Below are 115,343 nucleotides of genomic sequence, written 5' to 3' on the forward strand. Positions count from 1 at the left end.
CCGCGCTGCTCTCGCCCAGCCCGAAGCGTTTCACCGGACAGTGCGTCACGTTGAGCAACGGCGCCAGGTTCGCGTCGTCGCCGTTGCCCAGCAACAGGCCGTTGCGCGGAATGAGCCGGATGAAGTATTTGAACGCGGTCTGGATGGGCTCCAGGCTCTCGAAAATGTCGGCGTGGTCGAACTCGAGGTTGTTGATCACAGCCACTTCGGGCAGGTAATGCACGAACTTGCTGCGCTTGTCGAAGAACGCAGTGTCGTATTCGTCGCCCTCGATGATGAACCAGTCGCTGTCGGTGAAGCGCGCCCCCTGGCCGAGGTTGTTCGGGATGCCGCCGATGAGGTAGCTGGGGTTGAGGCCGTTGTGCTCGAACACCCACGCCAGCAGCGCGGTCGTGGTGGTCTTGCCGTGCGTGCCGGCGACGACCAGCGAGCGCTTGCCGCGAATGAAGTAGTGCTTGAGCAACTCCGGCAGCGAGCAGTAAGCCAGCTTGTGGTCCAGCACGTATTCCGCCTCCGGGTTGCCGCGGGAGATGGCGTTGCCAATGACGACCAGGTCGGGCTTGCGCGCCAGGTTCTGCTCCGCGTAGCCGGCGATGACCTCGATCTTCCGGTCCGCCAGGAAGGTGGACATGGGCGGATAGACATTCTGGTCCGAGCCGGTGACCTTGACGCCCTTCTCCTGCAACGCCGCGGCGGTCGCCGCCATCGCCGTGCCGCAAATGCCGACAAAGTGAACTGACTGAATGCGCGAAAACATTGTGTCCATGATAAGACCCCGCCGGGGTGTGGAAAGGGAAAAGGCTTGCGCCAGGCCGCCGGGCCCGCCTTTCGCCTTGTCAGGGCTGCACGCCGGGTCCTAAAGTAGCGCCATAGCGACATGATTGAGCTGATTCAGTTTCCCTGGAGCCCGTTCTGCATCGTCCAACGCCGGATCCTCGAATTCTCCGGCGCCCGATTCAAGATCACCAACATCCCGAGCGGCGACCGCGCGCTGGTCTGGAAGCTGACCCGGCAGCGCTACTACTGCGTGCCCATCATCCGCCACGGCAAGTCGGTCATCTTCGAGGTGAGCGACGATTCGCAAGTCATCGCGAAGTATCTCGACGCAAAGCTGCAGCTCGGGCTGTTCCTGTGGGACCTGGAGGGCGAGCAGTCGATCATGTGGCGCTACATCGAGAACGAGGTGGAAGGCATCGGCTTCAAGCTCAACGACATCTACTGGCGGGAAGTGGTGCCGGCGGCGGACCAGGTGGCCTTCCTGCGCCACAAGGAACGCAAGTTCGGGCGCGGCTGCATCGAGCGCTGGCGGGCGCAGCAAAAAGAGCTGCTGGCGCAGTTCGAGCAACGGCTGCTGCCGTTCGAGCAAATGCTGCTGCACCGGCCGTTCCTGCTGGGGCACCGGCCGCGCTTTGTGGACTTCGACCTTTACGGCATCGTGGGCAACTTCCTTTACTCCGGTCATTACCGCCTGCCGGCAGCGCACACGCGCCTGCGGAAATGGCACGCGCGGATGACCCACGCGCGGTTGGCCTCGGTCGCCGAGGACGAGGACGTGCCGTTCTGACCAAACAAGAAAGGTATTGAACAATGAAACTCCTGTTACCCTGGTTATGTGTAGTGGCACTCGCGGCCGGGCTGGGCTGGGTTTATTCCGTCGGCCAGAAGAAAGATGCCGAGCTCGCGGCGCTGCGCGAGGAGAGCCAGCAACTGCAGAAGCTGCAGGCCGACCTGGAGGAAACCAAGAACGTCCGCGCCCAGGCGGAAAGCGATGAGCTGGCTCGCCTGCGCAAGGACCACGAAGAGCTGTTGCGGCTGCGCAACGAAGTCCGCCAGTTGCGCGCCGACAAGCAGCAGCTCACTACGCAGGCCCAAACGGCGCAAGCGCAAGCCCAGAGCGTTCAGCAGCAAATGCAGGCGCTGGCCCAGAACCCCAAACAAGCCCCCGCCCAGCTGCAGCTTAACCCCGCAGCCCAGACGGCCATGTGCATCAACAACCTGCGGCGGATTGACGCCGCCAAACTTCAGTGGGCGTTGGAGAATCAAAAGCCGGCTGGCGCATTGCTCACCGCCGCGGACCTGGCGCCCTACCTCAGGACCAACACGCTGCCGGCCTGCCCGGCCGGCGGAGTCTACACGCTCAACCAGATCGGCCTGGCGCCCATCTGCAACATCCCCGGCCACACCTTGTCGAAGTAACCCTGGTTCCGGAACCCATCCGCGTCGTTGCTGTAACGCCACAGACCAGGGGGTAACCCAGAAATGCCAAGGAATTCCCTAGTTGTTGGTTTTGCTAGAACGCACGACGGTGAAGCAGACTTAACGGTCTGGTCCCGCACGGGCCGTTAAGGGTCGTTGGTGGGTGCGGGGAGTGGATAACACGTGGGCCGGACGACCACTGGGAAAAACGGGACAGCCCAAGACGGCTATGAAAAGGATAGAGGCTAGGGGAATGGGCCTGACCGCAGGCAGACAGACGGAGACACGGAACGCTTCACAAGGTTGCAGAGGCCATTGGTATGGGCTGGCGAACTGCATGGCTTCCGGAGGGGCAATAGCGCTCGCCGGCATGTTGTTGGTCGCTGCCACAATGTATGCCGCCGAGCCAGAGGCCGCGGGCCAGGCTCAGGGTGATCAGCAAGGCCTGGCAGGCAGTCAAGGACTGGCGCTGGAGGCATCGCAATCGGCATCGCTGTGCCCCAGCAACAGTGTCACCCTGACTACAAACACCGTGTCTGCCAGCCAGCAAGCAAATCAAGGTGGGAAAGTTGAATCCGGGCAGACGGATAAATTCCCCAAGGACAATAAAGTTGGGCCACTACCGCCAGTGAACCTCAGAATTGTCGGAAGTTCCTAATTAGCTCGCAGCGACTGTCACCGGCCGACCCCTCCGGCCGGTGCAATCGCCCGGCACCGGCCGTCGTGACACCCTGTGCGGGCGCAGCTTTAGTGCGTGATTTCGCAAATCCACCATTGTATTGCCTGCGCGTAGCGCGGAAACCAACCTGACCTGAATAGGTTAGAATGGTCTTGCCGGGCGGGTGGGCTCCAGAAATGTGCCGCAAGCCGGGTTTATCCGGCCACACCCACCGTCTGTCATCCCAACGACAGGCTCCGCCCGCCCCCCGACCCTGAGGCACCCCGCCCCCAAGCCGGATACGGCGAAAAGACGGCGCCAATCCGGCGGGACCCCGGTGTGTATCCCATGGGGGTCGGCCCCCATGGGATACACACAGGGCCATAACGGGTGTCACAGCGTTGTCACACCGGCACTTCCGGCTCTAGTGGGCTTTGAAACCGAATATTCTCGGGAATCACCACTGTCCCAAAAATGGACACGGCGCTGATTTCCGCCAGGACGGCTATACGATTCAGGAATACGTGACTGTATTAATTGATCGCGGGGAGTGGTCGTTTCAGAGAGAGCTCAGCTTGCAGACGGTGGCACGAATGTCAGTGCGTCAGAAGGGAAATTGTGACATGGGGCGCGCGGAACGCGGGTCCAGGGCTGCCAAGTCCTGGCAGGTTGAGGGCAAAGCCCGTTTCTGGAAAAGCTGAAATATTGAATAGGCAAGCGCGCGACGGAGCACACCCCAGCGTTCCCTACCTTCCCCACTGCAAGGCGGTTTGGGCAACAGGCCCTGCCGATGCGCCCCGAGCGGCGTGCCGCCTGCGCTTACTGCTTGAGTGAGTCGAACCAGACTTTGGCGCCGGACAAGCTAGGCACGAAGCAGCCGCTGTGGTCGGCGCTGGGAACGGGGTTGATGAGCAGCACCTGCGCCGCCCCGCGCGCCACGAAGTTGCTGTAGGCAACCTGCGAGTTGGCGTAGAGCACGTCGGCATCCGCGCCGCAGTGATACAGTTGCATCGGCGCGACGGGCTTCCATTGAGTGAGGTCGTTATCGCGCAAGGCCTGGCGCAGCGGGCTGCCGGGGTCATATTGCAGCGACCAGAGCGCCTCGGCGGAAAGCAGGGCAGACAGGTTGCAGGCAGGCAGGCAGCCGTCGATGACCTCGCTGGCGGTGCTGCCATTGAAGAGCGGCGGGATGGTTGTGTCGTAGGGCGCCGCCAGCAGCGCCGACCAATCCGACGCCAGCGCATACACGCGCTGATACGCCGTCAGCACGAAAGCGTAGTAACAGGGATTGGGCGGACAGCGCGTCGAAAGCAAGTCATTCAGTTCCACGCCTGACATATCGTACGGCCCGGCCATGGGCGCGCTGGCGGTGATGGCAAACTCATTCGTGTGATACTTCTCCAACTCGCGGTGTAACGCCATCGTCGCGTGCCCGCCTTGCGAATAACCGACCAGGAAGATCTGACCATTAAGAGGCACGCTATTGCTGGCGCAGAAGCGCCGGCCGGCGCGCAGCATGTCCACGCACGCTGTCGCCTCGCTGCGGGCATGGACGTAAGGATGAAAACCGGGGCTGTCACCCAACCCCAGGTAATCCGGCAGCACCGTCGCATAACCGACCGAGGCAAACACCAGGCCCGCGATTGCTTCGCCCAGGCCTTTGGACGCGACATCGTTTGTCTCGGTGGTCGTGCCGTGCTGGTAGCTCAACAGCGGCAGCGCCCGGCCGACGCCCTGGGGCAGGCACGCCGCGCCGGAAGCCTGGGTGCGCCCGCCCAGCGGGTCGATCGTCTCATACACGACCTTGTAAAAGCTCACCCCGTTCTGCGCCGTGACAGGTATGCCGTGATAGGAGAACAACGAATTGAGGGCGCTCACCGTGTAAGTCTGCAACAGGTTTGACGACAGCAGCTTGCCGCGCGTGGCCGGCGGGACGGCGATGACGCGGTAGAAGCGCATCGCCTGGCTGGCGCAAGTGGTTTCGTCCCATTGCGTTTCAAGGGCCGGCCAGCCTTGCGTGGCGTCAACCGTTAGCCAGAGACTGTTGGCGAGCCGCTCCCGCGCCTGCAAGGTGTACGCCTGCCCGGCGACGGCGTTGGTCCAGGCGAGCGTGACCCCGTTGGTGGCGCGGCATGAAGATGTGAAACGCAGACCTTGGGCGGGGACGGTTCCCACAGAAGCCATAACGACGCAAGGCAGCACCAATCGCCAACAGCAGCCCTTCATGTCACAGAGCTTGAGTCATTCGTAATGACTTGCAAGCTTTTAGAGAGGCGCCGAAATGTTCAGTGCTGACTGCTGGTGGCCCGCATTTCAAGGCGGTAGCGTTAGTTCACAAATTCAGGACGCCTCGTGGCTGCCTGGTTGTCGCAGGTGGGCTTCGCTCGGGATGTCGCGACCTCGATCAATCGCCAAGCACCTGGACGATCGCCGGCCTGGTCTCGGCCCGGTTTTTCGGCTGGTAATATTCATAGACCGCGCTCGGGGGAGGTTGGACGCGGAGCGGGTACTTGGCGCGCAAGGAGTATTCGAACTGAAACGGCTGCGCAGTGGGGAGTTGCCGCAGATAGAGGATGACCTGGTTCCCCGTCGCTTCAAACCTGGCGATGGCCCCTTTCTCCTGCAATCGCTCGAACGCGGTCGTATCCACGTCGAACCCGGGAGGGATACCGAGGTCCACTATCGCCATATTGATGACCTGGCCGGTGTTGTTGCTGACGGTGACCGCGCATTCGAGTTGGGCATTCACGGCCAGCGTTGTGCGGTCATATCGAACGACGATCTGCAAAGGCTCGAATGGCGCCGGCCCGGGGGGCGTCGTCGCCTGGGCACGGGAAACCGCGGGCAGCCAATAGACGCCCGCGAGTTGAAAGGCCAGCTCCCCGACGGGGGTCTGCCGAAACTCGATTTGGTTCTCCCCCGGCCGAAGGTGCCGGGTGAGGTCGGCCTGCCGCATCACGTCGTTGTTCTCCTTATTCACAGGAAAGGTCTCGACGGCCTCGCCATTGAGCAGCAGCGTGACGGCCGAATCGAATTCCTGTCCGAACGACGCCGTGCTGCCGGCGAGCAGCGCGCGCATCGCCAGAATGGTGGCCTGGGTCGAACCCCAGGTGCCAGTTGCTGTCTTCTGCCTGGAAAGCCAGCCCAGCGCCTGCTTTACCAATTCGGGCGAGGAGCCGCCTTTCATTAATGCCATCGCCGACAACGCGGTCGTCTCCACGTTCAGGTCGGTTCCATGTGAGCAGGTGACACTCTGGCCCGCTGAGGTCCAATGCAGCGTGCCCTGGCGATCCGCCACGACGGCTTGCTGGATCTGACCGGCCAATTCACGGCCGAAGGAATCGTCGCGATCGCGGGCGAGCAAGGCGTTCGCGGCCAGGGCTTTTTGATACGTGGTGGAGAGTTCCTCGGGATGATGGCGCAGGTAGTTCAGCGCATTGTCGAGGTTCGGAGACGAATCGCCGGATTCGGCCAGCGCCCAGGCGACGTAGGCCGTGATAAGCGTCTTGTCCGACCAGGAATGCAGCCCGCTTGCCTGGTTCCAGGAGCCATCGGCGTTTTGCCTGGAGAAGAGCCACTGCCGGGTCCGGTCAATCAGGTTCGGGTCCACCGGATGAACGCGGTTCATGTCCGTGAATTCAAGGACGCCATAAGCGGTAAGGCCCACGTGAGCGGGCGAATGGCCAAACCACTCGAACCCGCCTCCCGCCACTTCGAAAGTAAGCAGGCGCTGATAGCCCGTGTTGATGAACTTGCGCGCCCTGACTTCGATCTCAGGGGTGAGCCTGCCCATATGCTTCAAGTAATCCAAAACGAGCACGCTCGGATAGGTGGTCGAGGAGGTCTGCTCGAAACAACCGTGTGGCACCTGAAAGATGGATTCCAGCCCCTCTACGATTTCGGTGAAGCGGGAGGGATAGAACTTCACCCACAGACTCTGGGAATCAGGCACCACGTCCCCTGGAATGGTGAAGCGGTCGGTCCAGTTTGCCTTGAGGACCGCGTTGCGGGTGTGTTCCACCTGCTCCCCTGTGGGCACCACGCGGACTTCGCGTTCCACGGCATCCGCGAGGCTGGTTCCCAGGGCGGTGACGCGCAGCGAGTGCCGGCCTGCGCGAAGCACTTTGAGCGGGAAGCTCGCGCTTTTGACCTCGTTCGGAGCGAGATGGACGCTCAGGTTGTGCGACGGCGCGGCGAACCATGCCCCGGGCGCAACTGTGAGGCGAATGTCCTGGGAGGTCTTCAGGTAGTTGTAACAAGTCACGGGCACCGAAATCTGGTCGCCCAGAGACATCGCGACCGGCAGATCCAGGTCCACAAAGAAGTCCTGGAAGACGGTTATGGGCACCTCGGCACTGCCCATTTTGCCACCAGCACTAATACCCTCCACCGAGGCTCGCCAGGTGGTGATCGAGTCCGCCAGAGGGATTTCCAGGCTCGCTTTGCCCTGGCCATCGGTGATCAGCTCGGGCTGCCACAGCAAGGTTTCCGGGAAGTCCCGGCGCACGCGGGGTGCCGCCGGACTGCCGGCATCCGACCGAATGCCATCCTGCCGGGCCACCAGGTTGGCCAGTTCAAGCTGTTTGAGGTCGTTGAGGAGTGAGATGCGTTGCGCTTTAGCCTTGGCCCTAGACAGTGCGGGCAACAGCAACGCCGCGAGAATACAGATGATCGCGATGACGCACAGCACCTCAGCGACATTGATGCAGGCCACTCTCGCCTTGATGCCTTTGGCTTTCAACTGTCGCCGAACATGCAAGTCTAACCCGCCCAACACGACCAGCGGAGCTGCCACGCTGCCCAGGAACCACAGGAAAACAAGGGAGCCACCGTATCCCAGTTGAAAAGCCAGGGAGGCAAATCCCAACCGCGACACGACAAACTGGATCAGGAAGGCGCCGATGAAACCGCGCAATGGGACTAGTTCCGGCTCCAGGCCCTCGCTGCCCGCGCCCAGGATCCGGAAGCGCAGGACCGCCAGGGCGCCCAAGACCACCACGGCCTCCAAGCAAGGCAGAATCCAGGCAGCCTCCCTTACCCCGCTGTGCCCAAGAACCAGAAACCCGAGGGGATAACCTACCAGCGGCAGCAGGGTGAGGACCGCCAGCAGATTGTAGGTCGCTCCGGCTATCGCCGCGTAGCGTTGGGAATGCGCCTGGGTCACGATCTGCGGATTGATGCCGGCCTCAGGCCTGGAATAGCGAAAGGACAGGAAGAGCGGGAGGAGGAAGAGCAGACCGCAAAAGCCGATTTGCAGACCCTGTTTCAGCCGCTTGAAATAAGCCTCCCGCCGTGCCTCCGCCGACTGGAGCTTGATTCGTCCGGTGGCTTCCCGGAGGCTGTAGATTCCCCGCTCGCCTTCCAACAAGCTCATCACCTCGGCGTAGCGCGGGTCTTGGCGATACTTCTCATACGCCGGGGTCCCCCGCATCGCGCGCGCGTGCTCGACCAACTGCGCGGGGATGTATCCGCCCCTCACGAGTTCATCCGCCTCCAGGCCGGCGACAGGCGAGTCCAGAGACGCGAAGTAGGCTTGGGCCAGGGCCTGGTCGCCTTCCGCGCCGGACAAGAAGCGCCCGGGGCAATCGAACATTCTGATCTGGTAGCGCGGCTTGAGGAGCTCCCCTTCCGCATCCAGGAATTGCTGGAGCAGTCCCGGGCGATTCTCGTGCAGCGCAAACACGCTCTCGTCCACCGCGGCGATTCCCAGCGCGGCAGGAGTGGGGCGTCCTTCGGCGTCCGTGACTGTGAAATCGAGCTTGGCCACCTCGCCCGGCCGATAGACGGCCTTGGATAATCCGGTAGCGACCCGGAGGCCTGAAGCGGGATTGACGTAGATGATGCGTGCACAACCTCTGTCTTCACCGGTTTTGGCAATCAGATACGCGTGCACTTTGAGCGCGCCAACCAGCGACGGCGGAAGGGCGAGCGTGTATGAGGCCCGGTGATTCTTGAGGGCGACCGTTTTGGTGAGAACGGTTTGGTTATCGTGGATCACGTCAATGAACACGGCGTTCTGCTCTTCCGGCGCAATGATGGTGAGTCGCGCGCTCTGGCCGGCCTTATAGACGGCTTTGTCGCTGCGGAGCAACAAGGCAGGAATTGGCCCGTTTGCATCGGGACGGTAGGACGCCCTGGCTCTTCTCCCGCCAGAGTCTATGGCCTGAATGTCAACGTGCCGATTGGCCGCTTGCGGCCCGAGCCGGACCTCGCTAACGCCCTGGGCGTCGCTTTGATAGGCCATCCCGTCAACCATGACCCGGCACACCGCGGGGCGCCCGTCCGGATAAGCCGTGAGCACATAGAGCAGATTCTCCACCCCAGGCACCAGCGCACCCGACTCAGGAATCACCGTGAGCCCGAGTTCGCCCCGGGCGACGGTTAGGGACAACGCCTTTTCTTCGGCATGCTGGGCCGTGTCGCGCAGCTCGGCTTTCAAATCCAGGAACGCCTGTTCATTCATCTGGGGCATACCGGCAAAGAAGTCGGGCAGCGCAAACTGGAACGAATAGTTGCCGTCGTTGTCCGTTCGGCCCTGCAACTCGGTGATGACCACCGGCTTCCCGTGGAAGGTCGTGGCGGTCAGTTTGACCGTGCCGCCACTCACTGGCCGGCCGAAGAAGTAGCTGGCGCGGACCGAGCCGGATACCGTCTGCCCGGGAAGGTAATACGGCTGGCTGGTGACAATGCTTATCTTGAACCTGGGAAGAACATAACGTTTCACCTCGACCGTGCGCTCGGTCGTGGTGGCGCCCGCGTTGGCGCAAATCTCGTATCGGCCAAGGTTCAGCTCGGAGGCCAAAACAAAATCGGCCGACGCAATCCCAAACGCCGAGGATTTCCGGATTTCCTTGAACACCTTGTTCCCCTTGGGATCCTTGACCTCGAACGTGACCGCTTCACCGGCAAACGGCTTCTGTGTTCGCGCGTTCAGCATCAGGCTGCGCAAGTGGATCGTCTGACCCGGCTGGTAGACCGGCTTGTCGGACGACAGAAAGATCCGGATCGAATGCTGCACCTCGACCTTCTTGACCACGCGGTCGCTCCCCAGATCGGACCTGGACTCAAGGACCAACTCGTAGGTTCCCGGAGGCACGTCAGGAATCGCGATCGAATCCGCAATGCTCCCCGCGGCATCGGTGCGAAAGGAGCCGAGCTTCACGGACGTGGCTTTGCCGCGCAGATGCAGTTCGACTGAAGCCCCTTTGACGGGCTGTCCCGAAACACGGTTGCGAACCAGTATCCGCAGCGCGGCAGGGCTGCCAACAGCGAGCTTGGTTTGCCCCAGAACTACTGTCTCCTGGGGATCAGGCTCGTGCACGGCGACGTAAACCGAGTAGGCAGCGATCGCCAGCACGACGGCCAGGATTGTCCCAACAGTTACCCGCATGGTCAATTTGCGGGATCGGGCCTTCCGGGTATCGGGGATTTGTGATTGATAAGCAGGCAACGAGTTCTTGTCGTGGTTATCGTCCATATAGACCTCCAATTTCTTAGGAATTTGATATGTTATGTTATCACTAACTATCAAATACTACTAAATACTACTATATGCAAGAAAAAAGTTGTAAATAATAGTAGATGTGTTATGGTGAGCCTAATCAACGGTTTTTGATACTTATGGAACAGAACGAAACAGCACCAACAAAGAAGAAATGGTACTCCATCCGTGAAGCGGCCGATTACCTGGACGTGGGAGAGCCAACGGTCTACCGCTGGATGCGCGAGGGCAAGATCACGTATCGCAAGGTGGGCGATTCCACGCGGTTCTGGCAGGAGGACCTGGATTCAGTCATGCAGGTTTATCACAGCGAGAAGGACCTCGATACCACGCGCGAAGTCTGTCCCGTCTGCCGGCACACCGAGTTGGCGGAAGGCAAAGTGCGGGGCGCGGGGCTGGTCTACTTTGTCCCGAAGAAGACGAAGTTCTGGACGCTGAAGGACAGCTTCGTGGACACCCGGGCGTTCATGTGCACCCGCTGCGGAGCCGTCTCCTGGTTTGGCGACACGGCCAAACTCGCCACCCTGCGGGCGCAAGCGGCACAGAGCGACGCCAAAGAACCTGCGGCGGAGTCAGAAGGAGAATGAGCCCTGAAAGAACGCTGGGCCAATCCGAATCCTCCAAAATGCAGCAGAACCGTTTTCAAACTCGAGGATTACTGCTAACGATGGCTGCCGTCAGAAGATGGCCATAAAGCACGCCCTCCGCATTTGGCTCAAGGGCAATGGTTTTGTTTTTCCTAGTGCTTGTCTCGGTGTTCTGGCATGTGTTTGCCTCAGAAACTTGGCGCAGCACAGTGTCTGGCGTGCAAGCCAGGCTTGGGTTCAACCCCGGTTGCGCAACCAGGTAACGCATGCGGGCGGGGCGCTGTGGTCGTGCGTGTGTTTCGCATCAGTCGGCCCGAACTGCCTATCACTATGAAATGCACATTTGCTCTTTGTACTGCGATTCTCATCCTGCCTGCGAGCGCCGCGGAGATGCCGAGCCGCCCGGATCGCGGCGAATGGCCTCCGGTCATCGGCGCATGGTTCTGGACAGAAAGGGACCTGGAGCCCGAAGGCTGCAAGTCGTTCCTGGATGCGGCTGCCGAGCGCTCGCCGTATACACTGCTATCCACCACGTGCCGCCGGGTCGAGGTGGTCGACCCGCAGGCGCATCAACAGACCGACAAAGCCGTGCGGTACGCGGCAACACGCGGACTGAAGGTGGCGCTGGAGTTGGACCTCCGGTTGGCTCGACAAGCCTTCCGCGCCAAATATCCCGATGAGCAACAGGAGGAGCTGACGCTTCGCTTCCTCGATTTCGCGGACAACAAGCCGGCAGAGGCGGTCTTTCAAGGCGTTGACACCGCCGATCACATGAACGGCAGCCTGCCGCGCTACGAGTGCCTGGCGACTCGCCTGGTGCGCGTGTACTCGTTCGTCCGCGACCGCGACGGCATTGATCCCACAACCGTGCGGGACATCACTGCGGAGAGCGTTGCGACCGCCGAAGGCCCGCGCAAGCTGACGGTGCGCGTGCCGGAGCAACCGGGGCGCAGCGCGTGTGTAATCGCCTCGCACACCTACCTCACGCCCGACGTTTTCGCGCCCCACCTGATCGAGTTCCAGCGCGCCATCATTCAACAGTACGCCGATCTGCCCCTGGCCGGCATCATGAAGGATGAGTGGGGCTTTCCTCCGGACCCCACCGGCAATCCAAAGCACGACCGTTACTGGTACTCCGCCGCCATGGCCCGGGCGTATGCCGAGGGCTCGGGCCGCGACCTCGTACGTGACACGCTGCTCATGTGCGCCGGCGAGAAGGGGCGCGAGCGTGAGCGGCAGGCCGCCATCAACCGTTATGGCGCGATGGGCCGCCGGCGCAACGCGGCAATCGAGGACGACTACTATCGAACCGGCAAAGAGGTCTTCGGCAAGGCGGCCTTCATCGTCACCCACCCGACCTGGTGGCCTTACCCGGGTGCTCAGGAGTTTCGCAAGAACGGCCTCTCCTGGTGGGACGCCACGCGCGACTTCGGGCAGACCGATGAGCAGACTCCGTATCCGTGCCGCACGTCTCTCGCCAAGCGCTGGGATTATCCGCTGTGGTACAACCAATACTACTCCCGCGAGGCCCAGCCGTACCTGCGCGAGTTCTGGGCGGGGGTGCTGAGCGGCGGTCGGCTCAACGTTCATCCGCTCTATCCGCGTCCGGATCTAAAGCTCGGTGAGCGGGAGACACTGCTCTTGGAAAGCGGGCTGATGGCGGCCATGACGCGGCTGCGCATGCTCGATTTCATAACTCGTGCGCCGCTCGATTGCCCGGTGGCGGTGACCTTCGGACATGCCAATGCGATGAACTGGGCGGGCACATCGTACGACCGGGTGGGACTGGAGATCGCCTCCTCCCTCTGCGCCGCGGGTTATCCGGCGGATTTTTTCCCATCCAGCCTGGTGGGCTCCTCCGCACTGCGGCTCGACGACAAAGGCTACGTCTGCCTGGGCCCGCAGCGTTACCGCGCGCTTGTGCTTTACCGCCCCGAGTTCTGCGGCCAGGCCGAGCTGCAGTTCTTCACTCGCGCAGCCACGGGAAAGACGGCGATCTTCCAGGTCGGCGAGTGGACCTGCGACAGCGAGGCGCGTCCGTTGAAGACGACCCAAGTGCCGGGTGAAAAGGTGCGTCTTTGTGCGGATGACGACAGTTGCGCGACGAAGGTGAAGAGCTGGCTGGAAGGCGCATCTGTCCCGCGCGTCACCGGTTGGGACCGAAAAGACCCTACGCGCCCTCTGCCGCCCGTGGACGGATTGGCCTGCCTAACGGACGGCACCTGTATCCGCGCGGCGGGGTCCCGCAATGCGGCAGGCGATCCGATCCTCGAGACGTTCACGTGGCAGGGCCATGCTGTCGAGGTCGATGCCCTGGGGCTGGTGGCAATCCGTTTTGCGCCCGATGGCCGCGTCACCGGCTTCGCGGCAGGAGGGCTCAAACGAGTCAAAACCGATGGACTCGACCTCGAGTTGCCCGGGCGTGCCGACCTTGCCTTTCTCCGCAACGCCGACCGAACCTGTGCGGGGGTGCTTCAAGGACTGGCGGGGGACGTGCCCGCGCCCTTGCAGGCGATCACCCGCCATTGGCAGCGGTTGGCTGTTCCGCGGTCCGCGCTTTCTCCAACCAGCCCCCATTAATCTGAATTCTCTCCCGATGTCCTTTGCGCATAAGGGTGATATTCCCGTTGATGTCTTTCACTCCGCCGCTGTTCCGGACGCGGACTTTGAAAAACGAGCGATCGACATCATCTTTCACCACGACGTTCCTGAAATGGATATTTCCAGCAGGACGATCATCCAAATCGAGGCCCTGCACGTAAATCGGCCTAAAGAACGAATCTTTCTGCGCGCAGTCACGAATCACTGAATCCTCCATTTCGATGCGCACCGCATCCGAGGGATTGAACTGCACGGCGAGTCCGGCCATGCCGTCGTTCTCTGCGACAAAGCGCGTGATCCGCAGTCGTCCCCCAGGCGGATCCTTTGGCGCGCTGCACAGGTGAATCGCATGTTGCTTGTTGCCGCGGGAGGTGCAGTTGGCCAACTCGATCGAAAGGGGCTTCGATCGGCTGCTTAAGGATTGGGGGCACACCTGGAAGCCAGTTCCCGCATTGTTGGTCGCAAGACAGCGGCGCATGACGCAATTCACCAGTGATTCCCCGGGTCCGTTCGGCTCAAAATCAATTCCCGCCTCCGGAGCGGTGCCCGCAGTGTTCCGCAAAAGACAATCCTCGATCAACAGATTTTCCGCACTGATGACGCTGATTCCTTGACGGTGGTTGGCATTGCAGTCCACCCGCCGGATCACCACGTTCCGATTCGCGGTCTTCCCCGGCGTTGTACCCAGGTAGATGCCGTCGCCTCCCGTTTTCTCAATCCTCAGATGCTGCACCCTCACGTCCTTGCATCCCAGAAATGCCAAACCATGCCGCCACTCCGATTTCTGATAAGCGCCGGACTGATAGTCCTCTTTGTGCATCCGGATGCCTGCCGACTTGCCGCGATCCTTCTTGGTGCCACGGATAATCACTTGTTCGCATTCCTGGAACGTCAGCAGACAGTCCCCCTTCGCCTGATAAGCGCCCTTCAAGGCCACCACTTCTGTCCCCGCCTCCAAAACGATCTCCTGGTGGCTCACGCCTTTGAGCGGCCTGGTCACCCAAGCGGAGAGTTGCCGGTCAATGATCAGCTTCCTGACCTTCGAGTTGATCGCCTCTTGCAGATATACCGTGGAATCCTGCGCATCGAATCCCCACCAAGACACGCGGGCTTCGTGCCGCTTCCCGTTCATCACGTCCCGGACCAGTTCCGGTTTGGCATACCGCTTCGCCCTCTGGGATTCCGTGAGCGTCTGCACCAGGAACGCGTCGAACGCCTTGCGGTCTTTCCAGCCGAGTTGGCAGCGCACCGCTTTGCCGTCCGGCGTCATGAGCGTTTGGCCCTTGTCGTCCACGGTGAGTTTCCGGGTCTCGATCCGAGCGTATTCCTCGGAATAGGCCAGATACACCGCCGCGGTGTCGAAAAGGATGCTGCTGGTTTCCCGAGGGTAATTACGCCGATGGCTCCACAGATCGTAGTTCTCGATGACGATTCGGGCGAGCGGATGTTCCGAAGCCGCCACTTTCGCGTAAGACTCGCCTCGTAGCACCAGTTCTTCGGAGGCGTCCAGTGGCGAGGTGGTGATCGTCCAGGGCGCGGCGACCATCGCCTGCCAGGAGGTGGCGTCAGCCCGGACGTTCCAGTCCCCTAGAGGCTTCCCGCCGTTCTCAAACCCTTTGTAGATCCTGCCGCCGGTGCAGACGATACGGGCTTTGGCCGCGATGCCAGGGTCCCGGCGGAGCGCCTCCTTAATATTGGGAACCGGGCCGATGGTGATGAGGGTGATCATGCCCGGCTGCGCACGGATCGTGTCAATCAGCGCCGCAACGCCGTCCTCATGGATCTTGCCGGGGTATGTGTCCAAATCGAAATCGCCCACCCAATGCTTTTGTGTCAGGGGATCGTTTCCGGTCTTGAGCCCCGTTCCAATCGGAATATCTGCGCGGCCGGCGCGTTGGAGGATTTTCGCCACGAGCCGGGTTCGCTCGGGGGTGTTGCCGTAGTCGGTGACGACCAGCTTCAGGTCCAGTTGAGGCATGCCTAGCAGCATGGCCAGGGCCCAGGTGTCATCGATGTCATCGCCAATGTCCGTGTCCAGAATGACAGGTATGGGCGCTGCGTGTGTCGCGCCGCCGAAAAGGCAGAGCCCCAAAATGAAGACCAGGACCAGCCAAAATCCCCGGCACCTCCGCCGAAGCCAGGCGCTGCACTTTACTCTTTCGGCCAGGGCGGGAGCGGCAATGAGAGCGGTGGCAGTGGTTCCCAAAAACGAACGGCGAGTCAGTTCATTAGTCATACGTTTGCTCTTGGAGGCAATCAGAAACTGTGCGAACTACGTCTAAATCACAAGGAGGGCTTCGTTGTCTCTGCCGGCACAAACTCCTTGCCGGTTGCGGCGCGGTGCAGCCGCTCAAAAACGGGGCGGGTGCCCACCACAGACGATGAGGCTTTGTTGACTTTTGCGATCACAATGCCCTGCTCCGGCCAGACCAAGCAGAATTGCCCCCATGTGCCGGACATGTACCAAACCCCTGGTCTCAACTGCCACCAGTACAGACCATACTGGTCCGCCTGGTGAGCCTTGCGCGGATCCCTCTGCAAAATCGGCTTCCAGCACTCCGCAAAGTAGGCTTCTGAAATCAGCTGCCGGTCCTTCCACTTCCCTTTGTTCAGGTAAAGGTGCCCTACACGAGCCAGATCCCCGGCGCTGATGTGCAGGAAGGCGAACCCCGCATTCACCGGGACTTTGTCTTGCGTCCGGGTTTCCACAGGCGACCATGGCGCTTTGTCGTAGGGCCAGGATGCCTTGGCGCCGATCGGTTCCAGGATTCGCTCTTTCAGCACATCATAGAGCGGCCGCTCATAAAGATACGTGAGCGCGCGAGTCAGGTGCGCCGGTTGATCGGCGTGATAATTCAACCGCTCGCCCGGGGCGGTCTCGTTCGGAAAATCAAGCTGGTAGCGGGTGGGTTTGATTCCGGAGGTCATGGTGGCCAGGTGGCGAAAGGTAATTTCCTTGGTATGGCTTCCTCCTGCAAACGCCGGGAAGAGATCCTTCACCTTCGCGTCGAGTGACGGAACAAGCTTGTCATCCAGCGCCAGGCCCAGCACAAGTGATGCAAAGCTCTTGGTGATGGACTGGGCTTCAAACTGCCGGTCTGTCGGTCCGCCATTTGCCCATTCGGCGATCAAACGACCGTTGCGGATCAGCACACCGTTCGCCTTGGCTTTTTCCATGAGCTTGCCGATTTCCTCAATCGCCGCAGGATCCACAAAGCCGGCTTCTTTGGGTTCCATCCGGGCCCACTGCTCATCCGGGAAGGCCATGGAATCCGGTTTCGTCACGTTAGCAGGGAAATAATCGCAGCCAAGCGCCTTCTGCTGCGCGAAAACCTCCGGCGTGTCCGCGCCGCGCAGGCAGTACTTCACGCCTTTCGCGTGCGTTCGTTCGAGAAGCTCCTTCGGTGCCATGGACGGATGTGCGTAATCCCAGGAGAGTCCTGAATTGCCCATCGCCGCGATTTCGTCCAACAGTTCCGGTTTGGAGAAGATGTGGTGCACGAAGATGCGTTTGTTGAGCTTGCGGGCCTCGCGGATATGCTCGATGGGGACCGCGGACAAGACGGCGACTTCGAGGAGGCCGCGCTTCTCCAGCACGTCCAGGACGGGTTTCACCACCGTCACGGGTCCCTTCGTCTCAATGAAGGGCACGCAGTCGTAGTTGGCGCAGAGGTCGAGATACTCATCGAAGGTAGGCGGATGCAGCTTGTCGGCCGGATACGCCCCCACCATCTTCCCCTTGTTCATCACCTGTTTGCGGAGTTCGGCGAAGTCCGTCTTCTCCACCACAAGGTCCACGCCGAACATCCGCTTCAGGGACGCATCGTGCGAGCATATGAGCTTCCCGTCCTTCGTCAGGCGAACGTCCGTCTCGATCGCCGAATACCCCAGTTCGCCCGCCCGTGTGAATGAGGGGATCGAGTTCTCCGGAGCGTCTGGCTGGTAGCCTCTGTGCGCGATCAGGAACGGCTTCGGCTCCGCGAGCCGTACGGCGAGCGTCTTTGGCGCGCCCAGCGCAGCGCACGCACACGCACACGCCACTCCCGCCGTCAGCATCAGCTTCTTCATGTTTGGCCCGTTAACCTTCCCTTTTGCACCTTGAATCTTAAACCACTTCGAACGCGAAGATGTGCGCGACCGCGCTGTCGTAGGTGTTGTTCAGGCGCTCGCTGCCCCAGGTGGATAACGGCACGAGGCGGACGGCCACGCACTCGCGGCCGATCTTTCCACGGATGAGCCGCTGGTGATTGTCTTTCGTCTCGTAGGCCTGCTGCCAGACGCCGTGCACGTCCTTCGTCTCGATGCGGAAGCTCTTCAGCACCGTGCGCGGAAAACCGAACGACGTGTTTTTGTACCCGAGACCGCGGATGAGCGGCATCGGGATCGTAAGCAGGTCCGGATTGCCGTCCATCTGCTCGCGGTCAAGGTCGGAATCCACCACCAGCCGGAACCCGTTCACCAGCGTGGGCTTGTCGAACGTGTAAACGATCGCCTGGTTCGTCTTGCCGAAATAGCCATTGTCCTTTCCCCAGATGCGGCGATCCACGCCGTTGAGGAGGTCCGAGCAGTCGCCGTATTCGCAGGTGAGTTTCGCCTGGCGCGAAAGCGGCGAGATCTCGCGCTTGAAGCCGGGCAGGAAACAGTCGTCATCCATCAGCTGCCGCTGAAGTTCCCTGAGGAGCGTCTTGTCCGTGTAGATTCCGCGCGGATTCACGGCCTTTTCCACCGCAAGCGCGGCGGCCGTGCCGACGGCCTGGCCCATGAGGCCGATCGTGCCCATCACGCGGGCGGACGCGAACGCGGTGTGCGTGGCGGAGAGATTGCGTCCCGCGAACATGAGGTTGTCCACATCGCGCGAATACAGCGAACGATACGGAATCGCATAGGGTTCCGAGAGGCGGCGCTTCTGGAGATGCGCGCCGCCCTGGGACTTCAACCAGAAGCCGCCGGGCAGGTGGTTGTCGATCTGCCAGCCGCCGTAGGCGACGGTGTCCTCGAACTTTGTACCGCCGTTCTCCACGTCCTTCTGGGTCATCGTGTAGTCGCCCACGTAACGGCGACTTTCGCGTTTGCCGGGCAGGAAGCCGAGCCATTCCAACTCCCAGTTGTCCGCGCCATGTTCGCCGTGGTTCTTCATGTGGTCCCAAACGCCGAAGGCGATCTTGAGAAGCTCGTCGCGGACCTTCTCCGTGTCGCCGATGGTGTCCGTGTCGCCGCCCAGTTCGATCCAGTAGAAATTCGTGTTGGGTTTGAGGAGGCACTCGTGTGGCTTGTGGTTCATCGTGTCGTCGTCCGGGAAGTCGTAGGCCCAGGACGGCGGCGTGAACTCGATCTTGTGGTCCGTCTCACGCGCTTGTATGAGCAGGCTCATCCCCATTGTGCGGCGGTCTGCCTTCTCAAGGCCGAACTCCTCGCCGAACTCGCTCTTCGCCTCGCGGCCCACACGGTACGCGGCGCCCGTGAGCGACGCGAGAATCGAGTCGCCCGAACAGTCCACGAAAATCTTCGCCCGCACCACGTGCTTCTGATACGTGGTCAACTGGAAGCCGGTCACGGCGGCAAGGCGGTCGCCGTCCATCTCCACCTCGTTGCAGGCACAGTTGAGGATCAGGTCGATGTTCGGCTCAAACCGGGCCTTTTCGTAAAGGAGCGCGTCCCAGATGGACCAGTTGCGCGACGGGTTGCGGTGCATGTTTTCAAGGGCGATCTCCTCCATGATCCCAGTCTCCTGGAGGTTGCGCACACGCGTTCCCGCGCCGCAGATCCACATGCGGATCTCGCTTGACGCGTTGCCACCCAGGACCGGACGGTCCTGCATCAGCGCGACCTTCGCGCCGTGGCGCGCTGCGGAGATCGCCGTCAGCAGGCCGCCCATACCACCGCCCACCACGCACACGTCCCGCTCGTGTTCCACCACCGGCAGCTTGCCGGGACGCGTCTTCTTCCCCGGTTTGAACGGCTTGGGCGTATCGGGTTCGAACGCCTTCTCAGGCGGCGGCACGATGGTCGTCCCCTCTGCCTTCAGCCTCGAGCCCATCGCGGCGGACAGCGTTGTGACAGAAACGCCCCTGATAAAATCCCTGCGGTTGCACCCCATGACGTTACTTCCTTTCAACTAGATTTTCGGGCTCACCAAGCATGCCGTGACCTTATCAGGAGCGGTGGCCGGCGGGCAACTTCTCATGTTTCCCGCCCGGCGAAGCTTCTGCCCGCCTGTCAGTTGGCGACCGCACGGGCTGTGGCGCAGTCTTATTCACAGCAATCATTGATCTGTAAGGAATATTGTAACCGTTTGCTGGACGAATTTCCCCCTTACGCGCAAGATCCCAACATGAGAATGCGACCGAGCCTATGCCTTATCCTGCTAATAACAATGAGATTCACGGGTCAGGCGGGGGATAGCGTCGGGAAGCCCATTCTCCCCTGGGAGCCTGGCACCTTGGACATCCACCAGATCAGCACCGGGCGCGGCAACGCTGGACTGTACATTCTGCCCGATGGCACCACGCTTGTGGTCGATGCCGGCGAAATGCCGGCAAAGACCGCCGCCCACACTCCCGATCGGCCAGACGCCACGAGTTTAGCCGGCGCGCGGATTGTGCGCTACATCCGCCACGCTCTGGCGTACGAAGCTCAACCTGCACTCGACTACGTGATTCTGACGCACTTCCACGATGACCATATGGGGGGCCCCTCGGACAAATCGCCAACCGCCAGCTGCAATGCTTATAAATTGGCTGGGGTGACTCAGGTGGGTGAGAGCCTGAAGATTCGCAAACTTCTGGATCGCGGTTGGCCCGATTACAGCTACCCTAAACCGCTGGAGGATCCCGCCACGACGAACTATCGCGCCTTCGTGAAATGGCAGATTGCGAACAACGGCCTCAAGGTCGAACGCTTTGTGCCGGGTCGCAACGACCAGGTGGTGCTGCTTCGTAATCCGAAGAAGTATCCCACATTCCGGTTCCGCAACGTGGGGGCGAATGGAGAAATCTGGACGGGAGAAGGCACCTCCACCCGCAAACATATTCCTTCATTAGACACGGTACCGGCTTCCCTCTGGCCGCATGAAAATGTGAACAGCATTTCTTTTCGCCTGAGCTACGGCAAATTTGACTATTTCAACGGGGGCGATATTCCCGGCGTGCTGTCCAACGGCCAGCCCTCCTGGTACGACATCGAGAGCCCCGTCGCCAAAGCTGTCGGCCCGGTTGATGCGGCCATCCTGAACCACCACGGCTACCTGGACACGCATAACGAGTTCTTTGTTCGCACTTTGCGTCCGCGTGTGTGGACCCTCTCCGTTTGGGACAAGCATCATCCCACGCCTGGTGTGTGGGACCGGCTGCAATCCAAGGAGCTTTATCCCGGGCCTCGTGACATCTTCGCCACGGACGTCCATCCCGGAAACCGGGAGACCATCAAAGGCCTTGAGAAACTCGCCAGCGACAGGGGCCACATTGTTTTGCGGGTTGCGCCCGGCGGCAAGAGCTTCCGCGTCGTGATCGTAGACGACTCCTCGGAAAGCTGCCGAGTGACGAGGATCTTCGGCCCGTATCGCTCAACGTGATACTTGTTGGCTTCATCTCGGGAGAATCATGACTTCCATCACTACCACATTCCGTCGGCGGCGATAACCGACCGGCCTTTTCCCACGCCCGAAGGAGGTAGTTATCGCGGGAGATGGGGTGGCCGACGGGATTTGAACCCGCGACAGCCAGATCCACAATCTGGGGCTCTAACCAGGCTGAGCTACGGCCACCAACCGGCGACTAACCTAGAAGTTGCCTCCGCAGACGTCAAGCTCCGGTTCCTGGAAGTCATGCGCGCACGATTTCGCCGAAGCGTCCGGGCGGGCGCTAAACCGGGCGACGCGGCGAGGCGGTCCGCCGCAAAGGGCTTTACCTGGGCGGTCTTTTCCCTAAAGTGCGTGTGTGGTCACTCTCGAAGCCAGCAAGCTGTTCAGTCAGCTCAGTCCCGCTGAGCTGGGCGCGCTGCGCCAGGTCGCCCGCGAGCGGACCTTTGCCGCCGGTCAGGAGATGTTTAAGGAGGGCGACGACGGAGACGGTCTCTACGTGGTGCGAGATGGCCTGGTGGAAATTTCAGGTGTGTTGGAGCACCGGGAACGACTGGTATATCACCAGATCGGGCCCGGGGACGTTTTCGGCGAAATGGCGGTGATCGAGAATAAACCTCGTTCGGCCTGCGCGACGGCCAAGGTGGAGACTGCGGTTTACTTCATTCCCGGCGCGGAGGTGCTGGCGCTGGCCCAACGCTCGCCCACGCTGGCGCTGGCGCTGCTGCGGGAGATCAGTCATCGGCTGCGCGAGTTCAACCGGCTATACCTGCGTGAGGTGCTGCAGGCGGAGCGCCTGGCGGTCATTGGCCGCTTCGCGCGGTCCATTGTCCATGACTTGAAGAACCCGCTCAATATTATCGGCCTGACGGCGGAGATGGCCGGGATGGAAGGGGCCACGCCCGAGATGCGGCAGTTGGCGCCGGCGCGCATTCGCAAACAGGTCGAGCGCATCAGCGAGCTGATCAACGAGATTCTCGACTTCACCCAGAGCTCGCAATCGGACTTTGTGCTCGCGCCGGGCGATTACGGCGCCTTCGTGGCGCAGTTGCTGGAGGAGCTCCGGCCGGAAGCAGGACTCAAGTCGGTGACGCTGGAGTTGGAGAGCCCGCCGCCGTCCGTCGAGCTGTTTCTCCACCCGAAACGGCTGCGCCGCGTGTTCTACAATCTCGTCCACAATGCCACCGATGCGATGCCCGAAGGGGGCAGGATTGTCCTGCGCTTCCGCGTGACTGAGAAGGAAGTGGTTACCGAGATCGAGGACGGCGGAAAGGGTATTGCGCCAGAGATCGCGGGGCAGTTGTTCGAGTTGTTCGCGACGCATGGCAAGGCGCATGGCACCGGTCTGGGCCTTTCGATTTGCCGGCGCATCATTGAGGATCACGACGGCTGGATTTCGGCGCGCAACCAGCCGGGGCGCGGGGCAGTGTTTTCGTTCGGGTTGCCACGGCGCCCGAACAAGAAGGAAGCTGCATGAGTTGCCGGGCTGCCTGAGTTGCCGGAGCGCCCGGTCGCCGCAGTGGAATTTTCTCATGCAACCCTGTAGCTTGAGCGACCTGGCAACCATCCTATGAATCGCATCCGCCTGCTGCCGGAGCAAGTGGCCAATCAAATCGCCGCTGGCGAGGTGATTGAGCGACCGGCCAGCGTGGTGAAGGAGCTGGTCGAGAACGCGCTGGATGCGCAGGCCGCGCGTGTGACGGTGGAAATCCAGGCGGGCGGGCGCAGCCTCGTGCGGGTGGCGGACGACGGTCTGGGCATGAGCCGCGACGACGCGCTGCTTTGCCTGGAACGGCACGCCACGAGCAAGATCCGGCGCGCCGAGGACCTCGCGGCGGTTGCCACCATGGGGTTCCGCGGCGAAGCGCTGCCGAGCATCGCCAGCGTGAGCCGGTTCACGCTCACCACGCGGGAACGGGCGGGCGACTCGCCCGAGGGCACGCAAATTGTCATCAGCGGCGGCAAGATTGTGGAGGTGAAGGCCGCAGGCACGGCGCCCGGAACCACGGTGGAGGTGCGCCAGCTCTTCTTCAACCTGCCCGCGCGCCGGAAGTTCCTGCGCACGGAGGAAACGGAGTCCGCCCACATCCAGCATTACCTGACGCTGGCGGCGCTGGCTTACCCGGAAGTCGCGTTCAACTTTCAGCGAGATGGCCGCCTGGTCTGGCAATTGCCCCCCGTGAAGACCAGCAGCGATGCCGCCTCCCGGCTGGGGGCTTTGCGGGAGCGACTCCGGGCGCTCTACGGCAGCGAACAAAAGCTGCTGACCGTGGACTATTCGACGGAGCTGACGTCCTTGGAAGAGTTCGAGGCCGAACCGTCGCCACCCTCAACGCTCAATCCTCAACCCGCAACCGTAGTGCGCCTCTGGGGTTTCATCGGCGCGCCAGGGGTGTCCCGTTCCACCCGGGAGGACCAGCACCTGTTCGTCAACCGGCGGCCGGTGGAGAATCGCGGCCTGAACTTCGCGCTGCTCGAAGGTTACCATACGGCGCTCATGAAGGGGCGCTACCCGGTGGCCTGTCTCTTCCTGGAAATTGACCCGGCGGGCGTGGACGTGAACATCCATCCGGCCAAGCGCGAGGTGAAGTTCCATCGGGAGGCCGAGGTGCGCCGGTTGGTGGCGCAAGCGATCCGGCAGACGTTGCTGGCGTTTCACACCGGTCCCGCGGAATCCGCCGGCCCGAAAGCCGCGGCGCAAGTTCCGCCGGCTGCCAGCATCTCGCCGGCCGCAGTGCCCCTGGCGCCGCCTGTCGAGCAGTCTGCGCTGCCGAACTTCCCGGCGGCCCTGACGCCCGGCCCCGCGCAACCTCCGCAGCCCGCCCCCCAGCAGCCGGCCCTGCGCATGGGCTTCAGCCCGACGCCAGCCCCTGCCTTGCCTCCCGCCGTTTCCCCAGCCCCGGCGCCGGCCGGGCCAGTCCCCCTGCTCGCAGTGCCGCTGCGGTTGGTGGGCGTGATCGGCAGGCTCTACGTGGTTTTGGAATCTGACCGGGGACTGGTGCTGCTCGACCAGCACGCGGCGCACGAGCGGATTCTGTTCGAGCAGATGCTCGCCCGGCTGGAACGGCACGACCAGGCGCCCTCGCAAAGACTCCTGCTGCCGGAGACAGTGGAGTTATCGGCGCGGGATGCCAGCTTCCTGCGCGAGCAACTGCCGGTGCTTACGCGGCTGGGGGTGGGATTGAGCGATTTCGGCGAACGCACCTTTCTTCTCGATGCTCTGCCCCCGTTTGTGAAGGTGCCGGACGCGCGCCGATTCGTGGTCGAACTGGTGGACGAGTTGAAGGCCGCCGGCCGGGATCTCAATACCCTGCGGCTCGGCGAGCACACGGTGGCCAAGACTGTCTGCCGTCATGCCGTGAAAGCGAACGACCCCCTCGCCGGGCGGGAATTGGAGAACCTGGTTGAAGACCTGCGCCACTGCGCGATGCCTTACACCTGCCCGCACGGGCGGCCAACACTCATTGAGATGAGTTTTCGCGAGCTGGAAAAGAAGTTCGGCCGGACGCAGTAGCTCGAGGAGACTGCCTCGATGGGAGGGTGTAACCCCGCGCGATCTTCCACCAAATGGCTTCGAAACGGGCTGCCACCGGCGATGTCAAGGCTGTATCCACGGTGTGGAGACGGTGTGGATACGGTTAGGATACGGTGAGACTCCCTTGCGTGGCATGATTTGCCCGGTTTTCAGGGGCAAGGGAATCGTCCGGGAGGGGATTGACCGCCAAAAGGGCTTGCTTCGGCTCGCTGCGACTGATGAAGTAATGCGATGTTCGGACACGTTTTCAAACCCTAATAATCCGTGCTCATGCAAAAACCACGATTAAGCTTCTGGCAAATCTGGAACATGAGTTTCGGGTTCTTTGGCATCCAGTTCGGCTGGGGCCTCCAGATGGCCAATATGAGCGCCATCTACCAGTACCTCGGCGCGAAGGAAGCGGATATTGCGTTTCTCTGGCTGGCGGCGCCGCTGACGGGGCTGATTGTGCAGCCGATCGTCGGCTACTGCAGCGACCGCACCTGGGGCGCTTTCGGACGGCGGCGGCCTTACTTCCTGGTCGGGGCGATCCTGGCCAGCCTGGCGCTGATTGCCATGCCGAATTCCGGGACGGTGTGGATGGCGGCGGGGTTGCTGTGGATTCTGGACGCCAGTGTGAATGTCACGATGGAGCCGTTCCGGGCGTTTGTGGGCGACCTGCTGCCAACGGAGCAGCGCAAGAGCGGGTTTGCCATGCAGAGCCTGCTGATCGGACTGGGGGCGGTGCTCTCCTCGGCGCTGCCTTATATGCTCACCAATTGGTTCGGTGTGGTGAGCGAGGCGGGCCAGGGCGCAATCCCACGCACGGTGCAACTGGCTTTTTACATCGGTTCGGGCGTTTTCTTTGTGGCGGTGCTCTACACCATCATGACGACGAAGGAGTATCCACCGGAAGACCTGGCGGCGTTCCGTCAGAGGAAGGCCGCGTCCGCCGGGTGGGTCAACGCGCTCCGGGAGATCATCAGCGGCATTGGGTCCATGCCGCGGGCGATGCGGCAACTGGCGGTGGTGCAGTTCTTTACGTGGTTTGCCTTGTTCTGCATGTGGATCTATTTCACGCCGGCGGTGGCGACGAAGGTGTTCGGCGGCGTGCCGGGCTCGCCGGAATACCAGCGCGGCAACGAGTGGGGCGGGGTTTGCTTTGGGGTTTACAATGGGACGGCCTTCGTGTTCGCCATCGTGTTGCTGGCGTTGGTTCGCCGGTTCTCCGCGCGGGGGATTCACCGGATTTGCCTGCTCTGCGGCGGTGGCGGTTTGATTCTTGCCTTCGCGGTGCGCCAGCCGCACTTGCTCCTGGTCTCGATGCTGCTGGTGGGCGTGGCGTGGGCGAGCATTCTGTCCATGCCGTATGCGATGCTGTCCAACGCCATCCCGGCGGATAAGATGGGATTCTACATGGGCGTCTTCAACTTCTTCATTGTCATCCCGCAGATTCTGGCCTCGCTGGGGCTGGGCACGCTGATGAAGTTCGTCCTGGGCGACAACCCGATGAACGCCGTGCTCCTGGGAGGCTGCGCGATGGTGCTGGCGGGCTTGTGTGTGGGGTTGGTGTCGAAGGATGTGGACCGCGCCGGCGTGCACGAGACAGCCCCCACGCCGGCCGTGAAATAGCCAGAGGCTGCGCCAGTGTTCCTGAACCTGACCCTCGCCGCACTCGCGCTTCTCAGCTTGGCCCTGACGGTCTGGCAATGGCTTGTCGCCCGGCGCTTTCCGCTTCACCGGCGCGGGGCCGCTTCCGCCTCATCCTCAGACTCGGGCCGCAGCCGGCGTGAGCAGCGGCTGGCTGGCTCCCCCCAGGCGCCCGCTGCGCCGCAACCCGCTGTCACCCTGCTCAAACCCCTCAAGGGGTGCGATGCCGCCACGGAGGATTGCCTGCGAAGCTGGTTCACGCAGGATTACGCGGGTCCCGTGCAGATTCTCTTCGGCGTGGCCGACGCGGAAGATCCCGTGTGCGGAGTTGTCCGCAAGCTGCTGCAGGACTTTCCGCAGCGCGATGCCCGGTTGGTCGTGTGCGGGCCGCTGCTCGGGGCCAATGCCAAGGTTTCCAAACTGGTCGAGTTGGAGCAATTGGCAAAGCACGACCTGCTCATCATCAGCGACGCCGATGTCAGAGTGCCGCCGGATTGCCTGGCAAACGTCGTCGCGCCCTTGCAGCAGCCGGAGGCAGGCCTGGTGAACTGCTTCTACCGCCTGGCAAATCCCACCACCCTGGCCATGCAGTGGGAGGCTATCGCCATCAATGCCGACTTCTGGAGCCAGGTTTTGCAAGCCCGGAGCCTTAGGCCAATAGACTTCGCTTTGGGCGCGGTTATGGCTTTGCGGCGCGCTCAACTCACGGAGATCGGCGGCTTCAGGGCGCTGGCGGATTGCCTGGCCGACGACTACCAGTTGGGCAATCGCATTGCGCAGCGAGGCTATTGCATTGCCCTTTCGCCCGTGGTCGTCGAATGCTGGTCGGCGCCGATGGGCTGGTCGGAGGTTTGGAAACATCAACTCCGGTGGGCACGGACTATTCGCGTCTGCCAGCCCGCGCCTTACTTCTTCAGCGTCTTGAGCAACGCCACGCTTTGGCCGCTGCTCTGGCTCCTCAGCACACCCAGCACGCTGGTGTTGGCCGTGGCCTTCGGTTGCGTCCTGACCCGCGTCCTGACCGCGCTCAACCTGGAACATCGGCTGACTGGCCCCCGCCCTCCATTTGCCCACTGCTGGCTGGTGCCAGTGAAAGACCTGCTGCAAGCGGTGATTTGGCTTTTGGCTTTTCTCGGCAACCGCATCGAATGGCGCGGGCACCGGATGCGTCTCCGCCGCAACGGCACGCTGGTACGGGGCTAAAGGGTGCCCGGACGTCAGCGCCCTTACGGACCGCCTGTATCTCCAAGAATCGCGTACATCATGGATTTCCAGGAAGAGCCAACGATGGTTCTCACCCGCACAACCCGGATGGGGCCCCCAACCTCCAACCTGTGTACTTTCGATATTTAGGACAGCGATGCCGTCTGCCGGCTTTCTCCACTCCCCGCTGGCCTTGACACCTTTGGCTTGGCGATACGGTGACGGCCCGGTGGTGCTACGGTGTGTATCCCATGGGGAGCGCTCCCCATGGGATACACACCGTAGCCCGACCGCACTAACTAGCCATCGTCCAGCCAGCCGCAAGCCTACGCCGGCGTGCCGGCCACTGTAACGGCGCCGTCTCCTGTCCGGCGGGGGTGCGGGAGGTTGGAAGGGGAGTCCGAGACAGCGAATCACCACCGGTAGTCCCCGGAAATCCGCGAATAACCAAAACTTTGTTATCCGTACTTATACGGATGTGACAGCTTTTGTCCGACCCCTGGTCGTAAGGTGGGCGTGAAAACTAAATAAACGCCTATGACTAACGCACAATTAGAACTGAGCTTCGGAACCCGCTACGCGCGCCCGAAGCCGCTCGCCACCCCTCGTTCGTCTTTCCGCAGTGCGCAGTGGTGGTTCCAGCGGATGCGCCAGATAGTGGATTGCGCAATGGACTGGCGGCCAGCGCCGCCACCGCGGCCGGAGCAGATTCTGTTTTCCGGCGAAGATCACCGGTTCTGGACCGCTTAAGCTGCGCGCGGGCGGGCACGCCTCGCCACGGCGGCCATGCCAAGTTCGCCCTTGACGGCGGGCGCGTGTCCAAGTGCGATATGCGCACACGCGCTGAACTTCTCGGCGGCCCGAAGTGTTTCGGGCTGTCCGGAAACCGCGGCAGAAATAAACAAACGTGGATATGAGCAACCAACTGGCGATTAACGGCGGCCCCAAGGCCGTGACCAATCAACTGCAAGGCTGGCCGCAGTTTGACGAGAATGCAGTCAAGTCGGTCGAGGCGGTGTTGCGCTCCGGCAAGGTTAACTACTGGACCGGCAAGCGGGGCATGGAATTCGAGAAGCAATTTGCCGAGTGGCAAGGCAGCAAACACGCCATCAGCGTGGCCACCGGCACGGCGGCCCTGCATGTCGCGCTGGCCTCATTGGGCATCGGCCCCGGCGACGAGGTCATTGTGCCCAGCTACACCTTTATCGCGAGCAGCTTCTCCGTCGTTCAGGCCGGGGCCATCCCCCGCTTCGCGGATGTGAACCTGGAGGACCACTGCATCAGCGTGGAGTCGGCGGAGAAGTTGGTGACGCCGCGGACCAAAGCGATCATGCCGGTGCATCTCTACGGCAACGTCTGCGACATGGACAAGATCCTGGCCTTCGCCAGGCGGCACAAGCTGTTCGTGATTGAGGATAATGCCGAAGCGTTCGGCGGCGCCTACAAGGGCAAGAAGACGGGGACGCTCGGCCACATCGCCGGCTGCAGTTTCTGCCAGAACAAGACCTTCACCACCGGCGGGGAAGGCGGCATGGTTACGACCGACGACGAGGATCTGGCCTGGAAGGCGCGCAGCTTCCGGGACCACGGCTACGACGTGAAGCAGCGACTGAGCTTGCTCGAACTCGAGCAGAAGCTGCCCTACATCCACAACATGGTCGGCTGGAACTATCGGATGACCGAAATGCAATCGGCAATCGGCCTGGCTGAGCTGGCGCGGATGGAAACCTGGAACATGCCGCGGCGGCGCCGCAACGCGCAGGTCCTGCTCAACGCGCTTAAGACCTCCAAGCATATCAAGTATTTTCCCGTGGACACCCCCGAGCGGCAGAACGGGTGGTATGTGCTGGCCTTTTCGCTGGAGGTGGAGCGCCTCAAGTGCGATATCAAGCAGTTTGTTGCCGCCGTCGCCGCCGAAGGCGCGCCGGTCTGGAAAGTGTTCTGGCCGCAATGCCACACCGAACGGGCATTTCAGGAGCACAACGCTTTTGGCCGCACCGGCTTCCCGTTCAAGTCGAAGGAATATGCCACCCCGGCGAGCGTTGACTACCGCGAGGTGGAAGTGCCGAATGCCCGCTGGCACGAGGCCCACACATTCACCTGCTTCGCGTACCCCACTTACACCGAGTCCGACATGGAGCAGATCGCCAACGCGATTCTGAAGGTGATCCGGGCGTACGAGAAATAGAGGCGGAGGCAGAGACGCGGGAAATCGGCGACGGCAGACGAGCCTGAGTCCCCGAGCCGGATAGAGCGATCGGTGTCCTGCCTCGAAGGCCCGGCTTCTTGATTTGGGGATGGCCGAAAGGCCCGGGAAACGTTAGGGTAGCTCCCGCGTGAACCTGTTTCTCGTGCTGCCGCTCAAGACAAACAAGTCTGGGCCGCACGGCGCCGGCCGTCAATCGAGGCCTCATTCGGCCAGGCACCGGCTGCATGCCTTCACCCTGATCGAACTGCTGGTGGTTATCGCCATTATCGCCATTCTGGCGGCGCTGCTCCTGCCTGCCCTCACCAAAGCCAAGAGCAAGGCCAAACAGGCTGGCTGTATCAACAATCTCCGGCAGATCGGCCTCGGCCTGGCGATTTACCTGAACGACTTCAGGGCTTACCCGAGCTGTTACTCGGTGACACCGCAGGTCTACGCCGTCTGGCCGACCCGGCTCCTGTCCGTGATGGCCAATAATCGAGCGGTGTTTTGCTGCCCCGCCGCACGGCCTGACGCAGCCTGGAATACCAACGCCAACAAGACTCTGGGGGCGAGACGCCCGGAGGGCACTTTTGATCCCTACGGGATTACCCTGAACACCCGTTTCTCCCTCGCCTATAACGATTGGGGGCTCGATTTGGGCCACGACCCTCAGCTCGGGTTGGGCGGGGACATCAATGGCTATTGGACGTTCCGGGGCCCGGTGACGGAAGCCATGGTGCGCAAACCGGTTGACATGATCATGCTCGGGGACGCGCGGGCTTTCGAGAATCCGTCCCTGTACAACACTTGGCCGGCGAACCTGGACCCCACGCAGTACGACCAGTGGCCATCGAATCGGCACAATCGCCAGACGGATTTGTTGTTCTGCGACGGTCATGCCGCCGCCGCCCGGCGGCGTGATGTGGTTGACCCGGCCAATCTGCTCTGGCGCGCCCGCTGGAACAATGACAACGACCCGCACACGGCCGATATTGCAGCTTGGCCAGTGGACTGGGCCCGGGAAGCGTTGATTGATCCTTGACCCCTGAGTCCGCCCTGGACCGGATCTCACCCCCGCCTCGGCGGTCGGTTTGCCGAAGCGAATCGCGCTTCGTGGCCAACCCTATTCCAGATTGCCAATAGCGCCCCCGCAAAGTCCTGCGGCCGTTCTGCCATCCAGGAAGTGACTCTTCCTGGCGAAAACCAACCACCGCGCTCGATTTCCTCGGCGTCCAGCCGAAACGGCCCCTCGGCTTTGCAGCGATAGACCCACACGTGCTCCTGGTCGGTTTCAGCGCTGGCCGCGAGCTTGAACAACCGCTGCGGGGCGGCTGCCACCTTCAGGCCGATTTCCTCTCCCAACTCCCTTATAGCGCAAGCGTCATAATCCTCGCCGGCAGCCACATGGCCCGAGGCAGACGAATCCCACAAGCCGGGCTGGCGATCCTTCTTCATCGAACGCTTCTGCAGATAGACCTGCCCGGCCGCGTTGAACACCAGGACATGCACCGACCGGTGCATCAAGCCCAGGCGATGCACTTCGCTGCGCGGCCGCTGCCCGATGACTTCGTCGCGCTCGTTGACGATATCGAAGAGTTCTTCCTGCACGTTAAGGACTGAGCGCCTGGTTCCGGAGCCTGGCCAGGGCCAGAATGGAGAGGGCATGGCAGTTCATCCCGGGCCTTGGGACAGAGCCTGCGCCAAGCTAACAAACTGTTCCAGGGAGACTTCCTCCGCACGGATTTGCGGGGATAGATTCAGGCGCTCGAACTCCCCGATCAGGCGCAATTCGGGCCAATCTTCCTTCAGCAGTTTGAGCATCATCTTGCGCCGCTGGGAGAAGCTCCGCTTGATGATCCGGGCGAATGCGCCTCGCGGTTCCGGTGGGAGCAGGGGCTCCTTGCGGCGCAGCAAGCAGATGCAGGCTGAATCCACGTCCGGCTCCGGGAAGAAGCAACTGGCCGGTATCTTAAACCAGTCCTGCAGTTCGTACTCGAGCTGGACCAGCAGCGTCAGCACGCCGTAATCAGGAGCGCCCGCCTTTGCCAGCAGCCGCTTGGCCACCTCAAGTTGCAGCGTGATCACTATCCGCTCCGGGCCGCGCCCCGCCTGGCTGGGAAGGTGCGCCCCATTCCCCACAGATTCCCGGGCTGGCGCACACGCCGACCCCTTCGTGGCCAACTCCACCAGGATCAGCGAGGCGACCGAGAAGGGCAGGTTGGCCACCAGCTTCCACCCACTCCAGTCGTGCGGGTCCCGGCTCAGGTACTCGAGCGCGTCACCGTGAAGCAACCGCAACACAGGTTGCTTGCCGGCCTCGGGCCGGAACCGCAGTTTGAGCACCTCCACCAGCCTCGCATCCTTTTCGATGGCCAGGACTTCGCCCGCTTGCTCCACCAGCAGTTCGGTCAGCGGCCCAAGACCCGGCCCGACCTCCAATACCCGATCCGACTTCTTGAGCTCCGCCGCCATCATGATGCGCCGAATCTGATTGGCATCGTGGAGGAAGTTCTGGCCCAGAGACTTCGTCAGCAGTATGCCGTGCTCCGCCAGGAGCAGCTTCATCTCCGTGAGTTTCATGCGGTGAGCACCACCCCCAGCGCATGAATTGCTTGCCGGAGTTGGTTCGCGGAGATGGTCAGGGGTGGAGTGAATCCGATGACGTTGGAGTGTTCCCCCTCAGGCAGGAATATAAACCCGCGCCGCAGGAGCGCTTTGACTGCCTTCAGGACAGGTGCGGTTGCCGGGGCTCCGTCGGAGGAGCACACTTCCAGGCCCGCCAGCAGGCCCATTCCACGAGGGGCCAGGGCGAGGGACGACGGGCGGCGAGCGAGGGAGGAAAGGGAAGCAAGCAGGAGATTGCCCAGACTGGCGCTGCGGTGGACCAGTTGTCGGGCGGCGATCTGTTTAATCTGGGCCAACGCCATTGCACAGCCGACGGGATGTCCCAGAAACGTGCTGGTATGAATCGCTTCCCCGCTCGACGGCGGCCAGGCTGCGTCCATCAAATCGGCGCGTCCGACGCAAGCGGACAACGGAAAGCCCCCGGTCAGCGCTTTGCCCAGGCAGATCAGGTCCGGCACTGTGCCGGAGTGCTCGCAGGCAAACCACTTCCCGGTGCGGCCAAAGCCGGTGTAAATCTCATCCAATATCAGCAGGGCCTGGTGTTCGTCGCAAAGGCGCCGCAACAACGGCAGGAACCCCGGCGGGGGGAAATTGACGCCGCCGCGGACCTGGATTGGCTCGACCAGGATCGCACCAATGCGCTTGCTCCGGAACAAGCGGCGTATTTGGGACTCAGTCGTCCGCATCGCTGAGTCAGGATGAGCGGCGCCTGACTTGGGAAACATCACGAAGTGCCCGAATTCGCGAAGCTGGCTGCGGAACGGCAAACGAAAATGCGCCCGTTGGGTGACGTTGAGCGCCCCATAACCCAGACCATGATAGGCCCCCTCAAAGGCAACCACGCCGGGCTTGCCGGTGGCCCGCAGCGCCGTCTTAAGCGCCGCTTCGACGGCCTCGAAGCCTGAGTTGCAGAAGGTTGTCTTGCCCGCAGCCACCCGCACAGGCCGGGCGGAGTTTACAGGCTTGGCTCGCCAACGCTCGAACGTGATCCGGCTCAACTCGCGCGCTAACTGTGCCTTGAGCGCGTGCGGATGGACATCGCCCATCGCATGCAGCAGCGTCGCCATTTGTTGTTGCCCGGCCCTGACCACTTCCGGATTGGCATGCCCGGTCGCCGCCACCCCGAAGGCAGCGGTCATATCCAAATACTTCTTCCCGTCCGCGTCCCAGACGTGCACGCCCCTGGCCCGCTCCCACACAATGGGCCAGGAACCATTCGCCTCGATAGACGTGACATTGCGCGATTCATAGGCGCGCAACAGGGTCAAAGTCTGGCGCGTGGTCATCTTTGGTCAAACCCCTCTCGCCTCTGGCGCCCAGATCACCTTGTGCAACTGAATCTGGAAGCGCACGGGCAATCTGTCGGCAATTATCTTCTCGGCCAGGTCCTTGCGCGAAATCGGCGTCTGCGCCGGCGGCGGTTTGTTAAGCGAGATGTGCTGCTGGCTGGGCGCGAGCGGATGGGCCCACGAGAATAGCAACGGACAGATGGCGGCGAGCTTGTGCCTGGCGATGCATTCTTTGGCCCACCGGTAATCCTCGCGGGTGGCGATGACAAATTTGATTTCGTCAGTGCTCCTAAGGTGGCGCAGGTTCTCCCAGCGATTGCGGGCCGCCTCACCGCTGCTGGGGCATTTCAAGTCCATGATGCGCCGCACGCGCGGGTCCACCGGGGAAATGTCATGCGCGCCGTTGGTTTCGAGCAGCACCGTGAAACCGTCGTCGCACAGCGCCCGCATGAGCGGCAGGGAATTCCCCTGCAGCAACGGCTCCCCTCCCGTCAATTCCACCAAAGGCAGCAGGCCTCCGCCGCGTCCGGCTTGCGGCCTTCGGGCTTCATGGAACGGGCCGGCCAACCGCCGGACTTCCGCGCGGACTTGCGCCAGTGATTTCCTGTGGCCCCGGGAAAACGCATACGCGGTGTCGCAATACGAGCAGCGCAGGTCGCAGCCGGTCAGCCGGATGAAGATGCACGGCCATCCCGCGAACGTGCTCTCGCCCTGCAAACTCAGGTAGATTTCATTGATGACCAGCGTGTCGGACATCCACAGTAATCTAGGGGATTGGCCGGCAGGAGGGAAGCGGCATGAGTTGCATCAGATGCGCGCGGTCTCCATAATAGCCCAACTCGTGCTACCATTCGGCCCCCTCTTGGCCGACCGGATTTCACTTTGCTGAACGCGGCCCTATGCGAGTATAATGTGGGCCATGGAAATCTACGATCATCCAACTTTCCGGATGGCATGTCAGCAGTTTGACTTGGCGGCCGATCACCTGCAGATGCCCCAATCCGAGCGCGATCGTGTCAAATATCCCAAGCGCGCGGTGACCGTAGCCCTGCCGATTCATCGTGACGACGGCTCCACGGAGGTTCTCACCGGCCACCGCGTACAGCACCATCTCGCGCTCGGTCCCACCAAGGGCGGCTTGCGCTTTCACCCGGACGTGACCCTGGGCGAAGTCGCTGCCCTGGCAATGTGGATGAGCTGGAAATGCGGCCTAACCGGGCTGCCCTATGGCGGTGCCAAAGGCGGCGTCGCCTGTGATCCCAGCAAGCTATCCATCCAGGAGCTGGAGCGTGTGACCCGGCGCTATACGCAGGAGATGATTCCGTTCATCGGCCCCCAGGTGGATGTGATGGCCCCCGACCTCGGGACCAATGAGCAAGTTATGGCCTGGATGATGGACACGTATTCCGTACACGTTGGCACCACCGTGCCCAGCATTGTCACCGGCAAACCGGTCGCGCTGGGCGGCTCGCTGGGCCGGCGCGAGGCCACCGGCCGCGGCGTCGGCTATCTCGTCAACCGTGCCACGGATACCATTGGTTTGGACATCAGCAAAGCCACCGCCGCGATCCAGGGCTTCGGCAATGTGGGCGCCGTCGCCGCGCTGTCGCTGGCGCGCTACGGCGTGAAAGTGGTGGCGGTAACCGATGCCTTCGGCGGCGTTCACAATGCCAACGGGCTGGACCTTTGGGGCCTGGAAAAGCATGTTGCTGGCCATAAGACCGTGGCTGGCTTCCCGGAAGCCGAGCCCATCTCCAACGAACAATTGCTGGTGCTGCCGTGTGACATCCTCGTGCCCGCCGCTCTCGAGCGCCAGATTACCCAGGCGAACGCCGGCAAGGTCCAGTGCCGCATCATCGCCGAAGCTGCCAACGGCCCCACCACGCCTGAAGGCGACGCGATCCTGGCCCAGCGCCCGGAGATCTTCGTTCTCCCTGACATCCTGTGCAACGCGGGCGGCGTGGTGGTATCCTATTTCGAATGGGTGCAGGACCTGCAGAGCTTCTTCTGGGGCGAGACCGAAGTCGTGGACAAGCTCTTCCGCATCCTGGAAACCGCCTACACCCAAGTGGTCACCTTGAGTCGCAAACAGAAGATCCCCATGCGCATGGCCGCCCTGACCCTCGGAATCAAACGCGTGCAGGAGGCCAAGCGAATCCGGGGCCTCTTCCCGTAGCCGGAAGCGGGGGCATCTGGAACCACTGAACTCAGGATTTCAAGGGTCCTAACTCCACGGGCTTCAGATTATCTCCCTCCCTAATCCAAGCCGCGGTCGTAGAGGTCATCCTCGTCCAGGCCCAGGTAATGGCCCAGCTCGTGGAGGTAAGTGGTGTGGACCTCATCGCAGTAGATTTCTTCGTCAGCCTCGGCAAAGTCCCACAAGTTCTCCAGGAAAAGAATGATCTGCGGCGGCAGCGGCAGGGCGCTGGTCTCCTCGCAGGCGAACTCCGGCCCGACGAACAGGCCTAACGTGTCCGCGGCGATGCCGTCCCGGCGATGGGCCGCGTTGGGCCGGCGCTCGAACGTCACCGGCAGCGCCTGCGCCCGCTCGCGCAGCGGCATCGGCAACTCGGCCAGAGTCGCGTCCACTTGTTCCTGCGCCAGGGTGCGGAGTAGTTGCCAGCAAGCGCGCATGGTGCATTTTGTCGCTCAATTGAGTAGCATGGAGACATATGAAACACCTAGCACGGATTTCCATCACGCTTCTGTTGATCGCGGAGATGGCAACCTGTCTGGCCTTGGCCCGGGGCCTGCCGACCAACGCGAGCGAGGAGCCATCCCTCGCCCTGGCCCGAGCCTAGTGGCCGGAGCTTCCCAAGAAATGGACGATGCTGGGATGGAAAGCCCACATCACCCGTTTCAACGTGCTTCACGACGGCACGTTGATTAACGCGTTCTCCTTTGACAAGGGGCCGCAGAATCCTTTGGCGATTCGGCCGCCGATTCCCCAACCATGGGCGCAGTTCGCATTCATCCCGGCGGCCAGGCCTGAGGGCGTTCCCTCGTTTGCGAAGGCGAATCGCGAGGATTACGGCGATGTGATTCAGGGTTGGGAGGATCGCAATGCGCCGGTATTGTGGAGCGAATGGCAGTGGGGCGCCTATCTCCTGCGGCAACGCATCTTCGCGCATGTGCCGGGCGGCAAGGAACTCCGGCGCGGTGATGAGCCGCTCTTTGCGTGGGTCCGCCTCTCGGTCCACTACGCCGCGCCGGCGCTGCCGCTGGAGCGGCCCGCCGGATTCGCCATCAGGATCAATCGGCTGGCGGTCAACACCTCCATGGAGTTGCGTCATAACCTCAAGCCCTACGACGGATCACCCAGGTACGAACGCGAGCTCAAGCCTGAAGCGCAGAACTACTCCGCGGGACGAGCCTTCCGCCTGTTGGAGCCCGACGGAAGAGTGCGCCTGGCTGTTGCACCGGGGGTGGACTGCAAAGCCGTCTTCCGGGCCGGGTTCCCGTCCCCGGATGACTCCATCCTGCATGTGCAACTTCCGCCGGGTGAGGGCAGTTTTGTGGACTTGCTGATTCCCATGTTGCCCACGGACCGGGCGTTATTTGACGAGGAGCTTGCCCTTGGCTACGACGGCGGGCTGAAGGAGGCCGAGATGTTTTGGTCGGAGCAGCCGGCTACGGCGGCCAGGTTCGACGTGCCGGAGGACCACATCAACCAGGCGATCAAGCGCAACTTGCAGTTCGACCAGATCACGGCCGACCTCGACCCGGCCACCGGCGACACGCACGTGCTCACGGGGGCAATGGGTTATGGCATTGCGACCTGGGCAACGCCGGTCTCCATCGCCCTGGCCGGTTTCCTGGACCCGCTAGGTTACCACAGTCTGGTGAAGCGGTATCTGAAAGTGTTCAAGGATGCCCAGGGAACGGTGACCCCACCGGGTGATGCGTTCCGGCCACACCCGGGCTACCTGGGCGTGCCGAAGAAGGTGGCAATCGTCAACTGGCTGCCCGACCACGGCGCCCTCCTCTGGGTCATGGCTCAACATGGGCTACTGACCGGCGATACCGACTACATCAAGGAGTACACGCCGGTTATCATCAAGGCGTGCGAGTGGATTCGGGATGCGCGGCGAATCGGCGGCCACGGCGGCGTGGCCGGCGTCATGCCTCCCGCCGGCGCGTCAGACGAGGAATCGCGCACGCAGGTTTGTTGGACGGACGGCTGGATCTACAAGGGATTAAGCACGGCAGTTGAGTTTCTGAAGCAGACGGACCATCCGCGGGCGGCTGAGTTCGACGCGGAAGCCAAGGACTACAAAGATGCTTTCATCGCGGCATTCAGAGCCAAGGCTGCCACCATGCCCGGGTGGCGTGACGATCGCGGGCAGGAACGCGCATTGGTTCCTTACTCACTGGCGAAGGAAGACGGCTGGCAGTACCGGTGGATCACTTACCTGGACACCGGCCCGATGCACCTGGTTTTCGCCGGGCTCATGGACGCGAACGATCCGCTGATGAAGGACGCTGTGGCCTGGTTCCGCGAGGGCCCCCCGACCAGACTCTATCGCCCTTACGGCGTGCTCTCGGGCCATGTGCCTTCGCTTAGGCATGAGATGTCGAGCTGGGAAGGCTGTTACAGCTGGAACCTCTTTCACACCTGGCAACTGGGCGACCGGAAACGCTTTCTGGAGGGTATGTATTCGCAATTCGCGGGCGCGATGTCCCAACAGACCTACACGGTCTGCGAATCCCGGGGCGGTCAGCATGCGAACATCTTCTGGATGCCAACGGTTCTGCTGGCTCGGTTGGCGGTGCTTGACGACGAGATCGCGCCCGGCGAACTCCGTCTGCTCCGGCTTTGCCCGCTGGCGTGGCTCAGCGCTGAACGGGAAACCGTGTTCGAGAACCTGCCGACGAAATACGGACCCGCAACGCTGCGATTCAAGAAGTCTCCCGATGGCCGGCAGCTCGAGGTGCGTTTTGCCGGCCAGTGGCGCGAACGGCCAGCAAAGGTCCTGGTGCATGTCCCACCCCTGCCGGAGTTGAGCCGAGTGCTCGTCAACGGCAAGCGCTACCCGGCGCGGACCACGATCACGCTGCGCGAGTTCTGACGCCGCCGTCCGGCGTTACCGCGACGACTGCCGCTGCGTCCGCATGACCTGGGCCTGCGCTTCCCGCAGCCAGGCTTCGCTCTTCGGGAAGTCCGCGTAGCTCTTGAGCGGCGCCAACAGCGGGTCATCCAGCTTGATGTCCGCGCTCTGCAACAGCGCGTAGTCCTGCAGCGACTCCGCGAACACCTCCCACCGGATCGAGTCAATCGGTCCGTCGGTGCCCGGATAGACCACAAACGGGTCGCCCGCCGGCAAACCCGGCCACGCTCCCACCGAGGCGTCGAGGAACGGGTCGGACATCTGGGCGGTACAGAACACGAACCAGTAGTTGTAACCCCAGTGCAGGAAACCTCGCGCCCCCAGCCGGTAAAACAGCCACCCGGCCATGCGAATCTTCGCCAGCGGCGTGTCCAGCAGCCGTTGCAGAAACGCGTCCCTCGGCCCACAACAAAAGTAAGCCCACGCCGGGCAATTGGCCTTGGCAAACTCCGGCGCGGTGACAATGCTCGGGATCGGCATGTCGGACAGCCGTTCGGTGGCGAACCGCGTGTCGCTCATCGCGTCCATCACCTTCATCCACGGCGCCAGCTCTTTGAGCAGCGCCCGCGCTTGGCGGTAGTCGGCCATCTGCGCGTCCCCGTCCGGCTCGTCCGCGCAGTGGAAGAACGACCGGTCGAGAATCTTCTCCGCCTCCAGAAACGCCTTGAACCGCGGGATGAACTGTTCCAGGAACTTCCGATACGTCTCGGACGTGGCGCTGATCTCCGGCGCCCAGAGCATCGGCCCGATCTTCTCGCCGCGCTCGAAGATGCGTTGCGGATGCTTCCCGCTGGTGGGCGCCGGCGTGAAGAAGTGCGTGAACTCGAGGTGCCGCGCCCCGTGCTTCAGGGCGATCCGCACCCAGCGCCGCACGTCCGTGAAGTCGAACTCATACCGGTCCGGCCCCGCGCGCTTCACCCGCAGCAACTGCGCGGGGCGCACGAGGATCTCGTGCCGGGCGTTGAAGATCGGCGTGTAGATCACGTCGCACCCGTGCGTCACCATGTTGGCGATGTAGGCGTCCGCCAACTGCCAGAACCGCTCCCCGCACGGCTCGATCTTGTAGTATTCCCAGATCGAGTCAGCCGAAATCCACTTCGTCACCGGGAAATCCCGGCGCGGCTGCAACACCAGCGGCCGCACGTCCACCTCGACGGTCAACTCCACCGGCCACGGCTTCGGCCGGGTCCAGTCCACGTAGGCGAACTCGTTCTCCAGCGTCAGGCGGACCTTTACTTGCCGCAGCCCCGGCTTGGCATCTGCCGGGACGAAGAGCGAAATCCAGAACACGCCGTTGGCCTGCGGACCAACATGCGCCGTGCTCTCCGGGAACAGCGGATCGGGACAAAGGCCCGGCACGAACCCCACTCCCTCGATCTCGTCCTTCGGCACGTAGGTGTTGAACGCGCGCAAGGGCACAAATCCGACGCGCCGCACCACCGGCTTCCAGTCGTCCGCGCCCAGCACCTCGCAGCGCATCACCGCCGAGTTGGTCTTGTCGTTGCGGAAGCAGGCCTGAAATGAGAGGCGCGCGACGCGAGCGGTCAGCAGCCGCAGCGGCCGCGCGTCGCCGGGAGGCGAGGTGGGGTAAACGCGGTTCAGTGAAGTTTCCAGCCAGAAGCGGATTTGATCTTTGGTTAGCGGCTGCGGCGCAGCCTGCCTCGAGTCGTCGGCCGCATCCAGGCTACCCGGGGCGATGAGGCCCAACGCGCCCGCCCCGGCCAGTTGTTTGATAGCGGTTCTTCGGTTCATGGCTGCTTGCCGACTTCAGCCCGCTTCAAGAGCGTCCCTGTCGCGGTTCGGAGCCAGTCCTCGCTCTTCGGGAAATCCGCGTAGCTCTTGAGCGGCGCGAGCAGCGGGTCGTCCGGCTTGATACCGGCGCTCTGCAACATCGCGTAGTCCTGCAAGGATTCGGCGAAAACCTCCCACCGGATGGAGTCAATCGGCCCCTTCTCGCCCGGGTAAACCATAAACGGATCGCCATACGGGATACCCGGCCACGCCGCCGCCGAGGCATCCGTGAAGGGATCTGTGATGGCCTCCTGCTCGATCTTGTGCCAGTAATTGTAGCCCCAATGCAGGAAGCCCTGCGCGCCCAGCCGGTAAAAGAGCCAGCCGGACATGCGGACCTTGGGCAGCGGCGTGTCCAGGAAGCGGTTGAGCCACGGGCCGTGCGGGGCGCAGCAGTAATACACCCAGTGCGGTATCTTCTCATCAATGTAGGCCTGCGCGGAACTTACAATGGGAATGGGAATGTCCGTTAGTCCCTGGCGCCCGTATTCCACGTCGCTCAAGGCGTCCATCACTTTCATCCACGGCGCCAGTTCGCGCAGCACCTTGCGGGCGCGCTTATAGTTCTCCACGTGCTGACCGCCGCTCGGCTCGTCGGACAGGTGGAAGTACGAGTCGGCCAGAATGTTCTCCTTCTCCAGGAACCGGTGGAAGGCGGGCAGGAACTGCTTCAGAAAGGCAAGGTAGATGTCAGAAGTGGCCTTCGTGTCGGGCGGCCAGAGCATCACCCATTTGCCGTCCCGCTGCGTGTAGGCGCGGATCGGGTTCTCGACTCCCCAGTAAATCCACAGGTGGGGCCATTCGAACTTCCGGAAGCCAACGCTCCTGGCCATATCGGTGAAGCGTTTCGCCTGCGCCCAGTCGAATTCATAAACGTCCGGCTTGGTGCTGTTGACGGTCAGCAACTGGCACGGGCGCCGGAACGTCTCGCGGCGATTGAAGAAGAGCGGCACATAGACCACATCCGACCCGTGCGCGAGCATGTTCGTCATGTAAGCCCGGGTGAGTTCCCACCACTTCTCGTCGAACATGCCCGTCTGGTAGTAATCCCAAATCGCCTCGCCGCGCCACCAGTGGATGACATCGAAGCCGCGCCGCGGCTGGATGACCAGCGGCGCAATCTCCAGGCGCACCGGCAGGCCGGCGTGCTGGGTGCCGTTATGGAAGGTGTAATGCACTTTCAGTTCCCGCACGCCCGGCTTGGTGTCGGCTGGAATGGTGAGCGTGATCCAGAAGGATTGGTTCTCCCACGGCGCGACGGTGGCCTTGATCTCGGGAAACAGCGGATCCGGCACCAGGCCCGGCAGCAGGCCGAAGCCGTCCAATTCGGCGGGCTCCGTGTCCGGCGTGTAATGCAGCAGCGGCACATACCCCACCCGGCGGACCTGCGGCTTCAGGTCCTCGCCGCCGGACACAGAACACTCGACGGTCAGCGGATGCACCCGGCGGTTTTGCAGGCACGCCTGGAAGGCGATTCGGCCATTCCGCGCCGCCAGCAACTGCAGGTTGGTCGTCCCGGGCGCCGACGCCGGGAACACCCGTTTCAGGGAGCTCTCCAACCAAAACGCAATGCTCGGTCCCGCCTTGCCATCCGGTTCGACGATCATTGGCCCGCCGGTGGGTTGGGTTGCCGCCTGAAGCGTTTGCGCCAGCAGCAGCGCGAGGAGCACAAGGCCAGTCCGCAGAATCATGTCCCAATCAAACCGCATGGTTTCGGCGCACAAAAGCGAAATCTTGCGCCCCTCTGGCCGGCCCAACCCGTAAGCATGTAGGGGCGCGGCTACCACCGCCGCACGCGATAGAACCTGTGGCTGTTGGTGGCGTGCGGATCGGTGAACTGGAGGACCGCGCCGTTGCCGTTCAGGGGCGGGAGCGCCGTCCAGGTGGGCGACGCGAGCGAGTCTGTCTGCTCGAGGCTGTATCGTCCGGCCATATCGGTTTGCAGCAGCACCGAGAACACGCCCTCCCGCCGCTGTGGCCCAAAGAGCCTGCCGGTTTCCGAACCAACTCCCACCAATGCCAGCGTGTGATAGTTCCCCGCCGCGATCGCACTCAAACCGGTCGCGCCCGCCGGCAGCGCGCATTGTCCCTGCCAGTTGCTCCCCCACGACACCGCGCTGCCGTCCGGGCGCAGCGCCACGCTGTGCAGCGCGCCGGCCGCAATGGCCACCGCATTGGACAGGCCGGCCGGTGTTGTTGCCTGGCCGAAATCGTCATCGCCCCAACCGGTGATCCCCCCCTCCGCATTCAGCGCCAGGCTGTGCCACGAGCCGGCCGCGATTCCAACCACGTTGCTCAAGCCCAAGGGCGCCAAGGATTGCCCCGCAGGATTCCCTTCCGCATCCAGGTTCTCGCCCCACGCCACGACCGCCCCGTCCGCCGTCACGGCGAGGCTGTGATTGCCCCCCGCCGCAATCCTCACCACATTCGACAACCCCGGCGGGACGGACACCTGGCCAACGCTGTCATCGCCCCACGCCACGACATGGCCGTCCCGCTGCAACGCCAGACTGTGCCATGTCCCGGCCGCCAGCGACCACACTTCGCCCAGGTCATCCGGCACGGTGCTTTGACCGTAGTCATCCGCGCCCCAGGCCACGACCTTTCCGTCGGCACCCAAAGCCAGGTTGTGGTAATCCCCCGCGGCGATGACTACCGCGTTCGTCAGACTCTCCGGGACAGACGCCTGGCCATCGAAATTCGCCCCCCACGCCAGCACCGTTCCGTCGTCCCGCAAGGCCAGGCTGTGCCAGCCGCCCGCCGCTATGGCTATCAGGTTGGTTGCCGCCGCGGGCACATCGAGCTGCCCAAAGTCATTGTTCCCGGCCGTTATCACCGGCGAGGCCGGCGGGATAACCGACAACACCGCGTTGGAGCTGGCCACCCAGCCAAAGGCATTGGAAACCACCACGGAATAGCTCCCGGCGTCCGCCAGTTGCACCACGGCGATCGCGTAATTGCCGCCGGTCGCGCCCGGGAGGTCGGTCCCGTTGAAACGCCACTGGTAGCGCAGCGTTGGCGCGCCCGCTGCCTCCACGCTGAACGCGGCCGATTGCCACAATGGCACGCTCTGGCTAAAAGGTTGCGTGACGATGGCCGGCGCCAGGGGCTGGGCGAACACGCCGAGGTGATTTCCGTTCACCCGCTGCACGCCGCCGCTCGGCCGGTTGAGAAGCACCGCCGCGCCATTGGTCAGCCGGGCCATGGCCGTCGAGCCGCCGCCATCCAGATTCAGGCCGTTCCACGCCCCCAGGCGCAGCAGCCATTGCCCCGTCTCGTAAAGCGTCGCCCCGTCGCTCCACCCCGCGCGCCGGCCATCAATCACCATCAGGTAGAAGTAGCGCCCCTCCGGCGACAGGCCCACCGCGGTGCGCGGGTTCTCGTTGCAGAACGAGGTGGTGCAGCCTTGGAGTTGCGCCACGCCGTTGATGAGGACCAGGTCCGATCCGGCCACCGCCGTCCACACGTTGGCCAGGCTGGGCGGCGCGGTCTGCGCAAAGCTCGCCTGGTTGCCCTTCGAAATCAGCACCGCCGGACGGCCGTTCGCGAACGTGGACACGATGTCCCCCCGGGAAACCGCCAAGCCGCTCAGCTCACGCGGGTCATCCGGTATCGTGCTGACCGGTGAGAAGAAGTTCGCGTTCACGCCCACCGAAACGCCATAGGTTTGAACGAACGTGGTGGTGGTCTGCCCGATGGTCTCCCACGGCGGCTCGCCGCCGGCGGGGGTCGAAAAGAACTCAACCGTCGGATCGCTGAGGTCCACTCGCAGGGCGAATACTTTATGCTGGCGCACCTCGCTGGCGTCCGCCTCGCCGGCGGCAAACTCGATGCCCCGGTACATCGGCACCCAGGGATCGAGTGTGATTGTCGCTGAGGCACAGCACGCCGTGAGCAACCACGCCACTCCCGCCAGCGGGAGCGCAGTTCTTCGTTTCATTTCAGCAATTCGAAGCATTCCGACTCATCGGGCGGCGTGTGGCCACCCGGAAGACCGCCGGGCCCAACCTGGCACACTCTGCACCGTGTCGCGAAGAGCGGCGCGCCCTCGCGCTCAGCTCGGGTTCGCCGCGGGCGCGTCGGGCGCTGCGTCCTCGATCTTCGCGTTCTTCTGGAGGAAGGAGATAACCTTCTCGTTCATGATCTCGTCAAAGACCTCGATTACGCCGCCGCGCTTCTGCAGGTCCTTGAGGAACTTCTGCGGCGGGATTTGGTACAGGCCGGCCAGGTAGTGAATTCGCTGGACGATCTCCTCCTCGGGAACCTTGATGTCTTCCTTCTCGGCAATCTTCTGCAGGAGGAACTGCAGTTTCACCCGCTCTTTGGCGTTGCGGGTCGCGGCGGAATAGATTTGGTCCTTCTGCTGCTCGATCACCTGGCGCGGGACACCGCGCTTGGCATTCTCGCTCACGAGGTCATAGACCACATTGCGTGTCTCGCGGGCGACCGCCGCTTCCGGCAGCTCGAAGGAAACGCGTCCCATCAAGGCGCGCAGCACCTCGGTGCGCAGCGTCTTCTCTTCTTTGAACTTCAGCTCATTCTCCAGGTCCCGGCGCACGCCCTCCCTGAGTTTCTCCAGATTCTCGGCCCCGTAGGCCTTGGCCAGCGCGTCGTCCAGCGGCGGCGGAAACTTCTCCTTCACCTCCACCACTTCGACCTCGTAAACGCCCTTCTTGCCGGCGAGCTGGGGGGTCACAAAATCGGCCGGGAAATCCACGGTCACCGAGCGCTTGTCGCTGGCCTTCGCGCCGACGAGCTGGTCGGCAAACCCGGGAATGAAGGAAGTGGAGCTGACCTCCACCCAGAAGTTCTTTTGCTCCGTAAGCCCCTTGGCGGTGGGGGCGATCTCGGTGATCGGTTTGCCGTCGCAGGTGCCGGTGTAACTGACGACGGCCACGTCGCCGGTCTGAACGGGGCGCTCGACGGTCTTGTAGCTGACCCGCTGCTCGCGCAGCAGGTTGAGCGCGCGGTCAACGTCCGCGTCGGTCACCGACCGGATTTCGCGCCGGACGGGCAGGCCCTTGTATTCGGGCAGCGTGAACTCCGGGACCGTTTCCACGGTGGCCGCAAATTGCAGCGGCTGGCCGCGTACGAATTGAATCTCCTCGATGTCGGGATAGCCCACCACCTCGAGCTTCTGCTCCTTGACCGCCTGCTGGTAGGACTCGGAGATGAGTTTCTTCTTTGTTTCCTCCTCGATGTCTTTCTCGTATTTGCGCAGCACCATCTCGCGCGGCGCTTTGCCGGGCCGAAACCCGGGCAGATTCGCCTCGCGCCGGAAATCCTTGGCCACGGCCTCGAAGGTCTCATCCACCTTCTGGGCCTCGACTTCCACCCGCATGAGCTTCTTGCACGGACTCAAACTTTCTACGGTCACATTCACAAGCTAACCTTTCCGTTAATCGCTGAGAATGTCCAGCAGGCCGGATGTATGTTGTGTTTCCGCCGCTCAGCGAGCGGGCAACATTAGGCGGACAGGCGCGGCGCGTCAAGCCCGCCCGCGGCTCCCTTCGACTGCAGCAGCGCGTAGGCATGAAGGCGCGCGGGCCCCGCTTGTCTGACTCGCAATCCGCAAAGCGGGCCCGCGCTCCTCCGGCAGCTTCATGCATACGCGCTAAGCTGGTTGTCGAGCACCGCTTTGTCCGGCTCGTAGTGCTCTGCCCACACCGAGTTTGGACAATCGAGCATAGACGCCCGAAGCGACTTGATCCCGAAGGTGCTTGGGCAGCTTTTGAAGCCAATCACTGAGCTCGTCTTCAATCCGCAGCCCGGCAGCCTCCCGCGCCTTCAGAACGTACAGCAATGCTCCCATGCTGTGGTCAGCCGCGTGCGCCGTCCCTGCTGCCTGCCCAGCGGCTCGAGCGGCGGCCACAGCGGCTTTATCCTTGGCGTCCCGCGCGGCAGCGTGAGCGGAACGGGCCGCCTCCATCGCGGCCCCAGTCTTCACCTCTCCGTCAGCCCATTTCCTCAAAGTCTCCAGGGCTTCGCTCGGGCGGCGATCTCGATTGCCTCGGGTGTAAAGGTGCAACACGCCCTGGGCGCAATCTGCAGCCCATCGGGCAAGCAGAATGTGGTTCTCTCGAGTCAGCGCCCCCCCCCGGTGCTCCGCAATGAAACGTCGGTCTCTCATTGAGTGGTTTTTCTCATTCTTGTCGAACGGCCGGCCTCACCGGCGGGGGCCGCTGGCGCTCGACCGCATACGAGACGCCCTCCCGGCGCTGGCTGGCGCGTGTTGAGCTTTCCCATCATGGCATTAGGTGTTGTGTGGCGACGCCTCCGATTACGGCGTGCGTGCCGCAGGATGACCCAGCAAAGCGAACAGCGCTTCGCCTCGTGACACCAACTCGTCAACAGCCTCGCACTCAAACACCTCGTTGAGGATGAGCCGGCAGCCTGTGGCCGTGAGGCAATCCATGACCGTGAGGGCTTTTGCCTGTTTGTGGCCGATGCTCATCTGAGTGGAGAACGATCAACTCACCGATAGCGGCCCGCCACCGACGTCCGACTCAGCAACAGACACCGCCGGGCCGCCATTCGGTGGAGCGACTTGTTGGCAGATCGAGTTCCCTGGAGGACACCGAGAAGAACCAGCCCCACAGCGCCGACAGCAGGAGTGCTCGGCTCCGGAATAATCGCGGCTTCAATGCTCAGGGTTGCGCTGCCGTATGTATGCGTCCAGGGGGGATTTACTGAATAATCCCAGCCAATCCAAAGTTGATCAATCGTTAGCTGGATTGCGTCAATCCGGTAGCCGATTAGGTCGGGACCTTCTCGGGAAACAATGGAGAACAGCGTGGATTCCGACAACACCGGCCCCGACAGAATGCTAGTCCCTGTGAGGATCATGATTTGGCCATCCATTCCATCCGTAAGGCTTCCGACGGCCGCAGGAAAGTCTCCGTCGTCGGCAGGAGAAGAAATCGTAAAAGTCCGACCGACATCAGCGGCGCTGAATGCCAAGGTGTCGAACAGATTGTAGCCTCCGAAGCCGTTCCAGAACCAGATCCTTTCCTGCGTTGAGATCTGCGAACTGTGTGACTCCAGTGAAAACCGCCGACTCCACACCATGTCGCTGCGAGCAGCCAAGGGGGCTACCGCCAATGCAAAGCAAGTCAAAATCGCTTTCATTCTATTCTACTGCATGTGTTTCGGTTATCGGCCAACGCAAAAGTGAGCGGCGGCGGCCTAGGACGCGAGGCCTGAAACGCGGGTGGCCGCGCCGTCCGCTCCACTGAAGGTTAGACTCGATTTGACCGACACATCAGCTTCGGAGCGGCGCAATTGCGTGGGCGGCTGAGTCCAGGCAGTAAAGCAGCACAAACACAGTAAACATGTGGGCTGCGGCGGCAAAGTCCATAATTACACGTGACGTTCTCTCGTGCCTTCTCATCGCCCTGATGCCTCTGACAACCTCATAAACTCCCAATAGGGCAAAAAAGGGGGCCAGAATTGGCAGAACAGATATCATCGTTTTGCTCGTGTACTAACGGACCGCGTTCAGCGGCCCCGCCCGGCTTTGCGGGCGGAGTCAGCTGCAAAACGCACGGTTCGGCGTTGCGCCCACAAGTCACTTCACCGGCTGGGCCTCCGGGAACTTCCAGGTGCCGTCCAGGATTTCCTTCTGCGGGCGGTACATTCGGACGACGTAGTTCCAGCCCGGCATGATGGGAATGCAATTCGGCGCGATCTCGTTGCCGCCAAACTGGATCGTCACCGAACCGTCCGCGTTCGGCTTGGCGGTGACATTGTTCACCGTGTAGGCGTCCCGTGCGTTCTTCTCGAAGTAGCCGTCCTTGTTGTACACGCTGACCGACCAGAACCCGTCGACCGGCACGTCCTTGACTGTCAGCCGGTACACCGTCTTGCCGTCGTTCTGCTCCGGCTCGGCGCCGGCATAGAGGGCGGCGGTCGGCGGGTTCCCGCCCCAGCCGGCGGCCGTGCCGATCAGGTGCTGGACCGGATCGACCTCGCCCTTCCGCCCGAACATCCGCGCCGAGTCGATGCCGCCGTTGGCGGCCGCCACCGCCAGCAGCGCCTCGCGTACCTTCGTCAGCGACGCCCCGTCCCAGTCGGGCATTTCGAACTTGCCCACCGCCTTCTGCTCGAGTTTGATCGCGTCCTGGAGGGCGTGGACCGCTTTGATGTCCGCCGCGTCGTTGGGATTCACGAACGTCCGGATCGCCAAGCACACGTACCGCGTGCCGGCCTTCTCTTTCGTGAGCGTGCGAGTTCCCGGCGCGTAGAACACGTCCGGCACATACTGATCCTGGTCGATGACCTGCACCGCCATGTACCGTTTGCCGGCGTCCGGGAGCGTGACCTTGACCGGCCCGGCGTCGAGGTCGAACACCCCGAACGAGTACAAGGTGTCCCGGTTCAGCCGGATCACCGTCTGGCGGTCGATCGGGGCGAGTTCCCGCTCGTGTTTGAACTTGCCGAAGCCGCCGTCCCGCACGAACCGCGCGAAGTACGTGTCGGACTCGGCGCGGCGGAAGTTATCGACCGTCACGCGCACGGGCCTCTCGTCGTCCGCGGACGCCGCCGTCAACCAACTCACCGAGATGAGAAGCGCCGCGATAATTCGAATCGTATTCGCTTGCATGTCGTTGTCCCTCGTTACGCGTTGATGTCAGAAACAGTCGCCGGCGCCCTGTCGCCGAACGTCAAAGTTGCGGCACGGACGGTAGCCTTCTGCCTCCGGCGCCCTCGGCTTATTTGTTTAGACGCGTTCTGTCCCGCCATGTAACCGGTGATAAGACAACGATACGAGGGAAGGTGATTCGAAAACAGAGCACCAAGTCCCTCGATGTCATTCCGCCAGTCGCGATGCAGTTCGCAAGCAGCCCCGAACCAAGTCATAAGCTGGCATCCAGCTGCTCCCATGCGAGCCCATGCAGCGTCACGCGTTGTCTTGTTGAAGGTCCCGGACGCATCTGTGACGACGAACACCTCAAATCCTTCCTCGCGAGCAGCCAACGCGGGAAAAGCAACACAGACCTCGGTCACAATTCCTGCAATGATCAACTGCTTCTTTCCGGTAGCCTTGATCGCCTTTACGAAGTCTTCGTTATCCCATGCATTGATTTGACCGGGGCGCGCGATGTATGGAGCGTCAGGGAATAGTTCTCTTAGTTCCGGAACCAAAGGGCCGTTCGGACCGTCCTCGAAACTGGTCGTCAGGATTGTGGGCAGGTTGAAATACCTCGCAGCGTCCGCCAGCGCGAGGACGTTGTTCTTGAAATCGTCCGGAGAGAAATCCTGGACGAGATTTGTCAGACCGGATTGGTGATCGACGAGCAAGACTGCAGCGTCATCCTTATTCAGGCGGTTGTATTTAAATTCAGGTTTCAATGTGTTCTCCTTTGGTTGTGGATCTGCGGTGATTGGTTTCTTTGCCGAACGCCGCGCCTCACCTGCGGCCGCCGGGGACGCAGGTGGAGCAAGAAAAGGATACACGAGTAGTCTCAAAACGTCAAGCTCAGCGACCCGCCGCACCCGCCGCAGGAGAGGCAACGATTGCAGCCGCGACGCTCCCGCCGGGTTCGCTGCAGCGCATGGCTAGGCGCATCATCAGTGAACAATCTCATAAATCGCCCAAGACCAAAATGCCAATGGCAGCAGTGAGAACGCCGCAGTCATAGCGAGCCTCCCGTCTCTGGCGCGAAGCGCAAACCAAAAGGCAACGCCGCTGCCGATCAACGAAGCCATGATGCCGACTCCTCCCGCTGGGCCGCGAACTGAACCAACGTGACCTGCGAGAACGAACGCGACCGCAGCCACGATGCTTACCGCGACACAACCGAGCGCAAATCGGAAAATCCTTTCGGGGCTGGTGGTCTGTGGTGTCATAGCGCGCCGAATCTCACTGGCGCGGCACCAGCAATGCCCGAATGTAAAATGGGCGCTCCCGCCGCGTCCAGTGAAGTGAGTGTAGGTGTCCTGGTCATCCTCCAAATAGTCTTTTCAATAATGATGGCCTGCCAGTGCCTGCTGATGCACTCGACGAAATTTCGACCAAAACCTCGAATGGGTCAGTGCCCGCGCCGGGAATGTCTGCGTCGTGGCGGTATCCAGTCAGCGTCTGCGCCAACTCCACTGGAACATCGAAGATGTAATCAACATCCGCCTTGCGTCCTCCCGCCTTCTGCTGCTCCGAACGCAATCGGTCTCGGATGTTGGTAAAGGCGGCTGGCAACTCGCCCTCCGTCTGCAAGTGTTCCAAATCGCGCTGGGCATCGTGAGTGACTGACCAAACTCTCTGACCGTCCTTCCAGCCGGTGGCGACGCTGACCATGACCTGCTCCTCTACGTCGCCGGTGACGACCTCGCATCCAGCCGACAACCGCTGCAAAGTCTGATCGTGCATCAATCGGTGGCCCGAACCACTAGCCACAACCAAATACCAACCGTTGGGCAACTCTGCGCCGACAATCGGAGACTCAGCAATCTCCTCCCGCGTGCCTGTGCCTCGCAAACCAAGCGTCTCAAGCACTGCCGTTGGCGGCTTGCCTCTAACTGCTAACCATGACTGTGAGTAGCCCATACGCGAACGCCACCTAACTGAGCGATGCGGGCGGCCGAACGCGTGCGCATTGGCAGCTGATGCAGCCCGCCCGCATTCGCTCCAGTGGTTTTGTTAGCCCACCCGTGCTTCATGCTCAATCTGGACTAAACTCTACTCTCACGACTCTTCCAGTGGAAAGGGAAACGATTCCGAAGTCTGAATTGAACGCCCCGTCAGTGGAGTGACGAAAAACGAGTGAATCACGGATGACCATCTTCCCGGACGGTGATGTCGTCGTAGAATACTGCGAACCGCTACCAACAATGGTCAATGTGCTGGAGGAATTGGTGGACGCGTCGAACGGGGAAGCGGGCCACCCAGTGCCCTCCATGTAATGACCCATGATGCGCCGAACCTCAATCTCTGTCATGCCGACGTGGACTCGGGCAAGATCACGAAGGAATGGCTTTCGTGTGGTCCACTCCACGAAGTAAAGCACAGAGATGACCGCGAGGAGCGCCACAAGCGCACCGAGCCGAGCAAGCTGACGGCTAAGCGGCACGGGTCGAACCAGACCAACGGCAAAAGCGACGCCGACGGCAAGATAAACCCACCAAGCAACTGGGTAAGCCAAGCCGACCTCACACAATGCAAAAACAGCGAGTGCGACTGCTGCAACCGTAATGAGCGCGATACGCATGGCTGAATGGGCAACGCTGCTGCTCAGGCAGGGCGGGGCGTGAGCGTCCAGCATGGAACAGAGACGGAAACCCGCCCTTGCCTGCAGCAGCCTGGTTCGCCTTTTGGTTCATTGGGGGAAATCTGGCCAAACCCGCGCCACCATGTGAAGGGCCTCCTCCATCTGGTCTAGCGTGCTGGAGGAAAACTTGCCTGCGTGTTCCCGGCGTAGCTTGGTGATCTCCTGGCCAAGCTCGCCCAGCAGTTCCGACCCGGTAGTCCACGCCACCTTGTGAATGAGATAGTGCAGTCGTTCGGCGTCCCTGGCGAGGCCATCGGCACGCAATGACACGATGAGTCGCTCAAAGGGTTCGTAGGAAATGACTGGGGCGCTCATGCGTGTGTTGGCGAACGCTCCGCCTGAGCTACAGCCGCCACGCCAGAATCTCTGGAGCACCCGCGACTGACGTGGCGGCTGTTAGCTCCAGGCGGCTTGTTCGGCTGTGCCTTCAAGATTCGTCTGGCCGTTTCCCAAAGAACTCAAGATGGCTGCACTGGCAGCACTGTAGAGCATAACCCTCGATGAAGCGGGCTTGCTGTCTTGTGCCAAACGTGCCATGTCCATGCCACTGGAAGCCGTCACTGCTGCATTGCGAGCAAATGACTGGCTTGCCACCAGCCTGAAACTGACGTGGGCGGAGGGTGTCTTTCACTGCTGCTTTTACTCCGCGTTTAATTGCTGTGATGGTCTTGTTCATAATTGTGTCGAAGTCGCCGAACGTAGAGTGCAGCCGCGCCGGGCCAAAAGCGACCGAAAACAAACGACACGGCCTCCCGGCGTCGGCTGCCACGAATAGTTGGGGCTCGACGTCATTTTACCGGGCCTCCTGCAAGGATCCAACCGATGTATGGCGAAACGGGTAAGAGAGCCAGGAGGGAACCCAGAGTCAACGTGATCGCCGTCAAAGGGACAGGAAACGCCGCAAGAATGCCGACCTCGATGACGATGACCGCTACTGCCATGAAGTGCAATGACCGGGGAAAACGAAACCCGTAGCGCAGCCCCATGTACACCGAGTACGCAATGGCACTGAGAACGAAAGCGCCATAAAGGCATCTCAGGACCAAAATGATCAATTCACGGGTGTCCATATTCTCTCGCCCCAACGAAGCGTATTGAGCGGTGGCGGCGGGCCGGGGAGCCAGAACTCGCCGACGACGTCCGCCCCGCCGACATCCGCTCCAATCGCCTTGTTCTCCTGCGCCTTCACGCTGTTGTGGGCGGCATCCACCAAAACCGGGCCAAACCACCGGCTGCACTCGGCCGCAGCGCGGAGCAGTCGCGCATTAACGCGTCGTAGCGCTGTTATGCGCGACTGCTCCGCGCTGCGGCTCAGGCTAGCCCCAGACGGGGGTTTTGCCCAGCTCCTTATCATAGGGCCGATCAGCTAAAACGCGTAGGCGTCAGGGGAACAGTATGTTTGGCCCGAAGTCCACCGTAGAATGGGCAATCTCCCAAGGTCCGGTAGTCTCATGCGGCTATGCTGGGGGCAGTTGCAGCAGATTGTCAACACCCAAATCCTGGTCGGAATGCCCATCAAACTATGAGGTTTCCAACTGGACGAGCGTCGTGAGGAGAGGGCTCAGGGAAAGCAGCGCGCGGGCTGGCTCCTATTCCAAGTGGGCGTCCACTTAAGGTGTGCATATTTCGCCCGTATCTGGTAATGTCTAACCCATGCAACCTCACGTTCCTGCGTCCGGCCTGCCTTTCCCCAGCACGCCGGAGATCATCTTTACCAACTGGCGCGAGGCCCTGCACCGCAGCGGCTTAACCCCGGGCATGCAGGCGGTCTATACCCTGGCGGTGAGCGGCTATCTCGGGTTCATCCGAAAAGTTTGTGCTTTGCGGGGTAGTTGCTCGCGGAAGTCCGGCACCCGGAATGGCCCGGCCCAGAGCGGCGCCCTTAGAGCCTGTTTGAAAATGCCAGTCTAACGCCGGGTGTGGACACCCGGCCTGCAGGGAAGCGGCGAAAAGGCGCGATCCTGTAGGCCCAGTCCCCTGACCGGGCGAATTCTCAAACAAGCGCTATGGGAGGGGGATGGAGGTCCGTTTGCCCGGATTTGGCCCGCAAGGGCCTGTAATTTGGCCCTGTGATCGCAACTGCCGCAACGACAGCGGGTTACGTCAGGGGGGCGGCGGGATGTCAAGGCTGTATCCACGGTGTGGATACGGTGTGGATATGGCGCCTATACGGTGAGACTCCTTCGGGTGGCGCCGCCTGGTCCCGGGCGTTATCTACCGAAAGCGCCGCCGTTTGGCCGCCTCGGCGAGGCGGCCCCATCCGGGACTGAGGCCTTGCTGGTGAAGGGTTTTTTCCTTTGCGCGGGCATCGTTCTGCCGCTAGTCTATGCCCGCCTTGTCCGGTGGTGTAATGGTAGCACAAGAGTCTTTGGAGCTCTTTGTCATGGTTCGAATCCATGCCGGACAGCCAGTCTTCCTTCCCTGCACGAGGCATCCGGCATGGCGCATGCGGGTTCGGCGCGGAATGTGTTTGCGGAGGACGCTCGGCTGGCGCAAACGGCTGGACATCGGGGGCTGGCTTGCTCATCATCGCGGTGTGCCCTGTTGGGCTGTGTTCGATTCTGATTTCGTGGTATGGAAGAGCCTCCACCGGTCCAGGAAACCCCGCCGGACGCCTCGCAGCCGCCGGCGATGTCCCTCGCCGCGCGGTTGCTGAATGTGTTTGCCATTCCGGGCGAGGTGTTCGAGGGGGTCAAGGCCAGCCGCTTCTCCGTGGGGAACTGGCTCGTGCCCGCGTTGCTGCTGGCGGTGGTGGGGGTGTTCACCTCGGTTGTAGTTGTGTCGCAGGCGTCTTTCCAACAGCAGATGCGCGAGCGGATCGAGAAGCAGGCCAGGGCGCTGGAAGAACAGGTGCAGGCGGGCAAGGTGCAGCGGGTCGAGGCGGACCGCGCGCTGGCGTTTACGCGGGCGATCACCCAGCCGCCGGTGCTGAAGGTGCTGGGGGGCGCGGCCGCGGCGGCCTTGAGCTTCGCCCGGGTGTTTTGGTGGGCCTTGATCCTGTGGCTGCTCGGCCGGGCGTTCCTGAAGCTGCAACTGGATTATCTCAAGACCCTGGAGGTAGCGGGGTTGGCGCTGATGATCAGCGTGCTGGGAGGGGTGGTGACGTTGCTGCTGACGGTGAACTTGCCCCAGCTTTTCACCGCGCCGAGCCTGGCGCTGGGGGTGAGTGACTTTGACGCCAGCCGCAAGGGGCGGTTGCTGCTGGGCGTCACTAATGGTTTTTCCTTCTGGCTGGTCGGAGTGCTGGCGGCTGGCCTGGCCCGGCTGGCGGGGGTGCCGTTTCTCCGGGCGGCGTGGTTTGTGTTCGCCGCGTGGGTCATCCAGGAATCCTGCCTGGTCCTGTTGGGCGGAGCGCTGGGGCAATTCGTGCTGTAGCTGCCGGCAGTAGCGCTGAGCACTGGACAAGGGGGTGCTCTTCCCGTGTGCGCGGCGGGTGGCACCTGGGCCGCGCTCAGGGCCTGGCGCGAATTATGGAGAGGTCTTTGCCAACGGAGTCCCGTTTAGCCTTCCACTGGGCTTGTCGAGGTGATACAAGACCGCCATGTCCGCAAAGCTCACCATTGGGTTTCTTGGCGCCGGCAAGATGGCCACGGCGCTCGGCAGAGGCTTCATCCGGGCGGGACTCGTCTCCGCGAAGCACGTCATGGCCAGCGACCTCAGCGCCGCCGCCCGCGCCGCCTTTGAGCGGGAGACCGGCGCGAGGACGACCCCTTCCAACCGGGCGGTGCTGAGGTTCGCCGAGGTGCTGGTGCTGGCGGTCAAGCCGGACCAGGCCGCCGGAGTGCTGGCCGACATCCGCGCCGATTTCACCGGCAAGCACCTCCTGATCTCCATCGCCGCGGGCGTGACGTTGGCCCGGTTGGAAGCCGGGTTGGACGCGGGAGCGCGGCTCATCCGCGTGATGCCGAACACGCCGGCGCTGGTTGGAACGTCAGCTGCTGGTTTTGCGCTGGGCAAATCGGCTCGGCCGCAGGATGCCGAGTTGGTGCAACGGCTCTTTGCCGCCGTTGGGCTGGCCTTTCAGCTCAAGGAATCGCTGCTGGACGCGGTCACGGGCTTGAGCGGCAGCGGGCCGGCTTATGTGTATTTGTTCATCGAGGGCCTGAGCGACGGCGGCGTGGCAGCGGGACTGCCGCGCGACGTGGCCACCCGGCTCGCGGCCCAGACTGTCCTGGGCAGCGCGAAGATGGTGCTGGAAACGGGCTTGCATCCCGGCGCGCTCAAAGACATGGTCACCAGCCCCGGGGGCACGACCATCGAGGGCGTGCACGAATTGGAGAAGGGCAAACTGCGCGGCACGCTGATCAGCGCCGTCCGCGCGGCGACCGAGAAATCAAGAAAACTGGGCCAGGCTTAGCGCCTGCGGATGACGGGACGCGCGGCGAGTTGCGGAGCCTAGCTGGCTTGTTTGGCCAGCAACTCGCGCACGTCCACCGCCTCCATGCCGGCCGCCCGAATCGCCCTCATCCCCAAATCCGTATCTTCGTAAGCGCGGCAGAACTGCGGCGGCACGCCCAGGCGCCGCGCAGCTTCCAGGAAAATATCCGGCGCCGGTTTCTGGTTCGCGACATCCTCGCTGGTGACGATCGCCTGAAACAGGTCCCGGATGCCCAGATGGTTGAGCACTTGCGAGATGATTATCCGCGTCCCGCCTGATGCCACAGCCATCGGTATCTTGCCATAGTTCTCCCGGGCGATTCCAACCACCGTGTTAATCGGCTCCACCTGGGCGATGAGCGGCAGGTATTCCGCCTCCTTTTCCCGGGCCACTGCCAGCGCGTCGAGCGGAACGCCTTGTTCCGTGCTTAACACCTTGAGAACGTCCCGCGTGGGCACGCCCCCGAGGGCATAAAAACGCCGCTCGGGAAAAGAGAACCCGTGCCGCCTTGAGATCACCTGCCACGCCCGCCAATGCAGCGGCATTGTGTCGGCCAGCGTGCCGTCACAATCGAAGATGAGGCCTCGGGGGTGGGGTGGATGATGCTTGTTCTTTTGCATGACCCTCGTTCAGCCAGACTTCTCTTTGCACACGACTCGCGGCCCGGCCCATCCCTCATGCTTTCAGCGCCGCCAGCTTCTCCTGCAGGTCATGCGCCATCAGCGGCTCGATCACCGGGTCAATCGCCCCCTCCATCACCATCGGCAGGTTATACAGCGTCAGGCCGATGCGGTGATCGGTCAGGCGGTTTTGCGGGAAATTGTAGGTGCGGATGCGCTCGTTGCGTTCGCCCGTGCCCACCTGCTCTTTGCGCTGGTCGGCGTATTTTTGGTTCTCCTCGGCCACCTTGCGCTCGAGCAGGCGCGACCGCAGCACCGTCAGCGCCCGCGCCTTGTTCTTCTGCTGGGAGCGCTGGTCCGCGCAACGGACAATCACGCCGGTGGGCTTGTGCACGACCTGCACGGCGGAATCCGTGGTGTTCACGCCCTGGCCGCCGGGGCCGGACGCGCGGCAAACCGTGATCTCCAGATCCTCGGGCTTGAGCTCCACATCCACTTCCTGGGCTTCGGGCAGCACGGCCACGGTGCAAGTGCTGGTGTGAATGCGCCCCTGCGCCTCGGTTGCCGGCACCCGCTGAACGCGGTGGACGCCGCTCTCGTACTTGAGGCGCTTATAGACGTCGGTGCCGTTGAGCTGGAAAATGACTTCCTTGTAACCGCCGAGATCGGACGCGCTGGAGTCGAGGTCCTCAACCTTCCAGCCGCGCGCCTCCGCGTAGCGCGTGTACATGCGGTAGAGGTCCGCGGCGAACAAGGCGGATTCCTGGCCGCCCGCGCCCGCGCGGATTTCAACGATGGTATTGCGCGAGTCCGCCGGGTCCGGCGGCAGGATGCCTCGCTGGATTTCCAGTCCCAGGCGTTTCTCCTCGGCTTCCAGCCGGGCGATTTCCTCTTTGGCCATCTGGGCCAGCTCGGATTCCGCCGGTTCCGCCTGCAGCAGGACGCGGTTCTCCGCCAGGTCAACCACCGCCTTCAGGTAAGCCTGCCCCTGCGCCATCAGCTCTTTGAGCCGGGCGTATTCCTTGCCCAGTTCCTGCGCGCGCTGCGGGTTGTCGAACGCCTTGGGGTCGCTCAAAGCCGCTTCCACTTCCGCAAACCGGCGGGAGAATTTCTCAATCTGAGGACGCAAGTCCATACGGAAAACAAAGCCGCCCGCAAAGCCACAAACCCTGCGGGCGGAGAAAGTGGTTGGTCGTTAGCGCTTCTTCTTGCGGCTCGCCGCCGCGGCCTGCGCCGCCTGCGTCTTGGCCATCCGCTGCTGGAACTTGTCCACCCGCCCGGCGGTGTCCACGAACTTCTGCTGCCCGGTGTAGAAAGGATGGCAGGCGTTGCAGATGCCCACAATGATCACCGGCTTGGTGGAGCGGGTCTTGATCACATTGCCGCACGCGCAACGAATCTCCGACGCCACATACTTCGGATGTATTTTCTCTTTCATAAAAGGCCGGCCACAATACCACCTGCCCACCGGTTGACAAGCCCGAAGTGGCCTTTCCGCGCTTGCGGCCCCGGGGCGGGCGGACTTACATTGCCCTCTTCCTGACTGGGAAACGCATGAAAGCTGCCTATATTGCCAAAACCGGCACGCCGGAGGTCATCACCTACGGCGACTTGCCCACCCCCAAACCCACCCGCCGCCAGTGCCTGATCAAAGTGGCCGCGGTGGACGTCAACCCCATTGACGTCTATGTCCGCAGCGGCGCCATTCCGGCGAAGCTGTCCTTCCCCTTCATCCTCGGGCGCGATCTCGCGGGCGCCGTCGTTGAAGCCGGCGGGAGCGTGAGAGACTTCAAGGTGGGCGACCGGGTTTGGGCGACGAACCAGGGCATCGACGGACGCCCTGGCACTTTCGCCGAGTTCGCCGCCGTGGATCACCGCTGGCTCCATCCCATCCCCGAAGGCGTTAGCGACGAAGACATCGTGGCGTTGTCGCTGGCCGGCGTCACCACCCAGCTTGGCCTGGTGCGAAACGCCAGTTTGAAGACGGGCGAAGTGCTCTTCGTCAACGGCGGTTCCGGCGGAGTCGGCTCCTGTGTCGTGCAAATGGCCAAAATCCTCGGCGCGCGCGTCATCGCCACCGCGGGCACCGACGAGAAAGTCGCCGCCTGCCGGGACCTGGGCGCTGACCTGGCCATCAATTACAAAACGGAAGATGTTGCCGCGGCCATCAAGACGTTCGCGCCCGAGGGCGTGAACGTCTGGTGGGAGACCCTGCGCGAGCCGGATTTCGACCGGGCAGTTTCCTTGCTGGCGATGCGTGGCCGGATGGTGCTCATGGCCGGGCGCGACGCCCGCCCCCCCTTCCCGGTCGGCCCATTCTATGTGAAGGACTGTTCCCTGCACGGGTTCGCGATGTTCAACGCCAGCTCCCGGGAACAGCGTGCCGCGGCCAATGCCATCAACCGGTGGCTGGCGGAAGGCAAATTGCGCGCCCGCATTGACCGGGTCATGCCGCTCTCCCAAGCCGCCGAGGCCCATCGCCTGCAGGAGGAAAGCACCGTCCAGAAGACCGGGGTGCTGGCGGGCAAACTGGTGCTCAAGCCTTAGTCGCAAAGGCAAGGCGCCATGATGAAGGTCAAAGGCCTCCGCTGGTACATCGCCGGCCTCCTTTGCTTTGCCTCAGCGCTGAACTACCTCGACCGGCAGACCCTGTCGGTGCTTATTGGCACCATCAAGACCGAACTCCACCTCAGCAACGCTAGTTACGGCCAGATCAATGCGTGGTTTCTCGCCAGCTACGGCGTGATGTATGCCGTCAGCGGTTTCATCATCGACCGCATCGGCACACGGCGCGGGTTCATGCTCTTCGTGTCGGGCTGGTCGGTGGCCAACGTCCTCCACATGTTCGCCGCCACGGTGGGCCAGTTCTCATTCCTCCGCTTCCTGCTGGGCGTCTTCGAGCCGGGCAGTTTTACCGGCGGGGTGAAGGCCGTCGGCGAATGGTTTCCCATGCGTGACCGCGCTTTGGCCGTCGGGATCTTCAACGCAGGCACTGCCATCGGTTCGGTCATCGCCGCGCCTGTGGTGTCAATCCTGGCGGTGCATTGGGGCTGGCGGTCCGCCTTCCTGGTTACGGGCGCGCTGGGCATCGTCTGGCTCATCCCCTGGATGCTATTGTTCAAACAACCCAACCGTCACCCGTTCCTCAGCGATGAGGAACGCCGTTTGATCCTCGATGGCCAGGGCGAGGAACCCGCGAAGCTGCGGCCCCCGCCGCTCATGCGCCTGCTGCGAATGCGCGAAACCTGGGGGTGCATCCTCGTGCGCGCGCTGACCGATCCGATCAGCTACTTCCTCCTGTTCTGGATTCCGCTCTACTTTCAGAAGCAGCACGACTTTGACCTGAAGAAGTTGGCGCTGTTTATGTGGATTCCCTATGCGGCGGCGGCGCTGGGCAACCTTGCGGGCGGCATCATCCCCCGCTTTCTCATCGGCCGGGGCTGGGAGCTCGACGAGGCGCGCAAGCGCACGATGCTCTTTATGACTGGGACGCTCCTGGTCTGTCTGGTCTCGGTGTCGCAGGTCGCGAGCCCGGCGCTGGCGCTGGCCCTCGTGGCGGGCATGACGTTCTGCCACGGCGGCTGGAGCAACATCACGCTGCCGGCGGAGGTGTTCCCGAAGAATGCCATCGCCACTGTTACCGGCCTCGGCGGCGCGCTCGGCTCCTGGGTGGGCGCCCTCGCGATGCTGACCACCGGCCACGCGGTGGACACCTGTGGCTTCACGCCCATTTTCATCGCCTATGCCGTGCTTAACCCGGCGGCGCTGCTGCTGGTGTATGTGCTCATCGGCAAGCTCGGTGTGGTCCGGAATATTGATTAGATCTGACGTTGCTCGGAACCAGGCCCTGCTCCCCCAGGGAGCCTCACCGTATCCTCACCACACCCTCACCGTCTCCACACCGTGGATACAGCCTTGACATCCGCGGCGGATTCCCGCGCCACCTGCCGTCATTCCAGGACTTATGCGAACTCCAGCCCAAAACCGCTGTTGTTTGCGCCCGGATTGGAGTAACCTGCTGCAAACATGTGACTTACCTCGACCAATCGGGCGCTGTTCAGGCGGGGCGTTTCAGGCCCAGCTTTCTGATCCGCGAGAGCAGCGTGGTGGGCTTGACCCCCAGAAGCTCCGCCGCGCCGCCGGCCCCTTTAATCTTCCAACCGGCCTTCTCGAGCACCACGATCAGGTTCTCGCGCTCGCGAGCCCGCAATTCCGCTTCCGTGAGAAACTCGACCCCGGCCCTTGGCGCAGGAGGCGGGTTGGATGCGGCAGGGATTGGCCTGGAATCCGTCACGGGCAAATCAAAATTCAATGGACCGCCACGGGCCAAAATGACCGCGCGCTCGATGATGTTGCGCAACTCCCGGACGTTCCCGGGCCAGTCGTAGTGCTGGAGTTTGGCGACCGCCGCCCGCGTCAGCCGGGGCTGGGGGCATCGCAACTCTCTCGCGGACAACTCGACAAAATGTTGCGCCAGGAGCGGAATGTCATCTTTTCGTTCCCGCAGGGGCGCCACTTGAATCGGGAAAACGTGCAGCCGATAATAGAGGTCCTCCCGAAAGCGGCCCGCCGCCACCGCCTTCTTCAGATCCCGATTGGTCGCCCCGATGATGCGGACATCCGCGTGCCGGGTGCGGTCGTCCCCCACGCGCTCATAGCGTTTCTCCTGCAACACCCGCAGGAGTTTGCCCTGAGTTTCCGGAGGCACCTCGCCGATCTCGTCCAGAAAAAGCGTCCCTCCCTCGGCGGTTTCAAACCGGCCCGCGCGGTCCTTGATGGCGCCGGTAAAAGCGCCCTTGACGTGGCCGAAGAACTCGCTTTCAAAGAGGTCCCTCGGGATGGAGGCGCAATTGACCCGGACGATGGGGTGGTCTTTGCGCCGGCTGCGGCGGTGGATCTCGTACGCCACCAAATCCTTCCCCGTGCCGGTTTCGCCGAGGATGAGGACCGATGCCTCAGTCGGCGCCACCAGGTCAATTTGGCTGACGATCTGTCGCAAGGCGGCGCTTTGGCCGACGAGGTTGCCGAAGGCCTTGGCCTCCACCACCTCCTCCTCCAGATAGGCGTTCTGCAGTTCGAGTTGCGCCTTGAGCCGCTCGATCTCCTCAAAGGCGCGCGCGTTGGCGATGGCGGCGCCAATATGATCGGCAAGGATCCGGCCCCAGGGACGGAATTCCTCCCGTAAATCCTCGCGCGTAAACCCGATCAGGGCGCCCAGGACCTCGCCCTTGAAAATGATCGGGGTGGCGCCGCACCCGCAAATCCGCTCCTGCCGCCACCAGTCGAAGCCGGTCATTTCATCCGGATGTTGGTCCAAGTCCCTCACCAAACGCTGTTGGCCCGTCGCCGCCGCCTCGCCCAGGAAGCCCACCCCCAAGGGCATCCGGGCGTTGAGATCGTCAAAGCGCGGAGCCTCCTGCCCGGGGCCGGCAAGGGAAACCCCTTTGCCCGCCACCAGGTGCAGGCAGCGGGTTTGGTCGGGGCACCCGGGCCGGCGCCGACAAGTGGAACAGAGGTCTCCCGGTTCGATCAGCCAAATCTGCACGCAGGCCATGTGAGGTCGCTCCACCGCGCGACGCACGATCTTCTGCAACAGTTGCTCCAGCGAGTGCTCGTGGGCGATATCCAGCAGGAACTGCGCAGCCAGATTGGGGTCGAACCGGCTATCACTCGTTGATTCCACGGCGATAAAAGCTGCCGGACAACGCCCCCTTCGTCCAATTCAAAACGGGGCCGGCTAGAGGCGCAAAAGGCTGTCTGAGTTCTCCACCGAGGATTACCGGTCCGGGGAGGACGCTGTCTCTTGGCGGTCTTGCCTAACTATTTTGGGATTGATGCACTTACGGTGGATTTGGCCCTTGCCGGGGTTTTGGGTGTAAGTGCTGCAACGACAGTGGGCTGTGTCGAAATGCCCGCGATGTCAAAACTGTACCCACGGTGTGGATACGGTGAGACTCCCTTGGGAGCCGTAATTGGGGCCGGGGGGTTTCAGGCTGCAGCGCCTTCTTCGAAGGCAAAGGCGCCGTAGCCGACTACCCGGCTTCGGGGGCCGGCGGTGTCGCCGGAGGTGCGGAGGTCAAGGGTGCGAACGCGCAGATGGCGATGGCGGGCGACCTCCAGCAGGCCGCGAATGGGGATCCCCCCGCAGGCATGCGTTTCACCAATGTCGGCAGGCCTGAGGGCCTCGATGGCTTTGGCGGTGGCGGAGTCGAGGCTTTGGGCGGTTTGGAGGTCGTTATCGTGGCTGAGGTCGGAGCTGATGACGACGAGAGTCTCGGGGCCTCCCCAGAGGGTCTCCAGGACTTGGGCGATCTCCTCGTTCGTGGCGTGTCCCACGGCGAGCGGGATGAGGCTGAATTTGCCGAGGATAGTCTGGAGGAAGGGGAGTTGCACTTCGATGGAGTGTTCCCGGGCATGCGCCGCGTCCAGCTCGCGGACTTGCGGCCGGGAGCGGACCTGGCGCGTTGCTTCGAGGTCCAGCGGCACCACACCGAGTGGGGTGGCAAAGGCTTCGGCGCCACTCGTGGCCAGACCGTAGAGGGCAACGTAGTGTGACGGGCCGAGGAGAACCACGCGCCGAATGCGCTCGCGTGCGGGGATGAGTTGTGCGTAAGCGGAGGCGGCAATCGGCCCGGAGTAAAGGTAGCCGGCATGAGGCGCGATGAGGGCCTTGGGCGCCGGGCCGGCGGCCGGGGGGGCTTGAGCCAGCAGGCTGTTGATGAGGCCGCGCAGCGCTTCCGGGTCGGCGGGATAAAAACGGCCCGCAACGGCGGGCAGGCGGACGTTGCCGGGCGGGATTGATTCGGACTTTGCCATTCAGTTCATCCTTACGCCGCGCGGCAGGCGGCGGTAGTAATCAGACATGTTCTGGCCGGTGGTGACCTCCGCGGCGCCGGCGGCAGGCCAAATGCCGGGGATGGGTGTGCAACAGTTCGGGCACTTGCCGTCCGCTGTGAGCTTGTATTCACGCACCAGGTAGCCGAAACGGTCTATGAGCTTCTCGCCGCAGCCTGGGCAGTAGGTGTTTTCCCAGCGGCCGACGTGGCCGGGGGCGTTGCCGGCATAGACGAAGCGCAGTCCCTCTTCGGCGCCGATCTCGGCGGCGCGGATGATCTGCGCGGCGGTGGTGTTGGGCGGGTCGGTCAGCTTGTAGTCTTTATGGAAAGCGGTAACGTGCCAGGGGATGTCGCGGCTGATTGAGGCGAGGAAACGGGCAATCTGGCGCAGCTCGGCTTCGCTGTCGTTGAAGCCGGGCACGACGAGAGTGACAACCTCCAGCCACAACCCGCGCTCGAACACCCTGCGGACTCCCTCGGTGACGTGTTCCAGAGTGCCGCCGAGCGTGCGGTAGCGCGTATCGTTGAAGCCTTTCAGGTCAATCTTGTAGGCGACAATCCACGGCCGCAGGAAGTCCAGCGCCTCGGGGGTGGCGTTGCCGTTGGAGACAAAGGCGCAGGCCAGCCCGGCCTCCCTGGCGGCTTGAAAGACGGCGACGGCCCATTCGGCGGTGATCAGGGGTTCGTTGTAGCTGGAGACGACCAGGCGCGCGCGCGCGCGGAGGCCGGTGCGGATGAGCTGTTGCGGCGTGACGGTTTGGATTGGCGCCCGGGCGGCTTGGTCGCGCAGCGCCTGGCTGGTGACCCAGTTCTGGCAGTAGGAACAATGGAAGTCGCAGCCCAGCATGCCGAAGGTCAGGGCATCGGTGCCGGGATAGAGGTGGAAGAAGGGCTTCTTTTCGACCGGGTCGCACTGCACGCCGCTGACGTAGCCAAAAGGCACGCGCAATTGGCCGTCCTGGTTGAATCGGACACGGCAAATGCCATGACGCCCGGCGCCAATGAGACATTGGTGCCCGCAGGCCACGCAGCGGATGCGGTCTCCTTCCGTCCGCCACAGCGAACCAACCGTCGTGTGCCGGGCGAGGGCCTCGGCCAGGGGGTGGCCGGCCGGGCAGGCTTTTGCCGGCACGGCCGGTGCAGCCAGGACGGGTTCTGGCTCAGAATTCGGAGTGGCGCGTGGCATAAGGCCGAGCAAAAGCTCAGGACAATGTTGCGCTGCGGCAATGGGTTGTCAAAGCCCGATAAGGCGGCCTCATTTGGAGCGGGCGGCGGCGGCGCGATAATTGCTTTGAGAATCGCGCCGGCGTTGTATGTTGCAGGGCGGCGCCTCCCAGGTCGCTGGATATGGAGAGGCGGGAATGGTTGCCACTGAGATGCCACGGTCGTTACTCTGGCCCAGTCCGTACAGTGCGTCGTGCCACACTATGCGTAAGGCGAAGCTTGGAAAAACAATTCGAAGCCCGGGGAAACGGGGGCGTGCCGCCACTCCCAAGTCAGTCGTGATGCCTGTGCGCCGCCGCCGGGGCCGCCGCCGCGAGGGGCGGCGTTCCTCGCCGAAGGCATCGCCGCCGAATGCGCAGCAATCGCCCGACGCGGTGAGCGACAAGGCGGGACTGGATTTAATCCAGAAGGTCAAAGACCTCCTCCGCCTCGCCAAGGAGCAGGGCCACCTGACCTACGACGACCTCAACGACGCGTTGCCCGGCGACCTCGTCACCCCTGCGGACCTGGACCAGGTGCTGATCAAACTCCGCACGCTGGACATCGAGATTATTGATGCCGCTGAGGTGGACCGGGGCGGGCGGGCTGAGGCAGACGAGGAGGAAGAGGGCGGCCGCTACGATATTCTGGATGACCCGGTGCGGATGTATCTGCGCCAAATGGGGAAGGTGCCATTGCTGACGCGCGAGCAGGAGGTCGAGATCTGCAAGCGCATCGAGGCAGCCGAAGCGGAAGTGCGCCGCATCATCTACGGCTTTGGTTTCACGGCCAAGGAACACCTGGCCTTGGCGGACAAGCTGCTCGCCGTGCCGCCCAAGGAGCGGTTTGACCGAGTGGTCGTGGACAAGCTCGTGGGCAGCCGCCCGCGGCATCTCAAGTCTATCCGCCACCTGGCGAAGCGTGTCCGCGCCCTGGACATGCAGGCCGACGAGAAGTTCGCCGCGTGGCAGAAAGCGCCGCGGAAAGTCCAGCGCGCGCGGCTGCTCTATCAGTTCCAGCGCTTCAACAAGAAGCTCCAGGCCGCCTTTCCGCGCTTTCGTTTCAAGCAGAAGGTCGTGGACGAGATGACGCTGGTGACCGAGAACATCCGTGACAAGATTCAAACGGGCATGCGGGCCATTGAAGACGCGGAGGCGCAGCACAAGACTACCGCCAAGCAGGCGATCATCCAGTCCGAGCGGGACAAAATCCGCACCCTCGAGCGGTTCGCGCGCATGTCGCAGACCGACTACCTCAAGGCGTGCGCCAGCTTGAACAGCGCCATGGGCCGCGCGCAGGAAGCCAAGACCCAAATGGTCGAGGCCAACCTGCGCCTGGTCATCTCCATCGCCAAGAGATACATCAACCGCGGCCAGTCCTTTCTGGACCTGATCCAGGAAGGCAACGTCGGCCTGATGAAGGGCGTCGAGAAGTTCGAATACCAGCGCGGCTACAAGTTCTCCACCTACGCCACCTGGTGGATTCGCCAGGCCATCACCCGCTGCATTTCCGACCAGGCCCGCACCATCCGCATCCCGGTCCACATGATCGAGATCATCAACCGGCTCTGGCGCGTCCAGAAGCAGCTCATGCAGGAGCTCGGGCGCGAGGCCACCACGGACGAATTGGCCGAAGCTATGGAAATGTCGGTCGAACGCGTGCGCGCGGTCCTGAAGATGGCGCAGCAGCCCGTATCCCTGCAGTCGCCGGTGGGCGACGCCGACGAGACGAATTTCGGCGATCTGATCGAGGACAAGACGGCGGAAAACCCGAGCGACGTCACCAGCTTCCACCTGCTCCGCGGCAAGCTCGGCGAGGTGCTCTACGGCCTGACCGAGCGCGAGCGCAGGATCCTGGAACTCCGCTACGGGTTAAATGACGGGTTCCCGCGCACCCTGGAGGAAGTGGGACGGCAGTACGATGTCACCCGCGAGCGCATCCGTCAGATCGAGGCCAAGGCGTTGCGCAAACTACGCCACCCGAGCCGCAAGCGCAAGCTCGACGGATTTCTGGAATCCACCGCCGGGCGAAATCCCGGTTGACGCCATGGCCCAAATTGTTGTGCTGGACGGATTCACGTTGAATCCCGGCGACCTGGATTGGACGGAGCTTGCTTCCCTGGGACCTTGCGATATTCATGATCGCACCTCGCCGGCTGAACTCCTGCGCCGCGCGGCTGGCGCCGAAATCCTGCTGACCAACAAGACCGTGCTGACCGGCGAGGACATCCGGCGCTTGCCTCGCCTCAAGTACATCGGCGTGCTGGCCACCGGCACCAATGTCGTGGACCTCGTTGCCGCCCGGGCGCGCGGCATACCGGTAACCAATGTGCCCACGTACGGCACCAGGTCCGTCGCGCAGATGACTTTTGCGCTGTTGCTGGAGCTCGCCCACCACGCCGGGCACCACGCGCAAACGGTCCGGGAGGGCCGCTGGACCCGCAGCGCCGACTTCTGCTACTGGGATTTTCCGCTCGTCGAGCTGGAGGGGCTTACACTTGGCATCGTTGGTTTCGGCCGCATTGGCCGGGCGGTGGCGGACCTGGCTTCGGCCTTTGGGCTGAAGGTGCTGGCCGCAGACCCCGCCGCGGTTTCCACTCCGCCCTTCGTTCGCCTGGTTCACCTGGATGCTCTCTTTCGCGAGAGCGACATCGTCAGCCTGCATTGCCCTCTGACACCGGAAACCGCCCGGATCGTCAATGCCCACAGCCTGGCTCTGCTGAAGCCTGGCGCGTTCCTGATTAATACCAGCCGCGGTCCCCTCGTGGACGAGTTGGCGCTGGCTGATGCCCTCAACTCCGGCCGCCTCGCCGGCGCCGCCCTGGACGTGCTTTCCACCGAACCTCCGGCGGCGGACAATCCGCTGCTCACCGCGCGCAATTGCCTCATCACCCCGCACCTGGCCTGGGCCACGCGCGCCGCCCGCTCGCGGCTGATGCAGATCGCCGTCGAAAACGTCCGCGCCTTTCTGCAGGGCAAACCGCAGAACCTGGTGAATTGATGCTCCCCGGCGCGGGGCGAGCGGCCCGCGGCGGAATCCGGCTCCGGACTTGGTATTTCAGGGAAGTTGGTGCATGTTGTGGGCTCATGCAGTTCATTCGCGATATCTACGCCGCCGGGCGCGCCGCCGGGCGGCCGGTGATTTCTTTCGAGTTCTTCCCCCCCAAGACGGACGAAGGCGACTGCAACCTGCTTGAAAAGACCATCCCGGCTTTGCTGCAGACCCGGCCGGACTACTGCTCAGTCACCTACGGCGCCGGCGGCAGCACGCGCGAGAAGACCCTCATGATCGTGGACCGCATTCAAGGACAGCACGAGCTGACCGCCGTGGCCCATTTGACCTGCGTATCCGCCACTAAAGAGCAGCTTCAGGATTTGCTGGCCCAAATCCGTGCCTTGGGGGTCAGGAATCTCCTGGCGCTGCGCGGCGATCCGCCGGGCGGCGGCGAATTCCAGCCTGTCTCCGGCGGCTTCCAATTCGCCAGCCAGTTAGTTCGCTTCATTCGTGAACAAGGCGATTTCAGCATCGGTGTCGCGGGCTTTCCCGAGGGCCATCTTGCCTGCCGGGAGGGGAAACTTGCCGATTGGCAGCACCTTAAGAACAAGGTCGAGGCCGGCGCGGACTTCGTGCTCACCCAACTGTTCTTCGACAACGCCGACTTCCTCCAGTTCCGCGATCACCTGACCCGCCGGCTCGGCGTCAACGTGCCGATTGTGCCGGGCATCGTCTCCATCCTGAGCGCCGCGCAGATAAAGCGTTTCACGGCCATGTGTGGCGCGCGCATTCCCGCCCCCCTCGCCGCCGAACTCGAGGCGCTGGGCGATGACGATTCCGCGGTGGCCCAATACGGCATCGAGTATGCCACCCGGCAATGCCAGGAGCTGCTCCGCGAGGGCGTGCCCGGGATTCACTTCTACACGCTCAACAAATCGGCCGCCACGGTCCGCATCCTGAAGAATCTCGGGCTGGCGCCGCAACCGGTTGCGCCCGTCGCCTCGCGGTGACCGGTTTCACCCGCGCCAATTTCGCGCGGGAAGCGATTCGCGTTTCTACTTTGGCGTTGCATAACGCCACGATTGTTCTTAAAGTGGGGAAAAGGCCGCAGCGCGAAAGGACATTATGTATTTCGGCGTAGACTATCATCCCGAACAGTGGGTTTACCCCTATGGCGGAACCAGCGAGAATCCCGAGGCCGCTTGGGAACGCGACGTCGAGCTGATGCAGACTGCGGGGATCAATGTCGTGCGCATCGGCGAGTTCACCTGGGGCCTTTGCCAGCCGGAAGAGAACAAATTCGACTTCGCATGGCTCCAGCGGGTGATGGACCTGCTCGGCAAGGCGGGAATCAAAGTCGTGCTGGCGACCCCCACCGCCGCCCCGCCCATCTGGCTGGCCCGGAAGCATCCGGAGATTCTGCCCGTGGATGAGCGCGGGCTGATCAAGCGGGAAGGCACGCGCCGGGCCGTTTGCCTGAACAGCGATGTGTTCTGGGACTGCTCCAAACGCATCGTCGAGAACATGGCCAAGGCGCTTGGCCAGCATCCCCAGCTCATCGCCTGGCAGATTGACAACGGCCTGGGGGGCAATTTCACCGAGGCCTCCTTCAATGAGGACGCTCGCCGGGACTGGCACCTGTGGCTGGAGGCCAAATACGAGACTATCGAGCGGCTCAACCAGCGCCTGGGCCTGCGGCACTGGGGGCAGGTCGTCAGGAATTGGCGGGAGGTGCCCATGCCGATGGCCGCGCCGGCGGTCCATAACCCGGCGCTGGTGTTGGACTGGTGCCGGTTCTGCAGCGACACCATTGTGCAGTTCGTCAGGATGCAGGCCGACCTGCTCCACCAACTGACGCCAAACCGCCCCGTCACGACCAACTTGCGCCCGCTGCTCCACCGATTCGACCACTTCGACTTGGCCGAGGTCATTGATTTTGTCTCCATTGAGGGCCGGGCCGCCCTCCGGCCCAAATCAGCGGAGCTGGCCTGCGAGATTGACATGCTGCGCTCGCTCAAGAAGTCCGGCATCCGGACGCCCGAAGGAAGCACAGGCTTCTGGGTGATGGAGCAAAAGGCGGGCAACGTCACCTGGCAGGAGGTGAATTCGCTTGTGCGCCCCGGGGTGCTGCGGATGTTCACCTACCAGTTGGTCTCCCGGGGAGCCACGGCCATTGTCTTCTTCCGCTGGCGCCAGCCGCGGTTCGGCAGTGAGAAATTCCACGGTGCGGTCCTGCCGCACAGCGCCCGGCCCACCTCCCGGATATTCAAGGAAGTGGCGCAACTGGGCGACGAGATGAAGCTGCTTGCCCCGGCCCTCAAAGGGACGCGCGTGCAGGCCGAGGTTTGCATCCTCTACAGCCATGACAATGACTGGGCGTTGCAGCAGCCAATGCAGCCGAATAAGTTCTTCAGTCTGCGCGAGCACATCCAGCTCTTCTACAATGCGCTGCACGACCGGAATATCCCCGTGGATTTCGCCCGGCCGACGGAGGACCTCTCGCGCTACAAGCTGGTCTTTGCGCCGTCCCTGTACCTGCTCTCCGGCGGAGAGGCCGACCGGCTGAAGCTCTACGTTCAGAACGGCGGCACGCTGGTCGCCACGTTCAACACCGGCCTGGTGGACGAACACAACATCGCCCCGGACACCGGCTATCCGCACGACCTGACGGACTTGTTCGGCCTCGAAGTGCTGGAATTCGACCAGTTGCCGCCCGGCGAGGAAAACCACCTCACCTTCAAGGGCAACTTTCCCGCCAGCCACATGCACCCGGCCAGGTTGTGGTGCGACGTCATCGAGCCCAAGGACTGCCAGGTGCTCGCCACTTTCGCGAAGGATTTCTACGCCAACCGCCCGGCGATGACTCTGCACACCTTCGGCGATGGCAAGGCCATCTACATCGGCACGCAGAGCCACCAGCATTTCTACAACGACCTGGTGCTCTGGCTGCGCCAAATGTGCAACCTCCACCCACTGCTCAAAGTCCCCGACAACGTCGAGGTGAGCCTGCGCGAGAATGAGGATGCGAAGGTCTTCTTCCTGCTAAATCACCAGTCCGCGCCGCTGCGCGTGCAGTTCCACAAGCCGATGCACGATTGCCTCACCGGCAACACATTCTCCGGCAACTACGATCTGCCGCCGCACGGCGTGCTGGTGCTGGATGAGCATCGGGAAGGCGAACCCCCGGAGACTAAAGCCTGACCCGATGCCGCCCCCTCCGCCTCGCCACATCCCGCCGCTGGGCCCGGGAAAAGTGACGCCCCGCCAGCGTGTCGTCGCCCAGTGGCGCGGCCTGGACCTCGCGCCGCTCGAACGGGCGAAAGCCCTGCGCGCCCAGCCGGCGAGCGCCATCATGCCGCGGGTTCTTTCCGGGATGCGCATGGACCACCGCCGGGCCGAAGCCGAGATTGTCAAGGTCTGGAATGGGCTTTTGGATCCCACCATCGTCGCTCACGCCCAGCCGGCCGGCCTGCACAAAGGCACCTTGTTCGTCGCGGTGGACAGCAGTGTCTGGCTGAGCGAGATCGTCCGGTATCGCCGCAAAGAGATCCTGGAGCGCCTGCAGCACAGCTTCGGGCGGGACTTCATCCGAAAGATATCCTTCAGGCTGGGCTGAAGGTTTGCCGCGGCAAAGCTGCCGCGCGCTGTCCAAATTCTGGACAGTAATACTGTTTGCCTGCTTTCTCCAGTTTCCGCTGTTCCCGTCCCCTTTGGCTTGGGTTTACGGCGGCGGCACGGTGGTGCCCCGGTGTGTATCCCATGGGGAGCGCTCCCCATGGGATACACACCGGGGCCGGACCGCACTAACATGCCATCGTCCAGCCAGCCGCCGGCCGGTGCCAGCGTGCGGGTGCCGCCCGCCCGGCGGGGGTGCTCGAGGCAGGAAGAGGGGTGCGAGGGGACGAATTGCTATCGGTGTCCACCGGAAACCAGCGAAGTACCAGGGGTTTTGTGTTCCCTCGCTCCGGTCTCGCAAGGCTGGGAGATTCGCGCTACGGTCTGGCGCATGAGTTCCCGATGTGTGGCGGTGGCGGGCGGCGGGGCGGCCGGCTTCTTTGCCGCGATCACTTGCGCGGAAGCCACGCCCGGCCTCGAGGTGGTCTTGCTCGAACGGGGGCCCCGGTTTCTTTCCAAGGTCCGCATTTCGGGCGGCGGGCGGTGCAACGTCACCCACGCCTGCTTCGACCCACGTGAGTTTGCCGCCCATTATCCACGCGGCGGGCAGGCGCTGATCGCCCCGTTCAAGACTTTTCAAGCGAGCGATACCGTAGGGTGGTTTGAGGCCCGAGGCGTACAGCTCAAGACGGAGCAGGATGGTCGTATGTTCCCGGCGACCGACACGTCGCAGACGATACTCGACTGCCTGGTGGGCGCGGCCAGGGCAACCGGCGTGAAGCTGATCGCGAACTGCGGTGTCGAGCGCGTGGCAAGAGGCTCGGAAGGCGGGTTCGAGTTGCAATTGTCCGACGGCAGCACGCTGAACTGTGCTCGTTTGCTGCTGGCGACGGGCGGATGCCGCGTCCCGGCGCTGGGACAGTTGGCGGTGTCACTCGGCCACACCTTGGAGCCCCCCGTGCCGTCGTTGTTCACTTTCCACCTCGAAACACCGTGGATACGGGAGTTGGCCGGGGTATCAGTCGAGGCGGTGGAAGCATCGGTGCCGGGGACGGGATTGCGCGCGCGCGGGGCATTGCTGCTGACGCACTGGGGAGTTAGCGGACCCGCAATTCTCCGTCTGTCGGCGTGGGGGGCGCGAGAGCTGCATGATTGCGGCTATCGGTTCCCGCTTCGAGTGAATTGGCTGCCCCACCTCCCCGCGGAAGCCCTCGCCGGCGGGCTCCAGTCGCGCCGGAATGCCCAACCCGCGCGGCTGGTGGTGAACGCGCCGATAGCACCACTGTCTGCCCGCCTCTGGGAGCGGCTTGTTCGCGCGGCGGGAATTCCGGGCGACACGCGCTGGGCCGATCTCTCCCGCACCGCGCGGCATGCGCTGGTCCAACAACTCCAGCGCACCGAGTTGGCAGTGGCCGGCAAGAGCCTTAACCAGGATGAGTTTGTCACTTGCGGCGGGGTGCGCCTCGGCGAGGTGAACTTCAAGACGATGGAAAGCCGCCTCTGTCCGGGACTCCACCTTGCGGGCGAGTTGCTGGACATTGACGGCCTGACTGGCGGCTTTAACTTCCAGGCGGCCTGGACCACGGGCTGGCTTGCCGGTCAGGCCCTGGCATCGCCCTCCTGATGGGCTCGCGCAACCGGCTCGAGGGGCGAGCAAGGTCAGGCTGACAACCACGCGTGGGCGTTCGGCGCCAGCACCAGCGGGACGGCCAGCGCCCCGGCATTCGGCGAGGTCTGGACTTCCGGAAGCCCGTTGGTTTTGGCCATATTGAGGGCGTCAGATGAAACCGATTACACTGCTGATACTCGCCGCACTGCTGCCGGCGCTGCCGGCTGCGCTCCAGGGCGCCGATGCCGCGCGGCCCAACATCCTGTGGCTTTCCTGTGAGGACACCTCGCCCTGGCTCGGTTTCTGCGGCGAGAAGTATGCCAGCACCCCAACCCTGGACCGGCTCGCGCGCGGCGGCGTGCATTACAACAACGCCTTCGCCACCGCTCCCGTTTGCTCCCCGTCGCGCTTTGCGATCATCACCGGCTGTTACGCCACGACCTATGGCACCCAGCGGCTCAGGTCGCGGTTTCCCGTGCCCCACCGGATCGAAGGATTCCCCGCCTTTCTGCGCCACGCCGGCTATTACTGCTCGAACAACACCAAGACCGATTACAACACCCGGGCGCAAGAGCGCATCATCTCCGCCGCGTGGAACGAATGCAGCGGTCGGGCCCACTGGCGCAACCGCAAGCCGGGCCAGCCCTTTTTCGCCGTGTTCAACCTGACGGAGACGCACCAGGGGCAGGTCTTTGAGAGTGCGCCGCCCAAACTCGCGGCGTCCCAGCGGCACGACCCGTCGCGGGCGCCCTTGCCGCCGTACTACCCGGACACACCGACGGCGCGCCGCACCATCGCGCGGGTGCATGATTGTATCAGCGCGATGGACCAACACGCCGGCGAAATCCTGGCCGAACTGGAGCGCGACGGGCTTCGGGACGATACGATCGTCTTTTTCTGGCCCGATCACGGCCAGGGCATCCCGCGTGGCAAACGCACCCTGTGGGACACGGGCCTGAAGATCCCGCTGGTGGTGTATTTCCCGGAGAAGTACCTCCACCTCGCCCCCGCCGCAGCGGGGAGCGTCTGTGACCGGATGGTGAGTTTGGTAGACCTTGGCCCGACCCTGCTCAGCTTGCTCGAACTGCCGATCCCGGCGCACATGCAAGGGCGCGCCTTTCTCGGCAAGGCCTCGGCCGCGCCACGCGAATACGTCTTTGGCGCGCGCGACCGGGTGGACGAGGCGCTGGAACTCTGCCGGTCAATTCGCGACCCGCGCTACCTCTACCTGCGCAGTTACATGCCCCACCTGTCGTGGAACCAGCCCGAGGCTTACTCCGACCAGCTCGCACTGCGCCGCGAGATCACCCGCCTGGCGGCGGAGGGCAAACTCAACGCGCCGCAGCTCACTTACGCCGGACCGTGCAAGCCGGTCGAAGCGCTCTACGACAGCGAGAAGGACCCCTGGCAGATACGCAACCTCGCCGACGATCCGGCTTCGCGGCCCGTGCTGGAACGGATGCGCAAGGCGTTGCGCGACTGGCAGATTGAGACGCGCGATTTGGGTTTCATCCATGAATGGCAGGCGGAGATGATGTGCGCCGCCGGGCTGCCCATGAGCAAAGCCGCGCATTCGGACAAAGATTACCCTTTGGAGCGAGTGCTGGACACGGCGGATCGTGTTGGCCGTCCGGGGCAGGCCTCGGAGTTCATCCGCCGGTTGTCCGATGCTGATCCCACCGTGCGTTACTGGGCTGCTAACGGATTGCGCTCGGCGGGCCGGGAAGCGGCCGCGGGCAAGGATGCCTTGCGCAAGGCTCTGGCGGACGAGTCCGTGCCGGTCCGCGTGGAAGCGGCCGGTGTCTTGGTGGCGCAGTTCTCGGACGGTGAGGCGCTCCAGGTGCTGACGAAACTGCTTCAGGACCCCAGCTACATCGCGGCGACGCATGCCGCGCGCACCCTGGAGCTCCTCGGCGAGAAAGCGCGGCCAGCCGTGCCGGCCATGCTAGAAGCGTTGGCCGCCAATCCACAGGCTTATGTTCGCAACAGCCTGAGCGAAGGGTTGCGCGCTCTCGGCCTGGAGGTGGACTCCGGGAATCGGCCCGGCAAGAAGAAAGGGCGCTAGTCGAAGGGACCGGCAACCAGAGGGTGCCTAAAGAAATGTTTGCGATCGTCCGCTGTCCAAAACACTCTTGCGCCATGAAGCTGTTGTTTTGTCCGGCAGTTATCCTGCTTGTTGCCTTCACGCTGCCAGCCGCTGTTTCAACCCCGCCGTCGGTTGCGGACCGGGCCTCCCGGAATGACCAGGCGTTATCGGATTACTTCCACGCCGAAACGGCGGCGCTTGCCCAGCGCTGCCTGGCCGACATCCGTTCCCTCAAAGACTGGGAGGCGCGGCGCGGCGAATACCGGCGGCAGTTGGCGGAGATGCTGGGCCTTTGGCCCGCGCTGGAGCGGACGGACTTGAACCCGGTTATCACCGGAAAACTGGAGCAAGCCGACTTCACGGTGGAGAAGCTCCATTTTCAGGCGCTGCCGAAACTGTATGTCACGGCCAACCTGTATCTGCCGAAGAAGCTGGACGCGCCCGCGCCGGGAATTCTCTACGCTTGCGGCCACAGCCGGTCGTTCACAAACGGGGCAAGCTGTGGCAACAAGACGGGCTACCAGCACCACGGCGCCTGGTTTGCCCGCAATGGCTACGTCTGCCTGTTGATTGACACGGTGCAGTTGGGCGAAATCCAGGGCTGCCATCGCGGCACCTACAGCGATGGGCGGTGGTGGTGGAATTCGCGCGGCTACACGCCAGCCGGCATCGAGGCCTGGTTCGGCATTCGGGCGCTGGATTACCTCTGCTCCCGGCCGGAGGTGGACAAGGAGCGTCTCGGCATGACGGGGCGCTCGGGCGGCGGGGCTTACACCTGGACCGTCGCGGCGCTGGATGACCGCGTCAAGGTCGCCGCGCCCATCGCGGGGATCACTGACCTGCGCAATCAGGTCGTGGACGGCTGCGTCGAGGGACATTGCGATTGCATGTTCCACGTGAACACTTACCGGTGGGACCTGCCTCAAGTGGCGGCCCTGATCGCGCCGCGCCCGTTGTTGATCGGGAATTCGGACAAGGACAAGATCTTCCCGCTGGACGGCGTGGTGCGGGTTCACCAGCAGACCCGGCGCATCTACGATCTCTACAACCAGCCCAACCATCTTGGCTTGCTCATCACCGAGGGCCCGCACGAGGACACGCAGGACCTGCAGGTGCCGGTCTTCCGCTGGTTCAACCGGTTTCTCAAAGGCCAGGACCCGCTCATCGAGATGGCCGCCACGAAGTGCTTCACGCCGGACCAGCTCCGGGTCTTTGACAAGCTGCCCGCGGACGAGGTGAACACCAGGGTGGACGAAATCTTTGTGCCGAAGGCGGCGCCGCTTCGCCCGGCAGCGAGCAAGGCGCAAGCCGGCCAACAGCGAGCCGATTATGTCGAGGCGCTGCGCGGGAAGGTGTTCGGCGGCTGGCCGGCCGAGCGCAGCGCGATCAATCCGCAGTTGGAGGATCTATCCGGCAGCGGCGGTCTCCGCGTTCGGGCCTGCCGGTTGAACATCCAGACCGGGGTGAGCCCTTGGCTCTGGACGTTGCAGGACCCCAAGGTGAAGCGGCCAGAAAAGGTCTTGCTAACGGTGCTGGATGCGGAGGGTTGGACCAATTCACCGGCCAGGTGGCTCTGGCTGGGCGGCGGGACGCCCGAGGCACAGGCGAGTTTGCGGCGGGAAATGCAGGCCGGGAAACTGGCGCTGGCGTTCTTTGCGCCGCGCGAAGTCGAGCCCGCGCGGTGGCAAGCCGAAAAGAAGCGGGCCAACCAGGTGCGGCGCCGCTACATGCTCCTGGGGCAGACGCTCGACGGCATGAGGGTGTGGGACATCCAGTGCGCGGCACGGGCGCTCAAGGCGCTGCCCGAGTTCAAGCAGACCCCGCTCTGCCTTCGAGCGAACAAACAGATGGGAGTAAACGCGGCTTACGCGGCTTTATTCGAGCCGGGGATTGAGAAGCTGGAGCTGAAAGAGCTGCCGGCCTCGCAGAACGAGGGGCCGGATTATCTCAATGTGCTGAAGGTGGGCGACCTCCCGCAGGTGCTGGAATTGTTGGGCAAACGGGCGGATGCGGGACACCCATGATGATCCCTGGGAGACCCCCTCGGCAAGGCGGCTTCTTGTTTGAAACGGGGGCTTGACGAACCGTGGATCGTTTACTAGATTTGCCGCAATGTTAATGAACATTCGACAAGTTGCTTTGGTTTTGGTCGTCGTAGTCGGCGACGCCGTAGGCGCTTGTCGAAGGTAAGTTGAGTTTCGACAAGAACCCACGGCTGGCAGACGGTCGTGGGTTTTTTTATGCACCTGCGGCTGCCAGCCCCAACCGCAAACAACATATATGAGCAAGACAACTGAACAGACTAAGAAAGCGCCGGCCGCCAAAAGCGCGGAGCTCGGCCCCACGATGGCCGGCAGCGAAATCCTCGTGGCCTGCCTCGAACGCGAGGGGGTGGATACCATCTTCGCCTATCCCGGCGGCGCCAGCATGGAAATCCACCAGGCCCTGACGCGCTCAAAGAAGATTCGCACCGTCCTGCCGCGCCATGAACAGGGCGGCGCCTTCGCCGCGGGCGGCTACGGGCGTGCCACCGGGCGGGCGGGCGTGTGCATGGCTACCAGCGGCCCGGGCGCGACCAACCTCGTCTCGGGCATCGCGGACGCGTACATGGATTCCGTCCCGCTGATTGCCATCACCGGACAGGTGGCGCAGGCCATGATCGGCAAGGGCGCGTTCCAGGAGACCGACATTTACGGCATGACGCTGCCGGTGGTGAAGCACAGCTACCTGATCACCAACATCAACGATATCCCGCGCATCATCAAGGAAGCGTTCCTCATCGCGCAGACCGGCCGGCCGGGCCCGGTGTTGATTGACTTGCCGAAGAACGTGCAGCAGGCGCGCACGCAGCCGGTCTTCCCCCGGCAGGTCAACTTCCGCGGTTATCAGAAAGACCGGCGGGCGAGCGACCTGGAACTCAACGAAATCATCGGGCTGCTCGAGAAGTCCGACCGGCCGGTGCTCTACGTGGGCGGCGGCATCATCACCGCCAACGCGAGCGAGGAATTGCGGCGGTTCGCCGAGGCGGCGCAGATCCCGGTCACCTCGACCATCATGGGCTGCGGCGCATTTCCGGAGACGCATCCGCTGTCGCTGCGCTGGCTGGGCATGCACGGCGCGGCCTTCGCCAATTGGGCCGTCAACGGGGAGTTCGAGTCCCGCAAGAGCGCCAATGACCCGATGAAGCAGGTGGCGCCCGGCGCCGACCTGCTGTTGGCCTTTGGGGTGCGCTTCGACGACCGCGTGACGGGCAAGGTGGATAAGTTCTGCGAGAAAGGGACCATCGTTCACATAGACATTGATCCGTCCGAGATCAACAAGAACCGGCGGGTCCATCTGCCGATCATCAGTGATATTAAGTTCGCGCTGGGCCGCCTCGCTCAGATGATTAAAGAGCGGCCCTTGCAGAAGAAGTTCACGACCTGGCACAAGCGGATCGAGGCCTGGAAGGCCAAGGCGCCGTTCGGTTACACGGTGACCGAGGAGGTGATGAAGTCGCAGCACATGCGCGACCATCTCAAGGGCCGGGAAAGCGAGGTCATCCTGCCGCAGATGGCGATCGAGATGCTCTACGAACTGTCCAAAGGCGAGGCCATCATCACCACCGGCGTGGGCCAGCACCAGATGTGGGCCGCGCAGTATTACAAGTTCAAGTACCCGCGCCAGCTTCTGACCAGCGCGGGCCTGGGCGCAATGGGCTACGGCTACCCGGCGGCGCTGGGGGCCAAGGTGGCATTCCCCGACCGGGAAGTCGTGGATATTGACGGCGACGGCTCGTTCCTCATGAACATCCAGGAACTGGCGACCGCCCATATTGAGAAGATCGCCGCCAAGGCTATCATTCTGAACAACCAGCACCTTGGGATGGTGATGCAGTGGGAAGACCGGTTCTACGCCGGCAACCGCGGCAATACCTATCTCGGCGACCCGGAGAACCGCAAACTGATCTATCCCGATTACACCGCTGTCTGCACCAGTTTCAACGTGAAGTGTGAGCGGGTCATGTACAAGCAGGACCTCCGGGCGGCGATGCAGCGCATGTTGGATGCGAAAGAGCCGTATGTGCTGGACATCATCGTGCCCTACACCGAGCACGTGCTGCCGTTCATCCCGGCCGGCCGCACCGTCGCCGACATGATCTGGCAGGCGTAGCCACCCGTAGCGTCAGGCAGCGATGCCTGACGCTACGCCGCTGGTTCCTCTTTGGCCGCGAGCTTCTTCTCCAGCTCCTTGACGCGGCGCATCAGCTCGGGCAGTTGCTGCAGGGCGATCATCTGCCGCTTGGCCTGCCGGTCGGGCTGGGCGGGTGTCCAAATCCACTTCTCGCCGTCCGGGATGTTGTTCATGACCCCGGACTGGGCGGCGACGGAGACGCGGTTGCCAATCTTGAGGTGTCCGGCCAGACCCACCTGGCCGCCGAGCACAACGTAATTGCCCAGCTTCGTGCTGCCCGCGATGCCCGCCTGCGACACGATGATGCAATGCTCGCCGAGCGTCACGTTGTGGGCGATTTGGACGAGGTTATCCACTTTGGTTCCCTTGCCGATAATGGTCGGCCCGAGCGCGCCGCGATCCACCGTTACATTGGCTCCCAGCTCCACGTCGTCGCAAATGATGACGTTGCCGATTTGCGGCACCTTGCGATGGACGCCGTTGTCCAGCACATAGCCGAATCCGTCCGCGCCGACGACGGTGCCGGAGTGGATGCGCACACGCCGGCCGATCTGCGTGTCCGGATACAGCGTGACATTGGGGAAAAGCCGGGTGTCTTCCTCAAGCTGGCAGCGGGCGCCGACGTGATTGGCCCCCTCCAGGACGCAGCGCGGGCCAATCCGCACCTGCTCGCCGAGCACACAATACGGGCCAATATGGACGGTCGAATCAATCTGGGCGCTCGCTGGAACAATCGCCGTGGGATGAATGCCGGCAGGGAAGGCCGGCTCCGGGAAAAACAGCGGGAGCACCTTGGCAAAGGCAATGCGAGCGCTGGGCACGCGGATGAGCGTCTTGCGGCTGGAGGTCTGGGATCCATCGACAATGATGACCGAGGCGGCGCTTTGCTCGGCCCGGGCAAAATAATTCTCGTTCTCGGCAAAGGTCAGGTCGCCCGGCTGGGCGCGGTCGGCGGGCGCGAATCCCTTCAGTGTCAGGGAGCCGTCGCCGGCCAGTTCACCTTCGAGGAGTTTGGCAATATCAGCGGCAGTGTACGGCATAGGCTGTTGACTTGGACAACGCGGGCCACTATAAAGGCCGCGGCAGCTAATTCAACCCCAACTTTGAATATGGCCAAGACACTCCGGGTCGGAATGATCGGATACGGCTTCATGGGCAAGGCGCATTCCAATGCCTGGCGGCAGGCGCCCTACTTCTTCCCTCTAAAAGCCAAAATCGAAATGCACACCATCTGCGGGCGAACCACCGCCGGCGTGCAGGCCGCCCGCGCCCGGCTCGGGTGGCAGTTCGCCTCGACGGACTGGCGCGAGCTGGTGGAGTCGCCCTTGATTGATGTGATTGACATCAGCACCCACAACGACTCCCACGCCGAAATCGCAATCGCCGCCGCCCGGGCCGGCAAGCAGGTGTTGTGCGAGAAGCCGCTGGCCCTGGATGTCAAACAGGCGGAAGCCATGCTGGCTGCGGTCCAGAAGGCCAGGGTCGTGCACATGGTCTGCCACAACTACCGCCGCGTGCCGGCCATTGCGCTGGCCAGGAAGATGATCGCCGAGGGGTTCCTCGGCCAGATTTATCACTATCATGCGCGTTACGCTCAGGACTGGCTGGTGGATCCGGAGACGCCCTTGCAGTGGAAGCTGCAGAAGCCCATCTGCGGCAGCGGCGCGCACGGGGACATCGGCGTGCACCTCATAGACCTGGCGCGTTACCTCGTCGGAGAATTCAAGGAGGTCTGCGGCATGATGCACACCTTCGTTACGGAGCGCCCGTTGCCGCAAAAGCCGGGAGCCGCGCCAGCCGCGCCGCCCAAAGCCGCTCCCAAAGCCAAGGCAAAATCCGGCCAGGCGGCCGCCGGTCCGCCCGCCAAACCCGCGCGCCCACTGGGCAAAGTAACGGTGGACGACGCCACCACCTTCATAGGCACCTTCCAAAACGGCGCGCTCGCTAACCTGGAAGCCACCCGTTACGCGCCTGGGCGGAAGAACCAGATAGCTCTCGAGATCAACGGCTCCAAGGGGTCGCTTTGCTTCGATTTCGAGGACATGAACCACCTCAAGCTTTACGACACCGCCAGCCTGCCCGACCGGCAAGGCTTCCGCGATGTCCTGGTGTCCCAGCCCGGTGGCGCACACCCCTATGTCGGCCAATGGTGGCGGGCCGGCCATCCGCTGGGCTACGAACACTCCTTTGTCCACACCATCGCGGATTTCGTCAATGCCTGCGTGGACCAGAAGCCGGTCCACCCGACGTTCGAGGACGGATTGAAAAACCAGCGCGTGCTGGCGGCGGTGGAAGAGTCGGTTAAGAAGCGCGCCTGGGTGAAGCTCTGACGGTCGGGCCTTGAACTGGGAGCACCCGCCCGCTACTTTAGGCGCGAGTTTCGGTTAGCAGAGACAAACGTTAACACCAGACACAACACGCATCACTAGTCACTAATCACAAAGACAGGAGTATCATCTATGCCCAACAGACCTCTCAATGTCGGTTTAGTCGGCGGCGGCAAAGGCGCCTTCATCGTTCATCCCCACCAGAAAGCCATCCATTTTGACGGCACGCGGCGCGTTGTGGCCGGAGCGCTGTTCCCCGATCCCAAGATCGCCCTCGACGAAGCCGCCAACTGGCCTTACCCCATCAAAGGCTACGGCTCCTACGACGAGATGATCGCCGCCAACGCCCGGCTCCCCGAAGACCAGAAGCTGGACTACATCGTCGTCGTCACGCCCAACTTCGTTCATTACGACCCGGCCATGAAAGCCATGAAGGCCGGCATTGCCGTCTTCTGCGAGAAGCCGCTGTGCCTCAATCTCAAAGAGGCCTCCGACCTGGTCAATACCTCGCGCAAGCTGAAGGTCCCCTTCGGCGTCGCCCACACTTACCTTGGCCACTGGACTACTCGCTTCAGCCGTTACATCGTGCGCAGCGGTTTGCTCGGCGAAGTGCGCTGGGTGGACAGCTACTACCTCCAAGGCTGGCTCGCGACCAAGCTCGAAGCCACCGGCCAGACCCAGGCGGTTTGGCGCGTGGACCCCAAGCGCGCCGGCGGTTCCGGCTGCGGCGGCGACATCGGCACGCATGCCCTCATGCAACTCCGCTTCGTCACCGGCCTGGACGTCGCCCAGCTTAGCGCCCAGCTCGAGACTTTCGTCCAGGGCCGCCAGCTCGACGACCACTTCACGATCTACTGCAAGCTCAGCAACGGCGGCAAAGCTCTCGTCCGCGCCTCGCAGATCTGCATCGGCCACAAAAATGACCTCGGCATCGAGATCGCCGGCACCAAAGGCACTCTCGTGTGGCGGCAGGAAGAGCCGGAGGCGGTCACCGTTATGCTGGCAGGCCAGCCCGACCGGGTCTACTGGCGCAACGCGGTGACGCCGGGCGACGGTTTCCTGCCCAAGAACGTGCCCGCCGACCTGATGGCCGAGCCGACCATCCCCTCGGGCCACCCGGAGGCCTTCCACGATGCCTACGCCCGCCTGCACCGCTGCTTCGAGGCTGATGTGCGTCTCTGGAAAGCCGGCAGGCCATTCAAGTGCGACGGCGCCAAGTACGCCAACGTCGAAGACGGCTGGATGGGCATTGCCTTCATCGAAACCTGCCTCAAGAGCAGCAAGAAGAAGGGCGCCTGGATGGCGATGCCCAAAGCCATCTAACGCCCCGGAGCCTGGTAAATCGAAGGGGACGGCGCCACCGCCGTCCCCATTTGTGTACACCAGCCGCCGGCGTCGGCCCGGCTGCTTAAACAAACTCGTTAATCAGGTTTTCGAGGAACTCCTGCCGGCCGCTGGTGTTCGGGGCGGCGTCTCCCTTCTGGAGCATGTAGGCTTCGAGGTCTTTGAAACTGGCTTTGCCGGCCTCAATCTTCGCGCCGATGCCGTTGTCCCACGAGCTGTAGCGCCGCTTCACGAACTCCGCCAGGCGGCCATCCTTGCGGATGGCGGCGGCGACTTTGAGGCCGCGCGCGAAGGCGTCCATGCCGCCGATGTGAGCATAGAACAGGTCCACGGGCTCGAAGCTCTCGCGGCGGACCTTGGCGTCGAAGTTGGTGCCGCCGGTCTTGAAGCCGCCCATGCCCAGGATCGAGAGCATGATCTCGGTGGTCAGGTAAATGCTGGTCGGGAACTGGTCGGTATCCCAGCCGAGCAGCATGTCGCCGGTGTTGGCGTCCATGGAGCCGAGGGCGCCCGCGGCGATGGCCACTTCCAGCTCGTGCTGCATGGTGTGGCCGGCGAGCGTGGCGTGGTTGGTTTCGAGGTTCAACTTGAAGTCGCCGAGCAGGCCGTACTCGCGCAGGAAGTTCAAGCACGCGGCGGCGTCGGAATCGTACTGATGCTTGGTGGGCTCCTTGGGCTTGGGTTCGATGTAGAACTGGCCCTTGAAACCGATGGCCTTCTTGTGGTCCACGGCCAGGTGCAGGAACCTGCCCAGGTGATCCATCTCCCGCTTCAGGTCCGTGTTTAGCAGCGTGCTGTAGCCCTCGCGTCCGCCCCAGAACACGTAGCCGGCGCCCTTGAGCGTGTGCGTTACTTCAACCGCCTTCTTCACCTGCGCGGCGGCATAAGCGAACACGTCCGCGTTGCAGCTCGTGGCCGCGCCGTGGGCGTAGCGCGGATGCGCGAACAGGCAGGCGGTGCCCCACAGCAGTTGCACGCCGGTGCGCTCCTGCTCCGCCTTGAGCACCTTGACGATGGTGTCGAGGTTGCGATTGCTCTCGCGCAGCGTCCTGCCCTCGGGCGCCACGTCGCGGTCATGGAACGCGTAGAACGGCGCGCCGAGCTTCTCGAGGAACTCGAAGGCAACCCGCACGCGCGTCTCGGCCATCTTCATCGAGTTGGTGCCGTCTTCCCACGGGCGAACGGCCGTGCCCACGCCGAACATGTCGGCCAGTTGTCCGCGAATGGTGTGCCAGTAAGTGACCGAAAAGCGCAGATGGTCCCGCATGGATTTGCCGGCGACCAACTCGTCGGCATTGTAATGCTTGAAGGCCAGCGGGTTTTTGGAATCCGGGCCTTCGTAGTGGATCCGGGAGATGCCGGGGAAAAACTCTCGGGCTTGCTGCTTCATGGTTCAGGACGTTCGGAACGGCAACTTAATGCTCAGACGCGCAGAAGACAAGGAGGAGTTGACACCCTGGCCACAGGCGGGAGCGTTCCCGCGCGGAGCAACATCCCATGAAATCAGAGCTCGCGCGGAGGTTCGCCGTCCCCGGCGCTGTCTGGCGCGAGGCTCTTGTCGAACGCGCGCAGGATGGCGGCGATGGCCTCACGCCGGACCGTGCCGAGTTTGTGGTTGTCCCGCGTGGGATGGACGGCGTTGGTGAGGAGCGCCAGGTGTAGCTTCCGGTCGAGATCCACGCGGATGTAGGTGCCGGTAAATCCATTATGCCCGATGGCCCGTTTCTCGCCGCGTTCAAGCCCCCAACCCAGGCCACGGCTGCCACCGCGGGCCAGCTCGTGCGGGCGGGCGAATTCAGCGAACACGGGTTGAGACAACCACTGGCTCTTCCCTTCGTCTGCGCGCAACAGCTCCGTGGCCAGCTTCCCCAGGTCCTCCGCCGTCGAGAACAGGCCGGCGTGGCCGGTGATGCCTTCAGCGGCGCGGGAGTTCTCATCGTGGACGACGCCGTGGACGAAGTTGGTGCGGTTAGGCCATTTTTCGGTGGGGGCGATGCGGGCATGCAACCCGGCCGGCGGATTGCGCAGGGTATTCGTCATGCAAAGTGGACTGAACACCAACACCTGTTCCAGGTCCGCCAGCGGCTTCTTGCCGGCCCGCGCGGCCACCTCCCCGGCCAGGAGCATGCCGAAGTCGCTGTAGCGAACCCGCGCGCCCGGGTCGCTCTCCAGCGGGGTCGTGAGGATGGCGCGGAGCATCGCGGCGTAGTTTGTCTGCGTGCGATAATAGGCCTTCCAGGAAGTCAACCCCGCGGTGTGGGTCAGCAGGTGCCCGACCGTGATCTGCTTGCGTTTGGCCTTGTCCTCGTCATCCGGCGCGAGATCAATGAACTCCGGGAGGTATGCGCTGACCGGATCGGACATCCGCACCTTTCCCTGTTGCATCAATTGCATGAACACCGAGGTCGTCCCGGCCACCTTGGTGACCGAAGCCAGGTCGTATAGGGTCTGCTTTGTCACCGGCACGTGGCCCGTGTAGTCCAGGCAGCCGAAAGCTTCTGACCATAGGACCTTGTCGGCGGTGCCGACGACGACTGTGCAGCCCGGGAAGGCATGGTCTTCGATGCCGCGCCGCAGGATGGCGGCGGTTTCGGAGAAGTCCGGGGCAGCGGCGGCGATCGCGGTGGCGGCAGAGAGGAGCAGGGCAAGAGGGCTGTAGTTCATGCGGCGCCTAGTGTGGCGGGAGGATTGCCGGGAAGACAATCCCAACCTTCCGGGGCGCAGACACGTGGCGGAGTGGATTGAACAAAGAGCCGCGTGAAACTGCGTGCACACTTCGCCAAGTGAGGTTCTTCATAGGTTTGCGGCGAACCGCGCTGGCGATTGGTCGTCTCAGACTCCCCTCCTTACCTCCAGCACCCCCGCCGGACGGGCGACGACGCTCTTGTGGTGGCCGCACCCTGGCGTGGGCTTGCGGATGGCTCGTCAGTGCGGTTGGGCTACGGTGTGTATCCCATGGGGAGCGCTCCCCATGGGATACACACCGTAACCTCACCATGTCGGCACCGTATTAACCAGCCAATCGTGCCGGGGCCAGCGGGGACTGGAAGGGGCAGACAAGCAGCATCACTGTCCAAAATGTGGACAGTGTGCGGCTTATGAGGTCTGGGGGGCTAATTGGTGATGCTACGGGCCCTTGATCTCCTGCGAGCGCCCAGAGCTGGGCAGGGTGACGCTGAAGCTGGAGTTGAACTCGGTATTGGTAAAGCGCTGCCCGTGGCCGTCTGTCAGGTCCCAATGCACCTTGATCACACCGTTGGAAGTTGTGCCTTGGAACGTCTTGAGGTGGGCGCCTTGAGGTGTCGTAAGCTCGATGCGGTAGATGCCATTGGACTCAGGCAGTTTCGCGTACAGGATGGCGCCGCGGGAATCGAATTGCGAATAGAGAGGATCAAACTGGCAGAGGTTGCTTGAGAAGAAGGGCGTGGGTGGCCCCATCGTTTCAAAGCTGCGCCGCTCTTTTTGGCGCTCGGTACAAAACAACTGGGCCTGAACAAAATGTCGGCCGGGCGAATCATAGGTGGTGTTCCAGACCAGCAGGCAGTTGCCGTTGGTCGCCCGCTCAAAAACCTGCATCTCACCGCCCCCATGACCGGCATCAATTAACAGGCGCAAGCTCCCGATGTTGGTTACCACGTCGTAGCGGATCGGCACTTCGAAAGTCACGGTTTCCGGGTCATCGGCGGTTATGACGCGTCTAAGGGTCATTAACTCGTCCAAGGTTGGCTGGGTGGTCTCTCCCGGTTCCTCGTTGCACAGAAGCTTGCTGAGCGGCTGGCCATGATAAGTCGGCGCGTCCTGTGTGTCTGCGGAACGTCCGGAACGGTTCCTTCTTGCCTCGACCTCTGCCTGGAGTTGGGCGATGGCCGCCTGCCGCTCCGCCTCGGCTTGCCTCTCGTAATCGGCTTCGCGTTGGTTGAACGCCGCCTTTGACGCCTGTGCTTGCCTCTCCAGCTCCTGCTGGTGCGTCAGCATCTCGGCGGGTGAGGCCGGACGGGGCCACACCAGGTCCGTGCCCTGCGCCCCGCCCCAACCGCGACCGGCAGGTCCGCCATAGGCACCCACGTCATGGAGCCCCTGCGGGAAACCGGGTCCGCGCCACTGTGGCCGCCGCATTTCTCCGCCGTTGTCCACGCAGTCGAGCCCAACAGAGTAGAGGACGAAATGCCCGTCTGGTGTGGGCTGATAGCGCAGCGGCTGGCCGTCCATGAAATCTGTCGGCGGCTGGGGGAGTAGTTCCGGCACGAGTTGTTGGAGCGCCTGGGGGTGCGAGCCGTGCCGCGCCCGGTAGCGTTCCAGCGCGATGGCGGTGACGAGCAGCCTTCTGCGGGCCTCGGCCTCGGCGGCCCGCCCCAGGAGACTCTGGCCGCCGCGCAGCATCGCTATACTTACCTGCCTCAGATTCTGCAGCGTTTGCATTTTTGAGGCGTGTTTCGAGGCAAAGGGAACGAAGTTGGTCACGCCGGGAAACCGGCGCATCTCGATCCAACTTGGGCATTGCACAGCCTGCCGCAGCTCCAGTTCGCGGTCCCGATAGTGGAGCAGCACAGCGCGCTCATCCTCGTAGCTGCCTTGACCGCGGTAAGCGACCCGGCGCCAGCGATTGACGAAAACATGCCAGGTGAGCCTCAAAGAAAAGCCCATGCGTGTATTGTCCAGGATCGAGGGAATGGGTTCCGCGCGTTCCCGCTGGCAAAGGTCAGCCGCTGCGGCACGCGAGAACGCAGCCGTCTCCGGCAGGCCTTTGAACAAGTCCAGAGATGCCCATTCGTGCTGCAGGCCAGCCAAATGCTCATCATTCCAGCCCGGCGTTTGCAGCGCCTGCCAGGCCGTGTCATAGGCCAGGCTCACGCAGCCAAACCGCACCATGTGCGAGACCTCGACCGGCTCGACCTGCCACGCCGTGACCAGCCGCGCCGAGGCAACGACGTTGGACCAGGCGGCCTCACGGTTGCCGTCGTGCAAATCCAGCACGGCGCGGGTGCCGAACGTCTGTCCAAGGCCTTTCACCACGGCCGCGTGCGGCAGTAACATCGCACTGCCACGACTCGCCTCCAGGTTAAAGCGGATCGGCCCTGCGAGCGCGGCGGCGCATGCCGCGTCCTGGTGTGGCCTGCTTTCGTCGAGGAGCTGTCGCAGAGCTGCCCAAAGATCTTCTGTTGGCTCATAACCTGCCCGGTCAAAAAATGCAGCAGGCTCCAATGCCAGGGTCTTTTGCATCCAAACCACCACAGCGCAGTTTGAGCCAGCCGGTGTCATGAGGTTCAGGCCTTTATGCGAGAGGATCTCATTCCGCGCATACCACCTGCCGCCATGGACCGGCGCAGAAGCAGCATTGGTCAGTGCAGAAGCCCGCGCGAGCAGATCCCCTGAGGCCGACAAATCGAACTCCGACAGTCCCACCTTGAATCCCTGCCGCCGCAGCTCGTTACGCGTTGACTCGAGCGCTTGCTGGGCGGAGTTGGTTGGAAACAGCAGGTAGGCGGTGGCCCCTGCCGCCAATACAAGCACTCCGAGTCCGATCACCCATCGTAGCTTCATATTCCGCCACTCCAGATTAGTGGCCGCAGACTACCCGGGCGGAGCCTGTCCTTTCAAGCGCCTTGGTGCCCGTGTATGGAATGCGGCGCATTGGCTGCGATGGACGGCGAGAGGGACCGCTGCCGAACCGGCTCGTCCGTTGGCGCAAGATCGGCGTCGGGATGCTCTCCCTCGGGGTGTGGGATTGTACCCGCGTTGTGGTCGTTGCTTCGTGCAGTGGGTGCTATTTGCCGGCGAGGGTCTGGAGGTCGCGGCGGGGGGAGGCCCAGGCTTTGTCGGCGGCGGCGCGGAGGAGCTCGCGAACAGATTGATAGTCGGGGTCGGAGGTGTCCTTATAGACCAATTCGGAGCAGGCCTGGGTGCCGCCGGCGGATTTGCCGAGTGGGGCGCGGAGGAAGAGGGGGCGCTCGGGCTGGCGGGGGTCAATCCAATCGAGGCGGGTGACGTCGGAGGCTTTGTGGCAGGCGGCGCAGCGGCGTTCGTGGATGGCGGTGAGCTGCCGGGCGAGGGTCTTGTCGGCGGCGAGGTCGTAGGCTTTCTGGTCGGCGCGTTTGTTGACGAAGCGGTCGTGGTAGGGGGCGTTGGCGTCCATCCACATGGTAAGGCGGAGGCGCTCGTTGGGGTCCAACTGGACGCGCTGGCGATGGGGCTCGGCCTGGAGCGCGTGGAAGAGTTTGCTCTGGTGGGCGCCGTAAGCGAGGGCGGGGGTGATGCTGGCGTCCTGGAGGTTAGGTTCAGCGGTGGCGACCAGCTTGGCGTTGAGGATGGTCTCGAAGGCGCGGTTGAAGCCGTAGCCCGGGACGAGGCCCCACCATTGCTCGTACTGGCGGGACCAGTCGGTGAGGCCGCCGGCGAAGTCGAGGCCGGCGGCGGGTTTGAGGCCCGCGTGGCAGGAGACGCAGTGGCGGTCGAGGATGGGCTGAACGTCGCGGAGGAAGCTGACGGGGCGGTCGCCCCACGGGGGCGGGATGAGGGCGCGGGGCGGGCGGGAGGCGGCGAGGGAGGGCGGAGTAAGACGGGGCGCCACGCCGCGGGTTTCATGGCATCCGGCGCAGGCGCGTTGTTCACCGGGTTGGAAGCTGATGAAGCTGCGCATGCGGCGGAGTTCCATGCGGTTCTCGTCAAGCAACTGAAAGTAAACCGCGGTGTCGGCGGGAACCTGGAAGTGGGCGCTGCCGTCGGACTCGACGGGGACATCGCCAAGGATGCGGATGGGGGTCCAGTTGATGAGCTGGGGGCCTTTCTCACCGTAGCGCTGGCCGCCGAGGCGGTTGTCGTAGGGCCAGCCGATGGGCTCGGCAATGCGGACATAACGGATGCGGCTCGCGACATCCTCGGAGCCGAAGCCCACATCGCTGATGACGCAGGTGGCGTGGTCTTGAGACAAATCCACGAGTTCCGGCAGCACCGGCGGGCATGGCCGGGCCCGGAGCGGCATCGGGATGAAGCAGGAGATGGCCGGATCGCGGTGGATCAGTTCTTTGTTCCCGAATACGTCTATCACGTAGAGGGCGTAGCCCTTGGCATCAGTCTCCTTGTTGGAGTAAGTGTAGGAGGCCAGGAAGCATTTCTCCGAGAGCGCCCATGGGGTGGAGTAGAGTCCCCCGCAGTCCTGTGTGCCGCCCTCGGGCACCCTCACGCCGTCCATGCCGCCTTCGGTGGGCTTGACGTCCGGTGTCACGATGGACATGCCTTTGGGTTCGTTGATGCCGAGGGTGAGGTCCACGACAACCACCGGCCCGACCGCCAGCGTGTGGTGGCCGGCGGCGACGCAGACGAGCTTCTTGCTGCCGGGGATCGAGCGGACATCCTCCAGCGCCCAGGGATTGACGAAGTGCTGCTTGAAAATGGCATCCGCGCCCGTGCCGTCGGGCCGAATGGTCCAGATGGATTGGATGAAGGCCCAACTGCGTTCGTGATACTCCCAGCGGAGATAGCCGATGCTGCCGTCATCCAGGGTGTGGGGCAGGTAGTCTCCGTCCTTGTTGACGCTGAGGCGCCGGATGCCGGAGCCGTCGGGCTTCATCACGTAGAGATTGCAGCTCGTTTCGTCTTTGTCGTATTCGTTGCACTGGAGCGAGGTGCCGCAGCGCTCGGAGACAAAGACGATATCCCCGTTGGGCGCGTAGGTGGGGTCCAGATCACTCCATTCCCCCGAGGTAAGCTGGCGCAGGTTCTGGCCGTCTACGCCGATCTCGAAGATATGGGTAGGCTCGACGGTGCGGCGGAAGTGATAGCTGCGGGCGCGGTCCAGCCAGCCTTCGGGCGGCTCATCGGCCGGCTTGCGGGCATAGCCGAATACCACACGGCTGCCGTCCCACCACAGGTCCATGCCATGAACGTGGCCGGGGCCCAGCGCGCGGTTCAGAATGGAGCGGAGTTGCAGCGGGGAATCTCCCGGCGCACCCAGCGCAGCGGAGAGCTTCCGCCCAGGCGGGGCCGCGAGAATGCAAAGGTCGCCGCCCGGGCGCGAGCACCAGGGCATGTGATTGAGGCAGACATCGGGGTAGGTTTCCTGCGTGAACCGTTTCACGAAAAGCAGCCGGTCGAAGTCAAGGACCGGGTTGGCGAACACCAAGCCGCGCACGAGCCGGCGGACCTGCAGGTAAAGGGCCCGGCGTGCTTCGTCCGGGGCGTCTTCAGACAGCGCCTGGAGGCGTTGGGCGGCTGCATCCAGCTCTTGGAGCGCCGGGGCGCAATCCACGCCAGCCTGGCGCAAGTCCGCCGCCAGCTTGCGGCCGCGCTCGATGAATCCGGCGGTGGGATACTCCGGTGGCGCATCGGGCGGCCTAAGGGACTTCGCCGTGGACCACGGGCTGAGGCTGCTTTGGTTCGCCGGCCGGTGAAGCGCCAGATTGCGCTCCGGCGCGGCTGGTCCATGCACCTCAATCTCATCAAGATGGAAGAATATCGGGGCGGCGCTCGGAATCTGCAACCGCACGAACCGGCCGCGCACCTCGCCATCCTTGAACCGCACTTCAAGCGGCGGCGCGCCGCTGATGCCGCCGAAATGCTGCCCCTTTATTTCGTGCCGCGGCGTCCAATGGCTGCCGTCCTCGGAAGTGAGAATGCGCAAGTTGTCGGCATTGTGCAGCCCGGGCGCGTAGTCCAGGCGGTTGAACACCACCAGGCGGCTGAGCGGGACCACCTCGCCCAGGTCCACCTGCCACCAGGGATTGGGTTCCTGGCCGGTGTGGAAGGCGTATTTGCCGTCCTTGATGCCGTCGCAGCCGCCGCGCGCGTCGGTCTCCGTCGTAACGGTGCCGGGCGCGCCGGCTTCAATCGCCTTGGCCTGCCGGAGCCAATCCTCTTCGACCTGCTGGCGAAACGCCTGGCCGTTGAGCGCCTCGTCGCGCGGTCGGGAGGCGGAGGGAACCGGGGCCAGACTCCCTAACGCGAGCGCGGGCCAGAGGAAGCCAAGCTGGACGAGCCGAGCCATAGGCGAAGTGAACTTCATAGCTTCAAATTGGCAGTCTCGACCGCCGGCTTGCGAGCATGGGGCGGTGTCTCCCCTGCCCTGACTGGAACGTCACGCAGGACCAGCACCAACGCCGCAAGCGCAAGCCTGAAATGCACAGGACCTCGTTAACGGTTCTCGGCGGGAATATCAAACAGAGAAATCGCCTTTATCGGCAGCCCAGCAGCGCGCGAACCTGGGTGCCGATATCAGCGTTCCTCATGAGTGACTCACCCACAAGGATGGCTTGCGCGCCGCACCTGGCCAACCGTTCGACATCGGCGCGGGTGTGGATGCCGCTTTCGGCTACCAATAGTGGTGTGGGGCGAAGCGTGTGTGGTGAACCGCGCAATGCCGCCGCCAAACGCTCGGTGGTGGCCAAGTCCACCTTGAATGTCTTCAGGTTGCGGTTATTCACGCCGATCAACTGCGCCCCCGCGGAGAGCGCCCGGTCCAACTCGGCTTCATCATGGGCCTCGACCAGCGCCGCCAGGCCGGCTTCCGCCGCCAACGCATGGAACCGCCGCAACTGCGCATCGTCCAGGATCGCCACGATCAACAAAATCGCGTCGGCGCCCCACTCGACCGCCTCCAGAATTTGCCGTTCATCAATGATGAAATCCTTGCGCAGCAGCGGGAGGTTCACCGCCGCGCGGATTCGCTTCAGGTACTCCAGCGAACCCTGGAAGAACTTCTCGTCGGTCAGCACCGAGAGGCAACTGGCGCCGGCCGACTCGTATTCCCTGGCAATTCCGACGGGGTCAAAATCAGGGCGAATCACGCCGGCGGACGGAGAGGCTTTCTTGACCTCGGCAATGAGCGCGACCGAGCCTGGCTTAGGTATCCGGAGCGCGCCGGCGAAGTCCCGGCGCCCGCCCCGCGCGCACAGCGCGGCTTTCAGGTCGGCAACGGAAACCGGGCGCTGCGGCAGTCGCGCCACCTCGCGCTTCTTCTCCTCAACAATGCGATCAAGGATGGTCACAACCTCAGGAATCAAGGTCAGATGCCCAATGCCGCGCGCTCACGGCGGACGCCAGCGCCTGTGCGTCTTTCGGTCTTTGGCGGCCGGATACTAGTCCTCCTCATCCTTGACGCCCTGCATTCGCTTCGTGGGGCAGCCGGCGCGCAACCAGGCGCTGACGAACGGGTCCAGGTCGCCGTCCATGACCCCCTGCACGTTGCTGGTTTCGACGCCGGTGCGCAGGTCTTTGACCATTCGGTAGGGCTGGAAGACGTAGCTGCGGATCTGGTTGCCCCACGAGATGCTGCCTTTCTCGCCGTAGAAGCGTTCCATCTCCGCCTTTTGCGCGTCAACACGCTGAGCGTAAATGCGCGACAGCAGGAGCTTCATGGCCGCGGCGCGGTTTTGGTGCTGGGAACGCTGGCTCTGCGAAGCAACCACCAGGCCGGTCGGGATGTGCGTGATGCGCACCGCGGTCTCGACCTTGTTCACGTTCTGGCCGCCCTTGCCGCCCGAACGGAAGGTGTCCACCTGGAACTCATTCGGCGGAATCACAATATCCGAGGAGGCCTCCTCGATTTCGGCGATTACATCCACACTGGCGAAGCTGGTGTGCCGGCGTTTGTTCGCATCGAACGGCGAGATGCGCACCAGGCGGTGCACGCCGCGTTCGGCCTTGCAGTAGCCGTAAGCATTCTCCCCGCTGATGATCATAGTCGCGCTCTTGATGCCCGCGGCCTCGCCGGAGAGCATGTCCGTCACCTCGACCTGCCAGCCGCGGGTTTCGGCCCAGCGCTGGTACATGCGCAGGAGCATGTTCGCCCAATCGCACGATTCGGTGCCGCCCGCGCCGGCGTTGATGCCCATGATGCAATTGCTCTTATCGTGGCGGCCGCCGAGAAAGACCTTCAGTTCCAGGGTATCCAGCGCCTTGAAGAACCCGGCGAGGTCGTGTTCGAGCTCCTGGAGTATTCGGGGCTGCGCGGCATCGGGCTCCGCCTCGCCCAACTCCACCATGACGTGGAAGTCCTCCAGTTGCTTCTCCGCCTTGAGGAGCGGTTCGGTCTTGTTGCGGAGGGAGTTGCTCTCGTCTATGACCTTCTGGGCCTGCTCGCGGCTATTCCAGAAGTTCTCTGCCGCCATCAGGGCGTTAATCTCGCCCAGGCGTGCCTGCGCGCCGGGCACGTCAAAGAAACCTCCGCAGATGGGCCAATTTGTCGGCGGCAGCCGCCAGCTCGGCTTTGATGGTGTCGAACATTTCCAGCAGATTAGTTCGCGACGGGACTGCTGGCAAGTTGAAGTGGGGCGCAGGCGCATCCGCTTCGGGCCCATCGGCCAGAGGGCCTGTTTCATGACCTGCCGTTCCACAGGCTTTTCAGTCTTGAACCAGGAGTGGTAAACCCGGAGATTGGCGGGGATGAAATTCTCCATTTGCAACGAGATCTACAAGGACTGGAAAATCGAGGATACCCTGGCCCATGCCGCAAAGCTCGGTTACGCGGCAGTTGAGATCGCCCCCTTTACCCTGGCAAACTCGGTAACGGACATTCCCGCAGGCGTGCGGCGGAAGATTCGCGAGACCGCCGCGTTGCATGGCATTGAGATCGCGGGCATCCATTGGGTGCTGGTGAAGCCCGAGGGGCTCTACGTCAACCACCCGGACGCCAGCCTGCGCGCGCGCACGGCGAATTACTTCTGCGACCTCGTCGAATTCTGCGCCGATATTGGCGGCAAGGTGATGGTGGTCGGCTCGCCGAAACAGCGCAACGTGCTGCCGGAGGTGACCCGCGAGCAGGCGTGGGACTGGGCGGCGGCGACGTTCCGGGACGCGGTCGCGCGGGCCGAACAGCGGGGCGTGACGATCTGCTTCGAGCCGCTGGGGCCGGCGGAAACCAACTTTGTCAACACCGCCGCCGAGGCGCTGCGGTTCATCCGGGAAGTGCCTTCGCCCGCCTTCAAGATCATTCTCGACGTAAAGGCGATGTGCTCCGAAGCAAAGCCCATCCCGCAGATCATTCGCGAATCGTGGCCGCACTTCGCGCATTTCCACGCGAACGACCGCAACCTCAAAGGACCCGGCTTCGGCGATGTGGATTTCAAGCCGATCGCCGCCGCATTGAAGGAGGTCGGCTACCAGGGCTTTGTTTCCGTCGAAGTGTTCAACTTCGACGAAGGCGCGGAGGTCATCGCCGCGAAGAGCCTGGAATATTTGCAGCGGGCATTTGCCTGACCAGAGCCCGTGGCGACTGGGGGGCATGGCGAACAGCCGGCATTCTTAAGTTGATTCCCATCGCGAGGCAAGCCGGCTTGGCGCAGACTTAGGCACGCATGGCCAGCACATTCTTTGACCCGGGCGACCAGCGCGTGGCGAGGGTGCATGCTCTCTTTTCCCGGATCGCGCCGCGCTACGACCTGATCAATGACCTGCAGAGCTTTGGCCTGCACCGGCTTTGGAAGCGGCGCGTGGTCCGTCTGGCCCGCCCGGAGGCCGGGCAGCGCGCGCTGGACCTCTGCTGCGGCACGGGTGACCTCGCGCTGGCGCTGACCCGGCGCGGCGCGCGGGTGACCGGACTGGATTTCAGCGCGCGCATGCTGGCAGTGGCGGAGAGCAGGGCCGCCCGCATCCGGCCTCGCGAGCCGTCAGCGCCTCCCCACGCACCACGCACCATGCACCGCGCACCAACCCTTCCCCGCTTCGTCCGCGCCGACGCGCAGCGCCTTCCTTTTGCGGACGGCTCCTTTGACATTGTCACCGTGGGATATGGTCTGCGCAATCTGGCGGACTGGGAGATTGGGCTGGCCGAGATGCAGCGTGTGGCGCGTCCCTCCGGCCGGCTGCTGGTGCTGGATTTCGGGAAGCCGGACAACGCTCTCTGGCGCGGTCTTTACTTCAGTTACCTGAAGCTGTTCGTCCCCGTGCTGGGGCGGATATTCTGCGGCAGCGCCGACGCGTATGCCTATATCCTGGAATCGCTCAAGGCTTATCCGGCTCAGCACGGCGTGGCGGCGGCGATGCGGAGGCTGGGGTTGACCCGGGTGAATGTCGTCAACCTGCTGGGGGGCGTGATGAGCATTCACTACGCGGAGAAACGGGGCGGCGGCGAGGTGAAGGAGAGACAGGAACCGGGCTGATTCTCGTGCGTCCCGCTGTGTTGCCGGACCGCTGCTACATTCCCCGCTTCTCCCGTCTCCCTCCTTGCCAAGGCGGAAACACTCAGGCCAGAATGCGCAGGTGAACTTGCGCGGGAAGATCATTGCCTGGGAGAAACTGCCGGAATGGCGGGCGGCTTTGCGGGCCGGCGGCCGGCGCCTGGTAGTTACCAACGGCTGCTTCGACCTGCTCCATGTCGGCCACGTGACTTACCTGGAAACGGCCCGCAACCAGGGCGACGCGCTCCTGGTCGGCGTCAACAGCGACGCCGCCGTGTGCCAGTTGAAAGGTCCGGACCGCCCGGTGACACCCGAGAACGAGCGCGCCCTGGTCCTGGCCGCGCTGGAGAGCGTGAATGGAGTGTGCATCTTCGCGGAGTCCACCGCCACGCGCTTCCTGGCTGCCGCCCAGCCGGACATTTATGTCAAAGGCGGCGATTACACCCTGGACACGCTCAATCAGGAGGAGCGCCGAATCGTTGAGCGGGCCGGGAGCAAGATTGTGATCCTTCCATTCGTGCCCGGCAAATCCACGACGGCGCTGCTCCAGAAGATCAAGCGGTTGTAAGGCGGGCCGGGGAATGAAGATTCTGGTTATCTCGCTGGCGGGCATTGGCGACACGCTCTTCGCCACGCCACTCATCCACGAGTTGCGCGCTAATTTCCCCGCCGCCAGGCTTGAGGCCCTCGTCCTGTGGACCGGCTCGAAGCACCTGCTGGAGGGGAATCCGCACCTCAACGCGGTGCACCAGAAGAACTTCATCGCCGCGAGCAAGGCTGACTCATTGCGCTTCATCTGGCAATTGCGCCGCCAGAACTACGACCTCTCCCTCAACACCCACCCGCAAAGCCGCGTGCACTACCGCGCCGTGGCGCGCCTGATCCGTGCGCGCGTCCGCGCCAGCCACCAATACGACAACGCCGGCGCGTGGGACCGCTTCCTGGTCAACCGCACCCTGAGGCAGGACTATGCCCGCCATGCGGTCGAGAATAACCTGGCGCTGCTGGAAACCGTTGGGGCCCGGCCCTTGCTCCCGCGCCATGAATACGAGGTCTATCTTTCGCCCGCTGACCGGAATTGGGCCGACGACTTCATCTCGCGGCACGACTGCTCCGGGCGAAAGCTCCTGGGCATTCACGTCGGCTCGGGCGGGACCAAGAATCTGCCGCTCCGGCGCTGGCCGCTGGACCACTACCTCGCGCTGCTCAACGAACTGCGCCAGTCGCATCCCGAGTTGCGCGTCCTGCTCTTTGGCGGGCCGGAAGAGGAGAAGGATCACCAAGTCATCCGCGCGCAAACCAGCGCCGGCCAGGTCCTGATTGCCGAGACCCCCAGCCTGCGCCAGGCCGCTGCCCTGCTCCAGCGCTGCGAGCTGTTCCTGAGCGTGGACACGGCCCTGATGCACCTCGCGGCCGCCATGAAGGTTCCCAAGCTGGTGGTCATCGAGACCCCCACTTGGAACAAGCCGATCGAGCCCTACGGCCATCCCTTTACGCTTATCCCCAACCCCGCTGTCGCCGGCCGGAACCTGGACTATTACCGCTACGACGGACACGGCATTCGCGGATCCCCAGCGGAGCTGCGCCGCTGCATGACCTCCGTCACGGTGCAGTCCGTCGTGCAAACCCTGCATCGGCTGCTTTGACACGATGAGCCTGGCTCAATCCCCATCCGGCCGCCCGGCGCCGCCCCTCTCGGTCATCATTCTCAACTACAACGGCGCGCCCTGGATCGAGCGCTGCCTGAGTTCGCTCCGTGCCCAGACCGTCTTCGACCAAATCGAGGTCATTCTGGCCGACAACGCCTCCAGCGACGATTCGGAGCGCGTCGCCCGGCCCATCGTCGAGAGCTGGCCGGGCGGGGTCTTCATCCAGCACGGCCGGAATCTCGGCTACTGTGAAGGCAACAACCGTGCCGCCGCCGGGGCGCGCGGCCAGTACCTCCTTTTTCTCAACAACGACACCTGGCTGGAGCCGCATTGCCTGGAGCACCTGCTGGCCGAAGTCCAGAAGACCGGCGCCGCGGCCGCCGCGCCCCTCATCCTTAACTACGAGGACGACAGCTTTCAGTCGGCCGGCGCGTTCGGCTTCGATGTTTTTGGCCTTGCCTCGACGCGCGCGCCGACGGCGGAAACGCGCGAGGTGTTGATGCCGGAAGGCTGCGCCTATCTCATCCGGCGAACTCTGTTCCACGAGCTGGGCGGCTTCGACCCGGAGTTCTTCATGTTCGCCGATGAATTCGATTTGTCGTGGCGGGTGTGGATTTCCGGGCACCGGGCGATCGCGGCGCCGTCGGCCGGGCTGCACCATCGCGGTGCGGCGCAGGTGAATCCTGCCGGCGGCGGCGCGACAGTGGAATTCCGCACCAGCGACACCAAGCGCTATTACGCCAACCGCAACAGCCTGCTGGTGCTGCTGAAGAATGCGCACGGCATCCTGTTGCTGATGGTCCCCTTGCAGCTCGGACTGCTTGGCCTCGAGGCAATCGTCAGCCTGGCGTTGGTCCGCCGCTTGAGCTTCGTCAAACGCGCATACCTGGACGCCGTGGCCGGCTGCTGGCGGCTGCGCGCGCACATCCGTGCCGAACGCCAGCGCATCCGGCGGTTCCGGCGCCGGGGCGACTTGTGGATGCTGCGCTTCCTCCGCTGGCGGCTGAACCGCTGGGATGAGCTGCAGCGAATGCGCCACTTCGGCCCCCCAAAGATAACCCCGCGCTGAACCTCGCCCGGGCTCGTTTCAAGGACCGTCGGTCCGCAATTGGCCGGCCAGCCGCGCGAGGTCCTGATCCGACGCCGGCAGGCAGGCAAGAATGCGGTCGCGGCGTTCGCGCACCCATGCGCTGGTTTCGTTTCTTGGCTTGAGTCCGCCCGTCATCCCGAGCAGGCGGCGCCATTCCTCCTGCCACTCCCGGCTCCAGGCGTCCAGCAGGTTCGGGGGGGCCTTCTCGCGCAGAATCCGGCGCAGCGCTCCGGTCAAGGCCGCCGCCTCGGACATGCCGACGTTCATGCTCTGCACGCCCACGGGGCCGGTTTGATGGGCCGCATCCCCCACCAGCCAGCAGCGTTCCCGGCCCAATTGCCCGGCCACCCGCTGCTCGAATACCACCTCGGTGCACCAGGTGATCTGTTTGACTCCCCACGCGAACCACGGCGCCCGCTGTTTGGCCACCTTTTCCACGTATTGGCGGATATGCTCGTCCACGTTGGCTTGTGTGAACCGCGCCTCCCGCCGCTCCTTTTCGGGAAACTCCCTCGGCCCCCCGCCTTTGACCACCTGGAAAGTCCACCGGCATCTGTCGCCCGGCAGCGGCCACAGCACGTTGGTCGTGGGCTGGTCCAACACCACGCGCACCTCTCCGTCCGCCGGTGTTTCCGGCTCAAACTCATACGCCGCGAAGAACTGGGGGCCGACAACCCGGGTGTTCGTGATTCCCAGGCGTTGCCGTACCAGCGAGCCGTAGCCATCCGCCCCCACGAGGAATTGCGCCCGGATTGGGAACCGTTGCTTAACCACCATTTCCCAGTGCGGCACGATGTAGCCGGTGCCGGTGGCCCCCAACTCCTCCACGATGGCTGTTACTCCGACCGTGGCGTACTCGAGGTCGTCAAACCGGTAGCCCCAGCCAACCGCCACCCCCGCCTGCCGCAGCCGTCGTTCAAGCACTTCCTCGAGAATATTCTGCGGGAGGATCACCATGAATGGGAACTCGCCGCCCAATTCCGAAAGCTTCACCTCGGCCTGGCGTGCCTGGCCATCGTAGAAGGCGACCGTGTCAATGCGCCGTCCCTGCTCCAGCACAGGGGCCGCCAGGCCCATCGCGGCCAGCAGCTTGAGCGTGCGGGGGTGCAGGGCACAGGCGTAACTGCGCGCAGTGGTTCGCTCTTCCTGGTCTATGATTTTCACCTCGATTCCCGCCTCCGCCAGCAGGATGGCTGTTAACAGCCCAACCGGCCCCGCTCCAACCACCAGCACTTCCGTTCGTTCTTCTCGCATATTCTGACTTCCTTTCTGGCGCGTTTGCCTGCCAATCGGCTTGCAGCATACGCCCGCAGCGCAAAAAAGTCATATTCATTTTCGCCGACCTGCCACTTTCACCGCCGGGTGAGTCGATTCCGCGACTGGATAAGTGCCATAATCCCCAGTTCCTGGGCCGGGTGACCGCTCCGGTGCGATCACGCTGTGACACCCGTTATACCCCGGTGTGGTTCCCATGGGGCCCGACCCCCATGGGAACCACACCGGGGTCCCGCCGGATTGGCACCGTCCCATGGCCGTATCCGGCTCGGGCGCGGGGTGCCTCGGGCTTGGAGGATTAACCGCTCTCCTGAGCATCTGGTTGCCAAAGCGGCTCGTGCCCTCTTAAATCCTCCTGTGCAGCTTGAATGGCTCTTTGGCCCCAAGCCGTGCGCCCAACCGGAGGAACACTGGCTCCCTGGCGGGGCGCAGCCGGTGCGGCTCCGGTTCGTCCGCCACCGGCGGGCGCGGCGCTATGTCCTGCGCCTGTGCGCCGACGGCTCGGCCCGCGTTACCGTGCCGCGGGGCGGATCGCTGGCTGAAGCCAGGCGGTTCGCCGCGAGAAATACGGCCTGGCTTGAGCGGCAGCGACTCCGGCAGGCGCTGCGCCTGCGTCATCCCAGGACATGGCTGGCGGGGACCGAGATACTCTTCCGGGGTGAATGTGTGAGGATCGAGGCGGGCGCCGACGGCCAGGGCGGGCTGGTTCGCTTTGGCAGTGAAATCGTGCCCGTCGCGGATGCGGCCGGCGACCTGCGCCCGGCCATCGAACGGCATCTGCAGGAGCTGGCGGTTCGGGAATTGCCGCCGCGCGTGCTTGAGTTGGCGGCACTGCACGGCCTGGCTGTTCAGCGCATCGCCATCCGCAACCAGCGCACGCGCTGGGGTTCCTGCTCGCGGCGCGGCACCATCTCCCTCAACTGGCGCTTGGTGCAGGTTCCACCTTCCGTCCGCGACTATCTTGTCCTGCATGAACTCGCGCACCTGCGGGAAATGAACCACTCCTCGCGGTTCTGGGACGAGGTGGCGCGGCTGTGCCCGGCTTATCGCGAGGCCGAACGCTGGCTGCAACGGAACTCCGCGCTGCTGGTGCGAGCCTGACTCATCAGCGCGCCCGGTTCTGGCCACCTGCCCGCCATCCGTGTATGCTGCTGCCGATGTTGTTAACCGATGTAAAGTCCGCCAGGTGCTTTCCAAAGTCCTTTCGGCTTTCGACCTTTGGTTTTCGGGTTGCCCTTTTCCTCCTCGCCTTGAGTGTCGTTCCTCGCGTCTCCGCCGAAAACTGGCCTTGCTGGCGCGGCCCGCGTTTGGACGGCACCAGCCGGGAGAAGGGCGTCCCCGTCCACTGGAACGCCACCAACAACGTCCTCTGGCAGACCGAACTGCCCGGCTCCGGCCACGCCTCGCCGATCGTATGGGATGGCTGCGTCTTCACCGTCAGCGCCATGTCCGACACCCAGGATCGCCTGCTCCTCTGCCTGGATCGCCGCACCGGCAAACTGCTCTGGCAGCAGACCGTTCTCACCGCGCCGCTCGAACGCAAGCACGGCCTCAACAGTTTTGCCTCCAGCACCCCCGCCACGGACGGGGAGCTGGTCTATGTCGCGTTTCTTGACCGCGGCCAGATGTTCGTCGCCGCGCACGACTTCAAGGGCCGCCGGCGCTGGGTCGCCCGCCCCGGCCCGTTCGCCAGCGTGCACGGCTTCTGTTCCTCCCCCATCCTCTACCGGGACAAAGTCATCCTGAACGGCGACCACGACGGCGACTCTTATCTGGTCGCGCTGAGCCGCGCGGACGGCCGGGTGGTCTGGAAGACGCCCCGCGAGAACCGCACCCGCAGCTACTGTGCTCCGCTGATCTGCCAGATGGCCGGCCGCATGCAGATGGTTCTCGCCGGCGACAAATGCGTCGCCAGCTTCAACCCGGACACCGGCGCCCGGCACTGGGTCATTGACGGCCCGACCGACCAATTTGTCGCCTCACCCGTCTATAGCGAGCGCTGCGGCCTGGTCATTATCACTGGCGGATTTCCGGATCACCACATCCTCGCCATCCGCCCCGACGGCACGGGCAACGTCTCGCAGACTCATATCGCCTGGCGCACGACCCGCGGGGCCGCTTATGTCCCTTCGCCCCTCATCGAGGGCGACTATTTTCTGGTCCTGGCCGACTCGAATGTGGCCCACTGCTTCGCCGCCGCGACCGGCGCCCCCCTGTGGACGGAACGCCTGGGCTCGCAACACGCTTCCCTTGTGTCCGCGGAAGGCCGCGTCTATTTTCTCAACGACAAGGGAACCACGACCGTCGTTCAAGCCGGCCCGCGGTATCACCGTGTCGCCCAGAACAACATCGGCGAGAAGTGCTTCGCCTCGCCGGCCATCAGTCACGGCCAGATCTTCCTGCGCGGCGAACGCCACCTCTTCTGCATCGGCAAGGGCAACTGAACCCGCCCGCGGGCCCCGGCCGTCACCTTTTCGATTGCGCAACGCGGCCAAGCCGCTGACGATGGGCGCCCGGTGAGAACGTTGCACGCATACCTGATGCGCCAGATCCTGGGGTCCCTGTGGATCACGGTGATGGTGTTCACTTTGGTGCTGCTGCTGGGCAACGCGCTCAAGGAGATTCTTCCCCTGCTGGTCAACCGCCAGATGAGCTTCGCGGTCGTGGCGGAAGCCGCCGCGTTGCTGGTTCCGTTTGCGTGGGTGTTCGCGCTGCCGATGGGGATGTTAACCGCGACGCTGCTGGTCTTTGGCCGCTTCAGCGCCGACCAGGAACTGACCGCCGTCCGGGCCAGCGGCATCAGCCTTCTGTCGCTCATCAGCCCGATCCTCTTGTTGAGCCTGGCCTTGTGCGCCGTTTGCGCGCTGGTGAACATGGAAGTCGGCCCGCGCTGCCGCGTGGCTTATACCAGCATCCTTTTCAACCTCCGGCTGGAATTGTCCGGCGCCCAGATGCCCGAAGGCCGTTTCATCAAGGACTTCCCCGGTTACATCTTCTATGCCGGCAAGAACCGCGGCGGGGAGATGGAGGACGTAATGGTCTGGGTTTTGCAGAACGAGACGAACGTGGTGACCTTCGTGCGCGCCGCCCGCGGCCAACTGGAGGTGGACGCGCCCAACAAGCTCCTGACCCTGCGGCTGCACGACGGCAAGACCGTGGACTTCCGCGAAGGCCGCATGATCCCAGGCGCATTTGCCGAGTTGCCGGTGCAGCTCGACTTCAATCAACGCCGGCCACCCAACTTCCGCACCAAGATCAGCGACATGACCGCCGGCCAGCTTTGGGACGAATTAGCCGAGTGGGAGGAGCGGCTCAACGCGCCGCCGCCCGGCCGGAACCTGACGGCGGAGCAGTTGCGCGAGCGGCGGCGCGCGCTGGAAAAGATGCTCGGAGACCCGACCACGCCGATCCGCTTCCAGATTCATCAGCAGGTCGCATTTTCCTTTGCGTGCTTTGGCTTCACCCTGGTGGGCATCCCGCTGGGGATCCGCATGCATCGGCGCGAGACCAACGTGGGCATCGGGGTCGCCCTGGTGCTCGTGGCGGTTTACTACAGCTTCATTATTCTCGCCCAGTCCGTGGATCGGCGGCCGGAATATGCGCCGCATCTGATCGTGTGGCTGCCCAATTTCATCTTCCAGGCCGTCGGTGCCGTCCTGCTCTGGCGGGCCAATCGCGGGGTGTGATCCGTTCCTCGTCCTTGATTTCCCAAGTCAACTCGCCCCAGCCGAAGCGAGCAGCCGGTCAATCTCTCTTCTGGTTGGGGCGGAAGTTTGGGCTCCCAGGCGGGTCACCGAGAGTGCAGCGGCGGCGCTCGCGAAACGCGCCGCGGCAAGCAGGGATTTGCCCTCCGCGAGCCCGACGGCCAGCGTGCCGTTGAACACGTCCCCGGCGCCGGTGGTATCCACCGGCTTGACTTTGAAGCCGCGGACCAGGCCCCGGCCCTGGCGGCCGGCGACGAAGGCCCCGCGCGCGCCCAGCGTGATAATGACATTCTCCACGCCGCGAGCCAGGAGCGCATCAGCGGCTTTGGCGGCCGCGGCGTCGTTATTCACTGGCAGGCCGGTGAGCAACTCGGCCTCGGTCTCGTTTGGGGTGAGCAGGTAGACGCGACGGAGCAGGTCGTTGGGCAACGGCCGCGCGGGCGCGGGATTGAGAATCACCCGCGCGCCCGTGCCGGCCGCAAGCCGGGCCGCCGCCTCGACGGTCTTGAGCGGCGTTTCCAACTGCAGAACGACCACGCCGGCCTGCCGGAAGGCGCTCCGGGCCTTATTCAAGTGCGCCGGGAGCAGCTTCGCGTTGGAACCGGAAGCGACGGCGATGCTGTTCTCACCGTTCCGGGCGACGAAGATCAAGGCCACGCCGGAAGGGCAGGCCCGGTCGCGCACGATGTAATCCACGTTGATGCCGTCGGCGACAAAGCCCGCGACGGCCTTGTCTCCGAACATATCCCGGCCGACGCTGGCGATGAAGGTAACCGCGCCGCCGGCACGGGCCGCGCTCACGGCCTGGTTGGCGCCCTTGCCTCCCGCCGCACTGGCAAACTCGCCGCCGAGGATCGTTTCGCCCGGCTTGGGGATGCGCTGCACTTTGATGATCATGTCGGTGTTCGAGCTGCCGACAACGAGGATGGATTTCTTAGTCATAAGCGAAACGGGGTCATGGTGTGCCGGACGAAGGGCGTCACAGTTTCGAGGCGATGAGGATCCCAAGGCCCAGCAGGTAGAAGAAGAACATGGCGGCCAGGAATTTATTGGTTCCCGGCGGGGCGCCCTTGAACTCCTTCCAGATAAACACGCCCCAGAACGCGCCAATCATCGTGGCCCCCTGGCCGAGGCCGTAGGCCAGCGCGGGATCGGCTGCGTTGGCGGCGATGATGTTGAAACTCATGCCAAGATTCCAGATGGCGCCGCCCAGCATGCCGATGAGGTGCAGGCGGACATTCCCCTTGCTGAAGTAGTCGCCGAACGGCACCGGTTCCCCCGCCAGCGGCTTGACCATCATGATGCTGTTCCAGATGAAATTGGAGAGCAGCAAGCCGACGGAGAACAAAACGACGGCGGTGTAGGGACTGAGCTTGCCCGGCTCCAGCACCTGGGTGGCGGGGTCAACTTTGCCCATGGCCTGGGCGACGAAGCTGTAGAACCAGCCCATGAGCAGGCCCGCCACTACGGAGATGACAATGCCTTTGGTGGGAGTCTTCTGGGTGCCGCTGGCCAGCCGCTTGTAAGCCAGGCCGTCGAGAACGATGGCGATCATGACCCCCGCGACACCCAGGGCGAGCATGGGGACGTTGCCTTGTTGCGTCGCCATGTAGGTGGTGATGACGCCAAGCACCAGCGCCAGCCCCACGCCCACCGGGAACGCCACCGCCAGCCCGGCAATGTCTATGGCCGCGACCAGCAAAATGTTGGACAGATTGAAGATCACGCCCCCCAGAAATGCCGAGCCGAGCCACTTGGCGTCGGCTTGCTGGAGGTCGGCGAGGAAGCCTCGCCCGCCGCTGCCCGTGCTGCCCATAGTGAAGGCCAGCAAAAGTGACAGCAGCAGCACGCCGATGGCGTAATCCCAGTAAAAGAGCTGGAAGCGCCATTCCTTGGTCGCGAGCTTCTGGGTGTTGGCCCATGAACCCCAGCACAGCATGGTGATGACGCACATGACGACCGCCAGCGGATATGATTGGACAATGACCATGAGTTGTTCCTTGTAGTTTAGGTGTTAGCTTGTTTGTGGTGACTTCAATTGGAGGGGTTGCCCGCGCCCTCATGCCGACCGTCGGCCCCAGCACATTCGTTTGCGCCATGTTGCGGTTGGCCCGCCGCCTCGTCAACAGGTTTCCGTTTCATTGCCGCGCGCTGACAGCTAATGAGTGGGAGCGAACGCCTGCAGTTCGGCACACGTGGAGAATGCCTGCCTGGCGTTGTCACCGCCGGAAGGCTTGCCGACGACGCGGAGGCCGAAAATCTCCACTGGTTTGGACAACGGGCAGGTGAACCGCTCGCCGTCTTTAAGGCTGGCGGAGTCCATGCCGGTGGTGGCGGGATAGTCGGCCAGTTCACAGAGCGGCGCCCAGGGGCTCTTGGGGGAGGATTTGATCTCCAGGCGCGGCTTGCCCGCGGAAGCATCGAACCAGCCCCCGTCGTGAAAGCTCTTCCCGTGAGCGAAGACGACGCGGCCCACGGTGACCGGCTCGTCCAGTTCCACACCGAACCAATCCTGCGGGGCGCGCCGGGCATTGAAAGTGGAGGCGATGGTCTGGAGGTTATCGTCAATGATGGAGCCGGCGTTGGGCTTGCGGGAACGGATCTCGATGCCGTCTATCAGCAAGTTTCGTCCCGGGCGCGGGAGTTCGTAGGGAAGCCAAATCTTGTAGCTGGTGCCGGTGGCGCCCGCCTCGGCAAAGGGGACTAAACCCAGGTTCAGCGGCGCGCCCGCTTTCAAGGAACCGGCGGACTTCCAAGCCAGGCCTTTCATGCGGAAGACTTCGGCTCCGGACCAGGACTTGAGCTGCCCGGCTGCGGGCGTGACAGTGAAGTTCAGCGCTGCGAGTTTCGGCGTCGCGACACCGATGGCGCCGAGGGGGTAGTCATTGGTCTCCAGCAGCGCTAAATCCGTGGCGAGCACCAGCGGCCCGTAAAGGACCGCGAGGCGGCCTTCGTTTTTGTGGTCGCCGAGAACGACCCGTGGTTCCAGCTTGAGCGCGAGCTGGACCCTATCCCCTTTTGTCCATTCCCGCCGCAGCGTGACATAGCCGTCCGCCGCTACCTCGGCGTTGACCTTCTGGCCGTTCACCCGCAAGGCCGGGTTAGGGCACCACGCGGGAATGCGCAGCTTGAGCGCGAAGGACTTATTGGACTCAGGCGCGAGGTTGATGGTGATCTGGCCGTTGCTCGGGTACTTGGTTTCGGTCGTCACCATCACCGGGGTGCCGTCCCGGAGCTGAAGCTGAGCCACGCCTTCGTCGTAGAGATTGACCACGACGCCGTCGGCATCGGTGCTGAGGGAGAAGGTTGGGACGAGAGAGATTCCGCGCGGGCCGCTGGAGAGGCAGCAATGGCCGTCGAGCGTGGTGCTGTAGGGTTTCTTGCCCTGCATTTGCACGTAATAGCCCCAGGCGGAACCGTCCGGAGATTGGGCGCCGAACAACTGGTTGAGCACCACCTTTTCGAGTTGCTCGGCAAAGCGGGCTTCACCGGTCAGCCTTAGCAACTGCGCGTTAAACTGCGACCAGGTGACCGTGACGCAGGTCTCGCCGACATTGTTGACATTGGGAAGGTCGAAGTCGTCGTGGAAGAACTCACGGTAGCTGGCCGCGCCGGTCAGGTAGAGGCGATGGTCTACGATGTCTTGCCAGGCGTTGAGGCAGGCCTCGAGGCATTGGGGGTCCCCGGTGGTCCGGTAATATTCCAGCGCGCCGTTCAGGCAGGAGAGCATTTCGTAGGCTTTGCCGTTGCCCACCTTGTCCACCCTTTTCGCGGACAGGAGCGTGGAGATGATCCTGGGTCCGTTGGGCTGTTCCCAGGCGCGGAGGATGTATTTGCAGAAGTCGAGATAGCGCGGTTCGCCGGTGAGCCGGTAGAGCAGAACCATCGGTTCGAGCACGCTGGTCGGGGCCATCCCCATATGCTGGCCCGCCGGGATGAGGTCGCGTTTGCCCGGCTGATCGCCAAAGGTGCGGCAAAGCAAGTCGGCCATGCGGCGGCAGGCGGGCAGCGGTTCCAGGTTGCCCGTGTAGCGCAGGTAGGTGATCAGGCCAATGAGATTGTATTTGTGCGCCCAAACGTCCCACTGCGTCCAGCGGTCGCTCTCCACGTAGGTCCCCAGGTAACCGTCCGGGAGCTGGCACTTGATCAGCTCGGCGGCGGTGTAGTCGAGCTTCTCGCGCAGGGCCGCGTCGCCGGTGTTGGCCCAGGCCAGCGTGGCGGCGTGCAACCACTTGCCGACGTGCTCGCCATCCCAAATCTGGCGGCCGGGCCGGTGCCGGTAGCCTTCCAGCAGACGCGCCGGGTCCAGCTTCACCAGGCGGTTGGCTTCGTTGGCGGCAATGCGCGTGCCGATCCATCCGCGCAACCGCACACGATCCGGCACCTGGAGGTCCTGCCGGTCCGGGATGACTGGCACGACCTTCTCCGGCACGAGTAGAACCGGGTCAAGCCGCGCCGCTTTATTCTTCTGGGTCCTGGGGGGCGCTTCCGGCAGGGTGGGGTCGTAATGCGGGTTACGCGCCGGCATTTGCGCGCCGACCTCCTTGCGCCAGTCGTGCAGGCGGGAACGCAGTTCCCGGGCTTTGTCGGGCAGCCTCGCGGCGAGGTTGGTCTGTTCCCCGATATCGTCTCGCAAGTTGTAAAGTTCGACGCGCATGTCGTCGAAGAACTCGATCAGCTTGAAGTCGCCCTTGCGAATGGCGCCGTAGGGGGTCGTGCCGCCGAGCTGGTAATGCTGGTAGTGGGGATAATGCCAGAACAGCTCGTCCCGTGTAAGCCCGCCGGTTTGGCGCAGGAGCGGAACCAGGCTCACACTGTCCACAGCCTTGCCAGCCCCCTCCTTGACTTGCGCGACTTCCAGGATGGTGCGGAACAAATCCATGCCGATGACGGGGGTGTCGCACACGCTGCCCGCCCGGGTCACTCCGGGCCAATAGACAATCAGCGGTGTGCGCGTGCCGCCTTCGTAGCAGGAGCCCTTGCCCACGCGCAGCGGCAGGTTCGAAGTTGTCGGCACCCGGCCGCCGTTGTCCGAGACGAAGATGACCAGCGTGTGGTCGGCCAGCTTCAGGTCCTCCAGCTTCCGGCGAATGCTGCCCACGGTGTCGTCCAAGCTCTCGATCATGCCCGCGTAGCCGGCGTTGTTTTGCTTTTGGCCGGATTGCCGCCGGGCGCGGTATTTTTCCAGCAGCGTCGGCCTGGCCTGCACCGGCAGGTGCACGGCGAAATGGGGCAGGTAGAGGAAGAAGGGCTGGTCTTTGTGCGCTTCGATGAAACGGCTGGCCTCGACTCCTAACCGGTCGGTGAGATACTCCCCGTCGGGGCCCTCGGGCAAAGTCGCAATCTTATACGGCGCGAAGTAAGTCTTCGGGTTTGGCGCGTCGGTGCCGGCGAGATTGATGTCGAAGCCGTGCTTTTCCGGATAGTATGGTTCACCGCCCAAATGCCACTTGCCGATGCTGGCGGTGGCGTAGCCGGCTGCATGCAGCGCGTTGGCCAGGGTGAACTCTTCCAGCGGCAAATACTTAGTCCAATCCGGCACGAGCAGTTTCGGGTTCTCCGGCGGCAGGCCGGGGATCCAATCGGTGATGTGGAGCCGGCCCGGGTACTTGCCGGTCAGGATCGCGGCGCGGGAGGGCGAGCAGACCGTGCAGGCGGAGTAGGCCTGGGTGAACCGCACGCCGTCGCGCGCCAGCCGGTCAATGTGCGGCGTCTCGTAATACTCGCTGCCGTAGCAGCCCAGGTCGGTCCAGCCCAGGTCGTCCGCGAGGATAAGCACCACATTCATGCGCGGGGTCGTTGCGGCACGGTCGGCGGGGGCGCCGAGGGGGGCAACCAAAGACGCGGCGAGGACGAGGAGCAGGAGGAAACGGATGTGGATTGTCATTGGCAAGTTGCCGGGAGCGGAGCTGTGTCTGATGCTTTGGAGCTTGACGCGCGCGTTACTTTGGGGGCGATACGAACCGGAGTGACAGCACCGGTTTGCCTCCGGCGCTCGCCCGGCCCAGTTCCCAACGCAGCCAGGATTCCTGCCATCAGCCAAATTCTGTTCATCACGCCATTCATGCCAGCACCACGGAGAGGGATCAATCGCCATTCTTGCCGCGCCTGAGAGGCTTGCTTTTCCAGGGTTGCCAAGGCGGGTGGGGAACCGTTAATAGATGGGCATGCCCACTGTCGCCGAACAACTCCGCCAAGCCCGCGAGGCCAGGAGCCTCACGGTGCAGCAGGTGGCGGAGATCACGAAGATTCGAGCCGACCATGTCCGCGCGGTGGAAGAAGGCAACTACGATGTGTTTTCCGCGCCGGTCTATATCCGCGGCTTTGTGCGCACTTATTCGACCCTGTTGAAGCTGGACGTGCCGCAAGTGATGTCCGCGCTGGACGAGGAGCTGGGACGCACGGACAAGTTCGCCGAGCCGCCGCCGCTGGCGAAGCATCCGCACAGCGCGCTGGATTACGTGATGCTCCTGCTCTCCCAGGTGGATTGGCGAAAGTGGGCCATTGCGTTGGGAGCCGTTGCCATTGTGATCGGCGCCGCCTGGGCCTGGGTTGCCTGGCGGCAACACAATCCGCTAAAGGGCGTGAAGCCCGGGATGTATCAACTCACCAACGGCACGGCGGGCGACACGCTGCCGCTGCCGACGCAAGCTCCCGCGCCGCGACGTTGACCTGGACCGGTTGGGGCGCCTGCGCTACGACAGCAGCCTCCTGGCTGTGTGAAACAGCAGCACGGCCACGTTGACGTAACCCGCCGCCAGCACGTCATCCATTGTTATCCCCCAGCCGCCGGGCAAGGCCTGGCTTTGGTGCACGGGCCAGGGCTTGGCGACATCAAACACGCGGAAAGCGACAAAGACGCCCAGTGTCAGCGGCCAGGTGGTCGCCGAGAAGAACGCCTCCAACCCGGGCAGCGCGCCGGTCTTCCAGGCCTGCGCCGCCACCCAGCCCAGGAAGCAAACCGGCAGCGCGGCAATTTCGTCGAGCACAACCGAGCCGGGATCCTTTTGCCCGAGGACCTTTTCGGCGAAGCCACAGAGCCAGACGGAAAGGGCAACGGTGGCGAGAGTGCCGGCGGCGTAAAGCCAGAAGCTCCCCGTCTGGAGAAGCAGGGCGAACCAGAGCACGCCCACGAGCGAGCCAAAGGTGCCCGGCGCCAGCGGGATGCGGCCGATGCCGAGGCCTTGCGCGATCCAGAGTTTCACAGGTCCTGGAGGTAAAGGGCGCGGTTGTGCCAGAGGTAGAGCCAGCCGGAGATGAAGGTGAGGGCGACGGCGACCCATTTGGCCAGCTCGGCCAGCCATTCGACCCAGGCGGTCTGGCCGGGCCACTGGAATCCAAAAACCGCGCGGCCCACGGGGCCCCACTCGGCGTAACTTGCCCAGACCAGGATGGTGATGATGGCAACAATCTGAGAGATGGTCTTGTGCTTGCCGTAGCCCTCCGCCGCCAGCACGACATTCTTGGCGGCGGCCAGCAGGCGCAAACCCGTGATGGCCAGCTCGCGGGCGACCACGATCACGACCATCCACGCGGGCATCCAGCCCAGCCCGACGAAGGCGATGAAAGCGGAGCAAACCATGATCTTGTCCGCGAGCGGGTCCATCAGGATGCCGAAGTTCGTAATGAGATTGCGGCGCCGGGCAACCTGCCCGTCGAGGAAGTCGGTCAGGCCGGCGGCAATGAAGAGCACCAGGGCGATGGTCCGGTGAAAGGGCACGTGGGAGTACATCACGGCCAGGAAGGCGATCGTGAGGACAAAGCGGGAAATGGTCAGCTTATTGGGCAAATTCATGCCAGTCGCGCGGTCTTTGTAGTCGCTCCCTCGCCGCTTGCCAATCCGCAAATGACGGCGCCGGCGAACTTCTTTTGCCGTTTTGCGGTTGCGGTTTGAATCCTTTGGCGCATAGTGTGGGAGTGACGGAGCGCATCAAAGGAAAGGACACAAATGACGACCGATCAAGCTAACGCGAGACTGAAAGCGGACCTCAAAGCGGTGGTGCACGATGCCGAGGAGCTGATGAAAGCCACGGCCAATCAGGCCGGGGAGAAGCTTGGCGAAGTGCGGAGCCGCCTGGCGGCGGCGCTGGAGTCCGCCAAGGCCAGCTGCGAGCGGATGGAGGACAAGACCATCGCGGCGGCCAAAGTCACCGACCGCACGATTCGCGAGCATCCCTACGAATCCGTCGGTATTGCCTTTGGCGTGGGACTTCTGTTGGGGGTATTGGTCGCGCGCAGATAAGGGCGCATGGCCGACCCGGGAGAGTCCCAAGTGGGCGTCTTCGCGTCGCTGACGCGGCTGCTGAAGACGAGTTTTGCCATCGCGCACAACCGGCTGGAGCTGGCGCTGGTCGAGTTGCGCGAGGAACGCTGGCGGTTCTTCGACACCTTGCTGCTGGGCGGCCTGGTGCTGATTCTGGTGGCGATGACCCTGCTGGTGGCTTCGGTGGCGATCGTGGTGGTGTGCGTAAAGGCGGGACGGCTCGATCTGGTTGTATTGCTGACGGCGCTCTACCTGTTGGGGGCCATCATTAGCTTCTGGCGTTTGCGTCAGCGGTTGAAGAACTGGGAGCCTTTCTCGGCGACGGTGGCCGAGCTCAAGAAGGACAAAGTGTGCTGGGACGAGAAGAGCTAGATAAACTGGCGGCACAAAAGCAGGCCCTGCTGGTGGAGAGCAGCCTGAATCGTCTCGCCTGGCAGGCGGATTTCCAGCACCTGCGTTCCGCCACTGTCTGGATGAAGGCGGCGTCCGGCGGCGTCGGCAAGGCTTCCCCGCTGTTGCTGCTGCTAGCCCCGCTCGCTGGGTTCCTGCTGGCGCGACGCTCCCGTCCATCGGGTTCGTGGCTGAGCCGCGCGTTGGCCACCCTTCGCTGGATTGCTCCCCTTTACGGCGTGTGGAAGCGGTACTCCGCCGCCAGCCGCAAGGCCGAAAGTTAGCCTGCGGTCTGAGAAAAGTGCCGCCCCCAGGGAGTTGCAGGGGCGCGCTTCGGTTCTCTGCGAAGGACCGCCAACAATTCTAACTTCTCAACCTTCGATAGCAGCAGGCCGCCCCGATCCAGGTGCGCTAATCCTTGGCTGCCACCCTTCCGCCGACTGTCTCAAAAATGGACAGTGCGGCGCGTTTTCACCGGGTTGACCCGGCCAGACCACGACGCGGCCCCGGTGTGTATCCCATGGGGAGCGCTCCCCATGGGATACACACCGGGGTATCGCCGGGTTCGAACCGGATTCCGACCGGTGTTCCAGGGGCAATCCAGCCGATAGCGCTCAAACCGGAGGGGAGCCCGGATTGGCCACGGAAGCGAAGCAGCGGCGGTGGTCTTGCCGGCTCGGGGACGGCATAACTGGCGGAGCCGAAGGCGGGCATGTTAACGCCTCCGCAAGAAGATGAGAGACGGTGCGCAATTTCGACCTGGAGCAAGCTCTTCCTGGCGGCTTGATGTAGCCGCCCTTTGACGACATACTCCCGCCAATGTTCCGGTACCCGGCCGTCTGTGGCGCACATGGCGGGCCGCTTAGGCGGCTGGCTTGGGGGGAGTTGCGGATCGGGTTGCGTCAGATCCGAAAGACCTGGACGTGCATGCTGGCGGCCGCAGCCGTTTTGGGTGGAGCGGCCAGGGCAAGCGCCGTGGTTCTCTGGAGTGACCTAGGGGCGACGCTGGCGCACGAAACGGGCAATGGCACGGACATTCTGGGCGGGGCGCTCAAACGGGATAACTCCTCCCACGACACGCTCTTTTTCAAGTTTCACGTGGAGCCGTTGTCGGACGCGGGCACCGAGGAGTACTTCGCCGCGTTCCAGCTCTTTGAAGGGGAAGCCGAACGCCTGGGGGTGGGCAATTCACTAAAGGCCTGGGCTTACAGCGCATTCAATACGACCACCAACGGCGAGTTCAACAAAGTTTTCGGCGACATGGACTTGCGGTCCGCGCAGCCGGAATCCTCCAGCCCCGGCGTTTTCCTGCCCTACGAGCTGCCCCGCCGCGGCGCGGAACGAACCATTGTGTTGAAGGTGAACTACGTGTCCGGCGGGGAAGACCTCATCACGGTCTGGCTGAATCCGGATTTGTCACCCGGCGCAACCGAATCCAGCCAGCCGGAGCGCCTGACAACGACCTTCAGCGCCAACGCTTCCTTTGACGAAATCCGTCTGCGCCACGGCGGCGGCGGGGGCGGCTGGACCTTCAGCGACATGCAGATTGCCACGGCCTTTGGCGATTTCGTTTTCTCCGGCGGACCAGGCGAAGGAGGCGGTGACCGCGCGGGGGGCGGTCTGGCTTTGACGTTCCGTGCCTGGGGGCGGGAGCAGGGGCTGCCGCAGAACGTGGTGCACGCGCTGGCACAAACCCGCGACGGCTACCTCTGGCTCGGGAGCGATGACGGTCTGGCACGGTTTGATGGCGTGCGCTTTGTATCCTTTGGCCTGCGGGAAGGCTTGCGCAGCGGCCCGGTGCGCGTGCTGTTTGAAGACAGTCAAGGCGCGTTGTGGATCGGGACGGCCGGCGGCGGCTTGACGCGCTGGCAGGATGGCCAGTTCACTTCTTTCTCGATGCGGGACGGGCTGCCGTCCGATTCGATCACCGCGCTGGGGGAGGATAACGAAGGACAACTTTGGGTGGGCACGGAAGCAGGCCTGGCGCTGTGGCAAAACGGGCGGCTCGCGACACCGGGTGCTGCGGCGGCATTCAAAGGCAAAGCCATCACTGCGCTCCACCGGAACCGGCGGGGGCTGATGTGGCTGGGCGCGACCGGCCTGGGCATCTTCTGCTGGCAGGAGGGCAGGTTTGTTTCACTGTCGGATGCTTCGGTGGAGGGGTTGCTGCAAAACCCACACTGTTTGTTGGAGGACAATGCCGGCCGCATTTGGGTTGGCGCGGGCGATGACTTCGTCCTGTGCCTGGACGGTGGGCAATGGCGGCGTTACCGGATTCCGCGGCACCTGGCCCGGCCATATGTGAGCGCGCTGGCCGAGGAGGCGGACGGAACCGTGTGGGCCGGATCGGTGAGCGAAGGCCTGTTTCGCTTCAGGGAGGGCAAGCTCGCCGCCATCAATGCCAGCATCGGTCTTCTGGACAACTCGGTTGAGGCGCTGCTGGTTGATCGGGAGGGAAACCTGTGGGTGGGCACTGCCGCCGGGTTGAATCGCCTGCGGCGCAGCAACTTGCTGGTGCTCGGCCAGAATGAAGGGCTGGGTTATGGCCCGGTGCAAGGGTTGGCCGAAGTGGCGCCCGGGGTGATTTGGGCGGCCAAGCCCAACGATGGCTTGTATCAATGGGGAGGCAGGGGTTTCACCCGCCTGAACGTGGCGGGATTGCCGAGGCGCTATTCGGACACGATGGCTTTGCTCAGGACGCGCGACGGCAACTGTTGGATGAGCGCGGAGGGCGGGTTGTGGTGCTTCAAGGATCCGCAGCATGCACCTGGGGATGCGAAGCTGGTGGCGCAGCCGGGATTCGACGTGATCGCCCTGGCCGAGGAACGGGATGGCGGCGTATGGGCCGGCACGAGGGAGGGCCAGGTGTGGCGGCTGCGGCGGGGCGAGTGGGCAGCCTGGACCAACTACTGGCAGTCCCACCCGGT

The 115,343-nt window shown here is 63.4% G+C and carries 85 protein-coding genes, 2 tRNA genes and 1 pseudogene (2 of these 88 only partly in view); 45 read left to right on the forward strand and 43 right to left on the reverse strand.

Going from position 1 to position 115,343, the window contains the following annotated elements; genetic code table 11:
- Positions 1 to 757, reverse strand: the 5' portion of a protein-coding gene (mpl, locus tag P5205_03410; protein HSA09398.1) for a UDP-N-acetylmuramate:L-alanyl-gamma-D-glutamyl-meso-diaminopimelate ligase. Its footprint begins 638 nt before the window's first position; 757 of the gene's 1,395 nt are visible here — the first part of the coding sequence; it begins with the start codon at positions 755 to 757; the stop codon falls past the left edge of the window.
- Positions 758 to 877: 120 nt separating this feature from the next.
- On the opposite strand from mpl, the gene P5205_03415 reads away from it, so the two are divergent.
- On the forward strand, positions 878 to 1,564 hold the full coding sequence (locus P5205_03415) for a glutathione S-transferase family protein (GenBank protein ID HSA09399.1): 687 nt from the start codon (positions 878 to 880) through the stop codon (positions 1,562 to 1,564).
- A gap of 23 nt (positions 1,565 to 1,587) precedes the next feature.
- Positions 1,588 to 2,196, forward strand: coding sequence for a hypothetical protein (locus P5205_03420; protein ID HSA09400.1), 609 nt, complete (start codon positions 1,588 to 1,590; stop codon positions 2,194 to 2,196).
- A 1,477-nt stretch (positions 2,197 to 3,673) separates the two neighbouring features.
- Here P5205_03420 and P5205_03425 read toward each other — a convergent pair.
- Both P5205_03425 and P5205_03430 read right to left on the reverse strand, forming a co-directional pair.
- On the reverse strand, positions 3,674 to 5,038 hold the full coding sequence (locus P5205_03425; GenBank protein HSA09401.1) for an alpha/beta fold hydrolase: 1,365 nt from the start codon (positions 5,036 to 5,038) through the stop codon (positions 3,674 to 3,676).
- Positions 5,039 to 5,258: 220 nt separating this feature from the next.
- Positions 5,259 to 10,331, reverse strand: a complete 5,073-nt coding sequence (locus tag P5205_03430) for an MG2 domain-containing protein (protein HSA09402.1) — start codon at positions 10,329 to 10,331, stop codon at positions 5,259 to 5,261.
- A 143-nt stretch (positions 10,332 to 10,474) separates the two neighbouring features.
- On the opposite strand from P5205_03430, the gene P5205_03435 reads away from it, so the two are divergent.
- A complete protein-coding gene (locus P5205_03435; protein ID HSA09403.1) occupies positions 10,475 to 10,942 on the forward strand; it encodes a helix-turn-helix domain-containing protein in 468 nt (155 codons plus the stop codon).
- A gap of 330 nt (positions 10,943 to 11,272) precedes the next feature.
- On the forward strand, positions 11,273 to 13,522 hold the full coding sequence (locus tag P5205_03440; GenBank protein HSA09404.1) for a hypothetical protein: 2,250 nt from the start codon (positions 11,273 to 11,275) through the stop codon (positions 13,520 to 13,522).
- On the opposite strand, the gene P5205_03445 is transcribed toward P5205_03440, so the two are convergent.
- From P5205_03445 to P5205_03455, 3 genes are read right to left on the reverse strand one after another with little or no spacing between them, the layout of a single operon-like run.
- Positions 13,458 to 15,779 (reverse strand): nucleoside hydrolase, encoded by a 2,322-nt coding sequence (locus tag P5205_03445; GenBank protein HSA09405.1) that lies wholly within the window; start codon positions 15,777 to 15,779, stop codon positions 13,458 to 13,460. The genes P5205_03440 and P5205_03445 overlap by 65 nt on opposite strands.
- A 47-nt stretch (positions 15,780 to 15,826) precedes the next feature.
- The gene (locus tag P5205_03450) at positions 15,827 to 17,611 is read right to left on the reverse strand and encodes a glycerophosphodiester phosphodiesterase family protein (protein HSA09406.1); all 1,785 of its coding nucleotides are present in this window, start codon (positions 17,609 to 17,611) and stop codon (positions 15,827 to 15,829) included.
- Positions 17,612 to 17,648: 37 nt separating this feature from the next.
- Positions 17,649 to 19,580 (reverse strand): FAD-dependent oxidoreductase, encoded by a 1,932-nt coding sequence (locus P5205_03455; GenBank protein HSA09407.1) that lies wholly within the window; start codon positions 19,578 to 19,580, stop codon positions 17,649 to 17,651.
- Between the two features lie 336 nt (positions 19,581 to 19,916).
- Here P5205_03455 and P5205_03460 point away from each other — a divergent pair, with 336 nt between their 5' ends.
- Positions 19,917 to 21,113: an MBL fold metallo-hydrolase gene (locus P5205_03460; protein HSA09408.1), complete on the forward strand. Its 1,197-nt coding sequence runs from the start codon at positions 19,917 to 19,919 to the stop codon at positions 21,111 to 21,113.
- A 114-nt stretch (positions 21,114 to 21,227) separates the two neighbouring features.
- On the opposite strand, the gene P5205_03465 is transcribed toward P5205_03460, so the two are convergent.
- Positions 21,228 to 21,305: transfer RNA gene (locus tag P5205_03465), tRNA-His, on the reverse strand.
- A gap of 172 nt (positions 21,306 to 21,477) precedes the next feature.
- Here P5205_03465 and P5205_03470 point away from each other — a divergent pair.
- The 6 genes from P5205_03470 to P5205_03495 all read left to right on the forward strand — a co-directional run bounded on the left by P5205_03470 (position 21,478) and on the right by P5205_03495 (position 30,716).
- Positions 21,478 to 22,596, forward strand: a complete 1,119-nt coding sequence (locus tag P5205_03470) for an ATP-binding protein (GenBank protein HSA09409.1) — start codon at positions 21,478 to 21,480, stop codon at positions 22,594 to 22,596.
- A 93-nt stretch (positions 22,597 to 22,689) separates the two neighbouring features.
- Entirely contained in the window at positions 22,690 to 24,633 is a 1,944-nt protein-coding gene (mutL, locus tag P5205_03475) for a DNA mismatch repair endonuclease MutL (protein HSA09410.1), read from the forward strand.
- Between the two features lie 291 nt (positions 24,634 to 24,924).
- Positions 24,925 to 26,265: an MFS transporter gene (locus P5205_03480; GenBank protein ID HSA09411.1), complete on the forward strand. Its 1,341-nt coding sequence runs from the start codon at positions 24,925 to 24,927 to the stop codon at positions 26,263 to 26,265.
- A 15-nt stretch (positions 26,266 to 26,280) separates the two neighbouring features.
- Positions 26,281 to 27,486, forward strand: a complete 1,206-nt coding sequence (gene hpnI / locus P5205_03485) for a bacteriohopanetetrol glucosamine biosynthesis glycosyltransferase HpnI (protein HSA09412.1) — start codon at positions 26,281 to 26,283, stop codon at positions 27,484 to 27,486.
- 913 nt (positions 27,487 to 28,399) lie between these two features.
- The gene (locus P5205_03490) at positions 28,400 to 29,674 is read left to right on the forward strand and encodes a DegT/DnrJ/EryC1/StrS family aminotransferase (protein HSA09413.1); all 1,275 of its coding nucleotides are present in this window, start codon (positions 28,400 to 28,402) and stop codon (positions 29,672 to 29,674) included.
- 241 nt (positions 29,675 to 29,915) lie between these two features.
- Positions 29,916 to 30,716, forward strand: a complete 801-nt coding sequence (locus tag P5205_03495) for a prepilin-type N-terminal cleavage/methylation domain-containing protein (GenBank protein HSA09414.1) — start codon at positions 29,916 to 29,918, stop codon at positions 30,714 to 30,716.
- 26 nt (positions 30,717 to 30,742) lie between these two features.
- Here the strand turns inward: P5205_03495 and P5205_03500 are convergent, their stop codons facing one another.
- Genes P5205_03500 through P5205_03515 form a run of 4 tightly spaced genes read right to left on the reverse strand, consistent with a single transcriptional unit; the run spans position 30,743 to position 34,344 of the window.
- Positions 30,743 to 31,339: an NUDIX domain-containing protein gene (locus P5205_03500; GenBank protein ID HSA09415.1), complete on the reverse strand. Its 597-nt coding sequence runs from the start codon at positions 31,337 to 31,339 to the stop codon at positions 30,743 to 30,745.
- Between the two features lie 6 nt (positions 31,340 to 31,345).
- Positions 31,346 to 32,254: a 16S rRNA (adenine(1518)-N(6)/adenine(1519)-N(6))-dimethyltransferase RsmA gene (rsmA, locus tag P5205_03505; GenBank protein HSA09416.1), complete on the reverse strand. Its 909-nt coding sequence runs from the start codon at positions 32,252 to 32,254 to the stop codon at positions 31,346 to 31,348.
- Positions 32,251 to 33,567, reverse strand: coding sequence for an aspartate aminotransferase family protein (locus P5205_03510; GenBank protein ID HSA09417.1), 1,317 nt, complete (start codon positions 33,565 to 33,567; stop codon positions 32,251 to 32,253). Before P5205_03510 ends, rsmA begins: the two co-directional genes overlap by 4 nt.
- Before the next feature lie 24 nt (positions 33,568 to 33,591).
- Positions 33,592 to 34,344 (reverse strand): radical SAM protein, encoded by a 753-nt coding sequence (locus P5205_03515; protein ID HSA09418.1) that lies wholly within the window; start codon positions 34,342 to 34,344, stop codon positions 33,592 to 33,594.
- Positions 34,345 to 34,507: 163 nt separating this feature from the next.
- Here P5205_03515 and P5205_03520 point away from each other — a divergent pair, with 163 nt between their 5' ends.
- Positions 34,508 to 35,764 (forward strand): Glu/Leu/Phe/Val dehydrogenase, encoded by a 1,257-nt coding sequence (locus tag P5205_03520; GenBank protein ID HSA09419.1) that lies wholly within the window; start codon positions 34,508 to 34,510, stop codon positions 35,762 to 35,764.
- Between the two features lie 80 nt (positions 35,765 to 35,844).
- Here the strand turns inward: P5205_03520 and P5205_03525 are convergent, their stop codons facing one another.
- Positions 35,845 to 36,222 (reverse strand): metallopeptidase family protein, encoded by a 378-nt coding sequence (locus P5205_03525; protein ID HSA09420.1) that lies wholly within the window; start codon positions 36,220 to 36,222, stop codon positions 35,845 to 35,847.
- 38 nt (positions 36,223 to 36,260) lie between these two features.
- On the opposite strand from P5205_03525, the gene P5205_03530 reads away from it, so the two are divergent.
- On the forward strand, positions 36,261 to 36,389 hold the full coding sequence (locus P5205_03530) for a hypothetical protein (protein HSA09421.1): 129 nt from the start codon (positions 36,261 to 36,263) through the stop codon (positions 36,387 to 36,389).
- A gap of 27 nt (positions 36,390 to 36,416) precedes the next feature.
- Entirely contained in the window at positions 36,417 to 38,657 is a 2,241-nt protein-coding gene (locus tag P5205_03535; protein ID HSA09422.1) for a hypothetical protein, read from the forward strand.
- A 15-nt stretch (positions 38,658 to 38,672) separates the two neighbouring features.
- On the opposite strand, the gene P5205_03540 is transcribed toward P5205_03535, so the two are convergent.
- The 9 genes and pseudogenes from P5205_03540 to P5205_03580 all read right to left on the reverse strand — a co-directional run bounded on the left by P5205_03540 (position 38,673) and on the right by P5205_03580 (position 51,030).
- Positions 38,673 to 40,448, reverse strand: a complete 1,776-nt coding sequence (locus P5205_03540) for a DUF4091 domain-containing protein (protein ID HSA09423.1) — start codon at positions 40,446 to 40,448, stop codon at positions 38,673 to 38,675.
- On the reverse strand, positions 40,445 to 42,178 hold the full coding sequence (locus P5205_03545; GenBank protein HSA09424.1) for a DUF4091 domain-containing protein: 1,734 nt from the start codon (positions 42,176 to 42,178) through the stop codon (positions 40,445 to 40,447). The genes P5205_03540 and P5205_03545 overlap by 4 nt, the downstream gene beginning before the upstream one ends.
- An 89-nt stretch (positions 42,179 to 42,267) precedes the next feature.
- The gene (locus P5205_03550) at positions 42,268 to 44,427 is read right to left on the reverse strand and encodes a phosphodiester glycosidase family protein (protein ID HSA09425.1); all 2,160 of its coding nucleotides are present in this window, start codon (positions 44,425 to 44,427) and stop codon (positions 42,268 to 42,270) included.
- Positions 44,428 to 44,541: 114 nt separating this feature from the next.
- Positions 44,542 to 45,864, reverse strand: a complete 1,323-nt coding sequence (gene tig, locus P5205_03555; GenBank protein ID HSA09426.1) for a trigger factor — start codon at positions 45,862 to 45,864, stop codon at positions 44,542 to 44,544.
- Between the two features lie 903 nt (positions 45,865 to 46,767).
- The gene (locus tag P5205_03560) at positions 46,768 to 46,941 is read right to left on the reverse strand and encodes a hypothetical protein (GenBank protein ID HSA09427.1); all 174 of its coding nucleotides are present in this window, start codon (positions 46,939 to 46,941) and stop codon (positions 46,768 to 46,770) included.
- Positions 46,942 to 46,961: 20 nt separating this feature from the next.
- A complete protein-coding gene (locus P5205_03565; GenBank protein ID HSA09428.1) occupies positions 46,962 to 47,615 on the reverse strand; it encodes a hypothetical protein in 654 nt (217 codons plus the stop codon).
- A 439-nt stretch (positions 47,616 to 48,054) separates the two neighbouring features.
- A complete protein-coding gene (locus P5205_03570) occupies positions 48,055 to 49,089 on the reverse strand; it encodes a DUF1254 domain-containing protein (GenBank protein ID HSA09429.1) in 1,035 nt (344 codons plus the stop codon).
- 140 nt (positions 49,090 to 49,229) lie between these two features.
- Positions 49,230 to 49,838: pseudogene (gene ycaC, locus P5205_03575) on the reverse strand (isochorismate family cysteine hydrolase YcaC).
- A 592-nt stretch (positions 49,839 to 50,430) separates the two neighbouring features.
- The gene (locus P5205_03580; protein ID HSA09430.1) at positions 50,431 to 51,030 is read right to left on the reverse strand and encodes a hypothetical protein; all 600 of its coding nucleotides are present in this window, start codon (positions 51,028 to 51,030) and stop codon (positions 50,431 to 50,433) included.
- Positions 51,031 to 51,385: 355 nt separating this feature from the next.
- Here P5205_03580 and P5205_03585 point away from each other — a divergent pair, with 355 nt between their 5' ends.
- Positions 51,386 to 51,697: a hypothetical protein gene (locus tag P5205_03585; protein ID HSA09431.1), complete on the forward strand. Its 312-nt coding sequence runs from the start codon at positions 51,386 to 51,388 to the stop codon at positions 51,695 to 51,697.
- Positions 51,698 to 51,799: 102 nt separating this feature from the next.
- Here P5205_03585 and P5205_03590 read toward each other — a convergent pair whose 3' ends face one another.
- The 3 genes from P5205_03590 to P5205_03600 all read right to left on the reverse strand — a co-directional run bounded on the left by P5205_03590 (position 51,800) and on the right by P5205_03600 (position 52,821).
- Positions 51,800 to 52,066 carry a hypothetical protein gene (locus P5205_03590; protein ID HSA09432.1) on the reverse strand — a complete coding sequence of 89 codons (267 nt, stop codon included), beginning with the start codon at positions 52,064 to 52,066 and terminating at the stop codon, positions 51,800 to 51,802.
- A gap of 112 nt (positions 52,067 to 52,178) precedes the next feature.
- Entirely contained in the window at positions 52,179 to 52,427 is a 249-nt protein-coding gene (locus tag P5205_03595; protein HSA09433.1) for a hypothetical protein, read from the reverse strand.
- A gap of 112 nt (positions 52,428 to 52,539) precedes the next feature.
- Positions 52,540 to 52,821: a hypothetical protein gene (locus P5205_03600; protein HSA09434.1), complete on the reverse strand. Its 282-nt coding sequence runs from the start codon at positions 52,819 to 52,821 to the stop codon at positions 52,540 to 52,542.
- Positions 52,822 to 53,404: 583 nt separating this feature from the next.
- Here P5205_03600 and P5205_03605 point away from each other — a divergent pair.
- From P5205_03605 to proC, 4 genes are all read left to right on the forward strand, one after another.
- Entirely contained in the window at positions 53,405 to 53,662 is a 258-nt protein-coding gene (locus P5205_03605) for a hypothetical protein (protein ID HSA09435.1), read from the forward strand.
- 425 nt (positions 53,663 to 54,087) lie between these two features.
- Positions 54,088 to 54,161: transfer RNA gene (locus tag P5205_03610), tRNA-Gln, on the forward strand.
- Between the two features lie 164 nt (positions 54,162 to 54,325).
- Positions 54,326 to 55,126 carry a YIP1 family protein gene (locus P5205_03615; protein HSA09436.1) on the forward strand — a complete coding sequence of 267 codons (801 nt, stop codon included), beginning with the start codon at positions 54,326 to 54,328 and terminating at the stop codon, positions 55,124 to 55,126.
- Positions 55,127 to 55,292: 166 nt separating this feature from the next.
- Positions 55,293 to 56,108, forward strand: coding sequence for a pyrroline-5-carboxylate reductase (proC, locus tag P5205_03620; protein ID HSA09437.1), 816 nt, complete (start codon positions 55,293 to 55,295; stop codon positions 56,106 to 56,108).
- A 38-nt stretch (positions 56,109 to 56,146) separates the two neighbouring features.
- On the opposite strand, the gene P5205_03625 is transcribed toward proC, so the two are convergent.
- The 3 genes from P5205_03625 to rpmE are packed head-to-tail and all read right to left on the reverse strand — an operon-like array spanning position 56,147 to position 58,187.
- The gene (locus tag P5205_03625; GenBank protein HSA09438.1) at positions 56,147 to 56,749 is read right to left on the reverse strand and encodes an HAD-IA family hydrolase; all 603 of its coding nucleotides are present in this window, start codon (positions 56,747 to 56,749) and stop codon (positions 56,147 to 56,149) included.
- 55 nt (positions 56,750 to 56,804) lie between these two features.
- Positions 56,805 to 57,884 carry a peptide chain release factor 1 gene (gene prfA, locus P5205_03630; GenBank protein ID HSA09439.1) on the reverse strand — a complete coding sequence of 360 codons (1,080 nt, stop codon included), beginning with the start codon at positions 57,882 to 57,884 and terminating at the stop codon, positions 56,805 to 56,807.
- 60 nt (positions 57,885 to 57,944) lie between these two features.
- On the reverse strand, positions 57,945 to 58,187 hold the full coding sequence (gene rpmE / locus P5205_03635; GenBank protein ID HSA09440.1) for a 50S ribosomal protein L31: 243 nt from the start codon (positions 58,185 to 58,187) through the stop codon (positions 57,945 to 57,947).
- A gap of 116 nt (positions 58,188 to 58,303) precedes the next feature.
- On the opposite strand from rpmE, the gene P5205_03640 reads away from it, so the two are divergent.
- Together P5205_03640 and P5205_03645 are read left to right on the forward strand one after the other, a co-directional pair.
- The gene (locus P5205_03640) at positions 58,304 to 59,296 is read left to right on the forward strand and encodes an NADPH:quinone reductase (GenBank protein ID HSA09441.1); all 993 of its coding nucleotides are present in this window, start codon (positions 58,304 to 58,306) and stop codon (positions 59,294 to 59,296) included.
- Positions 59,297 to 59,314: 18 nt separating this feature from the next.
- Positions 59,315 to 60,571, forward strand: a complete 1,257-nt coding sequence (locus P5205_03645) for an MFS transporter (protein ID HSA09442.1) — start codon at positions 59,315 to 59,317, stop codon at positions 60,569 to 60,571.
- A gap of 235 nt (positions 60,572 to 60,806) precedes the next feature.
- Here the strand turns inward: P5205_03645 and P5205_03650 are convergent, their stop codons facing one another.
- The 3 genes from P5205_03650 to amrS form a co-directional block, all read right to left on the reverse strand.
- The gene (locus tag P5205_03650; GenBank protein HSA09443.1) at positions 60,807 to 62,432 is read right to left on the reverse strand and encodes a sigma 54-interacting transcriptional regulator; all 1,626 of its coding nucleotides are present in this window, start codon (positions 62,430 to 62,432) and stop codon (positions 60,807 to 60,809) included.
- A 305-nt stretch (positions 62,433 to 62,737) separates the two neighbouring features.
- On the reverse strand, positions 62,738 to 63,565 hold the full coding sequence (gene amrB, locus P5205_03655; GenBank protein HSA09444.1) for an AmmeMemoRadiSam system protein B: 828 nt from the start codon (positions 63,563 to 63,565) through the stop codon (positions 62,738 to 62,740).
- Positions 63,566 to 64,771 (reverse strand): AmmeMemoRadiSam system radical SAM enzyme, encoded by a 1,206-nt coding sequence (amrS, locus tag P5205_03660; protein HSA09445.1) that lies wholly within the window; start codon positions 64,769 to 64,771, stop codon positions 63,566 to 63,568.
- Positions 64,772 to 65,012: 241 nt separating this feature from the next.
- Between amrS and rpoD the strand changes: the two genes are divergently transcribed.
- The 9 genes from rpoD to ilvB all read left to right on the forward strand — a co-directional run bounded on the left by rpoD (position 65,013) and on the right by ilvB (position 79,244).
- Positions 65,013 to 66,830 (forward strand): RNA polymerase sigma factor RpoD, encoded by a 1,818-nt coding sequence (gene rpoD, locus P5205_03665; GenBank protein HSA09446.1) that lies wholly within the window; start codon positions 65,013 to 65,015, stop codon positions 66,828 to 66,830.
- A 4-nt stretch (positions 66,831 to 66,834) separates the two neighbouring features.
- On the forward strand, positions 66,835 to 67,788 hold the full coding sequence (locus P5205_03670; GenBank protein HSA09447.1) for a D-2-hydroxyacid dehydrogenase: 954 nt from the start codon (positions 66,835 to 66,837) through the stop codon (positions 67,786 to 67,788).
- Between the two features lie 86 nt (positions 67,789 to 67,874).
- Complete coding sequence (gene metF / locus P5205_03675; protein HSA09448.1) at positions 67,875 to 68,792, forward strand: methylenetetrahydrofolate reductase [NAD(P)H]; 918 nt, start codon at positions 67,875 to 67,877, stop codon at positions 68,790 to 68,792.
- A gap of 115 nt (positions 68,793 to 68,907) precedes the next feature.
- Positions 68,908 to 70,983: a beta-galactosidase gene (locus P5205_03680; protein ID HSA09449.1), complete on the forward strand. Its 2,076-nt coding sequence runs from the start codon at positions 68,908 to 68,910 to the stop codon at positions 70,981 to 70,983.
- A 4-nt stretch (positions 70,984 to 70,987) separates the two neighbouring features.
- The gene (locus P5205_03685) at positions 70,988 to 71,398 is read left to right on the forward strand and encodes a DUF721 domain-containing protein (GenBank protein ID HSA09450.1); all 411 of its coding nucleotides are present in this window, start codon (positions 70,988 to 70,990) and stop codon (positions 71,396 to 71,398) included.
- 390 nt (positions 71,399 to 71,788) lie between these two features.
- Entirely contained in the window at positions 71,789 to 73,021 is a 1,233-nt protein-coding gene (locus P5205_03690; protein HSA09451.1) for an NAD(P)/FAD-dependent oxidoreductase, read from the forward strand.
- Positions 73,022 to 73,178: 157 nt separating this feature from the next.
- Complete coding sequence (locus tag P5205_03695) at positions 73,179 to 75,071, forward strand: sulfatase-like hydrolase/transferase (protein ID HSA09452.1); 1,893 nt, start codon at positions 73,179 to 73,181, stop codon at positions 75,069 to 75,071.
- Positions 75,072 to 75,145: 74 nt separating this feature from the next.
- Positions 75,146 to 77,116 (forward strand): acetylxylan esterase, encoded by a 1,971-nt coding sequence (locus tag P5205_03700; GenBank protein HSA09453.1) that lies wholly within the window; start codon positions 75,146 to 75,148, stop codon positions 77,114 to 77,116.
- Between the two features lie 256 nt (positions 77,117 to 77,372).
- Complete coding sequence (gene ilvB, locus P5205_03705; protein HSA09454.1) at positions 77,373 to 79,244, forward strand: biosynthetic-type acetolactate synthase large subunit; 1,872 nt, start codon at positions 77,373 to 77,375, stop codon at positions 79,242 to 79,244.
- Positions 79,245 to 79,276: 32 nt separating this feature from the next.
- Here the strand turns inward: ilvB and lpxD are convergent, their stop codons facing one another.
- Entirely contained in the window at positions 79,277 to 80,305 is a 1,029-nt protein-coding gene (lpxD, locus tag P5205_03710; protein ID HSA09455.1) for a UDP-3-O-(3-hydroxymyristoyl)glucosamine N-acyltransferase, read from the reverse strand.
- Positions 80,306 to 80,374: 69 nt separating this feature from the next.
- On the opposite strand from lpxD, the gene P5205_03715 reads away from it, so the two are divergent.
- Positions 80,375 to 81,595, forward strand: coding sequence for a Gfo/Idh/MocA family oxidoreductase (locus P5205_03715; GenBank protein ID HSA09456.1), 1,221 nt, complete (start codon positions 80,375 to 80,377; stop codon positions 81,593 to 81,595).
- 129 nt (positions 81,596 to 81,724) lie between these two features.
- The gene (locus P5205_03720) at positions 81,725 to 82,915 is read left to right on the forward strand and encodes a Gfo/Idh/MocA family oxidoreductase (protein ID HSA09457.1); all 1,191 of its coding nucleotides are present in this window, start codon (positions 81,725 to 81,727) and stop codon (positions 82,913 to 82,915) included.
- An 85-nt stretch (positions 82,916 to 83,000) separates the two neighbouring features.
- On the opposite strand, the gene xylA is transcribed toward P5205_03720, so the two are convergent.
- The 6 genes from xylA to prfB all read right to left on the reverse strand — a co-directional run bounded on the left by xylA (position 83,001) and on the right by prfB (position 94,153).
- On the reverse strand, positions 83,001 to 84,326 hold the full coding sequence (xylA, locus tag P5205_03725; protein ID HSA09458.1) for a xylose isomerase: 1,326 nt from the start codon (positions 84,324 to 84,326) through the stop codon (positions 83,001 to 83,003).
- Between the two features lie 113 nt (positions 84,327 to 84,439).
- Entirely contained in the window at positions 84,440 to 85,600 is a 1,161-nt protein-coding gene (locus P5205_03730; GenBank protein HSA09459.1) for a serine hydrolase domain-containing protein, read from the reverse strand.
- A gap of 462 nt (positions 85,601 to 86,062) precedes the next feature.
- Positions 86,063 to 88,477, reverse strand: a complete 2,415-nt coding sequence (locus tag P5205_03735; protein ID HSA09460.1) for a hypothetical protein — start codon at positions 88,475 to 88,477, stop codon at positions 86,063 to 86,065.
- A gap of 223 nt (positions 88,478 to 88,700) precedes the next feature.
- Complete coding sequence (locus tag P5205_03740) at positions 88,701 to 91,934, reverse strand: discoidin domain-containing protein (protein ID HSA09461.1); 3,234 nt, start codon at positions 91,932 to 91,934, stop codon at positions 88,701 to 88,703.
- A gap of 169 nt (positions 91,935 to 92,103) precedes the next feature.
- Entirely contained in the window at positions 92,104 to 92,916 is an 813-nt protein-coding gene (gene trpC, locus P5205_03745; protein HSA09462.1) for an indole-3-glycerol phosphate synthase TrpC, read from the reverse strand.
- Positions 92,917 to 93,006: 90 nt separating this feature from the next.
- A protein-coding gene (prfB, locus tag P5205_03750; protein ID HSA09463.1) for a peptide chain release factor 2 occupies positions 93,007 to 94,153 on the reverse strand; the annotation gives its coding sequence in 2 pieces (ribosomal slippage) (positions 93,007 to 94,083 and positions 94,085 to 94,153; 1,146 coding nt in all).
- 159 nt (positions 94,154 to 94,312) lie between these two features.
- Here prfB and P5205_03755 point away from each other — a divergent pair.
- From P5205_03755 to P5205_03775, 5 genes are all read left to right on the forward strand, one after another.
- Positions 94,313 to 95,125 (forward strand): sugar phosphate isomerase/epimerase family protein, encoded by an 813-nt coding sequence (locus P5205_03755; protein HSA09464.1) that lies wholly within the window; start codon positions 94,313 to 94,315, stop codon positions 95,123 to 95,125.
- A gap of 98 nt (positions 95,126 to 95,223) precedes the next feature.
- Entirely contained in the window at positions 95,224 to 96,027 is an 804-nt protein-coding gene (locus tag P5205_03760) for a class I SAM-dependent methyltransferase (GenBank protein HSA09465.1), read from the forward strand.
- A gap of 100 nt (positions 96,028 to 96,127) precedes the next feature.
- Positions 96,128 to 96,613, forward strand: a complete 486-nt coding sequence (locus P5205_03765; protein ID HSA09466.1) for an adenylyltransferase/cytidyltransferase family protein — start codon at positions 96,128 to 96,130, stop codon at positions 96,611 to 96,613.
- A gap of 13 nt (positions 96,614 to 96,626) precedes the next feature.
- Positions 96,627 to 97,691: a glycosyltransferase family 9 protein gene (locus tag P5205_03770; protein HSA09467.1), complete on the forward strand. Its 1,065-nt coding sequence runs from the start codon at positions 96,627 to 96,629 to the stop codon at positions 97,689 to 97,691.
- A 4-nt stretch (positions 97,692 to 97,695) separates the two neighbouring features.
- Positions 97,696 to 98,763 carry a glycosyltransferase family 2 protein gene (locus P5205_03775; protein ID HSA09468.1) on the forward strand — a complete coding sequence of 356 codons (1,068 nt, stop codon included), beginning with the start codon at positions 97,696 to 97,698 and terminating at the stop codon, positions 98,761 to 98,763.
- An 18-nt stretch (positions 98,764 to 98,781) separates the two neighbouring features.
- Here P5205_03775 and P5205_03780 read toward each other — a convergent pair whose 3' ends face one another.
- Positions 98,782 to 100,038 carry an FAD-dependent monooxygenase gene (locus P5205_03780; protein HSA09469.1) on the reverse strand — a complete coding sequence of 419 codons (1,257 nt, stop codon included), beginning with the start codon at positions 100,036 to 100,038 and terminating at the stop codon, positions 98,782 to 98,784.
- Between the two features lie 378 nt (positions 100,039 to 100,416).
- Between P5205_03780 and P5205_03785 the strand changes: the two genes are divergently transcribed.
- The 3 genes from P5205_03785 (at position 100,417) to P5205_03795 (ending at position 103,745) form a co-directional block, all read left to right on the forward strand.
- On the forward strand, positions 100,417 to 101,160 hold the full coding sequence (locus tag P5205_03785; protein HSA09470.1) for a SprT family zinc-dependent metalloprotease: 744 nt from the start codon (positions 100,417 to 100,419) through the stop codon (positions 101,158 to 101,160).
- 149 nt (positions 101,161 to 101,309) lie between these two features.
- Entirely contained in the window at positions 101,310 to 102,503 is a 1,194-nt protein-coding gene (locus P5205_03790) for a PQQ-binding-like beta-propeller repeat protein (GenBank protein HSA09471.1), read from the forward strand.
- A gap of 72 nt (positions 102,504 to 102,575) precedes the next feature.
- Positions 102,576 to 103,745, forward strand: a complete 1,170-nt coding sequence (locus P5205_03795) for an LptF/LptG family permease (protein HSA09472.1) — start codon at positions 102,576 to 102,578, stop codon at positions 103,743 to 103,745.
- 27 nt (positions 103,746 to 103,772) lie between these two features.
- Here the strand turns inward: P5205_03795 and rbsK are convergent, their stop codons facing one another.
- The 3 genes from rbsK to P5205_03810 form a co-directional block, all read right to left on the reverse strand.
- Positions 103,773 to 104,705 (reverse strand): ribokinase, encoded by a 933-nt coding sequence (gene rbsK / locus P5205_03800; GenBank protein HSA09473.1) that lies wholly within the window; start codon positions 104,703 to 104,705, stop codon positions 103,773 to 103,775.
- A gap of 37 nt (positions 104,706 to 104,742) precedes the next feature.
- A complete protein-coding gene (locus P5205_03805) occupies positions 104,743 to 105,753 on the reverse strand; it encodes a multidrug DMT transporter permease (GenBank protein HSA09474.1) in 1,011 nt (336 codons plus the stop codon).
- 168 nt (positions 105,754 to 105,921) lie between these two features.
- Positions 105,922 to 109,650 carry a glycoside hydrolase family 127 protein gene (locus tag P5205_03810; protein HSA09475.1) on the reverse strand — a complete coding sequence of 1,243 codons (3,729 nt, stop codon included), beginning with the start codon at positions 109,648 to 109,650 and terminating at the stop codon, positions 105,922 to 105,924.
- Between the two features lie 280 nt (positions 109,651 to 109,930).
- On the opposite strand from P5205_03810, the gene P5205_03815 reads away from it, so the two are divergent.
- Positions 109,931 to 110,434 carry a helix-turn-helix domain-containing protein gene (locus P5205_03815; GenBank protein ID HSA09476.1) on the forward strand — a complete coding sequence of 168 codons (504 nt, stop codon included), beginning with the start codon at positions 109,931 to 109,933 and terminating at the stop codon, positions 110,432 to 110,434.
- A 24-nt stretch (positions 110,435 to 110,458) separates the two neighbouring features.
- Here the strand turns inward: P5205_03815 and P5205_03820 are convergent, their stop codons facing one another.
- Together P5205_03820 and pgsA are read right to left on the reverse strand one after the other, a co-directional pair.
- A complete protein-coding gene (locus P5205_03820) occupies positions 110,459 to 110,968 on the reverse strand; it encodes a phosphatidylglycerophosphatase A (GenBank protein HSA09477.1) in 510 nt (169 codons plus the stop codon).
- On the reverse strand, positions 110,965 to 111,558 hold the full coding sequence (gene pgsA / locus P5205_03825; GenBank protein ID HSA09478.1) for a CDP-diacylglycerol--glycerol-3-phosphate 3-phosphatidyltransferase: 594 nt from the start codon (positions 111,556 to 111,558) through the stop codon (positions 110,965 to 110,967). Before pgsA ends, P5205_03820 begins: the two co-directional genes overlap by 4 nt.
- A 153-nt stretch (positions 111,559 to 111,711) precedes the next feature.
- On the opposite strand from pgsA, the gene P5205_03830 reads away from it, so the two are divergent.
- The 4 genes from P5205_03830 to P5205_03845 form a co-directional block, all read left to right on the forward strand.
- Positions 111,712 to 112,005: a DUF883 family protein gene (locus tag P5205_03830; protein HSA09479.1), complete on the forward strand. Its 294-nt coding sequence runs from the start codon at positions 111,712 to 111,714 to the stop codon at positions 112,003 to 112,005.
- Positions 112,006 to 112,011: 6 nt separating this feature from the next.
- Positions 112,012 to 112,398 (forward strand): phage holin family protein, encoded by a 387-nt coding sequence (locus P5205_03835; GenBank protein HSA09480.1) that lies wholly within the window; start codon positions 112,012 to 112,014, stop codon positions 112,396 to 112,398.
- Entirely contained in the window at positions 112,377 to 112,700 is a 324-nt protein-coding gene (locus P5205_03840) for a hypothetical protein (GenBank protein HSA09481.1), read from the forward strand. Before P5205_03835 ends, P5205_03840 begins: the two co-directional genes overlap by 22 nt.
- Positions 112,701 to 113,343: 643 nt before the next feature.
- A protein-coding gene (locus P5205_03845) for a two-component regulator propeller domain-containing protein (protein ID HSA09482.1) crosses the window boundary here: on the forward strand, positions 113,344 to 115,343 show its 5' portion. It continues 1,648 nt past the right edge of the window; the window shows 2,000 of its 3,648 coding nt (coding positions 1–2,000); its start codon is at positions 113,344 to 113,346; the stop codon falls past the right edge of the window.

Source organism: Candidatus Paceibacterota bacterium, from assembly GCA_035452965.1.
Taxonomy (GTDB): Bacteria; Verrucomicrobiota; Verrucomicrobiia; order Limisphaerales; family UBA8199; genus UBA8199.

Bases quoted from the DNA above. Each gene is read 5' to 3' on its own strand.
- P5205_03615 (HSA09436.1), top strand. From the start codon at position 54,326: ATGGAAGAGCCTCCACCGGTCCAGGAAACCCCGCCGGACGCCTCGCAG.
- P5205_03760 (HSA09465.1), top strand. From the start codon at position 95,224: ATGGCCAGCACATTCTTTGACCCGGGCGACCAGCGCGTGGCGAGGGTG.
- P5205_03735 (HSA09460.1), bottom strand. From the start codon at position 88,477: ATGAAGCTACGATGGGTGATCGGACTCGGAGTGCTTGTATTGGCGGCA.
- P5205_03415 (HSA09399.1), top strand. From the start codon at position 878: ATGATTGAGCTGATTCAGTTTCCCTGGAGCCCGTTCTGCATCGTCCAA.
- P5205_03590 (HSA09432.1), bottom strand. From the start codon at position 52,066: ATGAGCGCCCCAGTCATTTCCTACGAACCCTTTGAGCGACTCATCGTG.
- P5205_03500 (HSA09415.1), bottom strand. From the start codon at position 31,339: ATGCCCTCTCCATTCTGGCCCTGGCCAGGCTCCGGAACCAGGCGCTCA.
- P5205_03565 (HSA09428.1), bottom strand. From the start codon at position 47,615: ATGAAAGCGATTTTGACTTGCTTTGCATTGGCGGTAGCCCCCTTGGCT.
- lpxD (HSA09455.1), bottom strand. From the start codon at position 80,305: ATGCCGTACACTGCCGCTGATATTGCCAAACTCCTCGAAGGTGAACTG.
- rsmA (HSA09416.1), bottom strand. From the start codon at position 32,254: ATGAAACTCACGGAGATGAAGCTGCTCCTGGCGGAGCACGGCATACTG.
- P5205_03595 (HSA09433.1), bottom strand. From the start codon at position 52,427: ATGAACAAGACCATCACAGCAATTAAACGCGGAGTAAAAGCAGCAGTG.
- P5205_03690 (HSA09451.1), top strand. From the start codon at position 71,789: ATGAGTTCCCGATGTGTGGCGGTGGCGGGCGGCGGGGCGGCCGGCTTC.
- P5205_03440 (HSA09404.1), top strand. From the start codon at position 11,273: ATGAAATGCACATTTGCTCTTTGTACTGCGATTCTCATCCTGCCTGCG.
- P5205_03450 (HSA09406.1), bottom strand. From the start codon at position 17,611: ATGAAGAAGCTGATGCTGACGGCGGGAGTGGCGTGTGCGTGTGCGTGC.
- mutL (HSA09410.1), top strand. From the start codon at position 22,690: ATGAATCGCATCCGCCTGCTGCCGGAGCAAGTGGCCAATCAAATCGCC.
- amrS (HSA09445.1), bottom strand. From the start codon at position 64,771: ATGCCACGCGCCACTCCGAATTCTGAGCCAGAACCCGTCCTGGCTGCA.
- P5205_03680 (HSA09449.1), top strand. From the start codon at position 68,908: ATGTATTTCGGCGTAGACTATCATCCCGAACAGTGGGTTTACCCCTAT.
- P5205_03425 (HSA09401.1), bottom strand. From the start codon at position 5,038: ATGGCTTCTGTGGGAACCGTCCCCGCCCAAGGTCTGCGTTTCACATCT.
- P5205_03685 (HSA09450.1), top strand. From the start codon at position 70,988: ATGCCGCCCCCTCCGCCTCGCCACATCCCGCCGCTGGGCCCGGGAAAA.
- P5205_03645 (HSA09442.1), top strand. From the start codon at position 59,315: ATGATGAAGGTCAAAGGCCTCCGCTGGTACATCGCCGGCCTCCTTTGC.
- P5205_03755 (HSA09464.1), top strand. From the start codon at position 94,313: ATGAAATTCTCCATTTGCAACGAGATCTACAAGGACTGGAAAATCGAG.
- P5205_03455 (HSA09407.1), bottom strand. From the start codon at position 19,580: ATGGGCTCGAGGCTGAAGGCAGAGGGGACGACCATCGTGCCGCCGCCT.
- ilvB (HSA09454.1), top strand. From the start codon at position 77,373: ATGAGCAAGACAACTGAACAGACTAAGAAAGCGCCGGCCGCCAAAAGC.
- P5205_03815 (HSA09476.1), top strand. From the start codon at position 109,931: ATGCCCACTGTCGCCGAACAACTCCGCCAAGCCCGCGAGGCCAGGAGC.
- rbsK (HSA09473.1), bottom strand. From the start codon at position 104,705: ATGACTAAGAAATCCATCCTCGTTGTCGGCAGCTCGAACACCGACATG.
- P5205_03490 (HSA09413.1), top strand. From the start codon at position 28,400: ATGAGCAACCAACTGGCGATTAACGGCGGCCCCAAGGCCGTGACCAAT.
- P5205_03700 (HSA09453.1), top strand. From the start codon at position 75,146: ATGAAGCTGTTGTTTTGTCCGGCAGTTATCCTGCTTGTTGCCTTCACG.
- P5205_03670 (HSA09447.1), top strand. From the start codon at position 66,835: ATGGCCCAAATTGTTGTGCTGGACGGATTCACGTTGAATCCCGGCGAC.
- P5205_03520 (HSA09419.1), top strand. From the start codon at position 34,508: ATGGAAATCTACGATCATCCAACTTTCCGGATGGCATGTCAGCAGTTT.
- P5205_03780 (HSA09469.1), bottom strand. From the start codon at position 100,038: ATGCGAGAAGAACGAACGGAAGTGCTGGTGGTTGGAGCGGGGCCGGTT.
- P5205_03835 (HSA09480.1), top strand. From the start codon at position 112,012: ATGGCCGACCCGGGAGAGTCCCAAGTGGGCGTCTTCGCGTCGCTGACG.
- P5205_03770 (HSA09467.1), top strand. From the start codon at position 96,627: ATGAAGATTCTGGTTATCTCGCTGGCGGGCATTGGCGACACGCTCTTC.
- P5205_03720 (HSA09457.1), top strand. From the start codon at position 81,725: ATGCCCAACAGACCTCTCAATGTCGGTTTAGTCGGCGGCGGCAAAGGC.
- P5205_03810 (HSA09475.1), bottom strand. From the start codon at position 109,650: ATGACAATCCACATCCGTTTCCTCCTGCTCCTCGTCCTCGCCGCGTCT.
- P5205_03715 (HSA09456.1), top strand. From the start codon at position 80,375: ATGGCCAAGACACTCCGGGTCGGAATGATCGGATACGGCTTCATGGGC.
- P5205_03775 (HSA09468.1), top strand. From the start codon at position 97,696: ATGAGCCTGGCTCAATCCCCATCCGGCCGCCCGGCGCCGCCCCTCTCG.
- P5205_03580 (HSA09430.1), bottom strand. From the start codon at position 51,030: ATGGGCTACTCACAGTCATGGTTAGCAGTTAGAGGCAAGCCGCCAACG.
- P5205_03535 (HSA09422.1), top strand. From the start codon at position 36,417: ATGCTGGGATGGAAAGCCCACATCACCCGTTTCAACGTGCTTCACGAC.
- P5205_03830 (HSA09479.1), top strand. From the start codon at position 111,712: ATGACGACCGATCAAGCTAACGCGAGACTGAAAGCGGACCTCAAAGCG.
- P5205_03570 (HSA09429.1), bottom strand. From the start codon at position 49,089: ATGCAAGCGAATACGATTCGAATTATCGCGGCGCTTCTCATCTCGGTG.
- rpoD (HSA09446.1), top strand. From the start codon at position 65,013: ATGCGTAAGGCGAAGCTTGGAAAAACAATTCGAAGCCCGGGGAAACGG.
- P5205_03625 (HSA09438.1), bottom strand. From the start codon at position 56,749: ATGCAAAAGAACAAGCATCATCCACCCCACCCCCGAGGCCTCATCTTC.
- P5205_03585 (HSA09431.1), top strand. From the start codon at position 51,386: ATGACCCATGATGCGCCGAACCTCAATCTCTGTCATGCCGACGTGGAC.
- P5205_03530 (HSA09421.1), top strand. From the start codon at position 36,261: ATGAAACACCTAGCACGGATTTCCATCACGCTTCTGTTGATCGCGGAG.
- P5205_03605 (HSA09435.1), top strand. From the start codon at position 53,405: ATGCAACCTCACGTTCCTGCGTCCGGCCTGCCTTTCCCCAGCACGCCG.
- P5205_03435 (HSA09403.1), top strand. From the start codon at position 10,475: ATGGAACAGAACGAAACAGCACCAACAAAGAAGAAATGGTACTCCATC.
- pgsA (HSA09478.1), bottom strand. From the start codon at position 111,558: ATGAATTTGCCCAATAAGCTGACCATTTCCCGCTTTGTCCTCACGATC.
- xylA (HSA09458.1), bottom strand. From the start codon at position 84,326: ATGAAGCAGCAAGCCCGAGAGTTTTTCCCCGGCATCTCCCGGATCCAC.
- amrB (HSA09444.1), bottom strand. From the start codon at position 63,565: ATGGCAAAGTCCGAATCAATCCCGCCCGGCAACGTCCGCCTGCCCGCC.
- metF (HSA09448.1), top strand. From the start codon at position 67,875: ATGCAGTTCATTCGCGATATCTACGCCGCCGGGCGCGCCGCCGGGCGG.
- P5205_03445 (HSA09405.1), bottom strand. From the start codon at position 15,779: ATGACTAATGAACTGACTCGCCGTTCGTTTTTGGGAACCACTGCCACC.
- P5205_03730 (HSA09459.1), bottom strand. From the start codon at position 85,600: ATGAACTACAGCCCTCTTGCCCTGCTCCTCTCTGCCGCCACCGCGATC.
- P5205_03420 (HSA09400.1), top strand. From the start codon at position 1,588: ATGAAACTCCTGTTACCCTGGTTATGTGTAGTGGCACTCGCGGCCGGG.
- P5205_03695 (HSA09452.1), top strand. From the start codon at position 73,179: ATGAAACCGATTACACTGCTGATACTCGCCGCACTGCTGCCGGCGCTG.
- P5205_03550 (HSA09425.1), bottom strand. From the start codon at position 44,427: ATGAAACGAAGAACTGCGCTCCCGCTGGCGGGAGTGGCGTGGTTGCTC.
- P5205_03805 (HSA09474.1), bottom strand. From the start codon at position 105,753: ATGGTCATTGTCCAATCATATCCGCTGGCGGTCGTCATGTGCGTCATC.
- P5205_03560 (HSA09427.1), bottom strand. From the start codon at position 46,941: ATGAGCATCGGCCACAAACAGGCAAAAGCCCTCACGGTCATGGATTGC.
- P5205_03460 (HSA09408.1), top strand. From the start codon at position 19,917: ATGAGATTCACGGGTCAGGCGGGGGATAGCGTCGGGAAGCCCATTCTC.
- prfA (HSA09439.1), bottom strand. From the start codon at position 57,884: ATGGACTTGCGTCCTCAGATTGAGAAATTCTCCCGCCGGTTTGCGGAA.
- P5205_03525 (HSA09420.1), bottom strand. From the start codon at position 36,222: ATGCGCGCTTGCTGGCAACTACTCCGCACCCTGGCGCAGGAACAAGTG.
- P5205_03600 (HSA09434.1), bottom strand. From the start codon at position 52,821: ATGGACACCCGTGAATTGATCATTTTGGTCCTGAGATGCCTTTATGGC.
- P5205_03740 (HSA09461.1), bottom strand. From the start codon at position 91,934: ATGAAGTTCACTTCGCCTATGGCTCGGCTCGTCCAGCTTGGCTTCCTC.
- P5205_03540 (HSA09423.1), bottom strand. From the start codon at position 40,448: ATGAACCGAAGAACCGCTATCAAACAACTGGCCGGGGCGGGCGCGTTG.
- P5205_03545 (HSA09424.1), bottom strand. From the start codon at position 42,178: ATGATTCTGCGGACTGGCCTTGTGCTCCTCGCGCTGCTGCTGGCGCAA.
- P5205_03480 (HSA09411.1), top strand. From the start codon at position 24,925: ATGCAAAAACCACGATTAAGCTTCTGGCAAATCTGGAACATGAGTTTC.
- proC (HSA09437.1), top strand. From the start codon at position 55,293: ATGTCCGCAAAGCTCACCATTGGGTTTCTTGGCGCCGGCAAGATGGCC.
- rpmE (HSA09440.1), bottom strand. From the start codon at position 58,187: ATGAAAGAGAAAATACATCCGAAGTATGTGGCGTCGGAGATTCGTTGC.
- P5205_03430 (HSA09402.1), bottom strand. From the start codon at position 10,331: ATGGACGATAACCACGACAAGAACTCGTTGCCTGCTTATCAATCACAA.
- P5205_03515 (HSA09418.1), bottom strand. From the start codon at position 34,344: ATGTCCGACACGCTGGTCATCAATGAAATCTACCTGAGTTTGCAGGGC.
- P5205_03640 (HSA09441.1), top strand. From the start codon at position 58,304: ATGAAAGCTGCCTATATTGCCAAAACCGGCACGCCGGAGGTCATCACC.